The organism is Varibaculum sp. C0165D1 (assembly GCF_056590355.1).
This window is the reverse complement of record NZ_JBWPVY010000003.1, coordinates 1-115,343: the sequence shown is the minus strand read 5'-3', so window position 1 is coordinate 115,343 and position 115,343 is coordinate 1. Positions and strand designations below refer to the sequence as shown.

Here is a 115,343-nt window from a genome sequence, read left to right as displayed (position 1 = left end):
CCGGATGTGCCAGGTCAGTGCCTTGACCGGGAGGAACTATTGGCCGGAGCGCCGATGGCCGAGGACGGCCAGTTCCGGGTACCGCAAATCATTGGGGAGGAGTAACCGTGGAAGATTTTTTGAAACTTTCAGCGCTGCAGCTAGCAGAAAAGCTGCGTGGCGGGGAACTGACCTCCGAGCAGCTAACCCAGGCTTGCTTGGATCGGATTGAACAGTTAAACCCCGAGCTCAACGTATTTGTGCATCTAGATCCGGAGGGCGCCCTAGAAACTGCCCGTCGCGTGGATAAGGCTCGCCAGAAGGGAGAAGAACTCCATCCCCTGGCAGGCCTGCCGATTGCCTTGAAAGACAATATGGTTACTCGCGGCCAGGAAACTACTTGCTCCTCGAAGATTTTGGCTGGTTGGAAGCCTCCCTATGATGCCACGGTAGTTATAAAAATCAAGGATGCGGGGCTGCCGATTATCGGTAAAACCAATATGGATGAGTTCGCGATGGGCTCTTCCACCGAACATTCTGCCTTCGGCCCCACCCACAATCCTTGGGATCCATCCCGGATTCCCGGTGGCTCCGGCGGGGGCTCGGCCGCGGCAGTTGCCTCCTTCATGGTGCCTCTAGCTTTAGGTTCCGATACTGGCGGTTCAATTCGCCAGCCCGGGGCAGTCACTGGCACCGTAGGCGCCAAACCCACCTATGGTGCGGTTTCCCGTTATGGTCTGGTGGCGATGGCCTCCTCCCTAGATCAGATCGGTCCGGTGACCCGCACGGTTGCGGATGCCGCCGCGCTACAAGAACTAGTGGGAGGTCATGATCCTTTTGACTCCACCTCCCTAGATGAGCCGGTTCCGGCTTTGCTGGAGGCCGTTAAGGAATACCAAGGTAAAACTGATCTCTCCGGGCTGCGCCTCGGGGTAGTTAAACAGGCCAGCGGAGACGGATACGAAGAGGACGTGACCCGTGCCTTTAACGATACGGTGGCGGCTTTGAAAGAGCGGGGAGCAACGGTTACTGAAATCGATATGCCTTCTTTTAAAGACGCCCTCGCCGCCTACTATCTGATTATGCCGGCGGAAGTTTCTTCTAATATGGCGCGCTTTGATGGTATTCGTTTCGGAATCCGGGTGGAGCCGACCTCGGGGCCGGTAACTGCGGAAACCGTAATGGCTGCTACCCGCGAGGCCGGGTTCGGGGCGGAAGTCAAACGCCGGATTATTTTAGGTACCCACGTGTTATCTGCCGGATACTTCGACGCCTATTACGGCAGCGCCCAAAAGGTACGCACTTTGGTGCAAGAAGACTATGCTAAGGCATTTTCACAGGTAGATGCGTTAGTGCTGCCGACTTCGCCCACCGTAGCCTTCAAACTCGGGGAAAAGATTGGCGACCCATTGACTATGTATAACTGCGATATTGCCACCATCCCCGCGAACCTGGCAGGAATTCCGGCGATCAGCGTGCCCATCGGGCTGGATCATCAAGGATTGCCGATTGGGTTCCAGGTGATGGCGCCGCAGCGCGCCGATGCCCTCATGTATCAGGTGGCCCAAGCCGCAGTTGATGCCTGCGGTACCGATGTTCCGGCTGCTTGCCCGGTGAAGTAGAGGAGAAGCAATGAGCGACTTAATGAAATACGAAGATGCGGTAGCCGAGTTTGATCCGGTATTGGGGCTGGAAGTCCACGTTGAGTTAGGTACTAAAACCAAAATGTTTGATAGTGCCCCGAACTCTTCGCTGGGCGAACCTAACACCCGGGTCACCCCGGTTTCGGTGGGTCTGCCCGGATCTCTGCCGGTAGCCAATAAGCGAGCCGTAGAATACGCGATCAAGATTGGCCTGGCGCTCAACTGCGAGATTGCGCCTTTCTGCCGCTTTGCACGCAAAAACTATTTTTATCCGGACCTGGCCAAGGCCTACCAGATTTCCCAATTCGATGAACCTATCGCCCATGACGGATACCTGGATGTTGAACTCGAGGATGGAGAAATCTTCCGGGTCAATATTGAACGCGCCCATATGGAAGAAGATGCCGGCAAGAACACCCATATCGGGGGAGAAGCCGGACGTATCCAAGGCGCCGCCTATTCCCTGGTGGACTATAACCGCGCCGGGGTACCGCTGGTAGAAATCGTTTCTCGTCCGATCGAGGGTGCCGGAGCAAAAACCCCACAGGTAGCGGCGGCTTATGTACGCACTCTGCGTGATATCTTCCGGGCTTTGGAAGTTTCGGAGGCGCGGATGGAACGTGGAAACGTGCGTGCTGATGTAAACGTGTCTTTGCGTCCCAGCCCCGATGCTCCGCTAGGGACCCGGACTGAAACCAAGAATGTTAACTCTTTTAAAGCCATTGAAAAGACGGTTACCTTTGAGATTCGCCGTCAGGCAAAGATTCTTTCTGAAGGCGGCAAAGTAATCCAGGAAACTCGTCACTGGCACGAGGATAGTTCCTCTACTTCTGCCGGGCGGGAAAAATCTGATGCGGAAGATTACCGCTACTTCCCGGAACCGGATCTAGTGCCGGTCGCTCCCGCGAAAGAATGGGTGGAGGAGTTGCGCGCCAATCTGCCGGAACTGCCGGTAGCCCGGCGCCGCCGCCTGCGCGAAGAATACGGTTTTTCCGATATGGAAATGCGGGACGTCGTAAACGCGGACGCATTAGATATTATCGAGGCCACGGTAGAGGCGGGTGCCGCGCCGCAGGCTGCGCGCAAATGGTGGATGGGGGAGATCTCCCGCATCGCCAAAGAAAAGAATCTGGAGCTAGAACAAGTAGCGGCCACTCCCTCTGATGTGGCGCAGCTACAAGACCTGGTAGACCAGGGCAAACTCAACGATAAGTTAGCCCGTAAAGTGATCGCCGGGGTACTTGAAGGTGAAGGCACCCCCGCAGAAGTGATGAAAGCGCGGGGATTAGAAATCGTGCGGGATACCGCTGCCCTCCAGGCGGCAGTTGCCCAAGTGATTGCGGATAACCCGAAAGTGGTGGAGCAAATCAAAGGCGGGAAGGTCAAGGCGATTGGCGCCCTCATGGGGGGAGTTATGCGTGCCACCAAGGGGCAGGCGGACGCCGGCGAAGCTCGCGAAATGATTCTTAAGCAAATCAACGGCTAGTTCCCGTACTTTGCGCGGGTACTACTCGCGGGGTATGCGCGGGGGCGGATTTCGCCTCCCGCCCTGAAAACTGGATGTAGATACTACGTACGCGCGGGGGAGAGATTTTTCCTCCCGCCCAAGTATGCACGTGGTTAGGCGCGGGGGCGGATTTCGCCTCCTGCCCAAAAACTCCTGAAAGACCGAGGTCTTTCAGGAGTTTTACGCCCGCCTAGCCTGCTCGGCATAAATCCGCCCCCGCGCCTGGGATACGCATGTACGATTTTTAGCCAGATTTCCCTCAAGTTAGCCGGCGTGATTCTTGACGCCCGGGGGAGCTTGATTTCCACTAGATAGACTCTGCATCACTAGCTGTCATCCTCGGACACTCAATTTTCAGATTATGAAATCTGTAAGTCTGCGGACATAAGGTCTGCGGTAACCGCTTACTGGAAGCGCGCGGAGGAGAGATTTTATCCGAGTGGGCGCGGTGGGCATAAGAATTCGGAAAACGTCGCTACGTTTTCCGAATTCTTGGGCGGGAGGAAAAATCTCTCCTTCGCGCATAAATCCGCCCTCGTGCGTACGTATCTACACGGAGATTGGGCAGGAGGAAAAATCTCTCCCCCGCGCATAAATCCGCCCCCGCGCCTTCGAGAACCTCGCTGTTACTTGGCGATTGCTGTTAGGGCCTGTTGGTAGACTTCCTGGTCTTCTGGGCTGAAACAGCAGATAGTTACGGATTTTAGGGTAGCGGGGGAGGCGGAGAAGTCTTTGATTTCTCCTATAGCAATCTGGGCAGCCTGGTCGATGGGGAAGCGGTAAACCCCGGTCGAAATCGAGGGGAACGCGATGGAGTGGCAGTGATTCTCCGCGGCTAGATGCAGGCAGTTACGCCAGCAGGTGGCCAATAGGTTGACCTCCCGGCTGCCTCCTCCGTGCCAAACCGGGCCGGGAGTATGAATCACGTATTTGGCGGGCAAGTTGTAGCCCCCGGTGATTTTGGCTTCCCCGGTGCGCGCCCCACCCAGGGTGCGGCATTCTTGCAGCAGACCGGGACCGGCCGCGCGGTGAATAGCGCCGTCTACGCCTCCTCCTCCCAAGAGGGAAGTATTAGCTGCGTTTACAATCGCGTCTACTTCCAAGGTGGTGATATCGCCTAAAATTACTTCAACCTGCAGTTTTCCTAGTTGCATTTCATTAGTCCATTATCTTTGATTGAGCAGTATCCGAAGGGATTCTTTTTTAGGTAGCGTTGATGATATTCCTCGGCTGGGTAAAACACCGGAAGCTGAGTGGCAGTCGAGATTTCGGTGACGGGCTCGGCGCCGTAGAGTTTTAAGATCTGGTTTTTGAGTTCCAAAAGCACTGCCTGCGCCGTATTTTCTTGAGCCGCAGTGGTCGGGAAAATTTGGGAGCGGTATTGGGAACCCACGTCTCCGCCCTGCCGGTTACGGGTGGTGGGGTTATGGTGGGAGAAAAATATCTCGAGCAGCTGGCGGTAACTGACTTGTTCCGGGTGGAAATCCACGCGTACCGTTTCGGCATGACCGGTAGTGTCGGTACAAACCTGCTGGTAGCTGGGATTCTCGGTGCTTCCTCCCATATAGCCGACTGCGGTTTGCGTAACCCCGGGGACATGCGCAAACAGGCGCTCGGCTCCCCAAAAACATCCCATTGCGAAATAAGCAGTTTCAGTATTCCCCATGGTTTCAGTATAGAGGGAGAGAAGTCGCTACTTCCGGTAGTAAGTAGGTAATTACTCTAAGAAATCGTCGGTAACCGGGACTAACTGCGGATATTTGGGGCTGCGACCATCTCCGGAGGAGCGTCCCCGAGAATGGCGCTTTACCCACGGCCAGAGATGATCCTTTGCCCAAGCAATATTTTCCGAGGCCGCAAAACGATCTTTGCCGGCAGCAGCCGGGGTTTGGTAGTCCGGATCTGCAACCGGCTGCCCTAATGCTGCTAGGGCGGCGTTCATCAGTATCCGGTGTCCTTCCCCGGTTAAATGCAGGCGATCGGGCGCCCACAGGGCAGTATCGCGAAGCGAGCGGAGCCCCCATTGATCTATCACGTAGCAGCCGTGGCGACGCGCCAGCGACCAAAGATTGGAATTGAAGATAGCCACCGTAGGCCTAGTAAGCCCCAATATCGGGGAGTGATGCGGATCGTACTGGGCGCAAAGCATTACTTCGATCCCCTGTGAACGTACCTTGAGCACCATCTCTTCTAACAGCTCCGTCACTTTATCAGCCGAGGAACCGGGACGAATCATATCGTTACCGCCAGCGATAATCGACATTAATGCCGGTTTCATCGCGATGGCCGCATCCAATTGTTCCCGCTTTACCTGGCCGATAAGTTTTCCCCGTACGGCCAAGTTGGCGTATTTAAGCGGCGGCTGACCCGCGGAAATCCGGCGCCGGGAAAGCTCCATCGCCAAACGATCAGCCCACCCCACGTAGAGGGGGTCATTGCTGCCATCTTCCAGGGCATCAGTCATCCCCTCGGTGAAGGAATCTCCGATGGCTACAAAACTATCCCAAGGAGGAATAATCGGTGCTGTTGGTTCTTGCTCATTCATGGTCTCCACGGCTCTACCCTAAGTGCCAGGAAAAGTATCCGCAACGGTTGGGTAGAACCCAAAACCGGGCATTAGCCCGGCACTAGCCCCGAAACCGCCAGGGTTGAGAAATAAAAAATATCTCACTACCGGGGGCAGTGAGATATTTTTCAAGCAACGCACCCGCAGGTGTCGTTACCGGGAAGTTAAACCCTAGAAAAGCGGTTACTTATCCATAGAGTTAACTAGCTTCGCCAGTTTCGACTTGCGGTTAGCCGCCTGGTTACGGTGGATAATCTTCTTTTGCGCGGCGCGATCCATTTTCTGGCTGGTCACGCGCAATTCAGATTCTGCCAACTGGACATCGCCAGCTGCCACCGCTTCGCGGGTACGACGTACCAGCGTCTTGAGCTCGGATTTTACCGAGCGGTTACGCAAACGGCGCTTTTCGTTAGTACGAATACGCTTCTTCTGAGACTTAATATTTGCCAATGTTTCACTCTCTATGAGTATCCAATATGCGGTCCAGAGGGCTTAGCCGGATTCGGACTGGCGTGTGGGGCACGCTGGCAAGAAACCGGCAAGACTAAAGCCGACCGGGCTAAAGTCTGCGAATCAGTCTAACAGGCGCGAACCCGCTAACGCTAAAAAAATCGGCGGTGGTAATCAAGTTCACTTCCGAGCTTTCCTCTTTTAAGGCCAGTTTGGCCTCCCGCCGTCCGGAGAGCCCTAAACGCGCAACCTCGCTACAACCACCTCTAGCTAGGATCACGCTACAGTTAGTCCGCGCCTAATTTAGGAGATGTCTCAGATAACCGGGGCCGTAAAGCTTAGGTTTAGCGGCGCCCCTGGTTGGGACTGCGTCCTCGTAAGCGGTCTAGTTGGCGACGCTCTTTCTTTGTGGGCCGCCCAGATCCTGCCTCCCGCTGTGGCAGAGCAGGTAAAAATAGTTTTGGGAGGCGCTCGGGAGTTAAATCCTCGTAAGCTAGGCGTGCCAAGGGATAGCTGACTCGCCGCTCCAGCAATTGCTTGACCTGCAAAATATGGTCGAAGCCTCCGATCCGCACCACCACCTGGTCCCCGATACGCACCGGGGAAGAGGCCTTAGCGCTTTTTCCATTGATTTTTACGTGACCAGCTTTGCAGGCCTTAGCCGCTGCCGAGCGGGTCTTATATTTGCGTACCGCCCACACCCAAATATCGGCACGTACAGAGCCAGCGTTAGCAGTTTCGGCGACTTCGCCCTCGCCGCGTTCTTCCCTTACCATTTGGTTTCTGCTGCTCCTAAAGTAAGTAAGTCCTAAATCTCCCGGTTTTTACGGTAGTTTTCTATTTTTCATTCTAGAGGTTAGCGCTTCTACTCCCCGCCGCGGGCGCAAATGGCGTAACCTTAGAGGAGAGGAATATTGCCCCACGAGGGTGTTGAGGAAAGGAATAAATTGGTGCCTAATCCAATTCCCGCAGCCAAGTTGCCCAATGGGCGGGTTCCTTTGAATATTTTGGAGCTAGCCCCGCTGTCTACCGGCATGACCAGGAAAGAAGCGCTGGACACTTCGTTAAATCTGGCAAAGAACGCTGACCGCCTCGGCTATACCCGCTTGTGGGTGGCCGAACACCATGGTTCCCAAGTTTTCATGTGTTCGGCTTCGTCGGTTATCATCACCCGCGCCTTGGAAAACACTAAGCGTTTGCGGGTAGGAGCCGGGGGAGTAATGCTTCCTAACTGGGCTCCACTTACGGTGGCGGAAACCTATGGAACCCTGTACACCATCTATGAAGGGCGCGTTGACCTGGGACTAGGGCGAGCTCCCGGTACCGATCCAGCCACGGCGCGGGCGCTGCATCGCGGCTCCAGCGAGCCAGCTTATTTCGAGGAAGATTTAGAAGAACTCGCTTCCTATCTTTCCGACCAAAAATCAGTGGTTCACTCCGGGGTGGTTTCGGGTGCGGAAGCCTCGATTCTGGGGATTGAAGTTATTGGCGTAGATCGTCCCTTTACCCGCGTGCGCGCCATCCCCGGAGAAGGTACTGCTATTCCTATGTGGATGCTCTCCTCTTCCTCTGCGGGCGCAAAAGTAGCGGCAGATCTGGGAATGCCCTATGTATTCGCCGGTCACTTCGCCCCCTACAACATTGATGAAGCGGTAGAGATATACCGGCGGGAGTTTAACGCCAAAGCCCCGACCGCTATGGTGGATCATCCGGTAGTGATGATGGGCATGAACGTAATGTGTAACGAGGACGAAGCGGAAGCAAAGTACCAGTTCACCACGACCTACCAGGTACAGGGGAATGTGCTTTCCGGGCGGCCGGGCACGCTCACCCCGCCCACCGACGATCTGGATGCGACTTTGGGTGAAAAGCTGGCCGATCGGGTGCGGGCGCTGCCCTCTATTTCCGCGGTCGGTACCCCAGAGCAAGTAGCCGAAAAGATGGATTGGGTTTCCCGCAAATATATGGTGGATGAAATCATCACCGTTACTCACGCTTATGACCCCGAGGTGCGGATTCACTCTTTGGAACTGGTGGCTAAAGAATGGGGTCTGCCGATTCTGCCAGAAAACGAGGAAGGGGAAGAAGCGGAGGAAACACCGCTGAACCCGGGACCGGAAGTGGTGGAAATCGCCGCGGAGGTACCGGAAGAAAAGTCGGCACCGCGAACCACTACTCGGAATCGGTCTGCAGTCTATGGACCGGTACACCGCAACGAGAGAAAAAAGCCGGTATTAAAGGGCTCTGCTGCGGCTAACTCTGTAGATAATAAAGCGGGTAGCCAGGACACTTCTGAAAAGGCGAGTGCTGCGAAATCGGCGTCGGCTAAAAAGCCGGCCACTAGAAAAACTAGTGCGGCCAAGAAACCAGCTGCTAGAAAACCTGCGGCCGGTAAATCCAAACCTGCGGCAAAGTCAGCAACCGGTTCAGATGCAGCTAGCGAGAAAAAAGACTCTGCAGCAAAGCCGAGTGCCCGTACCCGTACGCGGCGCAAGCCTCGCCCTCGCAGTTAGTATTCGGTGTCCCTAGGCAATAAGATGGCGCCGATAAGGCACCCAGATTTAATAGGAAGAAAATAGGATTGGCTAACAGCGATCGGGATTTAGGAATCGCCCCCGCTAACACGGATCCCCAGCGGATTCGTAACTTTTGCATCATTGCCCATATCGATCACGGCAAATCTACGCTGGCTGACCGGATGTTGGGGGACACCGGGGTGGTCTCGGAACGAGATATGCGCGAGCAGTATCTGGATCGGATGGATATTGAACGCGAACGGGGAATCACGATTAAATCCCAGGCCGTGCGGATGCCCTGGCAGGTGGGTGATACTCACTACGTCCTCAATATGATTGACACCCCCGGACACGTGGATTTCTCCTACGAGGTTTCCCGCTCCCTAGCTGCTTGCGAGGGGGCGATTCTCCTGATTGATTCTTCCCAGGGTATTGAGGCGCAAACCCTCGCCAACCTGTATATGGCGATGGAACACGACCTGGTAATTATTCCGGTGCTTAACAAGATTGACTTGCCAGCGGCACAACCCGATCGTTGTGCCCAGGAAATCGCGGGTCTGCTCGGGGGATCGCCTGATGATTGCCTGCGAGTTTCGGCGAAGACCGGAGAGGGCGTTCCAGAGCTACTGGATCGGATTGTGGCTGAGGTTCCTGCCCCTAAATCCAGCGGCAAGGCGGCGCGCGCCCTGATTTTCGATTCCATCTATGACACCTATCGCGGGGTAGTGACCTATGTGCGGATGATGGATGGTCACCTCCAAAAGGGACAACGGATCAAAATGATGGCCACCGGCTCCGAACATGAACTCCTGGAGATCGGGGTGATTGCTCCCGAGCCTACCCCGGCGGAGGGCCTGGGACCGGGAGAAGTTGGCTACCTGATAACCGGAGCTAAAGACGTGCGGCTGTCTAAAGTCGGCGACACTGTCACCAGTGTGAAAGACCCGGCTAGCGAGATTCTGCCCGGCTATCAAGAACCAAAACCGATGGTTTACTCCGGGATCTATCCGGTAGATGGGGATGATTTCCCGGATTTGCGCGAAGCCCTCGACCGGTTGCAACTAAACGATGCCGCGATTACTTTTGAACCCGAAACCTCCGTGGCCTTGGGTTTTGGTTTCCGTTGCGGATTCTTAGGTCTGTTGCATCTAGAAATCGTGAAAGAACGCCTAGAGCGGGAAGCGGGACTATCGATTATCGCCACCGCGCCTTCGGTGATTTACCAAGTTACCCAAGAGGACGGCACGGAACTGGAAGTTACTAACCCTTCCGAATATCCGGATGGGAAAGTCCTGGACGTGCAAGAACCGATGGTAGAAGCCACCGTTTTAACCCCGAATGATTATGTCGGGCGGGTAATGGAGCTGTGCCAGGGGCGGCGGGGCACCCTGGGGAAAATGGAGTATCTCTCCTCTGATCGGGTAGAGATGCATTACCGTCTGCCGCTCGCAGAAATCGTATTTGACTTTTTTGACCAGTTGAAGTCAAAAACCCGGGGCTTTGCCTCTTTGGATTATCACGAGGCCGGTACTCAATCCGCTGACCTGGTGAAAGTAGATATTTTATTGAATGGCGAGGGGGTAGACGCCTTTAGCGCGATTGTGCATCGGGATGCGGCCTACGCCTACGGGGATAAGATGACACGGCGGCTAAAAGATTTGATTCCTCGCCAGCAGTTCGAGATTCCGGTGCAGGCAGCGGTAGGGTCGCGGATTATTGCCCGGCAAACCATTCGAGCACTGCGCAAAGACATGTTGGCGAAATGCTACGGCGGGGATATTTCCCGTAAACGCAAACTTCTAGAAAAACAGAAGGCCGGAAAGAAACGGATGAAGGCCGTGGGGGCAGTGGAAATCCCGAACTCGGCTTTCATTGAGGCCATAACCCAAGATACTCCCACCGGAAAGAGGTAAATCATGAGTGAGGAAATATCTGATCGCGAAGATGCGAGCGCAGATCTGGTTTCGACGGAGGAACTGGCAGAGCGCGATAATGGCGGCAGTGCCGCTGAGTTTGACCTGTCATCTCCGGAAGGACGTTATATGGCCAGGTCAAAGTCGTTTGTCTCGCGCGCGCGGCAGCTGAGCGATTCCCTCCAACATACTTGGGATGCCCATGCCAGTGAATATGTGGTAGAAGTACCTACCGGAGCGGGATACACGGCGGTGGCCGAGGATGCCAAGCCGCTATCGTTTAAGCGACTCTTTGACCGTAACTCGGTGGTGCGCTTAGAAATTGGGACGGGCAACGGGGATCAGATTGTATCTGCCGCAGTTTCCCATCCCGATCGCGACTATATCGGGTTTGAAGTTTACCGTCCGGGGGTTGCCCAGACGGTGTCGAAGGCGGTTAAGGCGGGGGTTGGTAACCTGCGGATTATTGAGGCAGATGCTGCCCAGGCTTTGCCGATTCTTTTCCCGGAGGGCTCTCTCGATGAGGTTTGGACTTTCTTCCCGGATCCTTGGCGCAAAACCAAGCATCATAAACGGCGCCTAGTGCAGGCTCCTTTTGCGGAAACCGTGGCGCGGGTGCTGCGTCCCGGCGGAATCTGGCGGCTGGCCACCGACTGGTCGGATTATGCGTTCCAGATGCGGGACGTGATCGAGGATTCCCCCTATTTCGAAAATCCCTATGCGGGGGTTAATCCCCATGACGAAGACCCGGATCCGGGTCGCGGCGGTTTCGCTCCGCGTTGGGAAGGACGAGTAATGACCAAGTTTGAACGCCGCGCCCTAGATGCTGGACGCGAAGTATTTGACCTGGTGGCGCAGCGGCTTTCGTGAGCGGCACTGCCAAGTTACAAGAACTTTTTTCGGCTGCTAGCGCCGGCGGGCGCTCGCAGTCTTCCCACACAGCGAGGGAGGGGGTCGCGCGCTCTGATTCGGGTGCGCAGGCAGCGGGCTTCACGGTCTATATTCACGTGCCTTTTTGCCGGGTACGCTGCGGATATTGCGACTTCAACACCTATGTGAACGGTTTTGGAGTAGGCGCAGACCGGGAAAGTTACCATGATTCGGCGCTCCGAGAACTGGCGCTAGCCGCTCGGTTTTTGCGCGAGCAAAAGCTAGTTCCACCCCCGGCATCCTCGGTTTATTTCGGAGGCGGCACTCCCACCCTGCTCAGCGTGGGAGCACTGCGGGCAATCCTGGAAGAGGTTGCGTGCACCTGGGGGATAGCTCCGGGCGCGGAGGTTTCGATTGAAGCTAATCCGGATACGATAACTGACCAGGTGGCGCAGGATTTGGCGGCGAGCGGATTTACCCGGGTGTCCCTGGGAATGCAATCGGCACTGCCCCGGGTCTTAGCAACTTTGGAACGCACCCACCACCCGGAAAATATCCCACAAGCAGTAGCGGCCCTGCGCCGCGCCGGCCTCGCGGTTTCTTTAGATCTGATTTATGGCACTCCGGGGGAGTCCTTGGCTGATTGGGAGACATCTTTGCAGGCGGCCTTGGCTTTGGAAGTTGATCATATTAGCGCCTATTCTTTGGTGATTGAGCCCGGCACCAAAATGCACGCCCTGGTGGAACACGGAAAACTGCCTCCGGTTGATCCCGACATTCAAGCGGAAAAATATGAAATGACCGACTCGCTGCTAAAAGCCGCCGGTTATGAATGGTATGAGATCTCGAACTGGGCCCGGCGGGAAGATACCGAAAAACTGCCTAGCGCGCAGATACCGGATGCTACCTATTTGGCTAATGTTTCGCGGCATAACCTGGCCTATTGGCGGGACTGGAATTGGTGGGGGATCGGGCCGGGCGCGCATTCCCATCTCGGCCAGGTGCGCTGGTGGAATCAAAAACATCCCCGCGCCTACGCGGGGCGCGTAGCCGCGGGTGACCTTCCAGTACAAGACGGGGAAGTGGTAGCAGCTGCTAGCCGAGAGCTGGAGCGGATCATGTTAGGGCTGCGCACCGCCTCCGGAGTAAAGCGTTTGACTCCTGAAGAAAAAACTCGGCTATCGCAGCTGGTGGCGGCAGGATATCTTAATGCCGAGGCAGCAAAGAACAGTCAGGCGGTACTAACTTTGCGAGGGCGCTTGATGGCTGACTATGTTACCCGCGAACTTTTAGGCTGGTAGAGCTGCCGCGGGCAGCATTATTGGGAAACAAAAAGGATGAATCGCAATATATCCCCTACTAGACTGAAGATAGCGAATCGATTTTAACTTTAAGGATCCCCCATGAATAACGGTTTTAAGCCTGAAGCTGGAAAATCTGGTGAGAATAATTATTCCCCCTCTGCGGCTCCGCTGACGCCATCTCCGGAGTGTGCCCGTAATCCCGCGACTCCCGCCGACTATTTACGCTTTCTGACCCAGTTCCCTAATCTGCATGCTGATTTGGCTTTAAATCCGTCCTTGCCACCGGATTTGGAACAGTGGATTAAGGGACATCCGGATCCGGCCGTGCAGGCAAACCTACAGGCGCGAGAACAAAAGCTAGCCGCACCTACTAGCGAGGAGAATAGCCCCTCCGATAGCGTCAGCGCCTCGCAAGAATCCGCAATTGATGCGGATAGTGACAAGAACTTTGATGCCACCACTTTGGCGGGTTCGGTCCCGCCGGTAACTAAGCCGTTGCCGGCAGTTCCCGGTATCCCACCGGAAGATAAAGCAGCACCTGCGTCGGGAATATCGCCAGCGGAGACAGCTAATCTGTCACCGCTAGCCCCTACGCAGAGTTTTCCGCAACCTGCCGGATACTCACCAGGAACGCCTCCCGCAGCACCTTACTCTTCTCCTGCGAACTTTGCTCCGGGTTTTCCGCCCCCTGCTTCACCAGGGTATCCGCCGGTTCCCGGACAACATCCAAAGCCCCGCCGCAAGCGCCGCTGGTTAATCCCACTAGTAGCGGTGCTAGCGGCGGTAGTGGTGATTCTGGGCGGAGTGGGGATCTATTTCGCCGTTGCCGGGTTCCGGCATACCGGCTATGCTTCCCCAGAAAAACTAGCAGATGCCCTTAAGGGGGCGCTTAATGATTCTGATTTGATAGGGATTGCCCAGATGAGTGCCCCCAGCGAGGACGTCTTTGTCGAGGATGCGCTGCAGCTCAATAAGGATCTCCAGAAATATATTTCTACTGCTGATTCAAAGTCGCAGGGGGGAAGTGGAAAGCTGGAGGATAAGGTTTCTGACCTTACTAGCGTCATGCAAAATCTAGATATCGATACTTCCGGATTAAGCAGCAAAGTCGATGATCTGAGTGACGATATTTCCCGCATCAATTATTCGGGAAGAATTGATGTAAAAATAAAAGATCGCGATAAGTTAAAAGCCAGCCTGGATAAACTGGTATTTAATAATCAACAGGCTTCGGAAAAAGAAAAACACTTGAATAATTTATTAGAAGCATTTGATGACTTAGAAAAAGATGGTATTGAATATAAAACTCGCTCTCCACTGCGAATAATGGCGGTTAGGGAAGATGCTAAATGGTATTACTCTATTCTTACCAGTTATGTCGATTATATAGCGCTTGGACCTGAGGCAACGCACAGTGACCGGGTAAACTACGATGCCAATTGGGTTGATCCGGGGGAGACTCCCAGTGATACTGAGCAGTTCCGGAAGGAATTGGTTGGGGCTGTTTCAAAAGTTAGTACCCTTAATGACTTTATATCTGAGGATTGTATGCGTTTCCTTGATATCCCGGTACGTCGCTTGTTAATGATTTACGCTTCTCCAGAGTCTGCAGAAGCAGGCCCGGATATAGATCTTAAATTTGATCTAACGGGGGGAGAAGGAAACTCTTACGGGACTACTTTTAACCTGGATAATTTAAGTGTCAATATTGAAAACAGCAGCTTGGAATTTAATGGAAGTCAGTTTATCTCTGAAAATGAAAATGGAAAGCAGACATCTAACGTTAAAAATTATACAAAAAATAATAAATATCAATTGGTAGCTAAATCCACGAAACAGGGACTAAAACTATCATTTTCGGGCAGTTTTGCTAATTTACTTAGCAGCCTAGATTACGACTTGGGATATGAGTATTTCCAAGAAAATCAAGATGAATTCGAAAGAGATTACGGGAAAGAAATAGATGAAATCCCCTTCTTGAAACCCTATAAAAAAGCTATTTTGGGATTCCGAGGTTTGCTTGACAAAGTAAATGCGGAGGGGGAATACGAAGACTACACCGATGATTCGGACTCGGACTACGATGATGACACCGATAGCTACGATGATGAAGGGGACACTGGCTATGAAGACACGGGAGATTACGACAGTTAGCGGGTGCCGGAGGCGGTAACGAAATCGATTAGCGACTCCACCGGCCCTAATAGACCGGGTTCCAGGTCGCGCCAGTCGCGTACTTTCCGCAAAATATGTTTCCAACCCTGAGCAATATCGGCCTGGCTTTCAGCCGGCAAGCCTAGTGCTTGCAGGCTGCCCACTTTAATATCGGTGCCTCGCGGCACCTGCGGCCAGGCAGTCAGCCCCACTCGTTGCCGTTTAACGGCCTGCCACACATCCACAAACGGATGCCCCGCAATCGCGACTGCGTCCTCCCCAAAAGTTTCGATACACCGCTGGGCGATACGGGACTCTTTAGAGCCGGGCACCAGGTGATCCACCAAGACACCGATTCTTTCCTGCGAGGTAGGACCGAACTCTGCTAGCCGCTCCTGAAGATTATCTACTCCGTCGAGGATTTCTACTACCACTCCCAGCTCGCGCAGGTCGTCCCCCCACACGTGTTCTACCAGCTCCGCGTCGTGACGCCCTTCTACCCAAATCCGAGAAGCCCGCGCCACTCGTGCCCGCCGCTTATCCTCCTGCGGCGTGCGCCGCGAACCGGAGTTAGTAGCGGCGCGACCGCTCGCCAACTTAGGAGCCTGGTCATTTTTGCTAGCAGATGGAGGAACCCGCAGCTCCACCGGTTTTCCGTCAATCCAAAAACCGGCTCCTAGGGGAAAAGCTCGCACTTTGCCGCGGCGATCCTCTAACTCCACCAGATACATCCCGCCGGCTTTATAGCAGCGCAGCACCGCCCCTACAAAACCGGTCATCACATCTTCAACTACCAGGCCGCGGGTAGCGGGAACCGGGCGGGAAGCCGGGAGCTTCCGCCAATCATCATTAGCGAGGACGTCTTTTCCGTAGCGATCAAACACGCCCTAACTATAGGGGAAAACCTTAGGCGCTACAGGCGGCCGCTCCGGCAGAGTCTTCAGATTCGCCGCTCCCGGAATAGTTGGGATCCAGGGCTGCAGCTTCTTCGGGACTAACCCAGGCAGGCAGCTGGCTCAGCCGCGAAAGATACTCGCTAATGGCCTCGAAATCACTCAAAATCTGGGGATCGGCGGAAGAGATCACCTGGAAAACCACAAAAGCGCGGATATCGCTTTCCCGGGGCTGCTCGCCAGTAAGGAACGGATTTTCCCGCAACATCTCGTCCAGGCGCTCCAAAGTCTGCGAAAAGTTCCGCTGGGTTTGGTCGTCGGCTTCACCATGAGAAACCGACCAAGAAGGAGCTACTAGTTGCTTATTAAGCCAGGTATCTAAGGCATCTAATTTCGCCCGCTCATTCTCCGGATAAAGGTCCGGGGCTTCAAAATGGCAGAAAGGTTTCCAAGCGGTGCAAAAATCTAGCAGCATATCGGCAGACTCAGTGGCCACAATCTGGTTATCCCGTTGGGAATCTAGAATAACCGGCACAGTTTGGGGATCATCGGGTTCAAAAGTGGGCTGGCGGCGATAAAGTTCGCGTGCCGAACGCACCATCAGCAGCGGGTCATAGGAATAACCATCTCGAATAAACTCGAAACCATCCGGGCCAGACCCAGTGGCGTAACGTACCCCCATTGCGGCCTCTAAACCTAAAAGTCGGCGGGCAATCGTCACCCGGCGGCAATAGGGGCAAAGAGGAGAAACTACTAGCAGGTAGCGGCCGGCTTGTACCGGTAGCTCTTCGCTACCAAAACGATAATTCGGGATCATAAAAAGCTCCTGTTCTGGGTTCAACTCTCATTATGGCAAATGAGTGCGCCCCGCGCGCGCTGGGCGCAGCACTATCCGCGCCGGCAAGCCAGCCCCCGCCACTGCCACTTCGCTGCTTAAGCGAAGCCAGAGAAAATGTGGCATAATGAACGGGTGCTCCGGGGTCGGTGAAAATCCGAACCGGCGGTAAAGTCCGCGACCCGCCCGCTGTGGGCGGCTGAACCGGTGAAATTCCGGTACCGACGGTTATAGTCCGGATGAGAGGCAGCACGGGCAGTTATGCCTGCATGGCGTCTGCGCGCGCCCAAGCCTCCTCGGATCACTTTATTGGCGAGGAGGTTTTCTTGTTGGCAGGCTCTATGCCCCCTAAATCCGCGCTCACTCATGCGCTCGCAGCCGCCAGCAAAGCCGCCTTGCAAGGCCCGCGAACCGGAGGAAACCCTCAGGTGGGCTGCGCTATTCTTTCTCCAGCCGGTCGCATATTAGCGATGGGATATCACCGGGGAGCCGGAAGCGCTCACGCCGAAGTTGATGCCCTCGCTAATTTGAAAGAGGACACCGGTTCCGCTCCGCTCACGGCAGTTATCACCTTGGAGCCGTGTAACCATACCGGTAAAACTCCGCCCTGTACCCGCGCCCTCATTGAAGCTGGGATAAAAAATGTGATTTGGGCAGCCGATGACCCTAATCCGAAAGCTGCTGGTGGCGGGGAATACTTAAAACAGCAGGGGATTAACGTCCAGCGCGCCGATGAAGTAGGGGTGGATGAAAGCGCTCTTGCCAGTGCCCGCGCGGTGAGTGCGCACTGGATTCAGGCAGTCAGGCGCGGACGGCCCTGGACGATCGCGAAAGTGGCACAAACCTTGGATGGGTATTGCGCCGCTAAGGACGGATCTAGCCAATGGATCACCAATCGACTATCGCGTGCCTATGGGCACCGGATTCGCTCCCGGGTAGACGTAATTCTTGCCGGTACTGGCACGGTGCTTGCCGATAATCCCCAGCTGACTGCCCGCCTAGCCGACGGGCGGGAATTGCCGCACCAGCCCCGCCCCCTGGTGGTGGGAAACCGCGAGATTCCCGCGGACTGTTACCTGGCGGGCGAAGCCGAACAGGCCCACACCCACGATCTGAAGGCAGTACTAGAAGGCTGCTATCAGCGCGGAGAGATTTTTGCCCTCCTAGAGGGCGGGCCGACTTTAATAACCGCCGCGCTAAAGGCAGGCTTGGTTGATGAGCTGCATATCTACCTCGCCCCGCGTCTGCTGGGAGATGGGCATAAAGGGATAGGCGACTTGGGGATTACCACCTTGACCAGCTCGCTAGATTTTAGTTTGCAACAGGTCAAAGAGTTAGGCGGAGATGTTTTCTTGGCATTAGAAAAGGAAGGGGCGTCATGTTTACCGGACTAATTGAAGAGGTAGGACGCATCAAGGTTCTCAAGATGCGGGAAAAAGATCTCGAAATCGGGGTGACGTGCAGTTTCGCCGGTGAGCTGAGCCGGGGAGAATCGGTGGCTACCTCCGGGATCTGCCTGACCGTGACCCGGGTAGAAGGCGATGCTTTTTTCGCTTACGCGATGCCGGAAACCGTAAAGCTCACCACCTTGGGGCAAAAACGCCTTGGAGACCCGCTTAACCTGGAGCGCGCCCTCCTCCCGACGGATCGCCTCGGGGGACACCTAGTCGCCGGGCATATCGACGGCACCGGCACGGTAACTTCTCTCGAAGAGGGAGAGCGCTGGTTGGAGCTGCAGATTTCGGCCCCCTCCTCGCTGCTTCCCCAGATTGCCCGCAAAGGCTCGATTGCGATTGACGGAGTGTCTTTGACCGTAACCGCGGTGGGCGCCGATTACTTCCGGGTGGCGATTATTCCCGTCACCCGTGACCAAACAACTTTAGGGACGCTGCAGGTTGGTTCCCTAGTTAACTTAGAGACTGATCAGATAGCGAAATACGTGGAACGTTTACTGGAGGATAGTAAAACCAATGAGTGACTTGGTGCAGTTATTTGAGCGGGTAAGCGCGGCGCTCAGGGCAGGAAAACCCGTTCTGGTAGCGGATTCCAAAGATCGCGAAAACGAGGTCGATGCGATTGTTAGCGCCCAAGAAGTTACCCCCGAGTGGATGGGGTGGATGGTGCGTTACACCTCTGGCTATATCTGCGCTCCTATGCCTGCCGAACGCGCGGAGCTGCTAGGACTGCCGATTCAGTGGCCCGCCAATCAAGACCAGCTACGCACTTGCTATACCGTTTCCTGTGATGCTGCCCAGGGGGTAACCACCGGAATCTCGGCTGCGGATCGCCGGACCACTTTGCGAGCTTTAGCAAATCCCCTCGCAACCAGTGAAGATTTAGTGCGTCCGGGCCATATATTGCCGCTGCGGGCGCGCAGTGGCGGGGTGTTTACTCGGGCGGGACACACCGAAGCCGCCGTAGATTTAATGAATCTAGCTGAGCTATCACCGGTGGCAGCAATTGGGGAAATGGTGCATGATGACGGGTCTATGGTTCGCTACCAAGACTGCCCGGAAATCGCCGAAAAGTTCGGCCTGGAACTAATCACAGTTACCGAGCTAAAGGAATTTTTATCCCAGATGAAACCGCAGGCAGATGCGGAAGAAAGTGCCCGGGTTAAAGAGATAGCTAGTGCCAAGTTGCCCACCAGGTTCGGGGACTTCACGGTGCGCGCCTATCGCGATGCCGAACTAGGCGCAGTTCATATTACTTTGATCTCGGAAAAGACCCCCGAATCTATCGCGCTGGTACGGATTCATTCCGAATGTCTGACCGGGGAATCTTTTGGTTCCCTGCGCTGTGACTGCGGGCCGCAGCTACAACAAGCTATGAAAGAAGTAGCGGCGGAGGGCGGCGCGATTATTTATCTGCGCGGGCAAGAAGGACGCGGGATTGGACTGAGCGAAAAAATTAAAGCCTATGCTCTGCAAGATCAAGGGCGCGATACCGCTCAGGCTAATCTGGATTTGGGGTGGCCAATTGACCTGCGGGAATATGGGGCCGCAGCCGCAATTCTACGAGACCTGGAGATGACTAATATCCGTTTGCTCACCAACAATCCGCAAAAGGCGCTGCTTAGTCAAGACGGGATTCAGGTACAGGAAACCGTGCCCCTAGAAGTGGGTATCGACCCGCACAATATCGAATATTTACGCACTAAACAGCGCCTGGGACATACCTTCCACAACCTTGAAAAATTTGTGGCTAAGAAATAGTCGCGACCTCTTATTTCAATAATCAACCCGCGTTAAGGAGAAAGAAATGGCTGGAGCCGGAGTTCCTGATCTGCATACTTCCGCTGCAGGGAAAAAGGTAGTAATCATTGCTACTCATTGGCATGAACAAGTAATGGAAGGACTGATAGCGGGGGCAAAACGCGCCTGTCAGGACGCGAAAGCCAACTTTGAAGTAGTGCGGGTACCCGGATCCTTCGAGCTTCCTCTCGCAGCTAAAGCCTACGCCGAGGCCGGTAAAGCCGACGCTCTGGTTTGTCTGGGAGTGGTGATTCGCGGCGGTACCCCCCATTTTGATTATGTTTGTGACGCTGCCACCTATGGCCTTACCAAAGTATCGGTAGAGTCCCAGATTCCCCTAGGGTTTGGACTGCTCACCTGCGATAACGTGGAGCAAGCCCTGGATCGGGCAGGCCTGGAATCTTCCCACGAAGATAAAGGTTACGAGGCGGTACAGGCAGCGCTAGCGATGGTACAAGTGCTAGCTGAGGCTCGAAACTAAGCGTAGCCGCCTTTAGCTTTGCGCGAATCACAGGTTCCGGGTTAATAACTAGCTGCCAATCAGGGTAGAGTTAGCAGTCGAGGCGGTCGAGTGCTGAAAAATTTTATACGGTGATTCGCGCGCCCCAGTCCGAGAACAGTGAGGAGATATGAGCCAGGCAAGCATCCGGCGCGACGACGTTTTGCGAGCTATCGTTACCGATTACGTGGAAACCGGTGAACCCGTAGGCTCTAAAGCGTTGGTTGATCGGCATGACCTGCGAGTCTCTCCGGCCACTGTGCGAAATGATATGTCCGTACTGGAAGAAAAAGGGTATCTCTATCAGCCGCATACTTCTGCCGGGCGGGTGCCCACCGAAAAGGGCTATCGGGCTTTCGTAGACCGGATCTCCGAGCTGAACCCGATTACTAGTGCCCAGCGCCGCGCCATTGAGACTTTCGTTTTGGGGGCCGCCGATTTTGATGAGGTAGTCGAACGTACCGTCAGGGTATTGGCCCAGTTGACGCGGCAATTAGCGGTGGTGCAGTATCCGCATTTTGAGCGCAGCGGTCTGCGCCATATCGAGCTAATTCCAGTTGCCGAGTTCAAATTATTAGTAATTGTGATTACTAACAGTGCCCGGGTGCAGCAGGCTACTATCGATACTCGTTATGAGGTAGATTCTGCCGGTGCCCACTCTCTGGCTACGCTGTTAAACTCCACTCTAGAGGGAATGGAAGAATCCCAAATATCCCAGGTGGAGCCGGTTTTAATGGCAGGAGCCCGCCCGGAACAGCTAGAAGTTATTTCCCAAGTAATGCCGATTATTCGCGAAGCCCTTACCGGAGAACGGACTGAGAGGATCGTAATGGTGGGGGCGGGAAACCTGGTACGTTCTAGCCCCGAGTTTTCCCGCTCGATCGGCTCTATTTTGGATGCCTTGGAAGAACAGGTAACTCTGCTGCGTCTGTTCTCGGAGATCGATCAACAAGATTCTCCAGTAACAGTGACTATCGGCTCTGAATCGGGGGAGCATTCCCTGTCGGAGACTTCCATCGTGGCAGGCGCTTATGGAGATAAAGAAAGCGGGGTCGCTCATGTGGGGATAGTGGGTCCGCAAAGAATGGACTATCCGCGCGCCATGAGCATAGTACGAGCAGTTTCCCGATATTTATCACGCATGATGACCAGGTAGGTAAAGGAAAGAGGAAAAAGTACCGTTGGCTGATTACTACGAGATCCTAGGGGTTTCCCGCGATGCTACCGAGGCGGAAATCCGCCGGGCATACCGCCGCAAAGCCCGCAAATTGCATCCCGACGTAGCCGGGCCGGAGTCAGAAGATGCTTTCAAAGAAGTATCTATGGCTCACGAAGTCCTCTCTGATCCTGACAAGCGTCGCCGCTACGATATGGGAGGCGAATCCGGGTTTGCCACCTCCGGTATGGGGGACTTTTCGATGTTCTCCGATATTTTCGAATCTTTCTTCGGAGGTGACGCTGGCGGCGGACCTACTCCCAGAGGGCGGCGGGGTGAAGACCTGCGCCAACGCCTAGAAATCTCTTTAGAAGAAGCCGTTTTCGGGGTAAAGAAACAGGTACAGGTGCGTACTGCCGTAGTCTGTCCTACCTGTGAGGGGAGCTGTTGCGCTCCGGGTACTTCCCCGCGAACCTGCCAGGTTTGTAACGGTCGCGGCTCAGTAACCCGCTCCACCCGCACTTTCTTAGGGCAAATGCAATCTACGGTTCCCTGCAGTGCCTGCGCCGGTCACGGTACCACCATCCCAGATCCTTGCCCCGAATGCTCTGGGGAAGGACGGGTTCGCACTACTGCCACCATGCAGGTAGAAATCCCTGCCGGGGTGCAAACCGGGCATAAAGTACAGCTGCGCGGTAAAGGGGCAGTAGGGCCCGGTGGCGGTCCCAGTGGGGATCTATATTTAGAGATTAAGGTCAGCGCGCATCGGGTATTTGCCCGCCACGGGGATAATCTAGAGACCACTTTGCGAGTCCCCATGACTGCCGCCATTTTGGGCACCCAGGTGGATTTGGAAACATTCGATGGCACTCAAGAGATAACTATTTCTGCAGGTACCCAGCCGGGGCAGCAGATTCGCTTACCAGGTTTGGGGGTAGGGCGTCTGCAGCGGGAAGGCCGCGGCGACCTGATCGTAAATATTATGGTGCAGGTGCCTACCAATCTGGATGCTGCCCAGCGGGAACTGATCGAACAGTTAGCGGATATGCGAAAAGAAGACCGAGTAGAACCCGAACCTTTAGAGGACGGCGGGGTCTTCTCTCGCCTCCGGGAACGATTTGCAGGTCACTAATGTTTCTTCCGGTTTTTTTAGGTGACGCATCCTGCCCGCCGCTCGTCTCCCTGCAAGCAGGAGGACGCGGATCCCTCAAAGGTGCAGAGGCCGCACACGCGGTCGGGTCGCTGCGACTAGGAGTAGGGGATCCCCTGGACCTGGTCGACGGTAAGGGCCTGCGCCTGCGTTGCCAGATATTGGCAACCGACAAAAACTATTTAGAGTTCGAAGTGCTTCAGGTAATGTCCCTATCATTACCGGAAACTCAGTTTGGGCTGATCCAGGCACTCTCTAAGGGAGGGCGCGATGAACAGGCGGTAGAGTCGGCAGTCGAATTGGGGGTAAGCCGGGTGCGTCCTTGGGCCGCCCAGCGATCCATCGTGCAGTGGAAGGGGCAAAAGCTGCAGCGGGGAAGCAAGAAATGGCTATCGCTGCTGCAAGCGGCGGCGAAGCAATCCCGCCGCGCCAACTGGCCATTGCTAGATCCGCTTACCGATTCTAGGCAGCTGCAGGAGGTAATTGCCGCTGCAAGCAGTGAAGAAAGGTTCATTCTGCTAGACCCGGATTCTTCGCTACCGCTAGCTAAAGCCTGGGAACAGGTAAGTCAGGCTAAAATGATACATGTGATAGTTGGCCCTGAGGGCGGGGTAAGCCCGGAGGAAACCGCAGACTTTAGCGCTGCGGGCGCGGTTACTGCGCGGCTAGGACCTACGGTTCTACGTTCCTCTAGCGCCGGGCCGGCTGCCCTGGCCGCGCTGGGGCTTTGTAGTGGCCTGTGGGGCCGGAAGGAATCTCTCTAAATGACCGATGAGCAAACCCAAGTGGTTTTGCCGGAAGACCTGGATCCAGTACTGGTTTTTGGCCCCGGTGACCAGGTATTGCGGGCAATGCAAGATAACCTGCCGGGGGTACGGATTAACTCGCGTGGCAACATCGTAACCTTCCAAGGGAACCCGGGCGAGGCCCGGATGGGGGCCGACCTACTGACTGAGTTGATCGCGGCGGCCCGTCACGGTAATCCCTTATCGGCCGCGGCAGTTCAGCAAGCTCTTACCCTGATGTCAACCCAGGAAACGGCGCCGGTACTGCGGACTAAGCGCCGGCAAATTCGGGCGAAAACTCCTGGTCAACAAAGTTATTTAGAGGCGATTACCAATAATCGCATTGTTTTCGGGGTGGGGCCGGCCGGTACTGGGAAAACCTATCTGGCGATGGCCAAAGCGGTGGAAGCTTTGGAATCTGGGGCGGTATCGCGGATAGTATTGACTCGTCCGGCAGTAGAGGCGGGCGAATCCCTCGGTTTCTTGCCCGGTACCCTCACCGAAAAAATCGATCCCTATCTGCGTCCTCTTTATGATGCCCTCCGGGAAATGTTGGAACCGGCCGAACTTGCCCAACTTTTAGAATCCGGAACTATCGAGGTGGCACCCTTGGCGTATATGCGGGGGCGCACCATTTCGCATGCGTTTATTGTGCTGGATGAAGCCCAAAACACTACCACCCAGCAGATGAAAATGTTCCTCACCCGCCTGGGGCAGGGCTCGACCATGGTAGTGACCGGTGATATCACCCAAATTGATTTACCCCGAGGAAAACTTTCGGGACTAAAAGACGCTCGCAACGTCCTCACCGGAGTTAAAGATATAGAATTTTGCTATTTGACCAGTGAGGACGTGGTGCGCGATAAACTGGTGGGACTGATTATTGACGCCTATGAGCGGTCTGCGAACGCTCAAGGCGTGGGAGAGGAATATCGATGAGCGTAGAGGTCTTGAACGAAACCGAATACCCAATAGATGGGGTGGAGTTTCAAGAGCTTGCCGCCTATGTGCTGGGGGCAATGCATGTATCTCCCGCCGCGGAAATGTCGCTGATTTTCGTGGAATCGGATGCGATAGCCGCCCTACATGAACGGTGGCTAGATCTAGAGGGCCCCACCGATGTGATGAGTTTTCCCATGGACGAGCTGCGTCCCGGCAGTGCGCAAGCTCCTACCGAGGCGGGGATACTGGGAGATATCGTGATTTGTCCCGAAGTTGCCAAGGCACAGGCAGCTAAAGCGGGACACTCTTCCACCGAAGAAATGTTACTGCTCACGGTGCATGGAATCTTGCATCTTTTAGGCTATGACCACGCCGAAAAGGATGAAGAAAAAGAAATGTTTGCCTTGCAACGCAAACTATTGCTGACTTTCTTAGCGGAGCGGAGCTAACTTTGTTCTCCCAGATACCTGCCGGAGGGCTACTTGCTTTAGCGATTATGCTCGTGGCGGTAGATACCGCCTGGGCAGCGGCATTGGGAGCGTTTCAAACTCTGTCTCATGCCCGTGCTCAAGATCTGGTGGAAGAGGGGCGCCGTCGCGCGCGGCTAGTACGATCCCTGCTAGAAGATAGACTCCATACCGTGGCTATCTGCCAGTCGTGGCGCTTATTTGCGCAGGTACTAGCCTCTGCCTGTATGACCTTGGCGATGGTGGGATTCGGGCTGACCTGGTGGGTAGCTCTTTTGGTATCGCTGCTGGTATTGGGGGCGCTATTGCTTATTTTCGCTACTTTTGCGGGCATGCGAGTGGGTATTTATCGCCCGGAGGCTACTGCCCTCTGGCTGGCAAAAATGGTTAATTTTGGTAATCGCATCTCGGTACTTTATCGCCCCGTCGAATGGGTAGTACAAAAAATAGCGCCCTTGTCCCCGGTAGATGAGGCTGCTTCCCGCGCTGAAATCGCCGAAGATTTCCGGGAAATGGTCGAGGAAATGGCGGAGGAAGAAAACCTCGCTTATGAGGACGAAGACCGCCAGATTGTGCGTTCCGCCTTGGAGCTAGGAACCACTTTGGTACGTGAAATCATCGTGCCCCGCACCGATATGGTTTCGGTCGAGACCACTACTCTCGCCCGGGAAGCCTTTGAAATATTTATCCAATCCGGGTTTTCGCGGATTCCGGTGTTAGGCGATGATGCCGATGACGTGCGCGGCATGCTTTATCTAAAAGACGTGGTTTCGCGTTGTTTTTCCCGTCCGGAGCTGACGGATCATCCGGTGCCAGAAATGATGCGCGAAGCATTTTTCGTCCCGGAAGTAATGCTCGCTGATGACCTGATGCGCCAGATGCAAGCTGACGCTCCCCATATTGCGGTAGTGGTAGATGAATGGGGAGGCACAGTCGGTCTGGTAACTATCGAAGATATTTTGGAAGAACTGGTCGGCGAGGTAACCGACGAGCACGATCGCGCTGAGGAAGAACCGGAACAACTGAGCGCAAATACCTGGTTGGTACCTGCCCGTTTAGGTTTGGATGACTTAGCTACCCTGGTAGATCTCGAAATAGATGATGACGAAGTGGATACGGTTGGAGGACTGCTGGCCAAAGCCCTGGGTAAAGTGCCGCTGCTGGGCTCTCATGCCCGGGTCAAAGGACTGGAGTTAACCGTGAAATCAGTTGCCGGTCGCCGTCGGCAAATGGATACCCTATTGGTAGAACGGGTAGAGACAGAAACGGACGAGGAATGAATGAGCAAGTAAAACCAGAATCCAGCGAGCACCGTGCGGGATTTGTTTCTATCGTGGGTCGGCCCAATGTAGGCAAATCTACGCTAACGAATGCGCTGGTCGGGCAGAAAGTAGCCATTACTTCTTCGCGTCCAGAAACTACCCGTCATAACGTGCGAGGCGTAGTCCAGGGTGAGGATTACCAGATTGTGCTGGTCGATACTCCCGGTCTGCATCGTCCCCGCACCCTGCTAGGCAAACGTCTAAACGATATGGTGCGCGAAGCCTTGGTAGATGTAGATGCGGTGGTGTTTTGTCTGCCGGCAGATCAAAAAATCGGTCCGGGAGACCGCTATATTGCCGAGGCGTTAAAAGACCTGAACATTCCGGTGATCGTGGCGATTACCAAAGCCGATCTGGTTTCTAAAGAACGAATGGTAGCGGCGCTGGTAGCAGCGGGTGAATTGGGGGATTGGCGGGAGATAGTTCCCCTTAGCGCCCTAGAGGGGGAAGTATCTGTCCTGGTCGATCAGATTGCTAAATACCTACCGCCCTCCCCGCCGCTATATCCCCGTGACCAGGTCAGTGATGAATCGGTAGAAAAAATGATTGCCGAGTTCGTGCGGGAAGCCGCCCTGGAGGGGGTGCGTGAAGAACTACCACATTCGATTGCGGTACAGGTAGAAGAGATTCTTTACCAAGGGGAAGATAGCGGCCCCCGCCTGGGATATGGAACGCACCGTACCCCGCAAAAAGACGAGGATGCTACCAAGGAATCCGAGGGCGGTGCTGAGAACGAGGATGCTACCACGCCCTCCGATGCTGCTGAGGACGGGCCCGGTGTCCCTAAAGAACAAGCCAAGCCCCTAGACGTGCACGTAAATGTGTTCGTAGAGCGCGATTCTCAAAAAGGAATTTTGATAGGAAAAGGGGGCAGCCATATTCGCCGGGTACGGATCAAATCGAAACGCCAGATTCAAAAACTACTAGGTACCCCGGTACAGCTACACCTGCATGTGCGAGTAGCCAAGAACTGGCAGTCCGACACTAAAATGCTAGGACGTCTGGGATTTTAGAGAGCAAAGACAGGTTTGGTTCCCTTAGCTTTAAGGACGGTGCTTTCCCCGGTTGCGGCACAGCGGGTCTAGCCCACCGCATTCTTGTAAACGTTTCCTGGAAGGTTAATTTTCTTGCTAGGATTTTATAAAGCACTTGCTAGGAGGCGTTTTTCGTGGCAACCATTCGTGATGTGGCTAAAGCCGCTGGAGTTTCGATTGCCACCGTTTCGCGCGCCCTGAATGGGAATACCAATTTAGCGCCTGCTACCCGGCAGAAAGTATTGGCTGCCGCCGAGGAATTGGGGTATCAAAAAGATCGCTTAGCAGCGGCGATGCGCACGGGACGCACTGGAGCTATCGGTTTGGTTCTAGGAGACGTAATGAACCCGTTTTATGCGATGCTGGCGCATTGCGTGGAACGAGCAGTTCATTCTCACCAGGTGTCTTTGGTGCTTTCTAATGCTCACGAGGATGGGAAAAGCTACGAAAGAGGAATTCGGGCGCTGGCAAAACAGGGGGTAGATGGGCTTTTAGTGGTACCTCCCTCTCGGGTAGCGCCCGGCTGGAAGCATCCGGATCCTCCGGAAGGAATCGCGATGGTGGCTTTGGACCGGCAGGCACGCGGGGGAGCTGTACCCTCGGTGGTGATTGATTCTGCCCGGGCGATGCAAGAATTGGCAGAGCATCTGCGTGCTGCCGGATATCGCCATCCCGCCTATTTGGCTGGTCCAGAGTTTTCTTTAGCGGAACGGCATCGTGCCGGAACTCTAATCGAGGCCTTAGATAGCTGCGGTTTTAGGAAAGTGGAAGTTGAGTATTGCCCCCATGAAGCAGTCCCGGCCGCCAGTGCTACCCGGGCGCTGTTGGCACTGTACCGTCCCGATATTATTATTTGTGCCTCTAACCAGATTGCCCTGGGAGTCTTAATGATTACCAAGAGCATGGGGATGCAGCTCGGGTCCGATCTGGGATTGGCGGCAGTTGATGATATTCCTTGGTTCTCGGTGATGTCGCCGGCTATTACCGTGATTGATCAACCGGTCGATAAACTTGCGAACCTAGGGGTAAACCTACTGATGAAACAGATATTTGGTGCCGCCTATATGCCGAAAGCCGGGGATATCTTGGTGGCGGGGGAAAGTGCCTTTATTCCGCGCGAGTCCACCCAGGGTCCCCGCCTGTCCGCTCAATATGCGGGACGCTGGTTACCAGAAAGTGGAAAAACTGTTTAGAGTAGGTGTATGCGCGCATTGGTTCTGCTGCTAGGCTGCCGCGACGAAGTCCAGTAAAACTGGTCGAGACTCGTCGCGGGATTCTTTGGTGTCTTCGGCCAGCCACTTAAAAAGCAGAAAGAAATCTTAGAATGCGAACTACTGGTAAAGCTCCCCGTCAACAACCCTCCGGAATGCCCTTTCAAAAGTATGCCCATTTTTGGGATACTTCCCTGAAACTGCCGGATCGTACCTGGCCAGATAGAAATGTTACCCAGGCTCCTCGCTGGCTATCTACGGATTTGCGGGACGGTAACCAGGCTTTGATTGACCCGATGGATCCGCTGCGTAAACGGAAAATGTTCGATCTGTTGGTACAGATCGGGATGAAAGAAATCGAAATCGGGTTTCCGGCGGCCTCACAGGTAGATTTTGACTTCGTGCGCTCACTGGTTGAAGATAACGCGATTCCCGAAGACGTTTGCGTTTCAGTTCTCACCCAGGCGCGCGAAGACCTAATCGGACGCACCGTGGAATCCCTAGTGGGGGTGCCGCGAGCCAATGTGCATATCTATAACGCCACCTCCCCAACATTCAGAGAGATAGTTTTCCACAACGATAAGGCGGCCACCGTAGAACTGGCGGTTAGCGGGGTACGTGAGGTAATCGCGCAGGCAGAAAAACAGCTTGATGATTCCACGGTTTTCGGGTTGCAGTATTCGCCCGAAATTTTCGTGGATACCGAAGCCGAGTTTGCCCTGGAAATCTGTGAAGCCGTCATGGATATTTGGCAGCCCGATGAAGATCGCGAAATCATTTTGAACCTGCCCGCCACCGTAGAGCGCTACACTCCGGACTCCTATGCGGATCAGATTGAATGGATGAGCCGTAACCTAAGCCGTCGCGAACATGTATGTCTGTCGGTACATAACCATAATGACCGCGGCACGGGGATTGCGGCGGCGGAACTGTCTATGAAAGCCGGTGCCGACCGGGTAGAAGGCTGCCTCCTGGGGCAGGGGGAGCGCACCGGCAACGTTGATTTGATTACCTTGGCGATGAATCTTTATTCCCAAGGAATCGACCCCATGCTGGATTTATCTGATCTGGATCAGGTGCGCGAAACTGTCGAACACTGCACCCGCATGGAAACTAATCCCCGCCAGCCCTACACTGGCGATTTGGTTTACACTTCCTTCTCCGGTTCCCACCAGGACGCCATCAAGAAGGGCTTTGATAAACGCGCCCAACAGGTTAAAGCTGCTGGTGGCGACCAAAACCAGGTTATCTGGACGGTTCCTTACCTGCCGATTGACCCCGGGGATATCGGACGCGATTACCAGGCAGTGGTGCGGGTGAACTCCCAGTCCGGTAAGGGCGGTATCGCCTTCATGATGAAACGGGATTATTCCTTGGATTTGCCGCGCCGCCTGCAGGTGGAATTCTATCGCCACGTTCAGGACTACACAGAAGAGTTCGGGGGCGAGGTCGATTCGCAGCATTTGTGGAAGATTTTTGCCGATGAATATTTGCCCGGTGAAGAACATAGCCTCACGCCCTGGGGCCGCTTTAAGCTGCGGGATTCTCGCGCCGACACCAACCATGAAACTGGGGAAGTCTCCTTGCGGGCTCAGGTTAGTGATAACGGCGCTATGCGGACTTTAGAGGCGGTGGCGCCCGGGCCTATCGAGGCCTTTATTACTGCTTTCCAAAGGCTGGGCTTGGATATCAAAGTGCTCGACTATGTCGAGCATGCGATGGAAACCGGCGAAAGTTCGCGGGCAGCGGCCTATGTCGAGGCCGAGATTGCCGGTCAGGTGCTGTGGGGAGTAGGTATCGATCCCTCGATTACCCGCGCGACCTATAAGGCAGTTATCAGCGCCCTCAACCGCGCGGAACGCTAAAAGGTCTGCAAAACCTGCGCTAGAACGTCTGCAAAAGGTGCGCTAGGATATCTGCAAAACCTGCGTTAGAATGTCTGCAAATAATGCGCTAGAGCTTTTGAACTGCTATAATAAGCATGTGGACACCGAAGCGATAGTGGGTAGACCCTATCTACCCAGAATGATTGATAGCCCCTTGCAGGAAATCCTGCACGGGGTAGGCGCCGTTATAATCGAGGGTCCTCGTGGGTGCGGCAAGACTATGAGCGCCCTAAATGCGGCTAACTCTTATATCTTTTTAGATACTCCCCACGCAAAAGAAATCTTTGATTTTCAACCTGAACTACTTCTTCGTGGTGACACCCCCAGGCTGTTAGACGAATGGCAGGTTATCCCCGAAAGCTGGAATCTAGTTCGCCGCGAGGTAGATGGCAGGGCTGAGCGCGGACGTTTCATCTTGACCGGATCCGCCCTCCCAGCTGATGACATTACCAGACATACTGGGGCGGGTCGCTTCTTGCGCCTTACCCAACAAACCATGACTACTTGTGAAAAAGACCAAGTTTTGGGCAAGGATAACTCAATGCCATCTGTATCCCTACGCAACTTATTTGCGGGGGAATTTCCCGACCTTTTCCCTGGCCAAGATGATCCCACCTCGGCAATCAATCTGCTATGCCGCCCGGGATTCCCCGATATGCTCCATGATGATTTTTCTCTTTCTTCCCGCCGTATCAGTGCATATATTGATGAGGTCACCCGCCTAGATTTATCTCGCCTAGCCGAGATCCGGCATTCTCCACAAGTAATCACGGCAATCCTGCAGTCGGTAGCGCGCAGCGTGATTAGTGAGTTAAAAATAGGCACGATTCGCAGCGACATCGAGCTACTAGCAGGAGAAATCCAAAACAGAACCATTTCTAACTATCTGGAACTACTAGGGAGGATTTTTGTAGTCCAAGAAATTCCTGCCTGGTTGCCGCAGCTACGTACGAGAGCAAGGCTGCGTACGGCGAGAAAATATCATCTAGCTGATCCAGCTATGGCGGTTAATCTTCTGGGGGCTACGCCTACTCAGCTAGCCTATGACCCGAAAACTCTAGGATTGATATTAGAAAGCGCCGTTCTCCATGACCTACATACCCTGATTAGCTTTTTAGGAGGTAAGCTCTATCACTACCGCGATAGCTCCGGCCGGGAAATCGATGGAATCGTTACTCTTCCTGATGGACGCTGGGCAGGTATCGAAGTCAAACTAGGAACCGCCAAAATCTCTCAAGCAGGGCAAAAACTGCAAGAAATCGTGAATACGCTCGATTTAGAGGTGATGAAGAAACCTTCGTTCCTGGCAGTAGTTACTCTGGCTGGACCGATAGCTAAGCTCACGAAGCTGGAAAATGACGTTCCTACCTTTACCTTTCCAATTCAAGCTTTGGGTGTCTAAAACTTATTGAAGTGTATTAATAATGCTCTAGCAATCGTTTTGCAGGAAGTCTAGCAATCGTTTTGCAGGTTTTACGTGGCTGCTGGCATTAGTATTTGCGGAGGCGGCTGCTAGCTCTCGCCCGCAAGCGTCCTTTGAGCTGTGTCAACGCTGAGCTAGCACGTAGATATGAGATAATAACCGGGTGCTGCGAACCTATACCGACCAGGCGATTGTCCTGCGAACCACCAAGCTAGGGGAAGCAGACATGATTTTGACGCTGCTGACCTTAGAACATGGCGGGGTGCGGGCGGTAGCCAAAGGACTGCGCCGCACCTCCTCGAAATTTGGGGCGCGCCTAAGCCCCTTTAATCGGGTAAAACTGCAGCTCCATGTGGGGAGAAACCTGGACACCGTCACTCAAGCCGAATCGCTTAGCCTTAACGCCCCGGCTATCTCCTCCGACTACGAACGTTACCTTTCGGGACAGGTAATGCTAGAAACCGCGGAAAAACTTTCCGAGGGCGAGGCTTCGCGCAGCCAATACCGGCTACTCGCGGGGGCAATACCGGCCTTAGCGAATCGGGCGCACCGTCCGGGCATGGTGCTATCCTCGTATCTTTTGCGCACCCTAGCGATTGCAGGATGGGCGCCGGCTTTAAATGCGTGTGCGCTGTGCGGATCTGGCGGTCCCTTCAAAGTATTCTCCGCTCCTGCCGGCGGGATGGTGTGTGAACAGTGCCAGCTCAGTGGAGGAATCCGCATCTCAGAGGCAGTAACCAAGCTACTTACTTCGCTGTTTGTGGGGCAGTGGCCGCAAGTTTATCAAGCGGACGGGCTAACCCAGGGAATAGCTGAAGAAGTGGTCACCGCCTATACCGAATGGGTATTAGAGCGAAAGCTAAAATCCCTGTCGGTAAGGGAACGCCAGGCATAATAAGAACATGAGCGATAAAGACTTTGTAGCAACTGTTCCCCCCGGGCAAGGCGCCTCCATACCTCCGTTATCGCAGGTTCCCACCCATGTGGCGTTAATCATGGATGGTAATGGACGCTGGGCTAACCAACAGGGTTTGCCGCGCACTGCCGGTCATCAAGCCGGAGAGTTATCACTGATGGATACTCTGGCAGGAGCAGTAGAAGCCGGGGTGAAGATGGTGAGCGTCTACGCTTTTTCCACCGAGAACTGGAAACGTTCCCCGGCGGAAGTGCGCTTCTTAATGGGGTATTCGCGGGATGTGATTCGCCGGCGCTCCCGAGAACTCAACGACTGGAACGTGCGCATAGTCTGGTCGGGTCGCCGCGGGCGCCTCTGGAAGTCAGTTATCAAAGAACTAGAAGCTGCTGCCGATTTGACCAGCAAAAACACCGGGATGGTGTTTAATATGTGCATCAATTATGGGGGCCGTGCGGAATTGGTTGATGCCGCTCGCGCGGTTGCGCGCCGGGTTGCGGCTGGGGAAATCAGCGAAAACCATATCCGTGAGGACACCTTGGCACGGGAAATGTATCTAGGAGGCATGCCGGATGTGGATCTACTGATTCGCACCTCTGGGGAGCAGCGCCTGTCTAATTTCTTGCTGTGGCAATGTGCCTATGCGGAACTTAGCTTTGTTCCCGAGATGTGGCCAGATTTTAAACGGGAACAACTCTGGCGCGAGCTATCAGCTTTTGGAGGGCGTAATCGGCGTTTTGGAGGAGCACAAGACCGGCCTCAAGGCTCCTAAAAATCTCGACCACAGCCCTTCAGTAGCCACCCGAAGTGCGTCCTCGGGAAAATTAAGTTATTTAACCCCGCTAATGCTAGTCCCAGAGGGGGTGGGCAAACAGGCCGCTGCCCAGTTTCGGCTCGAACCAAGTGGACTTAGGGGGCATGATTTTACCGGCGTCAGCCACTTCCATCACTTGGTCGATCTGGGTGGGATACATATAGAACGCGCAGGCCGCCCCGTTATCCACTGCGGCTTTAAGTTCACTGTCCCCGCGAATCCCGCCCACGAATTCGATGCGCTGGCTGGTGCGGGGATCTTTAATCCCCAATAGGGGAGAAAGCACTTTTTCTTGCAGCAAAGATACGTCTAGGGAATCGGGTAGCTGTTTGCCCGCGATAACGGTGGGGTGGAAGGTGCATCCATACCACTTGCCTTCCAGATACATACTGAAAGAGCCGGGAGCTTGCGGCGCAGCAAACTCACCAAGCTCGGTTATCGCCGCTACCTGAGCTAAATCGGCTAAGAACTGGGCGGGGTTGGTGTCCCCCCAATCAAGCACTAGGCGGTTATAGGGCAGGCAGCGCAAGTCGTGATCAGGAACCGCGACTGCGAGGAACTCATTCCAGGGGGCACCGGCGCGTTGCGGGCGAGAAAGCCCCACTTTTGCCGCCGATGCCGAGCGGTGATGCCCATCGGCAATATAAAAGTAGTCCAGCGCCTCTAGGGCGCGGGCAGCCAAGGAGGTATCTTCATCCGACAAGGGCCACAGCTCGTGGCAGGTGCCATCTAAAGTTTCCCCTTTAAGTAGCGGTTCTTCTTTAATTACCCGCGCGGAAAGTTCATCGATTTCTTGATTGGCACGATAAGTAAGAAAAACCGGCTCTGTGTGGGCATTTACCCGGTCGAAATGTTTAATTCGGTCGGCTTCTTTAATCGCTAAAGTTTTTTCATGCTGCTTGATAGTGCCGTCTTGATAGTCTGCCACCTGCGCGCACCCTACGATCCCTACCTGGGCGGCTCCCCGCCAAGTCTCGCGGTACAGGTAAAGACAGGGCCGGTCTTCGCGGACCAGAACTCCGCGGTTAATAAAATCGGCCAGATTGGCGGTAGCCTGCTCGTGAACCGGGTCAGCGTGTTGATCCACGCTTGAGGGTAAATCAATTTCCGCGCGGGTGATATGCAAATAGGAGTCGGGGTCTTTGCCTTGTTCGGCCGCCTCCTGTCGGTTCATAACGTCATAAGGAAGTGCTACTACCCGCGGGGCGGCCTCACTAGTGGGACGCAGCGCACGAAAAGGACGCAACTTCGGCATCAAAATCTCCTTAGGGTATTGCCTTTATCTCCAGCTTAACGGCTCCGCCTAGGTTTCATAATTTGTATACCAACTATTAGAAATAGGGCAGGAAAAGATACCGATATTATGGGGTAGCAATTTATTTTGTGGTTACACTGGAAAAATATCCGGCTTTCTCTCGGCTATTTATTGAAGTCGGCATAGACATCGGAATTAAAAATCCAGTCAAACTGCCCAATCATTTCCATCAGACCGTTTTCACCACAGAAAGTTTTTTTGAAGCGATATAGACCAGCTGCAGGGTTGAGGTCGAAGATTCCTCCCATATCATATTCGCTATATCCCTGTTCAATAGCATCTTTAATTGCCTCATTGTTCATCTGATAGTTGGGGTAAAGGTCTCGATGCTCATTAGAACTAGCGGCATAGATATAGAAAACTTTTTTGTTATAGCTGAGCATAATGGCGGAGGAAAGAACCTGATCATTTAGCTTGGTTTCATAGAGAGTTACTGCTGAGGTGGGGAAGGCGTTAAATAACCGCACGAAGTAATCTTTGGGGCGATAGGTGATTCCTTGGCGCTTAGCCATTACTTTGGTGAGGTCATAAAAAGTGTCTAGAGATTTTTCAAAACCTGCTTGGTCGCGACGCAAGCGAATGGTTTCCAATCCGTGTTTATACGGAAGTCTAATCATGGTGCGCTTTTTGCGTTTAATTGTTTGAAAATATTCCTCGTGCGACCCCATGGAAATATCTGCAATCACATGCATCCGGGGATTGGAAAAGCTGTGTTCATCAGTACCCCTAGTGGTAATCACCAGATTATCCATCCCTGCATTCCGGTAGTTTGCGAGCACTTTCTCGTCATAGGCAAACTCGGGGTCCATCCTTAAAACAAAACCGTTGCGTTTTTCAATCACTGGGGCGGCTTCTTTTACCAGCGCCTTCACCGTGTCAATATCTTTAAAATCGCAGACGGGACCGCGCGGGGCGTACATAAAAGCATGTTTGCCATCATTCTTAACAGATAGTATGGAGAGGGCAGCGATTATGTTTCCGGAATCATCTTGCAGGTAAACGTAGTCGCTATCCCAGTTATTCTTTACTTTTGCCCAGTTAACGGACTGCATAACGTGACCGTAGGGACTGGAAGCAACGAATCCCTCATAGCGAGCCACCGCTTCGTTATGCGTTAAATCTAAAATGGGCACGATTTTCTCCTCGTTATGTCCGGGAAATCAATCAAGTGATTATTGGGAGTGAAGACCTCGTTTACGTATATTCAGTCTAGCAGCGTTCTATTAAAACCAGCTATGAGGTGCCTTAAATAAACTCTATTTATAGGGATATATTTATGCTAAAAAATAATGAGTATCCAGTGGTAGTAGCGTATTTCTTGGGGAGTTCTTTGTCGGGCTTTAGAATGTCTACATGACCTCAAGTACCTTTTTACCGTTAAGGCAACGTCTGGCTGAACTTACTAGTACCCGCGCTGAAGATTGGTTCTTATTTATGCGCGCCCGCCACGGGATGGCAACCGTCTACCAAATCTTGCACCAATGCTTTGGCCAGGGAACGGTAACCACCCAGGCGTACACTTGCGTAACTGCGGTCAATCCCATTTTAGTGGCAGGGCTAAAACCCGAATACGGGGATATTGACCCCGATTCCATCGCTCTAGTCCCCGATTCTGCGCCCCTCCATTCCCAGACGCGGGCGGTGGTGTGGCAGAACACTTTCGGAATTCTCGCGGACAGCAAGGCGGCGCTGCTGCGTTCGCGGGTTCAGAGCACTCCGGCGATTTTTCTGGAAGACTCCGCTCACTGCGTCGGATCTATGGTTCGCGATAACCAGGGAGAACCGCTGGCGGATATTTCGGTGCACTCTTTCGGGGTAGAAAAATTACTACCCACCAAGTTTGGGGGTGCTATCTGGATTAATCCGCGCCTGGGGGAGCGCAGCCCGCAGCACCAACGTTTTATGGAAGAGCTTAAGACCGCTTGCGCCGGGGTGCGTGCTCCCCAGGGCCGCGAAGAAAAAGCTATGCGCCGCTACTTTAACCAAGTGCGAGTCTTAAACCATTTACCGCAGAAGCTCTCGGGTCCTCTGCGGAAAACTCTAATAAAAACCGATAGCTTTTTAGCCCCGATTATTCCCCTGGAGCAGCAGGGAAAGTTAGATCGCGTCCCCTCCTTGCCCTCAAAATGGGCGGCAGACCAGGCGTTAGCACAGCTGAAAAATATCGAGGATACTCGGCGGCGGCGCCAGCAAGTGCAACACATTTATCAAGAAAAGCTTACGCGGCAGTTGCAAATACCGGCAGCTATCAATGATTCCCAGGCTTTAGTGCGTTTTCCGATATTTGTTGAGGACGCGACCTCGGATATTAAGGCCGAAAGCCTCTTTTCTTTCTTGCGCACGCGTGGCTATTACCCGGGACGCTGGTATCGACCGGCACTATTTCCTGGGGTAAAAGAGTACGAGCTCTACAACCTAGATTCTGAGCTTTCCGACTTACCCAATACCAAGCGCCTGATTGAAAGCGCCATTAACCTTCCCACCCAGGAAAGCGTTCCGCGCGCCCAAGAAATCGCCTCTCTGGTAAATCAGTGGGTAGGCGATAACTCCTAACAGCCACTTTTCCGGGCCGGACGGGGAAGCAAATAAATGACTACGGCAGAGAGCCCTCGGTCACAGTAGTTTTCGCCCCGGGCAGCTCGCCTATTAGACTAGGCGCGATGATAAGCAACAATAAAATGCCCCGTACCTACCATGTGCGCACCCTGGGGTGCCAGATGAACGAGCATGACTCCGAACGCATGGCGGGTCTGCTAGAAGCTGACGGCCTGGTGCCGGTAGAGCTGGTGCCGGCTGCTGCTGCGCGCGCTACCAATGCCGGTGACGGGGGAGCAGATGTGGTCGTAATCAATACCTGTTCGGTGCGAGAAGCTGCCGCTAACCGCCTGTTCGGGAACCTGGGGCAACTGGCTAGTGTGAAGCGGGAGCGTCCGGGAATGCAGATTGCGGTCGGAGGGTGCTTGGCGCAACAGATGCGCGAAAAAATTATTGAAAAAGCCCCTTACGTGGACGCGGTTTTCGGCACCCATAATATTGACGTCCTCCCTGCCCTGCTGCGCAGATCTGCTCATAACCGGCAGGCAGCGGTAGAAATCGCAGAATCTCTAAAGGTATTTCCCTCGACTTTGCCTACCCGGCGTGAATCCTCCTATTCCGCCTGGGTATCCATCTCGGTGGGGTGTAATAATACTTGCACTTTCTGCATTGTCCCTTCTTTGCGAGGCCGCGAACGGGATCGGCGTCCCGGGGAGGTACTCGCGGAAGTAGAGGCCGTGGTAGCGCAGGGAGCTTTGGAAGTTACCCTGTTGGGGCAAAACGTGAACTCTTATGGTGCCGGATTTGGTGATCGGGGAGCCTTCGCCAAGCTGCTGCGGGCTTGCGGGAATATTGAGGATCTAGAGCGGGTACGCTTCACTTCCCCTCATCCGGCAGCCTTTAGCGATGATGTAATTTGGGCGATGGCAGAAACTGAAAACGTGATGCCTACCCTGCATATGCCACTGCAGTCGGGTTCGGATCAGATCTTGCGGGCGATGCGCCGCTCCTACCGGCAAAAACGCTTCCTGGGGATATTAGATAAGGTACGTCAGGCCATGCCCGAGGCGGCGATTTCTACCGACATTATTGTGGGCTTCCCGGGGGAAACCGAAGAAGACTTCCAGCAAACCCTAGAGGTAGTGGAGCAGGCCCGTTTTGCCTCTGCCTTCACCTTCCTGTATTCGCCGCGCCCCGGCACCCCGGCGGCCGACCGAGAGGATCAGATTCCTCACCAGGTCAAGCTGGAACGCTATAACCGTTTGATTGCCTTGCAAGAAAAGATTTGCTTAGCAGAAAACCAAAAGCTGGAAGGCAGCACCGTTGAAGTTCTAGTGGCCGAGGGTGAGGGGCGGAAAGATCAAGAAACTCATCGGATTTCGGGGCGGGCTCGCGACGGACGCCTAGTGCACGTGGCGCTACCTGCCGGCCAGAAAGCCCCGCGACCAGGAGATATCGTGACTGCGAAAGTTACTTACGGTGCTCCCCATAATCTGATTGCGGATTCCGCACTGAACGGGGGAATGTTCTCGGTGCGCGCTACTAGAGCCGGAGATGCATGGGAAGCGCGCCAAAGTAAAGAAGAAGAATACTCCCAGCAGGTGTCCTTAGGGATTCCCGCTATTCGTCCTCGCGGGTAGGTAGCTTTATGGATGCCTCCAAACTTCCACTAGTAGCGGTAGTAGGGCTCACTGCCAGCGGAAAGTCTGGGTTTTCCCTGCAGCTAGCTGCGGCATTAGGGGAACGCGGAGTCACCTGCGAGGTTATTTCTGCCGATGCCTTCCAGCTCTACCGGGGAATGGATATCGGAACCGCGAAAGTTCCTCTAGAGGAGCGCGGAGGGATTCCGCATCATCTGTTGGATGTTCTGGAACTAGAGGAAAAAGCCTCCGTAGCCGCCTATCAGCGCAGTTGTCGCCAGGTGATTGAGCAGATTCGCGCGCGAAGAGCCCTTCCGATGCTGGTAGGCGGGAGCGGACTCTATATCCGCGCCGCCCTCGATGAAATCGAGTTCCCTGGAACTGATAGCTCCATTAGGAAGCAGCTAGAATCCCAGGCGGCGCAGCTGGGGATAGCAAAAATGCATCAACGCCTCGCCGAAGTTGATCCGGAATCTGCCGCTCGAATCTTGCCCGCCAATGAACGCCGCGTCATCCGCGCCTTGGAAGTGTATGAGCTGACCGGCAAGAAATTTTCCGCCACTATGCCGCGGCGGGAATACTTCCAGCCCACTTTGCAGTTGGGAATCAAGTGGCCGCTAACGGTGCTCGATGAACGCATTAGCGAGCGCACCACCCAAATGCTTAGGCAAGGATTTATTCCGGAAGTCGCGGAACTGGAAAAGCAGGGACTGGCAGACACTCCTACTGCATGCCGCGCCACCGGCTACCAGGCGGTTATGGATTTGCTGGCCGGAAAGATCACCCGCGAAGAGGCCGCAGAGCAAATAGCGCTGCAAACCCGGCAGCTTGCCCGCAAACAGCGCAAATGGTTCCGCAAAGACCCGAGAATCCATTGGCTAGACGGCGAAGCCGGTGCCGCCGCCAATGTCGAACAATCTCTATCCCTACTTGGAATCCAGCAGTAGCAACGCGTTACGAGGGGGCGAGATTTTTCCTCCCGCCCAAGAATTCGGAAAACGTAGCGACGTTTCCCGAATTCTTATGCCCACCGCGCCCACTCGGATAAAACCTCGCCCCCTCGTTTAGGGTGCTTTGTCGTACCAAACCGTCTTCATGCGGGGCAAGGGTTGCGGCCGGTAAAAGATGCGAGAGGGGCTCGTTCCGCTTGCTCCAAGCGGAACGTGGGGTCCCCGGAGCGCTTTTACCGAGCCAGACCCGATTAGATGCATTGCAGTATTTACGGGAGGAAAAATCTCGCCCCCGCGTACCGAGCCAGACCCGATCAGGTATGTAGCTACTTCTTGACCTCGGTTCCTCCCCATTCGATCACTGTGAATCCCGTGCGCTTCGGGGCTTTTAGGGTTTGCGGCTTAATCTTGATCGGCTTGTCTAGCGCTTTGAAAGCCATATAAACCCGGATTGTGGTTTTCGGCTTCGGGGAAACCTGCAACTTGGCAGTGCGGGTGTAATTCTTGCCTTGGAAAGAAACCAGATTCCACTTATTAGCTTCCATCTTGGGCAGCCAGTAGACAATGAATTCATTAGCTTCGCGCCGGTTCAGCCCCAGTTTGGGGAGCGACTTTTCTAGGAACTTAGCCGAGTCGGAGCCTTTAACTACAAAACCTTTAGAGAAATCCCAGGGGAACTTATCGCACATTCCTTCCCAATACAGGTAGTTGTAGGTGGTTCCATAGCCGCTCAGTAAACCATTGGGGTTAGCCGTTACCTTCCAGCCACCTTTTGCCGGATACTTGGGGTAGGTGGTAGTGAGCTTTCCCGCATTAGGGTTAATTTTTACCTGTACATTCACCTTGGTCTTCTTAGTGGGATAAAGGTAAATGATCGGTTTTCCGCACCCCTCCGTACATTCAGGTTCCGGCTCAACTTGAGCCTGCTGGCGTTGGGCGCGGGCGGCGGCTTCTCGAGCGGCTTGCGCGGCAGCTGCCTGGCGAGCGGCTGCCTCCTGGCGGGCTTGCTCTTCCGCCTTGGCTCTCGCAATCTCGTCTTTCTTAGCTTGGCGAGCGTCAGTTACCGCCTGGACTTGCCGGGTGATTTCCTGGTCTTCCATGCCGTATTCGCGGTAAACCTTCTTGATTTGTTCAAGCTGTTCATCAGTGACATTTTCGGGAGCAATCGGTTCTAGGTCGAAACTTACCGAAGGAGCCGCGCAGGAAGTGCATTCCTCCGGGTCTCCTGGTGTATTTTCTGGTGCGCCCTCATTGCTGGTTCCGCTGTCTTGAGTATTACCGCTATCAGTTTTTTTAGGTGCCATAACCTTGATAGGAACTGCTTTTTCTGGGATTTTGTAGATACGACCATCATTTTGGATGGGGGAGGCTTCTACCTTCAGGTGGTAGCTTCCCCGCAAGAGTCTCACCTTAGTTCTAGTGGGGAAAAACTTGACCCGCTTATCTACCTTTTTCTTATCTAAATCTGTCCCCTGGATACGGATCGGTACGAAAGTAGCTTTCTCGGGGGTATAGTCCGATCCGGTCACGTCAATCTTTACCGCTTGGTACTGGTGAGCAGCTTGCCAGGCAGCATTTTCTGCCTGCTGCTTATTGAAAATCCACAGGCCACCAATACAAGATAAAATCAGCACAATACACAAGAAACAAGAAATAAAAATCAGTCTTTTTCGAGTTTTCTCACCGGGATCGTTTTGATTTGCGGAATTCGGATAGCCTCCAGGATAACCAGCATAGGGAGAGAACCCTGGAGGAATGGGCGAGGTAGGAGGCTGTTGCGGATACCCAGGGGGATTACTTGGGTAGTTGTATCCTTGGTTACCCATCGGCGGATTAGGGTAGGTACTCGGGGACATGGCAATACTCCTTGATAAGAGACAAACGGCTACTGCAATACCAATAGTCGTTTTTGCAGGGAAACTTTCACCAAAAAAGTTTAAACCCCGTAAACCCGCCGAAATTTATATTTGCCAGAATGAAAATTCAGACAAAAACCCCGCCAACCCGCAGAATGAAATAGATATATTGATTTTGTCGCAACCAACCTAGTTTTTGAGCGCGGAAAAGTTTTTTCCTCCTGCCCAAAATCCGTATTTGCCTGTGGCAAATACGGATTTGCGCCCGCCTAGCCTGCTCGGATAAAAACTTTTCCGCGCTCATTGAAACGCTTTCGCGAAGCCGCATTACATCAGTTGTATTGCTTTTCTTGTGGCGGTGGAACGGTGTGTCTCACGCGGGGGCGAGATTTTATCCGAGTGGGTGCGGTGGGCATAAGAATTCGGAAAACGTCGCCACGTTTTCCGAATTCTTGGGCGGGAGGAAAAATCTTGCCCCCGCGTGTTCAGCCAGACCCGATTAGTCTTCGATTACGATGGCGTGGGCGGTTTCGCGGTCGATCCGGCCGAAGTTATAGAAGGCGGCGCACGCGCCCTCGGGGGAAACCATACAGGTACCGATGGGTTTCTCCGGGGAACAAGCAGTGCCAAAGACTTTGCATTCCCAAGGCTTAATCCGTCCGGTGAGCACCGATCCACATTCGCAGGCCGGAGGATCGGGAACCCGCACTCCCGGCACGTTATACAGCCGCTCAGCATCCCAGGCGGCGAATTCCTCGGAAATCCCCATCCCGGAGTAGGGAATCCAGCCTAGACCGCGCCATTCGAAAGTGTCACGGGTAGAAAATACCCGATCCAGGAGCCTGAGAGCGGCGAGGTTACCTTCGTGACGTACTACCCGTGAGTATTGATTTTCTACTCGCGCTTCTCCCCGTTCTACTGCTCCCGAAAGGTACTGGTCGATTAGCATCGCTACCGACTGCAAAATATCCAGCGGCTCAAACCCGGTGACTACCACCGGTTTGTTATATTCCTTTGGCAAGAACTTGAAAGCATCCGAGCCGACTACGGTAGCCACGTGACCCGGTCCGATAAAACCATCGATCCGGGTTTCGTCTGCTCCCACGATCGCGCGCAGCGGAGGTTCAATCTTTACGTGATTGGAAAACACTGAAAAGTTTTTTACCTGCTGTTTCTTCGCAGCTACCAGGGTGACCGCGGTGGAGGGGGCGGTAGTTTCGAACCCGATCGCAAAGAAAATAACCTTCTTATCCGGATTTTCCTTCGCAATCTTTAAAGCATCTAAGGGGGAGTAAACGAAACGAACGTCGCGTCCGCGCGCCCTCGCCTGAAGCAGGGATTCTTCAGAGCCCGGTACCCGCATCATGTCCCCGAAAGTCGTCAAAATGACATCCGGTTGATTAGCTAGCCACAGCGCATCATCTACCCGTCCCATGGGGATGACGCAGACTGGACAGCCGGGGCCATGAATGAACTGCACGTTTTCTGGCAAAAGATGTTCTAGACCATGCCGGTAAATAGTGTGGGTGTGTCCTCCGCAAATCTCCATAAACGCTAGCGGGCGCTCAAAGTGTTTGGCCTCCGCATTGATGCGTTCTACCAGTTTGCGCGCAAACTCGGGGTCGCGGAATTCGTCAACGTACTTCATTTATTTGGTCTCTTTTCGCAGTTGAAAGATTTGGGTAGGGCGAGCTGGTTAAAGCGAGGTGGTCTTAAATTGCTCTAGTTCGTCTTCAAACTGTCCCAGTTTCCTGATCTGATCCAAGGTAGTGGCGGCCTCTTGAGCATCAATCTGCGACATCGCAAATCCCACATGCACCAGTACCCAATCGCCGACTTTCAAACCCTCGTCTGCCAGCAAATCCGTGGAAATCATCCGTTCGACACCGGATAGTGAAACCTTGGCGCGGCCGCTTTCATTTTCATCAAAAGCCACGATCTCGGCAGGAACTCCCAAGCACATAGAACCCTCCTTGAGCTAACTAGCTTCCAGGTTACTTGGATTTGTCAAAGCTATCAAAGATGAAAATCTGGGCCGGTTTGTGCGATTATCAAAGAGTGGATCCTAAAAACCGCCTGAATAAAGACGAACTAAAAGTAAACTCCAATATCGCCCGGGTACGCAGCCGGGGGATGAAACTCAAAGATGATTATGTGACGCTCTCGCACGGTGCAGGCGGGAAAGCCTCCGCCGCCTTGGTGGATCAGGTTTTTGTTTCCGGTTACGGCAACGAAGTCCTAGAAGAGCTCACCGATGCCGGGGTGCTACCCCTAACGGAAGTACTCGGCGAGATAGCTGGCAGCGGCGACACTGATTTCGGTGGCGGCAAATTGGCGATGTCCACTGATTCCTATGTAGTTAACCCCACGGTGTTCCCGGGGGGTTCCATTGGGGAACTGGCGGTCAATGGTACCGTCAATGACCTGGCGGTTTCGGGCGCCATCCCCAAGGTTATTAGCGCCGGTTTCATTTTGGAGGAAGGCTTGCCGATCGCGGAATTACGCCGAGAAGTACAGGCGATGCGCGAGGCCGCCGAGACCGCGGGGGTACGGATCGTTACCGGCGACACCAAAGTGGTTCCCAAAGGCAGCGGCGACAAACTATTTATTAACACCGCTGGCATCGGGATTGTGCCCGGTGAGCGCCACCTAGGTGCCAGTAAAGTGCAGCGCGGAGACCGGATTATTGTTTCGGGAGCAATCGCAGATCATGGGATGTCAGTGATGATGGCACGCGGTGATCTGGCGATTGAAGCCCCGATCAAATCTGATACTCGCGCCGTTAATCACCTGGTTGAAGCCTTAATGGCGGCGGTGCCGGAAACCCGCTGGATGCGTGATGCTACTCGCGGCGGCCTGGGAACGGTACTGAACGAACTAGCGGTGGCTACCGGATGGGGGATAGCTATCGAGGATGAATCGATTCCGGTGCACGATATGACCCGTGGTGCCTGCGATATGTTGGGCATCGACCCCATCTATGTGGCGAACGAAGGTATGTTCTGCGCGGTAGTTCCTGCCGACCAGGTTGATAGCGCCTTAGCAGCGCTGCGAGCACTGCCCGGTGGAGAAGAAGCCGCGAATATCGGACGGGTAGTTTCTAAACCGGAGTCATCGGTAGTGATGGTAACGGCTTTCGGGGGCACTCGCATGATTGACATGTTGGTGGGAGATCCGCTGCCGCGAATCTGCTAATACAACATTTCCGCTAGCAAGCTCCCAAAATTGCTGCCCAAGCCTGTCCTAGGCAGAGGCCGCCATCATTGGGAGGTACCGCGGCGTGGGTCAGGACTTCATAACCATCTTCGCGGGTAATCTGGGTAAAATGCCTGCTAAATATGCGATTTAGGGCAACTCCACCGGTCAGTCCCACGGTATTAACCCCTGCTTGGTCGGCGATTTCTCTGGCCTGGTCGCCCAGGAGCTGGGCCAATCCCAGATGAAACTGCCAGGCGCGTTCTCCTACTTCGCGATCGTCCTCACCTAGCATCTCAAAAAGTTCCCGGTAGCTATTAAAGTGCAAAGCCGATGCGCCTATATGCCTGTTTGCCCAGCTGGTGGCGGTGTATTCCAGTTCCATCGCCGCCTGGGCCTCATAGGTTACTTCACTGCAGATACCTAATATGGCGGCTGCCGCGTCGAATAATCTGCCACAACTGGTGGAAGCTACTACTCCGAAACCGCTGTTCAACTGACTTTTAACCAGTTCTAACTCGGCGTATTGTCCTTGCCGATCCCCAATTTCAGTGCCGATTTTCTGGGTAATCCAATTCAGATCCCAATCATGGGCTATCCCTAAAGCGACTCGCCAGGGGTAACGCACTGCCCGGTCGCCTCCCACCAAGCTAAACGAGGGTAGGTGAGCACGGCGATGCCAATGCGCACCTGCAATCTCTAGGATTTCTCCGCCCCAGATAGTGCCATCGGTGCCATATCCGGTGCCATCTACTGCCACTATTACTGCCGGCTCTAGGCGGGAATGTTCTGCCAATAGACTATAGGCGTGTGCCACATGGTGCTGCACCTGTAATGATTCAATGCCGCGCTGTTCAGCGAAACGCGCAGCCCATGTGCCGGTGGAATAGGACGGGTGTAGATCGCAAACCACTTTTTCTGGATGTTGGTGCTGAAAATTCAGCATCTGCTCTACCGCCCTATTCAAGGCCTCTTGACTGGCAAGGGTGCCCATATCGCCGATATGTCCCGAAATATGCGCCCAATCTCCACTTGCCAGGCAAAAAGTATTTTTTAGTTCCCCGCCTACCGCCAAAATAGGTAGCTCCGCTGCCTGAGGTAGCGCCACCGGCAGTGGTGCATACCCTCGCGAACGCCGCGAAGGGATAGTTACCTGCGAGTTTGCTAAAAAAACTGAGTCCTCCATCGGCAGATGAATATCGCGATCATGGAAAACAAAACCGTCCGCTATCCGTGATAGCCGTTCGAGTGCGTCCTCGTTAGTGAAACACAGCGGTTCTCCCGCCAGGTTCCCCGAAGTTGCTACCAACGCCATTTCGGAGCATTCGGCACTTAAAAGTTCTAGGTGCAAAGGGGCATAGGGCAGCAAAATTCCCACGTCACCCAGGCCGGGAGCAACCGCAGGCGCCAAATCATATCCCACGCCAAAGGGGGCGATCACAATGGGGCGCGCCGGCGAAGAGAGCTCCTCTAATTGAGAATCGGTAAGCCGTGCCAGGGCGCTAGCAGCCTTAACGGACGGAGCCATCACTGCAAATGGCTTATCCCCGCGTTGCTTGCGTTCACGCAGCCGAGCGACCGCCCCCTGATTGCGGGCATCACACATGAGATGAAAACCACCGATACCTTTAACCGCTAGGATTTCTCCGCGTCGTAAACGCTCCCGAGTCTCGCTAAGGGCGGAGGCGATCAGGGGACGGCGATCTCCGGTGGGAGGACGCAAATCCGGATTTTTAGCGTCGCTTACCCACAGCACCGGACCGCAATCAAAACAGCTAACCGGTTGTGCGTGGAAACGCCGATTTTCCGGATCGGTATATTCGGTTCGGCACGTCGGACACATTGGGAACTTAACCATCGTGGTGGTGTCCCGATCATAGGGTAAATCCACCATAATAGTTGCCCGGGGGCCGCAGTTAGTGCAGGTGATAAAGGGATAGTGGTAGCGCCGATTTTTCGGGTCTGCCATTTCTCGGCGACAATCAGGGCAGGTGGCGGTGTCGGGGGGAATCAAGGTACGTGCTCCGGAGCGCCGCCGTGAGGAGGCAATTCTAAAGCCGTCTTCGTGCGCCTGCTCTGGAATCTCGCGGACAACAGTGTGCAGCACCCGAGCTAGGGGAGGCAGCGTGTCGAGCATTTTTGCCATGAAACTTTCGATAGCCTTGCCGGTTCCTTGGGCTTCAATAAATACTGACTCATCGTCGTTTCCTACGAATCCCGTTAAGGGGAATTCGGCGGCTACTTTAGCTACGTGAGGGCGGAACCCCACCCCTTGTACCACGCCCCTAAGGCGATAGGCTCGCCGCATCTGTGTCCTTCCCATAGAAACTTTCAGCCCCAAGCCTAAGGTTAACCTGAAAGGGGAGAAGCGGGTAATGTTAGGAGCGTTCTCACTATGAGCGGCGAGACACTTACTCAGGGAGGATAGATGCACGAAGTTGCGCTTTCGCGTCAACTTGCTCGGATAGTGTCACGAAATGCGGCTGGACGCGAGGTTCTCGAGGTGGAGTTAGAAGTGGGACACTTGCGCCAGGTGGTTCCGGAAGCTCTCCACTTCGCATGGAGTGCAGTTCGCAAAAATACTTTGCAAGGGCCAGCCCGATTAAATATCACCGAGATACCGGCGGTGGTCCGCTGCCGAGATTGTAAAGAAACTACCGAGATGCGGGAAGTGTTGGATTTTCGCTGCGAAAAATGTTCCTCGCGGGATTTGCAGATAATCAGCGGGGAAGAGTTTAGAGTGGTGTCTATTGAGGTGACACCCCTTAGAAAGGAATAAAATGGGACGTTTTCATCGCCACGACGACGGCACAGTACATTCACACGATCATGGAGATCATGCTCACCATCACGACCATGGTGACTATGTCGCTGATCCGGAAGTAATCGGGGATCACTCGGGGTATGACACCGAGAAAGAACGCATTGAAATTCTGGAAGATATCTATGCGGAAAATGATCATTTGGCTGCCCATAACCGCCAGGCTTTCGCTGATAACAATGTGAAAGTGATTAACCTGATGAGCTCGCCGGGATCAGGGAAAACCACTCTGCTAGAACGTACCCTCTCTGAGCTACAGGGAAAGATGCGGATAGGAATTATTGAAGGCGATATCGAGACTCCTTTGGATGCCGAGCGTCTTAGCGGTTATGGTGCCCAGATATCGCTGTTGAACACCGGACAGGGCTTCGGGGGTGAATGCCACCTGGATGCCCCGATGGTGCATCACACTTTGGATGGTTTAGATTTAGGCAAGCTAGATTTGGTGATTATCGAAAATGTAGGCAACCTGGTGTGCCCGGCAGAATTTGACGTGGGTGAGAACGCCAAAGCGATGGTGTTCTCTATTACCGAGGGCGAAGATAAGCCCCTAAAGTATCCGGTAATGTTCCGCTCGGTTGAGATCGTAGTGGTTAACAAGATGGATCTGGCCCCCTATTTAGACTTCGATATGGACCGGTTCCGCGGCTACTTAGAGCAGGTCAACCCGGGGGTGAAGGTGATCGAAGTTTCCGCCCTGAAGGGTGAAGGCATTGATGCCTGGATCGAGTGGTTAAAGCAACTATAAATACGCTATTTTTTTTTGCGTAATACCTATAAACGTTTTAGCAGGTGACCAGGATGTATGAGAGGTAACTGCTTATAATGATCTCGAGAGACGTTGTGGTCTAACTTCAATATAGTGAGGAACCGGAAATGAGCTATGAGATAAAGCCGTGGCGGGAGGGGACTCTTGCCGATAACCTCGCCAGTGCCGGGGTCAGCCGACGAGATTTCGTTAAATATTGTGCTGGTTTGGCAGCTATTTTTGCCGTGGGGACTCCCGAGATGGCTCATGCCGCCCCGGCTCAGCGTGCAGCCGAGGAACTGGCTGACAAAATGGGCGCGATTACTAAACCAAATGTGGTGTGGTTGCAGCTCCAAGAATGTACCGGCTGTATGGAATCGGCTTTGCGCAGTGGGGGAACCACCGTGGAAGAAGTGGTGCTGAACCTACTTTCGGTGAACTACAACGAGTTAGTAATGGCGGCTGCAGGTGAGGCAGCTGAAAAGGCGCTGGCCGACACTAACGCCAAGGAACATATCTTGGTGGTCAATGGCTCTATTCCAGTTAAAGATGGCGGTATTTACTGCACTATCGGTGGTAAATCTGCCGAACAGGTGCTGCGGGAATCAGCGGAAAACGCCACTATGATTTTGGCAGTCGGGGCATGTGCAGTCTTTGGTTCCGTGCAAGCGGCCAAACCTAACCCCACCGGCGCCGTCGGCGTGGATGAAATCATCAAAGACAAACAGGTTATTAACGTTTCTGGTTGCCCCCCAATTGGGGAAGTAATCACCGCCTCCTTAACCTATATTTTGACTCACGGGAAAGCTCCCGAGCTTGATTCGGAAGGACGCCCCCTATTCGCCTATGGCCAGCGTATTCACGACTCCTGCCCGCGCCGGCCACACTTCGATGCCGGCCAGTACGTGCGTACCTTCGACGATGCCGGAGCTCGCGAAGGCTGGTGTCTATACGATGTGGGATGTAAGGGGCCTTCCACTTTCAGTCCTTGCCCGATAGTGCAGTGGAACCTGAAGTCTGGCTGGCCGATCGGTGCCGGTCACCCCTGTATTGGTTGTACTGAACGCGACTTTTATGATCGTTTCACCCCCTTCTATCAGAAGCTGCCCACAGTACCGGGCTTTGGGGTAGAGGCAACCGCTGAAAAGGTGGGTCTGGGGCTCACCGGGGCTGTTGCGGCCGGCGTTGCCGTGCATGCGGGGATAACCGCTGCTAGAGCCGCAGCTGACCGGAAAGCAACCAAGAATTCGCCGATGGCGGCGTTTGGTGACGCCACCGCTATCGATACTGAACCATCTCCATCCAGCGAAGAACCTATGGCGCAAACCCCCGAGGCAACCACCGAGAAGAACAGTGAGGCTAAATAATGGCTGAAAAAGTAGTTATCGACCCGTTGACTCGTATTGAGGGTCACCTGCGTATCGAGATGGAAACCGCTGGGAATCAGATTAAGAAAGCCTGGAGCGTTAGCACCCAGTTTCGGGGAATCGAAACTATTGTCCAGAATCGCGATCCCCGGGATGTGTGGGCATTTGTCCAGCGAATTTGCGGGGTATGTACCTCGGTTCATGCGATTGCTTCGATTACCGCAGTCGAGGACGCGATTGGTTCCAATCCCCCCGAAAACGCGCGTTTAATCCGCGGTTTAGTTTTGGGGTCACAAGAAATCCAAGACCACGTGATTCACTTTTATCACTTGCATGCTTTGGACTTCGTGAATGTTCCGAACGCGGCTAAGGCAGATCCTGCTAAGGCGGTGGAGTTTGCGCACTCCATCGGTTCCAAGTGGCGGGGCAATAACCTAAAGCGCTTCACCGAGGTACGCGACACCATTCAACAGGTGCTTGATTCCGGACAGCTGTCGGTGTTTACCGGCGGGTATTGGGATCATCCTGATTACCGTCTTCCTCCTGAAGCTGATTTGATGTGCGTGGCGCACTATCTGGATGCCTTGGAATTCCAGCGCTCGATGATTCGTATCAACACCGTCTTCGGGGGCAAGAACCCGCACCCGAACTTCCTGGTAGGCGGGATGGCTTGCTCGATTGACCCGAATTCTTCGGAATCCATCAACCAGGTACAGCTCGACCAGGTCAAGGCGTGGATTGACGAAATTATTGAGTTCGTCAATGACTGCTATTACCCCGATGTGATTGCGCTGGCAGGCGTCTATAAAGACTATTTCGATATTGGAGCCACTCACCCGAACTACTTGGCAGTGGGTTTGGCGGGAGCCACCTTTAGTGGCGACCCCAATGATTCCCGATTGAAGTCTCCACATATGGCTATCAAACCGGGGGTAATAATTAATGGGGATTTGACCAAGGTTCTGCCCTTCGATCCACACAAGATTGAAGAGTTCGTCACCTCCGCTTGGTATGAATACTCGGTGGGGGACAAGAAGGGGCTAACTCCTGACAAGGGCGAAACCACAGTGAAGTATACCGGTCCCCAGCCGCCTTTTGAATGGTTAGCCGATAAGGATAAATACACCTGGTCTAAGGCTCCTCGTTATGACGGTAAACCAATGCAGGTTGGTCCGGTAGCGCGGATGGTCGTGGCTTATGCCCAAGGCTACGAACCGGTTAAGAAACTGGTTGACGGGGCTATTCAAACCCTGGGAATTACCCCCGATCAAATTAACTCCACGATGGGACGCACTTTTGCGCGCGCAGCGGAAGCCGTGGTTTCAGCAGGATTGTTACGCGAAGACTACAACGCCTTAGTGAATAACATCAAGCAAGGCAATATTGATGTTTTCGATGCCAGCAAGTGGGAACCCTCCAGCTGGCCAGAAACCGGCCAAGGATACTCGTTTGTAGAGGTCGCGCGGGGTAATCTATCGCACTGGGTAACCATTAAGAACGAGAAGGTGGATCGCTATCAAGCAGTGGTACCCACCACCTGGTTGGCGGGAGGACGCGACGCTAACGGTGTTCCCGGTCCCTACGAACAGTCACTGATGGGAACGGGAACCCATCCGCTGGTCAATCCCAAGGCTCCGCTAGAGCCAATGCGTACTATCCACTCCTACGATCCCTGTATGTCCTGCGGGGTTCATATTCTAGATCCTGACGGAAATCTCCTAGGTGAGGCGGTTACATCATGAGCGATAAGACGGGGACAGAAACTGCCGAAAAATCGGTGAAAGCCGCGCAGAAGGATTTTGCGAAAGCTAATGAAGATCGCCAAATCCAGTTTTTTTCGCAGGATGCTCCCAAGACTAAAGGCATTGAGGTAGGGGGCGGTTTTAGTTGCTCCGATATCTCGATGCGACGCCTTTTACTAATGGCAGCGGTTTCCCCGGCAGGCAGCACTGATCCGGTAGATGTCGCCTTAAAAGAGTCTCTTCGCTATCGATTTAAACACGGCGCTCCCAATGCTGATATTCCGGCAGAGAACTTCGATCCCGCTAAAGAGCGGAGTTATTCTTTGGCGCGGATTAACGATATGAAGCGCACCAAGATGGGCGAGTCCAAAAACACGCTGATAGCACGGGGTGACTTGGAATCGGTCATGAACGTGGCCAAACCAGAGCGAGCGCTGCGTACCCTTCTGCGGAAGAACGCACAGATGGCAGGTTCGCGCGGTTACCGCTGCTTAGGGGTAGCTACCGCCACTGTCGATGAAAACGGCGAGGTTAGCCCCTTCCGGATGGAGGGATTCGTCAATGTACGTCCGGTGGGCACCGGTTTGCAAGGCGATGACCTCACCCCCACCACTGAAGACTGGGTTCGCCTTAGTGTTTGGTCAGGGAGTCTGCGTTTCCTACACTGGCTGAATGTATTGTTGATTGTAATCTTGTCAGTCACCGGATACTACATTATGGATCCGTTCTTCGGGGATACTTTCTTCCGCGGTATCGACATCGGCTACCTGATGGGGATAATGCGTTTTATCCACTTCACAGCCGCTTTCACCTGGATAGCTATCGGAGCCGTGCGGGTGGTGATTGCCTTTGTGTCTAAAGACCGCTACTTGCGTTGGGAAACTTTCTGGCCATTTAAGAAGAAAGAAGACTGGACTTATCTAAAGGAGACTTTGGGATTCTACCTGTTCCTAAGGAAAGAAGGCCCCCTCTATGTGGCACATAACCCCTTGCAGCAACTGACCTACACTTCGGTTTATGTGCTGGGTGCTTTCCAAATGGGGATCGGAATGGCGCTTTACGCCCTGCCCCATAAGAACACCAGCCTCTTCTGGGCGATTATGGCAGCTCCCAATGACTGGTTCGGTATCCCCTTTATGCGGCTAGTTCATGCGATGATTATGTTCCTGTTCTGGGGTTTCGTGATTGCCCACATCTATTTGGCATTCCGCGCAGATTCTCTGGAACGCCACGGAGGTATTTCGGCGATGATTTCTGGAGGCGTATGGATGCGTCGCACTTCAAAGCCGATTGATGCCCCCGAACTATAAATCGAAAGGATTCAATGACCCCAGGTGAAAGTGTGCCTGCAACCCCTGTCGCAAGCGTTGATCCTGATAACGTAGCGGGTTCTACGAAAAATATCATCGATTCGGATGGCAATAGGGCATTACCTGACCTTTCTGCCGTGGATGGCAGTGGTTGGGCAGGTAGTCGTTTTACAGTTCTGGCAGTCGGCAACCCGATTATGGGCGACGACGGTATTGGTCTAGAGATTCTGGCTAGTCTGCAGGCTCTATTGCCGCAACGCCCTGCCTGGCAAGCGGCGATAGCTAGGGGAGAGTTAGCCCTGCTGGAAGGCGGAACCAACGGTATGGAATTGGTTCCGGTAGTTCAAGAGGCCGAACGGCTTTTGATTCTGGATTCGGTAGCTCCCGGAAACGGGCGCGAACCGGGACAAGCCCTGCATATGAGTGGGGATCATGTGCCACGACTGCTTTCGATGAAGATATCGCCTCACCAAGTGGGGTTGCTGGATGTTTTAAGTTCCGCGCGTTTAACTGGGAAAGAGCCTTCCGTTTTGGAAGTTGTGGGGGTGGTTAGCGAAAAAGTAGATTTAAATTTGGGGCTGACTCCCACCGCTGCCTCGGGGATAAAACCGGCGACCGAGTTGGCAGCCGAAGTTCTAGATTCTTGGCTTAAATAGCTGCAGCGGTTTCGAAGTGCTTTGCGGTTCTAGCCAGCCGCGGTGAAGACCGCGGGCGCGCCCTAGTTAATCTTTATCCCACTCCACCCAGGAGATTTCGAACTCGCGCCCATGACTAAGGCTCCCAGTGGGCATTCCACATTTAGGGCACAGCAGTGCAAAGAACTCGTCGATTTCTACGTCCTGACCGCAACCTGGGCAATAGACGCTGGCGGTAACGGTATTGACCTCGAGTTCGGCGGAGGCACAAATGGTGCCTTCTCGGGCGATTGGCCAAGAACCGTAGAGAGCCTCCGGGATAGCCCCCGACATAGTCCCAACATTTAGCGCGACTTTTTGAACTCGGGTAACGTGATAGTCAGCGTCAGCGGCTGCTTTTTCCACGGCCGCCACTACCGAAGTCAATAGCCCAAGTTCATGCATATATTCATTTTCTCAGGAGAGCCATGAAAATCAACCTTGATGAAATTATTGATCCGATGGAAGGGCGGGTAGTAGTATCCCATGACTCGCAAGGGCACCCGCATGCCCGCTTTGATCTGCAGGGACTTCCGCGAGTTGACGGAATGTTAATAGGGAAATCCGCCCTGGAAGCCTTGAAAATGACCGAGCATTTGTGCGGGATTTGCCCGGTAGCTCACCATTTGGCGGGAAATCGGGCCCTAGATGCCCTGAGTGAGTCTGCGCCGCTAACCCCGGCGGCTGAGCTCACCCGCCGGCTTTTACATTACGGATCCGTGGTGGAAACCCATTCGCTGCGGTTCTTGCTACTAGAGCGCGATAGCGGGGTGACCTTAAAGAAAATTTCTAAAAAAATGTTGGTTGCGGCGGGATCGCCCGGGCATTTTCCGGTTACTGCGGTTCCAGGTGGGGTTAGGAACTGGCCGACCGTCGAGGATTTAAAAACTTTGCGGGAAGAGTTGCCCGCTGCGCTGCAAGTTGCCGAAAAAATTTGCGAACTAACTTTTAGGAACCATCCGAAAACTGAGCTTAGCAACCAGTTCGAAGGGGCAGATTTGGCCCTGATTGACGAGGCAGGGAATCCGGATATTTTCGCTACTCGGGTTAGGATAGCTCGCCAGGGAAGAACTGCGGCTGAGTTTGAGTTTTCACAGTGGAACGAGCGGGTTGCAGAAGAAACTCCGGGTGAGGCGGCTCCGCATCCGTACCTACGGGGGAGTGATCCTAGTGACGGTCGTTACCGGGTAGGACCGGTAGCGCAGCTTTCGGTGGGAACTTTGCCTAGCGAACTTGCAAGCGCGGCCCAAGCTCGCTGGTTAGCAGGTAGCCAGGATGCCGCGAGTGCGCGGGCGATTATCACCTTGCACGTGCTGGAGCGAACTGTTGATTTAGTTGCTGAGCTTTTACGGCTACGGGAATCAGGCGAACTGGGAGACTGTCCCCAGGCGGAGCAGGTAGATTTTCGTCCCGGAACCGCCACCGGGCTGGTAGATGGCCCGCGGGGGATTCTGGCTCACACTTACACCACCGATTCTCAGGGAGCGATTAGCGCAGCCACCATTCTTACCCCCACTGCCCAAAACGAACCCTGGCTGGCAGAACTGCTTACTAAAGCAGTCGCTCTTGAGGATGCGGCGAGGACAGATGCCTTGGAGCAATCTATTCGGGAGGCCGATCCTTGTTTGCCAATCAGTTCCGCCCCGGCGGGTCAAATGGGACTGAAAGTTGATAACCTCGAACAGTAGCGAGGGGTATCCTGAGGGATAGAAGAAGAAACTGTCCCGGCTAGAAAGGACGTAAACCATGTGCGTGGGAGTGCCCTGCAAGGTGTTATCGATTGACTCGGGCGTTATGCCGATGGGGCGCGTTGACGTGGCCGGAAAAGCCCAGGATATCTGTATGGCTTATCTACCGGAAGCTCGCGTGGGTGACTACGTCCTAATTCAAAGCGGTTTTGCGATGACTCTTTTAACCGCCGAGGAAGCCGCAGATTCATTAGATACCTGGCGGGAATTGGGAGTGACATCCTAACCGCAGTGCTGGGGTTATTGGAATGGTCTGTCATCGACCTAAAGTAATTTGCTAAACTTGAAAGCGAACTCACAGATTGTCGAAGGAGTCATTATGGCATGTTTTATTGTTCCTACCGCGGAAGCCGTGGCAGTAACGGTAGCTAAGAAACAAATTGCGAAGAAAGCTAAGAATGGTGCCTCCCCCGAGAGCACCCAGCGCTCGCTGAATCTGGTGCGCAAGCTAACTTGGCTAACCAACCTGCTATGGGGTGGAGCCTTACTGCTAGCTTTTGAACATCTTTGGCACGGCGAAGTGGTTCCTTATTTCCCGTTCCTTTCGGCGCTGACAGAGCGGTCAACCACCCAGCAAATGCTGTTTGAAATGGGAACTGTCGGTGTGGGAATGGCGTTGCTGGTCACCGTAGTATGGGGTGTCGGCCTTGCCTTGATTCGCGCCAACGAACGTCGCACCAACCCTGCTCCTGAAAAGATCGAGGCCTAAAGGACTAACCATGACCCTAGTAATCACCCTTTTTGCCGCGATTGCTTCCACCGCTTGGTGGTACTCCCATGCCCCCCAGTCAAAGATGCGGGTAGATCTCCTTTGCTGGATGTATTGGGGTGCCTCCCTAATGTGGATAGTTGATTTGGTCGCTGAATATATCGAAGAGGGCGCGGATGTTTTCGTCCCCCCAGCCAAAGATATGCTCAATGACGCCTACCTGGGTCTGTTTGTGGTGGCACTGGCCGGAATTGTCTGGATCGGATACCTAATCGTCAAAGATCCGCGCGGAGTACGCACCCAGCTACTGGCTCAGCGTGACAGTGAGGCCAGCATCGACGCTAAGGAATTAGTGGCTTCTCGCTAACCATAACTAGCTTCGCCAGCAGGGGAAACTAGCTGAGTAAATAAAACTCAATAACTGCGCGGGCAGATGCGGATGAAAGCATCTGCCCGCGCTTTGCTATAACTTCGGTTGCAGAGGAACGCGGGGATAACTTTTACCTCCCGCGACTGTTGATTCATAAAGAGCCGCCTTCGTTGGCATTTGCGTTGACCAAGTAGCGGTAGCGCGGGGGATAACTTTTATCCGAGTGGGCGCGGTGGGCATAAGAATTCGGAAAACGTCGCTACGTTTTCCGAATTCTTGGGCGGGAGGAAAAAGTTATCCCCTGCGCCCTGAACGGAGTGTTCTCATTGGCTCCGCGATCGCTTACAGTCGCCTAACTAGGCAGGGGAGACGGCTAACAGGCGAAAACCTTTCTTCGAGGCAAGGCGGCGGGTGGGGAAACCTTGCGCGCACAGCCACTTTTGCATCGAATCTGCTCCCAGGTTCTTCCCCATTACCAAAATTGCCTCTCCGCCGGATTTTAATAGAGGCAACCAGGTGAGCAGTAACTCTTGGAGCGGTTTCTTTCCGATCCTTACCGGAGGGTTAGACCAGATTAGATCGATTCCTCCGGCGGATTTTGCGGCCGCAAGCATCTCTTCTGGGGTTCCTACCTGCAAGGAAACTCCCGCGCGCTGGGCGTTAGTGCGGGTGAGATCGCGGGCACGTTCGCTTACGTCCACCGCTAATATCTGCGCAGAGGGACTCAAAAGTCCCAAACTGATTGCTAGCGGTCCCCAGCCGCACCCTAAATCCAAAAAAGTGCCCTCTGCGGGGGGAGTAGGGGCCCCTGCTAATAGCACTGCAGTTGCCTTGTCTAAGTGGCGGGAGGAAAACACTCCCTCCGCTCCCTCTAAACAAAGCTCTTTGCCCGCTAGAGAAACTTCGATCCGGGTGCGTTCCCCGGCACTAGCGGCGGGCTGATCCGTGAAATACTGTTCCATCACTTCTAGAATATTGTTTTTAGTTTCCTATTGCGCGTGAGCCATAATATAGGACGATAGAGATTAGCAAGCGAGCTAGCTGGTGCCAATAAGAACGAGGGAATATGAAAGCGGGGGTTGCGGTTGGAAAAAGATGTTAAGCAAATCGATAGCGTGCTTAACCAGTACGTTACCGCCTACGCCCGGATTGATCCTTTTAAAGCGTCCGAATGGGGAATCTCCGGGTATGATGCTTTCCTACCGGATTATTCACCGCCGGGAATCTCGGAACGCTACAACTTGCGTAAAGATGCCATAGCGCGAGTAGCGAAGACATCTAAGCCTACCCCTCGCGAAAAGCGAGAAGCCGAAGGATTCACGTTGTTGGCTCGCGCCGAACAAGAAAAGTTCGAAGCCGGGTTCTTAGCCTCCGAAATCAGCGGCACTAACTCGCCAATCCAGGTTTTTGCCGAAACTTTCAAACTCATGGACGTCAGCAACGAGGCGGGAGTGGGGAATCTTATGCGCAGATTCTTGGCACTTCCGCAGGCGTTTGCGGGACTACAAACCACGATGAAAGAATCGCGGGATCGGGGTTGGGCTTTTCCTCGGGAAGTCCTGGAAATGGTATTGGGACAGGCCTGTAAACTTTCAAATCCCGCTCATGACATCTATCAAGCTAAGCGCGCTGAAATGCTCAATACCCGGCTTTCGCAAATGAGCCAACGCGCATTCGATCGGGGGATCTCTGCCGCCCAGGGTGCTTTTTCTGAAATGGCGAGCTTTTTAAAGGAAGAAATTCTGCCTGCCTGCTCTCCCATCAGCTCGATTGATCCGCACTCTTATTTCATTTCCTTGCTGAACGTGGGCGTAAGCGAACCTAACCCCGCGGAGCTTTTTGAAGCGGCTAGTGGGGATCTGGTTCGCCTGCGAGCTCAGTGCGACCAGCTTCGTAGCGAATTGGGGGATAAACATGCATATCGGCTCTCTGATTTAGAACTTGCAGACGGGTTTAACGTGCTTACTTGGGCTATGGAGGATGCCTGGGATGAACTGCGCAGCAAGGTAGACCCAGAGTTGGCGGAGCTGGTAAATCCCGAAACCTCTCCCTTGAAATGGGAGAATGACCCCTACGGCTGCCTGGTACATCCCTACTATCCCGCTGGGATCAAACTTTCAGAAAACTCGCGAGTTTTATCGCGTAATTGCGCTGCTAGCCGCGCCCCGCATGCCTATCAAAGCGGAGAAAATCCGGCGGCTATCAGTGGCGCCGCCTTCGACTCTTTCCTAGAAATCGAAGACCGCTACTTTGCGCTGGCCGCTTTGGAAAAGGGCATCCCGGGCTCGCATCTATATTCGCGGGCGCGGCAGTCCTACGGTGCTAATCTGTTTACCCGTATTGGTGCGCGATTACCGGCCTCCAATCTGGGTTGGGATCTGTTTGCCCTGGAGATGGCGCCAGAGCTTTGGGATATTCCCGGTGAGATTAAATTGCTGATCCAGGAACGGATCATGCGCTATATAGCCTTGGCTCTAGCGGATCTGCAATTATATGGTTCGCAAGGTAAAAATACATCTGCTTGGGGTTTGCCGGAGGCTATTGCCTATTTGAACCATACGGTTTCTGGTCCTTGGAAGCAGGTGCTCTTACGCCAACGTTACCTGGGGGTTCCTGCGTTGAGTCTGGCTCCCTGGTATGGCTGGCGCCATTGGAAAGCGATCTATCAGAAATTCCGTGCGGCCGATGGCGGTGGTTTCGCTGATTTTGTGCGGAAAGTATCGCCGGCAGGAGCAGTACATTTTCAGGTTATCTCAGAAACTGTTTCTGCTTAGAACGAGATTTGTCTCCCGTTTGCTGGGAGCACAGTCGGTAGGATAGCGCCCCCCTCGTCCTCAAACCCAGTAGCTCGCGGATAAAGATGTGGCTGACAGCGAAAATAAGAATGCTAGCTGCTACAAATTTTGAAAAATCAAAAATAAAACAGGCAAAATATAAATTATTAAATAAAAAGTAATAAATCGGTATCATTATAGTTAATAATTTAGGTTTTCAGAAAGGCTAAGACTATGCGCAGTCGTTGGCTCCCCCTCGCCGTATTGGCAGCAACGGTTCTCGCTGCCGCAGGTTTGACCGCTTGCAGCGACAATTCTACGACCGATTCGGTTGACCGGATATTGATTAATGGCGAGGAACCCGCCCGAGGGTTAATCCCGGCCGCTGCCGATGATGATGCCGGAATCAAGATCATTGATCTGCTCTTTGCCGGTCTGGTCACCTACGACCCGCAAGGGAAAGTGGTTAACGACGTGGCTCGGGAAATAACCGATTCTGCTGACCATAAGACCTGGACCATCCAGATGAACACCGATCGTAAATTTTCCGACGGCACCCCGCTGCTGGCGAAGAACTTCGTGCGCGCTTGGAAGGCTTCCGCTGCGCAGAAACTCGGAGCTACCACCGCTTTTGAGGCAATCGAGGGAGCAACAGACGACGGTACCGGAGATCTTAGCGGGGTGATGGCTAATGGTGACTATACAATAACCATCAAATTGAAACGTCCGGTAGCTGACTTTTCCAATCGCCTGGGAATCAACGGCTTTTACCCGCTTCCTGACAGTGCTTTCGATGCCCAAGGGAAGATTAAAAAGGAGTTCGGACAAAAACCAGTGGGGAATGGCCCTTATACCCTGACTAGCTGGGAGCCCTCCAGTCGGATACAACTAGATAAATCCACCACCTACCGCGGGCCCCGCCAGGCGCTAAATGCGGGACTGGAAGTCAAAATATATGCGGATCTGTCGGCCGCCTACCAGGATCTACTAGCTGGAAACCTGGATGTGCTTGACCAAATTCCAGATGGGGAGCTACCCAACGCCGAGAAAGATTTGGGAAAAAATCGTGCCAGCGCAGTCCAGGCCAGTATGCAGACCTTGGATATCGATTACCAGACTAAGCACTTTTCGGGCGAAGAAGGGAAATTGCGGCGCCAAGCCATATCCCAAGCGATTAACCGAGAAAACATAATCAAAACCATCTTCTACGGCACCCGCACGGCGGCCACTGATTTCTTACCGCCGCAAATCTTGGGACATATGGATGCTGGCCCTACGAACCAGGTACTTAAATTTGATGCCGCGGCCGCCAAAGAGGCTTGGAAGGCTGCCGATAAGATTAGCCCCTGGCAGGGGGAGCTAAAAATTACCTATAACTCCAACGAATCCAATCAGCCCTGGGTAGATGCAATCTGCAATCAGCTGTCTAACACCCTGGGGGTCAAGGCGGTAGGTGACCCCCAGCCTGATTTCAAGACCCTTATGGAAATGATGGATGAACATTCTTTTACCGGACCGTTCCGGATGGGATGGTCAATGGGATATCCCTCACCAAATAATCTCCTCGCTGGTCGCTATGTAAAAGGCGGTAATGGCAACAAGATGGGTTACGACAACCCCGAATACACAGAGCTTCTATCTAGGGCGCAAGCGGCAGACACTCCTAAAGAGGCCGCAAAACTCTATGAGCAGGCACAAACTCTGCTACTGGCTGATTTACCCTCAATCCCGCTCTGGTCGCCCAGTTCTAACATCGGCTATAGCCAGCATGTGGGCAATGTGACCACAGATTGGAAAGGTGAGGTAGCTTTTCATAAAGTTACTAGAAAATAACTATCTCGGAGGATGTCGTGGCCAGTAGCGAAATTTCTGATGCTAATCCTGGTATGTCTCAGGGGGGTGACCCCCAGCTGCACCGCAAGCTAAAGGCACGCCACCTGAATATGATCGCCATTGGGGGAGCGATTGGAACCGGGCTTTTCGTAGCCTCTGGCGGTACCATTACCGGCGCCGGTCCCGGAGGTGCCCTGGTTGCTTACGGAGCCATCGGAATCATGGTATTTTTCCTGATGCAGTCGCTAGGGGAGATGGCCACCTACTGTCCCACCTCGGGTGCGTTCGAAGTTTTTGCCACCCGCTATGTCTCCAAATCTTTTGGCTTTGCACAGGGATGGAACTATTGGTACAACTGGGCAATCACGGTGGCAGCGGAGCTAGTTGCGGCCACTATCGTGATGCAATACTGGTTCCCGGAATCGGTGGTTCCCGCCTGGGTCTGGTCGCTACTTTTCCTGCTAATCCTGTTTGTACTTAATGCTTTCACCGTTCGCGGATTCGGGGAATCAGAGTTCTGGTTTGCCTCTATCAAAGTAGTAACGGTGATCGTCTTCCTAGTGCTAGGGATCCTAATGGTGCTCGGGATTATGGGGGGTAAGTCTCCGGGCTTCACCAACTTTACCCGCGGGGATGCCCCCTTCGTAAATGGTTTTTGGGGCATCATGGGAGTCTTTATGATTGCCGGTTTCTCTTTCCAAGGCACCGAGATGATCGGGATTGCCGCCGGGGAAACCCAAGATCCTGAAACTAACGTACCTCGCGCTACTCGGGCCGTTTTCATCCGTATCTTGCTGTTCTATATCGGGGCGATCGCGGTTATCTCTTTTCTGATTCCCTACACCGATCCCGCCCTCCTGCAGGGAGCAAGTGCCGACTCCGACACCGCCCAAGGCTTTACCGAGGCCGTAACCAAGTCTCCCTTTACTTTGCTTTTTGAACGAGCTGGGGTAGCAATCGCGGCGGGGGTAATGAATGCCGTCATCTTAACTTCGATTCTTTCTGCTGGTAACTCCGGCATGTATGTGGCGACTAGGATGCTCTACTCGCTAGCTAAAGAGAAAAAAGCACCTGCTATTTTTGCTCGCCTCACGGGACACGGAGTTCCCCTGGTCGCGCTGTTAGCTACCAGTATGGTGGGAGCAGTTTGCTTTGCCACCTCGCGTGTAGGTACCGGCCAGGTCTATGTATGGTTGGTGAATGCATCCGGACTTGCCGGCTTTATTACCTGGATGGGAATTGCTTGGTCTCATTACTGTTTCCGCCGCGCCTATAAAGCCCAAGGCAAATCGGTAGCTGAGCTTCCCTATAAGGCACTGTTCTATCCGGCGGGACCAATTATTGCGCTAGTAATGTGTGCCATCGTGGTAGTGGGGCAGTCCTTAGATGTGATGAGTGGGGGATTTTCTATCATCAACTTCTTAGCAATCTATATTGGATTGCTGTTCTTCTTGGCGCTGTGGATCGGGCATAAGCTGGTTACCCGCGCCCCGGCAGTTAAACCGGAAGAAGCTGATCTTTCCCGGCATGTATAGGCATTTAACCGGGAAATTTTTCTAGTTATTACCGCTGAGAATTCCCGGAAAAATAAATGCCTATATCCTGACTAATCGGTATCATATCAGTTATCGATTTCTTAAAGGTAAGTCGAGAAAATCTTGGGATTGTGTAAAAACTCCAAACCTGAAATGCTATATTTAGCTGTGATTGTGTCAACATTTTTTCTGACACATCAGCTTTAAAAATGTAAGCAACAAGCTTGGAGGCAATAGTGAAACGACGGGGTGCATTAGCCCTAGCATCTGCACTTGCTCTATCTCTCGGACTAGCCGGCTGTTCAAACGGCTCTGGCGGAGATTCAGCGGCAAATGCAGATAGTAAAGGGATTATTACTGTAAACACGGTAGAACCACAAAATCCCCTGATTCCGACTTCTACCAATGAAACCGGTGGCGGGCGCGTCCTAGACGCGCTTTTCTCTGGTCTGGTCTATTACGAACCCAAGACTGGCAAGGCCGAGAACGAACTGGCCGAGTCGATTGAGTCTAAAGATAAGGTAGTTTGGACGATTAAGCTAAGGAAGGATGCCAAGTTCTCCGATGGCTCGCCGATTAAGGCCGATAACTACATCAAGGCCTGGAACTATGGGGCAAACCCGAAGAACGCTCAAATGTCTTCCTCTTTCTTTGAGGTAATTAAAGGCTTTACTCCCGGTCCGGAAGAAGAAGGAGCCCCGGCTCCCGATGTTCCCGAACTGTCGGGGCTAAAGAAGATTGATGATTATACTTTCCAGGTAACTCTTAACCAGCCGACTTCTGACTTTGCGCTGCGCCTGGGCTACTCTGCCTATGTGCCGCTGCCGGATGTGGCTTTCAAAGATTTGAAGGCCTTCGGCCAGAACCCCACGGTTACCTCCGGTCCCTACACTCTCAAGGACAAGGGTTGGCACCACAACGAATCTATCGAACTGGTAAAGAACGATAAATATTCTGGCCCGCGCGAAGCTAAGAACGGTGGACTCACTTTCAAGATTTACACCAAGACTGACGCGGCATATGCAGACGTCCGTTCTGGTCAGCTTGACGTGTTGGACGATGTGCCAGCGTCAGCGATGACCACCTTCCAGTCCGATTTCCCGGATTCCAGCATTAATCAGCCGGTGGCTATTTTCCAGTCCTTCACTATTCCGGATCGGCTAAAGCACTTCGGGATGGATGAGGAAGGCCGTCTGCGCCGGCAAGCGCTTTCTTACGCGATTGACCGCGACAGCATCTGTAAAAAGATCTTCCAGAAGACCCGGGTACCGGCCAAAGATTTCACTTCGCCGGCCATGCCTAACTACGACAAAGTTCTAAAAGAAGTCAAAGGTACCGAGGTTTTGAAGTTCGATAAAGCCAAGGCTAAGGAACTGTGGGAGAAAGCTGATGCTATTTCCAAGTTCGATGGCAAGTTCACTATTGGCTATAACTCGGACTCCTCCCATAAAGATTGGGTAGACGCGGTTACCAACCAGCTCAAGACCAACTTGGGTATTGATGCGGTCGGCGATCCTTACCCGGACTTCAAGGGACTGCGCGATGCCATTACCCAGGAAACCATTAAGGGCGCATTCCGCTCTGGTTGGCAAGCTGACTACCCGGGGATGACGAACTTCTTGGAGCCCCTATACTCCAAGAACGGCAACTCCAATGATGGTAAATACGACAACCAACAGTTCAACCAGCTGATGCTGGAGATTGCGAAGCTGCCGGTAGGAGACGCTCAGGACCAGAAGTTTGCAGAAGCGCAATCGATTCTGTTCACTGATCTGCCTGCTATCCCGCTGTGGTACTCCAATGTTCTAGGTGTTTGGAACAAAGAAAATGTTTCCAACGTAACCTTTAACTGGAAGAGTGAACCGGTTTACTACCAGATCACTAAGAACGCAAAGTAAAGAAAAAATCGCAAATAAACTGTAGTAAACACAGTTAAGAGGCGGATCTGAAGGCAATAAAATGCCTTCAGATCCGCCTCCGGTTTTTTCCTGGAAGCGTTAACGCGATAAGGTTTAACTCAGCTTATAGTCAAGGAGAGACCTATGCTCAGATACATAGGGCATCGTCTACTACAGATGGTCCCAGTATTCTTTGGGGCAACGTTGCTGATTTTCGCGATGGTGTATGCCATGCCGGGAGATCCGGTGCAGGCACTAGGCGGAGATAAGGGACTGCCCCCCTCGGTAGCCGCGCAGATTCGCGCGGAATACAACCTCGATAAACCGCTGTGGATGCAGTACCTGCTTTATCTAAAGGGAATCGTCACCCTAGATTTCGGAAAGACCTTCTCCGGCAGAGAAGTAACCGAAGTAATGGCCAACGCCTTCCCGGTAACTATCAAGCTAGCGTTTATGGCGATTATTTTTGAGGCCGTGATCGGGATTTTCTTCGGATTTTTTGCCGGACTTAAAAAAGGTAAACTTTTTGACTCGACTGTGCTAGTGATTTCCCTGGTAGTAATCGCGGTACCGACCTTCGTAATCGGCTTCTTGCTGCAGTTCCTCTTAGGGGTGAAACTAGGGTGGCTGCCTACTACCGTAGGGGCAAACGTCAACTTCCAGTCCTTGCTGATGCCGGCGTTAGTGCTAGGAGCAGTTTCTTGTGCCTACGTTATCCGCCTTACTCGTCAAGAGGTTTCGGAAAACCTGACCGCTGATTTCGTGCGGACTGCCCGGGCAAAGGGGATTCCCGAATCCCGGGTAATGACTCACCACGTGCTGCGCAACTCCCTTATTCCAGTAGCTACCTTCCTAGGAGGAGACCTGGGGGCCTTAATGACCGGCGCGATTGTGACTGAAGGTATTTTCGCGATTAACGGTGTCGGCGGTACTCTTTACCAGGCTATTTTACGTGGTGAGGCCGCTACGGTAGTTTCTATTACTACTGTATTGGTGCTGGTCTATATCGTTGCCAACCTGCTAGTAGACCTGTTATACGCTGTACTAGACCCGAGGATTCGCTATGAGTAACCAACTACTTCCCGGACAAGAACATTTCGTTAACAAGGTCGATGAAACTGGCCTGGGTGCAGTCGATGCTGTAGCCGATGAATCGGCGCCCTCCTCGGTATGGGGGGAGGCCTGGAAACAGTTGCGCCACCGCCCCCTCTTTTGGGTGGCTCTATTCATCATTATTGTTGCGGTGTTAATGGCGGTGGTGCCGCAGCTGTTTACTTCCCAAGATCCCACTTACTGCACCTTGGAAAATTCGATCGACGGGCCTCGTAAAGGTCATATTTTTGGATTCGATATGCAGGGCTGTGACCTGTATTCCCGGATTATTTATGGGGCGCGTGCCTCGATTGCAGTAGGGATTTTCTCTACCTTAACTGCCACTATTATTGGGGTAGTATTTGGCGCCCTGGCAGGGTACTTCGGGGGAATCTTAGACGCGATTCTTTCCCGGATCGTGGATATTTTCTTTGCCATCCCCATGGTGCTGGCGGCCATCGTGATTATGCAAATGTTCAAGGAACAGCGCTCCATCTGGATGGTGGTAATCGTCTTGGGGGTCTTTGGATGGACCCAAATCGCCCGTATTACCCGGGGCGCGGTGCTTTCGATTAAGAATGAGGAATACGTAACTGCCGCGCGCACCCTAGGGGTATCTAATATCCGGATTCTGCTGCGTCATATTTTGCCGAATGCGGCCGCTCCGGTGATTGTGTACGCGACTGTGGCGCTGGGAACCTTTATCGTGGCCGAAGCCACCCTATCCTTCATGGGAATCGGGCTGCCTTCCTCCATCGTGTCTTGGGGCGGAGACATCTCTACTGCCCAGCAACAGCTGCGGACTGCGCCTATGATTTTGTTCTTGCCGTCTATCGCCTTGGCGCTTACGGTATTGAGCTTCATCATGATGGGAGACGTAATTCGTGACGCGCTCGACCCGAACCAGAGGAAACATTAATCGTGAATCAAAATAACCAAAAGGATCAGATTATGGCAGCTGACTCGGATCAGACTCTTGCCGACCGTAGCGTAGCTAACGCTGGTACCCCTCCTGCGCCTACGCCCCTGTTGGAAGTAAAAAACCTAGAGGTTAACTTCCAGTCCACTACCGGCGTGGTTCCAGCGGTGCGCAAAGCTAATCTCACTCTCTACCGGGGACAGACGGTGGCGATTGTGGGGGAGTCCGGGTCTGGTAAATCGACTTTGGCCATGGCGATCATCGGGCTGTTGCCCGGTACCGGGAAAATTGCCGGCGGATCTATTAAGTTCGATGGGCGCGAACTGACCAGCCTGACTGAAAAAGAGATGCAGCAGGTGCGGGGAGCCCAGATCGGGATGGTACCGCAAGACCCGATGTCGAACCTGAATCCGGTTTGGAAAATCGGTTCCCAGGTGGCAGAAGCTTTGAAGTTCAACGAAGCTACCAAGGGCGGTAATATTCACGAACAAGCGATGAAAGCACTGGCAGATGCAGGTTTGCCAGATGCTGAGGCACGCTCCAAGCAATATCCGCACGAATTTTCGGGGGGTATGCGCCAGCGCGCCCTAATCGCCATCGGTTTGGCGGCGGGGCCGAAACTGCTAATCGCCGATGAACCCACCAGCGCCCTAGACGTGACTGTTCAGCGGCGCATCTTGGATCACCTGGAAAAAGAAACTCAGGATCTGGGTACTTCCACCCTGTTTATTACCCATGACCTGGGACTGGCGGCCGAACGAGCCTCTCATCTGGTAGTTATGCACCGCGGACGGGTAGTAGAATCCGGACCCGCGCGGGAAATTTTGAACGATCCTCGCCATCCCTATACCAAGCGCTTGGTTAATGCGGCGCCCTCGCTAGCGTCTCGGAGGATTGAAATAAATCATTCTCCCCAAAAAGCAGCGGAAGTGCCAGGGACTATCGAATCGCATACCTCTGCAGATGTGAACCTAGCAGTGGCGGCTGCCAAAGGCTCCGGACAAAAAGTGATGGGTACCAATGTCTTGGGGCAGCCCTTAGAAAAACACCTTGGTGACGAGGTGATTCGGGTCGAGCATCTGGTGAAAGAGTTCGATATTCGCGGGCAAAAGGGTAAGAAGAAGACTTTCCGGGCAGTCGATGACGTGTCTTTTCAGGTGCGCCGGGGTTCTACTTTGGCGCTGGTAGGAGAGTCTGGCTCCGGTAAATCTACGGTTGCCAACATGATATTGAACCTCCTCAACCCCACTTCCGGGAAGGTCTATTACGAGGGAATCGACCTATCGACTTTGAAGCGCAAACAACTATTTGCGCTTTGCCGCAAGATGCAGGTGGTTTTCCAGAATCCTTACGGTTCCCTAGATCCCATGTTTTCGGTGTACCGCTGTATTGAAGAGCCACTGCGCACCCACCACATTGGGGATCGCGCGAAGCGAGAAAAACGAGTGGCGGATTTGCTGGATATGGTGGCGCTCCCGCGCAGCGCTATGCGGCGTTTTCCGAATGAACTGTCTGGCGGTCAACGGCAAAGGGTGGCGATTGCGCGCGCCCTGGCGCTGCGCCCAGAGCTCGTAGTACTGGACGAAGCAGTTTCTGCTTTGGATGTGCTGGTGCAGGATCAGATTTTGCATTTGCTTAATGAGCTACAAGGACGGCTGGGGTTGACCTATTTGTTCATTACCCACGACTTGGCGGTGGTGCGTGAAAACGCAGACGATATCGCGGTGATGGAACAGGGCAAACTGGTTGAATATGGCAAAGCTGACGATATTTTCGCCAATCCCCAAAAGGAATACACCCGCGAACTAATTGAAGCGGTTCCCGGGGGCGATTTGCTAAAAGCTCGCACCGGATACCAGGTCGGATAATTTGCTTTTTCGCGGCAGAAACCTGCCGCGAAAACCCGGCAGATTCGAAAGCTCAGGATGTTTTATACCCAAAAACTGGGAACGCAAAAAATATTTTGTACTTTGAGATGAGAACGGGCGTTTAAAAGATTCCGCTAGGTGCTCTGTTAAACTCTAGGTATCTTGCAGGTTTGACTTAGAGAAAGATTCCCAATGAAGCTGAAGAAAACGCTATTAATGCTAACCGGTCTGGTGATGGCACTGTCGCTTTCCGGATGTGCAGGAGGCTCGGGCGCCGCAGATGCTGGCAAAGCTAAGGGTGATGACTTTACGGTAGGCTTTGATGCCAACTTCCCGCCCTATGGATATAAAGATAAGAGCGGAGAATATGTAGGTTTCGACTTGGATCTTGCTGCCGAGGTAGCTAAACGTAACGGCTGGAACCTGCAAAAGCGAGCTATTGATTGGGATTCCAAAGACATGGAACTCAAGTCGGGTACTATCGATTGCATCTGGAATGGGTTCACCATGAACGGGCGCGAAAAACAATACACTTTCTCTAAACCGTACGTAGATAACTCGATTGTGTTCGTAACTAAAGCCGGATCGGGGATTAAGTCCCCGGCGGATTTGAAGGGTAAGACTGTGTTGGTGCAGGTAGATTCGTCGGGTCTGGCCGCGCTGCAAGACAAGGAAAACGCGGGTTTGGTGTCCAGCTTCAAGGAAATGACCCAGGTGCCCGATTACAATAATGCGTTTATGACCCTAGAGGCAGGCGCAGCCGACGCGGTTGCGGTTGATATTGGAGTAGCCGAATATCAGTTGGAACAGCGCGGGAAGGAAAAGTTCCAAATTATGGAGCCGCCCTTCCACACCGAGCAGTACGGCATCGGTTTTAAAAAGGGTAACCAAGCCTTGCGCGACCAGGTGCAAAAGACCTTGGACGAGATGAAGAAAGACGGCACTTTCCTCAAGATCGCTAAGAAGTACAAATTAGAAAAAGCGATTGTTACTGATTAGCTTGCTGCGTGAAAAATCAAAAGCTGGCGCAGGGAGCTATTGTTAATGGATTTATCGTTCTTGCCGGAACTGGCCGGCGGTATGCTGCAAACCTTCATTATCTTCGCCCTCACCCTGGTTTTATCGTTGCCTCTGGGACTGGTAGTTTATGGCGGGAGAGTGAGCCGTTTTAAGCCACTGGCCTGGTTTATCCAGTTCTATATCTCGGTGATGCGGGGCACCCCCTTAATGTTGCAGCTCCTGGTGGTGTATTTCGGTCCCTTCTTCCTCTTCGGGATGCAAATCGGAGCTGCCTACCGTTTCAGCGCCGTGATTATTGCTTTCGCTATTAACTACGCCGCCTATTTTGCGGAAATCTACCGCGGCGGTTTTCAGGCGCTTCCGGTGGGACAGTCAGAGGCCGCGTTTGTACTGGGTTATTCCCCGGCGCGTACTTTCCTGACCATCAAGTTGCCGCAAATGTTCCGTACGGTGTTACCGTCGATTACCAACGAGGTAATCACGCTGGTAAAAGATACTTCTCTGGCTTTTGCGATCGCCTATGCGGAGATGTTTACGATTGCGAAGCAACAGGCCGCCGCCAGCGCTTCTATGCTTCCCTTTGTAGCAGCCGGGATCTTCTACTGGGTGTTTAATCTGGTGGTAGCGGTAGTGATGGAACGGATTGAAAAACGCATGGGAAGTTACAAGATCAGGTGAGGAAGATGGAAGCGCTACGTGTTACCGGTATGGAAAAAAGTTTCGGCACCAATCAGGTGCTGAAAGGGGTGTCCCTGACTGTCAATACCGGTGAAGTGCTAGCGATTCTCGGACCTTCTGGGTCCGGCAAGTCTACGCTTTTGCGGTGCTGCACTTTCTTAGAAGAAATGGATAGCGGCGAAATCTGCTATTTCGGGAAGCAGGCGTTAAAGAAAGAGGACGGAGTTAAGGTTTCCTCCGGCGACGAGCGCGAGTTTCGGCGCGACTTTGGGTTGGTATTCCAAGACTTTAACTTGTTTCCGCACTGGACCGTGCTACGTAATCTCACTGATGCCCCGATAAAGGTGCAGGGGAGAGGACGCGAAGAAGCCCAGGAAACAGCGCTGGAATTGTTGAAAAGGATGAACCTGGCCGATAAGGGGCAGGCCTATCCCTCCGAGCTGTCAGGCGGGCAGCAACAGCGGGTAGCCATCGCCCGGGCGCTGGCACTAAAACCCAGGATGCTTTATTTTGATGAGCCCACCTCGGCCTTAGATCCGGAGCTAACCGGAGAGATCCTGCAGATTATCCGCTCGCTGGCGGCCGAGGAGATGACGATGGTAATCGTGACTCACGAAATGGAGTTTGCGGCCGAAGTAGCTGATCGTGCCCTCTTCATCGATAACGGGGTGGTACTGGAATCTGGGGATGCCAAGCAGCTGATCCGCAATCCTTCCCAGGAACGTACCCGCCAGTTCCTAACTAAGCTGCGCGGACAATCTTCTTCTGGTCTTTAGTTATCCGCGCACGCAACAGGTTTCAGAGAGGAGACAGTAAGGTGAACGACCCCCAGGATGGCAAGCAAGACAATCCCCCGGAAGACTCGGAGCTATCTTTTACCGGTGGCGGCGATTCCCCGATAGTTTATCCTCCCTATCCGCAGGCTGCGCCCTCCGTGCCAGTACCTGCTCCGGGACAAGGACAAGGCGGGGATTATCCCTATCCAGGAGGATACCCGCCCACACCTCCTACTTACCCCGGCGCCTATCCCGCTCCGGGAATAAATCAGGGAGCACCGGTTCCACCCAGCTATCCCGGCAACCCCGGATTCCCTGCGCCCTCAAATCCAGTAGCGAACCCGCCCTATCCGCCCGAACCACCCGCTCCCTATTCTGCAAACAGTCAGTTTCCGCCGGTACCACCGCAGCGAAAAAAACCGCGAAAAAACGCGGTAATAATGTTGATTGCCTTAGTTGTGGTGTTGGTAGTGGCATTGACCCTGGGCGGTATCTGGGTGTACCGACAGCACTCCACTTCTGCTTTAGAAAATGGAATTGTGCCCACCGTAACTAAAACCGTAGTGGTGATAAAAAAGGTAGAGATACCGCCAGATTTTGCCAGTGATGCCCCGGAAAATCCCTTCTGGTATCCACTTAGAATAGATGATCGCTACACACTAGTAATTTGGTATAAATTTACGAATCAGCAGCTTGCGGGGCTGAGCTATCAGGCAGTTTCCAGTGAAAATGGCAAAAAAGTTGCTATTGCCGATACCGGAATAACTTTGCCAGTGAAAGACGGGGAAAATCTGCCGAAATGCCCAGATTCCCAGCGTTACCAGATAAAAGATAAAACCCTGCAGTGCGCGGCAGTAAAGACAGTGAAGAAGGATAGTTTTTCTATTCCCTTAACCGGGAAAGAGAGCAACGGCAAAGATTCCTCTTCCACCGCTAAAGAAAGCACCTATAGCGTTAGCGGTGAAACCCTGGGAACGGTGGGCAATGTACGGGTGGTAGCTTATCCTTCGGCAATGCAGACCAATACCCTTTTCGGGTTAGATGCCGACAATAAGTTGCTGTGGACGAAAACCCTAAAGGAACCCGGGCGCAGTATTTTATCTGGTGAAACCCTCTTGATTTTTAACTGGAACGAGGACGGCAAGCTTACCAACAGTATTTACATTGGAGCTAAGAACGCTGATAAGGCAGATAGCAGCTCCGCTGGCGCCACTACCAAAAAAGATGCCATCAAGAATTTCGATTTTGCTAATACCGATTGGTTATTACCTCGCGGTTATAGCGCTCCCGAGTGCCAAGAGGATTTTCAAAATAAGCAACTGGGATGTGACAAACTAACGAACTACCGTTTAGACAAAGGCATTTATCGCTTAAACGAAAAACAGACCGAGCAGCTGCTGGCTGCTCAGGGTGGTAATGCCGCGAACTATGGAGTAGAAGATATTTTCTCGCTGCAGGCTAAAACTAGAGATAGTACCCCCGCAGATTATGCTATTGAATACGGCGATGTTAATGGAGACGGCTATTTAGACGCCGTAATTCCGGTTATTTCCATGTCTGCTTTTAACAGCGGTATGGATGTTCTTAGCACCAACTATGTCTGGTTGATGAATCCTCTTACCGGCGTCCCCGAGCAACTAGAAACTCCGGTTTATTCTGCAGGTCGTTGCGGAGAAGACTATGACCATGCAGAGTTTTCTACCGGCGGATCTAACCCGCAGCTGATTGTACACACCCTTACCTGGTCGGATTTACCTTGCTGTGGTTGTGGCCGGGACGTTCCGAAGAAACGCAGCACTTGGCATTATGATGCTAAGCGCCACGATATGGTGTGTGACCAGGATAGCGGTAGCAAAATGGGATAATAAAGCGGGGCGATGACTATTAGTCATCGCCCCGACTCGGCTCAGTAACAGCCGGGAGAATTCGAGGCTATCTGAGCTACCGGGTATTGCTACTCGGCTTGTACCCGCGCCATCCAAGCTTCTACCTCTTCGATGGTGCGGGGAATATCTTCCGACATGCGGCGTACGCTGCCGTCTGCTTCCACTAGCACATCATCCTCGATCCTAACTCCGATGCCTCGCAGTTCCTCCGGCAATAGTTGGTCATCTTTATGGAAGTAGAGGCCCGGCTCAATAGTGAAACACATACCGGGCTCTAGGGGGGCGTCCATATACATATCCCGGGCCGCTAGGGCACAGTCATGGACGTCTAGCCCCAAGTGGTGGGAGATACCATGCGGCATCCAGCGCCGGTATTCCCCACCTTCCTTTGATAGGGTCTGCTCGGCACTTACCGGCAGCAGCCCCCAGGCATCCAAGTGTTTAACCAGCGCCGCCACCGCCGCATCATGTACATCCTTGAACTTGCAGCCGGGCTTATTAGCTTGTGCTAAACCAGCTTCACAGGCGTCGAGTACCGCGTTATACACTTTGGCCTGCACCGGGTTGAACTTGCCATTTACCGGCAAGGTGCGGGTGATATCTGCGGTATAGAGAGAATCGGCTTCCACTCCGGCATCAATCAAAATCAGATCACCTTCGTGGACAGGTCCATCATTATCAATCCAATGCAAAGTATTGGCGTGATTGCCGGAGGCCGCGATGGTGTCGTACCCCAGACCGTTACCTTCTTCGCGGGCCCGAGCCTGGAAGGCACCCTCAATCACTCGTTCACCGCGGTGGTGCTGGATGGCGCGTGGCAGTGCCCGAATTATCGCTTCAAAACCCGATTTAGTAACCGCAACCGCGTGCTGAAGTTCTTTGACCTCGGCCGCATCCTTTTGCAGGCGCAGCACCGAAGCAGCCTCTTCGAGTTTTTCATCCCGGCCCCGCGCGTCCTCTCCGGTTGGCAGCCCGGCTTCCCGGCGTACTTTCTCTACCGCCGCCTGCACGGAAGTATCGACTTCGCGAATCACTCGCAGCTGCACTAGACCAGCGTCTTTAGCCAATAGGTCGGGGAGGGTATCTAGGGGGCGTGCCTCCAGGCCAGTCACCGCCTCCATCTGGGAAAGCGTCATCCGCGGTCCTACCCAAAACTCGCCATAGGTGGAGTCAGCATAAAATTCTTCGCTACTGCGCGGAGCTTGGGGACGGAAAAATACGATCCCGCGATGGGTGGCTGCGCCGGTATTCTCGGGGGCGTTTTCCAAGGGCGTGCCCTCTTTATCGGTCAGCGGTTCCAGGACTAGGGCAGCGTCGGGTTCTAGTTCCCCGCCTAGCCCGGTCAGATGAGCAAATGCCGAGTGTGCCCGGAAACGATAGTCACAGTCATTAGAACGCACCTTATAGTTCCCGGCGGGAATCACTAGGCGTTCTCCCTGGAACTGGGATCCTAGTTTTTGATAGCGCGCATCCAAAAAATCCCGCGAGGGGCTGGGAATAGGCTCGGGATCTTTGCGTTCCCCCCATCCGCTGCCTATAAATTCTCTAAACGCCGCAGAGCCAATACGGCGAGAGCGGTTATTGACCCGGTCTTTTAAGGGTTGTTCCTCTGGTGCTACTAACTTTTCTTCCATGCCTCCATCATGCCACGGTAATCTAAGATAGTCCTATGGCGGCTGCGCGGATCGATTTACACACTCATTCTTCCTGTTCAGACGGTACTGATACCCCTGAGCAGGTGATGCTCTTGGCGGCTCAGGCCGGATTGGATGCGATCGCCCTCACCGATCACGATACTTTCGCGGGAATAGCTGCCGCCGCCAAAATGGTTTCTCAGTGCGGTGTTACTTTAGTGCCCGGGGTGGAGCTTTCTACCTCCCATGAGGGAATCACTGCTCATCTGCTCGCCTATTTACCCGATCCCCAAAGCCCGGTGCTAAGGGAGCTATTCACAAAAACCGTGGAGGCACGCCAGCAACGGATGCGGCAAATGGTGGCACGCCTAGCTGTCGATTTCGATATTTCTTACGCGCAAGTTGCCGAGCAGGCTGGTTCCAGCCCGATAGGGCGTCCTCACGTTGCTGATGTGTTGGTGAAGGGCGGGTATTTTCCGAATCGCAGCGCCGCATTTGAGCAGGTGCTAGCTACTTCCAGTAAATACTATGTGCATTATCAGGCTCCCGATACTAGCTATGCGGTTCAGCAGGTAATAAAAGCCGGGGGAGTCCCGGTTCTGGCGCACCCGCGAGCCGGCCGCCGGCAGTGCCGATTCTTGTCGGCTGCTACCATCGCGGCGCTAAAAGAAGCGGGATTATTTGCTTTGGAGGCTTACCATCCGGAACAAACCTCCGCAGAACAGGCAGAAGTAAGGGAAATAGCTAAGCTGTTGGGACTGGCAATCACCGGGTCTTCGGATTATCACGGCAGCGGGAAGCCTAATCAACTCGGAGAGTGTCTCACCGCTCCCGAAGTATTCGCGGAAATCTGCGCAAAAGGGGCAGGAACACCGGTGCGTCCTTAATAAAAGGGAGGAGGGAGTGCTCACTTTCTTTATCGCCAGAGAGGGGTTGCTATTAGAGTAGAGGTCATGACAGTAACTTTTCGAGATTTCCGTCCTAAAAATATTGCTCCGGTTTCGCTGGCGCATCTAGTGGAGGACTTTGCCACCCAAATTGATCCCGCCTGGGAAAATGTTCAGGTGCGGGGAGTGTCAATGGCTTCCGATGAGATTTTGGCAGGTGAGGCCTTTATCGCCGTAGGCGGGGCGAATGTACATGCCGCCAAATTTGCAAGCGAGGTGGAATCGCTGGGGGCAGCAGCGGTCATTACTGATGCCAAGGGTGCGGAAATTGCCAGCGACCAAGGACTGAAAATACCGGTGGTAACGGTAGCGGATCCCCGCGAAGCTGCCTCGCCCCTGGCCATCAGGGCTTTCGGTAATCCGGCCGGGAAAATGAAAACCGTAGCGGTGACCGGAACTAATGGCAAGACCACCACTTGTTTTGCTGCCAAAGCCGCTTTTGAAGCTGCCGGGCTATCCACCATGATTCTTTCCACTGCGGAAACTCAGGTGGGGGATTTGCGGATTCAATCTGCGCGCACCACGTTTGAAGGCCCCATGTTGCAGCGGATTTTAGCCTACGGGGTAGAGCAGGGAATGCAAGCCGCGGTAGTGGAAGTCTCCGCTCACGCTCTGGCTTTAGGGCGGGTCGCAGGCATGAAGTTTGATGCCACCGGTTTTACGAATCTGCAGCATGACCATCTGGATTATTTTCACACCATGGAAAAGTATCTGGCAGCTAAAGCCCGGCTGTGCTCCAAAGAATTTACGGATTACTGTGTGATCTGCACCGATGATAAGTGGGGGCAGCAGCTGGCAGACAAATGCAACACCAATAAAGTGACAGTATCTGCCTACGATCCGGCTGCTAAAGCCGATTGGGTAGTAACCCGAAAAGTCAACAATGTTGCCCATGCGGCCTGTGATTTTACTTTAACTGCGAAAACGGAACCGAATAGGGGACGCGAGGAAGAAGTCACCGTGGCCCTGCCCGGGGAGGTTAATGTCCAGGACGCCGCGATTGCCTATTTAATGGTCACTGGAATTGGGATACCTGCCGAGGCCGCAAAAGCGGGCTTAGCTAGCTTGGCAGTTCCCGGACGCCTCGAAATTGTTAGTCGGCGTAATGAAGGAACTCCGTTGGTAATCAATGATTACGCCCACACCCCCGAGGCGCTGGCCTCGATTCTGCGGACTATGCAAGAGTTTACACCCGGAAAACTACACCTGGTTTTTGGCACCGATGGGGATCGCGATGCCACCAAACGAGTGCCGCTAGCAAAAGTGGCTGCTCAAGAGGCGGACCTGCTCTGGGTGACCGACGAAAATCCCCGCACTGAGAATGCGGAGAGTATTCGCGCCGAGCTGCTTGGTGGGATTAAAGAGGAACGCCCCGGGATGAAGGACGTCTGCGAGATTACTACCTGTCGGCGGGACGCAATCCGCAAAGCCATTTTGGCAGCCGACTTGGACGACACGGTAATAATTACCGGCAAAGGCGCGGAGCCCTATCAAGAAATTGAGGGAGTTTTCCACGCCTATAATGACACCCCGGTTGCCCGCGACTGCCTAGCGGCCTATAAGAATCGCGCGCATATTCAGGGGTAATTCCTTTGCTGGTTACCCCCAGCGCTTAGCTCTTTCTGAGGGCGAGGCCAGACTACTGTGCCATCGGGAGGGATAATCCCAACTGACGTCGCTATTCTGATACCAGGTCAAAGTCGTAGCTGGCACCATCATCTAGGGTATGGCCAACGGTGCAGTACTTATCGATTTCTTCCTGGGATTTTTGCCGCAGCTGTGCTACCTGTTCCTCGCTGAGACTAGACAGATCAGCCACCATTTCTACTGTCAGATGCGAATAAGAATCACGGCGCTCGTCTTTCTTGGCGCTTACTCCCACGGTCGCGTCAAAGTCCTTACCCAAAGCGGCAGCGAATACGTGATCGGCGGAAAAAGTATGACAGGTGGCCAGCGCCAGCTGCAACAGTTCCCCGGGCGTGAACTGGTTTTCACCCATTCCGATTTCTACTTTTGCGCCGCGACCGTTTTGTCCTACGTAGTGTTTCTTGCTTTTTCGCTGTGCCCACAAAATATTACTCATGCCTTTATTGTGGCAGAAAAAGGGATAAATACAGCTTAAATAAATAATCCTGCAACCTTTGGCTTAGCAGTGATAAGGAAGTAATTTAAACATGACTGTTAGCTGACGGATTCGGGTGCTAAAAAGGACACCTATTCTTTTGAATAGATGTCCTTTTTTGTTGTGCCGAAGGGCTGTTTTTGAATTGGGTCAGATGACCCAGCTCTGGCTTTCGGTCTGCAGATCCACCATGTGGGTGTACTGGCCGTTCCGGGCATAAAGTGCATCGGGTGCGCCCTGTTCGGCCACCACGCCGTCGGACAGCACCACGATTTTGTCCGCACCGGCTACGGTGCGCATCCGGTGGGCGATGATAAGAACAGTTTTGTGTTTTATGAGCCGGGAAAGAGCCTCCTGAATGGCAGTTTCGTTCTCCACATCCAAGCTGGCGGTAGCCTCGTCCAGCAGAATGATGGGCGCATCCTTCAGGAAGGCGCGGGCGATGGAAATGCGCTGACGCTCGCCGCCGGAAAGAGCGCAGCCATTCTCGCCGATGTTGGTGTTCCACTTGTCCGGCAGCTTCTCGGCAAATTCCTCGCAGTTTGCCAGCTTTGCCGCCGCAAGGACCTCCTCGTCGGTGGCCCCCTTGCGTCCCAGACGGATGTTTTCCAGAATTGTGTTGTCAAATAGTGTCACATCCTGAAAGACGATGGAATACAGGCTCATGAGCTTTTCCGGGTCGATTCGGGAAACATCCATGCCACCCACGGTGATACGACCCTTCTGGTAATCCCAGAACCGTGCTGCCAGCCGGGAAACGGTGGTCTTGCCGCCGCCGGAGGGGCCTACCAGTGCCGTGACCTCGCCCTGCTTTGCGGTAAAGGAAACATCCCGTAGCACCGTCTCGCCGGAGTTATAGGCAAAGCCCACATGGTCGAACACGATATCGCAGCCCTGATTGGTCAGTTGCTCGCTGCCGGTCTGCAGGGGAGCGTCCAGAATCTCGTTCATCCGCCCCACATTGGTGCGCATGGCAATGACCACCGCCAGATTCTGCAAGGCGCCCTGCATGGGGTCGTACATCCGGGATGCCGCCATCAGGAACAGAAACAGGGTCAGTACGTCGATGCTGCCCTGCACCAGCAGCACCGAGCCGGTGAGCGCCACCGATGCGATGCCCAGCTTGAGCACCATGCCCGCAGAGGACACAAACAGCGCTGTTTCCAACTCTGCCGTGATGGACTGCTTTTCCACTGCCCGAATTTTGTCGGAAAGGCCGGACAGATACCGTTGCTCTGCATTGCTGGCTTTCAGGTCCCGGAGGGTCTCGATGTACTCCTGAATGCCGTCCGCACAGGCCATTTTCGCCGCCATAGTCTTGGCCTGTACCCTGTCCTGCACCCGGTAGCTGCCCACCACGATGGCAGCAGATACCGGAATGACCCACAGGGCCGCCAGTGCCATCCGCCACTCAAATGCAAACAGGCTCAGGGCAATGAGCGCGGTGGAAATAAGGGAGCCGAACAGTCCGGGGATGAAGTGGGAACAGTCCTTTTCCAGCACCTCGCAGTCCGCCATGATGGTGCTTGTCAAGTCGGCAAGGTCGCGCTTGCCGAAAAAGGACAGGGGCAGCTTGCGCAGCCTCTCCGCAAGGGTCAGGCGGCGGGTGCCGCTCTCTTTATAAGTAGTAAAATAGGTGCCGTTATACTGACACCATGTGGTCAGAAAAATCAGCGCAAAGCAGCCCACGCACCCCAGCAGATAGAAGGCGGCCCTTCCGCTTGTGGAGCCTGCCAGCAGGTCTTTTACCAGAAGATACAGCAGCCCGGTGGGCAGCATGAACGCCATGTTCTGGAACGCACACGCCAAAACGCCCTTTACAAGCCCCTTTGCGCCCTCCGGGGAGCTGGCCGTGGCGTGTTGAATTTTTTCAATCATCTCTTACCCCTCCTTTGCGACCTTCCACTGCACCGATGCCTGATACTCCTGCCACATCCTGGCAAACAGTCCGTCCTGTGCACACAATTCGTCCTTTGTACCGGATTCTGCAATTTGCCCATCCTGCACCACATAAATGCAATCGGCGTTAGCTACGGTGGACAGGCGGTGTGCAATCATCAGCACGGTTTTGCCCTTGGCAAGCCGAGCAAAGGCTGCCTGCACCTTTGCTTCATTGTCCGGGTCGGCAAAGGCGGTAGCCTCGTCCAGCAGAATGATGGGCGCATTTTTCAGCATGGCGCGTGCAACGGCAATGCGCTGCTGCTCGCCGCCGGACAGATACACGCCCTTGGTGCCAATGACGGTATGGATACCCGCCGGGAACTTCTCCACAATATCCATGCACTGCGCCGCTTTCAACGCTGCCAGTACCTCAACTTCAGTGGCCTGCGGTCTGCCCAGACGGACGTTGTCCAGAATGCTGTCCTTGAGCAGGCGGCTGTTCTGGAACACAAAGGAGATGGTATCCATTAGCTCTTCCTTGGGGATTGCCCGCACATCGGCCCCGCCCACCCGGACGCTGCCGCTCTGCACATCATAGAACCGGCAGACCAAGTTTGCCAGCGTGGATTTTCCACCGCCGGAGGGGCCTACAAAAGCCACGGTCTGCCCCGGCTGAATCTCCAGCGAAACGCCCTTGATGACCTCCGTTTTGCCGTCATAGCTGAAATGCACATTCTGTAGCGTGACGGAAGCATCCTTCGGGTGCTGCGGAACAGCCTGCACCTGCATGGGCGCTGCTTCCAGCACCGAGTCGATACGTGCCAGCGCATCCGCCACCACCATCTTGCTCTCGCTCATGTACATCATGCGGGTCAAAGTCAGGGAGATCACCGGCGTGATGATGATATAGAACAGCAGGTTCAGCAGAAATTCCGGGGTCACGCCGTGTGCCGTGAACAGCAGCCCGCCCGCGATCAAAAAGGCGAACACGCCGTTGACGGCGGCGGTGTAGAACATCATGGGCAGGCGCAGGTCTTTGGTGTAGGAGATGACCCACTTCTCGTACTCATCAATGGTGGCCTTGAACTTTTTGAAGGAAAATACCGATTGCCCGAAGGTCTTGACCACCGGAATGCCACGGACATACTCCACCGCCTCGTTGGACATAGCCTCCAAGGCGTTGCCGTACTGCCGCATTTTTTCAGCCATCCGCTTGCCGGTCATGGTCGCCATGATGAGGAAAGCCAGCACCACAGGCGCAAGGCTCAGCAGCCCCAGCCGCCAGTCGAATGCCAGCAGCAAAACCAGCAGCCCCACCGGGGTGGCGATGGCGTTGTACTGGTCTGGCAGCTGGTGGGCAAGATAGGTCTCGGCGGCTCCGGTGCTTTCGTTGATGATCTTGCGCAGCTTGCCGCTGCCAAAAGTTTCGGCAAAGCCCAGCGGCAGCACCGCCAAATGCTCCGACACCGCCAGCCGCAGATTGGTCGCCACCCGGAACGCCGACAGGTGGGAGCACATCAGCGCTGCAATGTAAATAAGGTAAGACAGCACTGCAAACAACACTGCCATCCAGCCGTAATGAGGGATGTTCACCGCCTGCGCATAGTCCGGCGCGGCGTTCAGCACATCCCGCAGGATCTTCCAAATGTACACAAAGGGCACCAGCGCCACCAGCGCACTGACCGCAGACAGCACCCACGAAGCGTAGGTGAAATATCGGTAGTTCCCGGCATAACCCATCAGCCGGGAAAGATCGGACTGTTTTTCACGAAAAGACCTCCTTCAAATAATTTTTATGCAAACTGGTATGATCGCGGCTGCACGGAATGGTGCAGCTCCAGGCAAAGGAATCGTGAAGAAGCACCTTGCTTTCCGATTCAGGCATCACCGATGAAACAGAAGTAGGATTCAAGGTCGTTCTTTGTTGCCTGTAATAAAGTAGTCGCAATACTCTCCGCCATTCGCCAGCGTCTGTTTCCTGTGCAGAACGCCATGCTGAAGCGTGATCATCACTTCGTCAAGCTCGCAGAACAACGGCATAAGTTCGGAAACACCGAGATTTCGCGCATAGGAACAGATGGGGCAGCGGGTGATGCGGTAGTAGCAGGCACCCTCATACGGCTGCCCGTCAAAATCCACCTTGAAGGAGGTCGGGTATTCCGCCTCCTTTTCGGGCGTATACCACTTGGCGTATTTGACAACGCTCTTTTTGTTCTCCGCCTTACCCTTGTCGGTATTCAAGTCGGTCTTTGCAAAGTACCACTTGATATGATAGAGTGAGCGGCGCATCATTTCCTGCACGGTTTCCGGCGGGATTTTTTTCTCACTTGCCACATAGGGTGCGACAAAGGCAAGGGCAAACAGCTCGTTGTACGCCATTGGGTTATCGTCACCGATGTCGTCCGCTTTCTCGACCAGTTCACGATAGACTTTTTTGCTCTTTTTCATGATGTCAGCGGCATATTCCCTGCCGTATTTCTCTGCCAGAACCTTTTTCATCGGGCTTTTGAACATCCAGAAATAAAAACCGTTATATTTCATATCGCTTTTCCTCCCGTGATTTATTTGCAGACCCGAAAAACGCAGCCCAGCCGCCGAGGGGACAGGCCATCATTGCATCCATATACCGCTTAGCAGTCTTGCCTACATAATTTCCGCAAGGGAACGGTCAGCTTTCGCTGATGCCACACTGATTACTTCCTTCCCACCAACAGGGTCGAACCGTGCAGCATCAGCCGTTTGGCTTCCTTGGGGGTCATAAATTTGCCCGTGGTCGTATCGATCAGTTCCACACGCTCATAGCCCATCTCCCTGAGCTTTTGGACAAACGCCTGCATATCCCCGTATCGCCGCTCAGACATCAGGTCATGGATGGCAAACGTTCCACCTTTTTTCAGCACCCGCAGCGTTTCCAGCAAAAGCACCTGCTTATCCTCTCCGGTGATGTTGTGATAGACATAGTTGCTTGTCACCGCATCAAAACTCTCATCCGGAAAATCCAGCTTCACAGCGTTCCCGCGTTGGAACGAAATATTTGTCACGCCCTCTGCGGCGGCATTCTTTTCGCACAACGGCAGACTGAAGGAAGCATATTCCTTGCCCCAGCGGTCGATGCCAATCATTTTTCCCTGCGGGTTTCGTTTGGCACAGGCAATGGTCAGCGCACCGCTGCCGCAGCCCACATCCAGCCCAATGCCGCCCTCCGGCGGGGTGACATAATGCGCGGTTCCTTCGATGATCTGCTTTGAGAGCTTGCGCTCGCCGTCATAGGAAAAGCTCCGATAGGCATGCACGCACCACTCGGTGCACTTTGCACAGATGACAAAGGCGATGCCGAATGCCACCCCCAGCACAATGCGCAGTTTTCCGCTCACACCGATTCCGAATACGCCAAAGATGAGCAGCAGCGCAAGCGACAGCACTGTTCCGGCAATCAACGAATACAACATCCCTTTGGGGATCCAGTTTTTGTAATCAGGTTTCATATGCAAGACTCCTTTTTTTCATTGGGTGTGCTTTTTCACGGAAAGACTTCCTTCAAAAAATTTCCGCAAAAATGCTTCCATCAAATCAAGATACCGTTCCGACTGAACGATGAAGCCCACATGACCGCCCGGAACCGTGCGGATCTCTGCATCCAGTTTCCGGAACAGTTGTGCAAAACGGTTCTGATGCACTTCTGCAAAAAACACAGACAATTCAGCAATCGCTGTCAGCCTGCGAGATGCGCAGAGTGCTTTTTCTCATACACCGCAACCGCTATGCACCAGCGGAGGAACTTTTTCGTTTCTTCTTTTTTCATTACGCTACTGTCCTTTCCTCACACTGTCCCGTTTTCATTTGACGGCTTCGGGTACTTGATCAGGTCATACATCTTGCCATAGGCGCCAAGATCATGCGTTTCTGCAAGTTCCATACCCAGATGCACATATTTGTCGCACTTAGATTTTGCATCCGTTTCCAGAATCACCGGCACACCCAGCCGATTTCCCTCGGCAAAGGCAATGTCCAGCACCTTTGGCATATATCCCTGCCCCTGATATTTCTCCCGCACACAGACAAGTCCAACGAAAATGTAGGGTTTCTTTTCCTTGTCCATGCGGTCTTGCAGGGAAGCCCCTCCCCGCTTGATAGCGATACCAAACCGCAGAAGGCGCTTCAGGGTGGAGTTGCGCAGCATTCCGCAGGCAATGGGCCACATCGTCTTGAGTCCCATCTTCTCCTTTGGCAGCTTATAGGCGATATAGCCCTCGCCCTGCTCGCTGATAGTGTGCAGAAAGCCGCCCCGCAGCACCCCGCGCACATAAGCGCAGATATAGTTTGCAGTGGCTTCTTTCCCGGAAAAGGCAGCGGCCATTCCCGTTTCCTCTCCGTAGTCATAATAGCCGAAAGCGTGGCCGATATCATGGATGGATTTCTCGTCCAATGTTGTAACTTTCATTGTATTTCACTTTCCTGATTCTGCTGCGCATCTCCCACTGTCTCGCCGTCCGCCAGAAAGCGTTCCAGCTCCGACGCAAGCAGTGCCGGATGATTGATGATATCGCCATGGCCAAAACCCGGGAAGCAGCGGACCATCAGACCCGGATATGCCGTCCGCAGCCGCTGGATGGCCTTTTTCATGTGCCCTTCTTTTTCTCCGTACCAACAGGCGACCTTTGCATCGGGCTGTACCAAAAAGTCCGTTCGATAGAGATAAAGTCCTGCCTCCCAAGTGGCCCGGACGGATTCCAAGCTGATATGATCCGGGATGCGGCGGAGCATGGTCTGCATTCCCTGCTCCGTCTGCCCCATAAAGCGCAGTGCCCATGCAGGCATGTACTTTTCGTGTGCCGTTCGATACTGCTTTTGTGGCATAACCTTCAAGATCAGTCGATTCAGCACCCCGAAATCCAGATACTCCGGCCCGCTGAGGATCATCCGACCAATCCGAATGTTTGGAGAAGCCTTCAGAAAAACAGCCGGTCCACAGCCCAGCGACTCTGCAAAAAGCAGATCCAGCCGTCCGTCAAGCTCTTTTTCAATATAACCGGCCAACTTGTCCGCCTGATTCTGGGCGGTCGTGTAGGTTGTTTTGCCTGTTCCGTCAAAGCCATCGAAGCTGACGGCATACACGCAGAATTTCCTTTCCAGCAGCGGGATCAAATCCTAAAACTGCCGCCAGCACATAAGATTTCCGTGCAGCAGCATAATGGTCTTTCCCCGCATATCGCCGAATCGTTTGATCTCCATGCCAATATGCCTCCCCGCTATTATCGGACCTTCATGCAAAAATCACAGCGATCATTGCCGCGCCCCAGCGTTATGGTTCTCTCCCAGATCAGCTTCGGATGCAGCCCGGTATAGCTGATGTCATCACTGTCACAAAAACAGCGGCACAGCTCCGGGCAGCCGTATTCTACGCAGGTGTCGTGATAGGGACACTTCATCATATCCACACGCCAGATGTCGTTGCCGGTCTGCAGCTCTTTTGGGACAAAGCCCGCCGCCGGGCCGAAAACGCTCCGGGTGGATTTGACGAAAACGCCGGGAACAAGGCGGTAAAGCCCCGGTATGTGCAGCAGGGCGGCAAGCTGTTTGTGGCTCGTTCTCGCCAAGCGCTCCACATAGCCGTGAACGGTTTGCAGTGCCTCCTCTTTCGGCATGACCCGCTGCAAGGTCTCGTAGGCCGAAATGCCCGGTAATATCTGCCGCTTGAGGTGGTATTGCTTTTCCTTGCTTGCATCTGCATTTTCAGCCAGCAGCACATTCAACCGCGCATCAAAAAAAGCATTCAGCTCCTTGGCCTGCGAGGGAAAGCACTGTGCCGCAGTCTCCCGAAAATCACGGGAAAGATAGGTTTCCTTCATCGTCCGGCCTCCGTCTCAGACTTCACGAAGCCCTTCTTTTTATACCCGCAGTCGCAGTATGGGCCGCCGGAGGCGAGAGTGTACTGCCGCACAAAATCAGTCGCGCCGCCCGCCTCGCTCATGGTGTAGTCCAGACGGCACAGCGCGGGAGTGAGGTCATATAGCCCCAGCTTTTTCATCAGCACACAGATGCCGCATTTGGTGAAGCGTCCCTCGTAGCCGCTGCCATCCGGGTATTCGTAAAACTCCATGTTCCAGGAGTAGGGGTTGCGGTCAGCGGCTCTCAGCGCGGCGGTGGCTTTCATACCGGCAATGTCCTTTTCGGTAAATTTGCTCTTTCCGCTCTTGCGGCAGAACCACTGCATGGGCGCTGTCATCATGGATCTTGCGTAGTAATCCGTCAGCCTGTCCACCTCCGGGCGCTGCGGCATGGAGAGGATGAACGCGCCGAGCATTGCGCAGTTGACGATGTTCATCTTGAAGCGGTCCGCTTTTTCAAACTCCGGCAAACCAGCAATGATCTGCCGGTATTGTGGCTTTGCCTTTTTCGTGATGGCTTTTGCGGTAGCTGCATCATAGCCCAGCACAGCGGTCAGCTGCTTTTGAAAGGAGCCAGCAAACAGCACCCACATTCCAAAGGGCATTCCAGCGTATTTCATTGCAGATACCTCCCGGCTTCCGCTTCCAGTGCCTGCCATACCGGGTAGGCTGCGCCGTTCGCATCGAAAAATTTCTTGAGATCCCGGTTCAGCGCACTCATTTCGTCGATGGCGTTCATGGCATGGTCGGAGGCGCAGAGTTTTCCCAGCGAGGTGGTGCACATCAGCTTGAAAAAGCGCAGGCAGGTCTTGCGGTACTTTTCACTCTCAAAATCTGCGTCCGCCTTTGGCAAAATGTCGTGTCCAGCATTGCGTATGGCACGATAGCCCTCTATGTTGGCATCCAGCAAACGGTTCAGGTATGCAGTGTCGACCCTGAGCTTTTTCAGGTTGCCGTCCGTCTTATAGCAGGCGAAGGCCGCCGGCATCACGAACGCGGCATGGCAGAGCAGATAGTCCTCCATGTTCGGCTCATAAACAACCTTATATTTTGTGCCGTGGAAGATGCGCCTGATCAGCTGTTTATTGGAGGATGCACCCGACAGCTGTCCGATGGTGATCTTTTTCAGGTCGATGGAGACCACCCGGTCAACCTCCCGATGCCCCGCAGAAAGCGCAAAGGCAAACAGGACGTTCTTCCCCGGCAGCGCCGCCACCAGTGCCCTCGCCTGCACATTGTTCCCCACAAAAACGATGTTCCTTGTCCGGTTCGCCCGCAGCGTGTCCAGAACAGAATCCAGCTGCGTATAGCGCAGGACCACAAAGATTACATCGTACATTGCATCCGGTGCAAGTTCAGTCACCACCGGAATGCGGCTGATTGATACGCGGGGCGAAAACTTATCCTTGATCCGCAGTCCGTTCTGCTTGATTTCCGCTGCCCAGTTTCCCCGCGCAAGCAAGGTGACGTCCTTTCCGGCACGCAGCAGATTTCTTGCCAGATTGCACCCCAGAACGCCTGCACCGTATACCAGAATTTTCATTGATTGCCTTCAAAACCGATCTTCACAATTTGCATTTTCATCCTGTTATCCCCGACCTTTGCAAGAAAACGGAAAAAGCCGCTGACGGACGGGTCCTTCAAATCGTTGTAGCCCAGCATATAGCCGCGGCTCGTGACCTGCAAGCGGCTATCCCACGCACTGATCTCTTGGGGAGCGTCCGAAACCGCGAAATACGCGCCCACATCCTTGATTTTCGCAGTCCTGAGCCACGTTTTTGCAATCATCTTCACCGCCGTGCGGTTGGCAGCATCAAACACCAGCACACCGCCGGGGAAGGCGTCTGCCATACCCTGCACAAGAGCTTTGACCTGCTCGGTCAGGAAGTAATAGAACACGCCGGAGGCAAAGAATACCGCACCGTTTGAAGAGTCAATTTTTCTAAACCATTCGGTATTGTTCAAATCGCATGGGATATTTTCCTCACGCTCCCCGGCGGGCAAAAGCTCGTTACGCACGGCTATGACATCGGGAAAGTCCAGATTGTAAATTTTGCAGCTGCCGTTGTCGCAGGCTCTGCCGGTGTTGTCCAGCCCGCAGCCCAGATTGACCACCGCCGCGTTGGGGTGAGCCTTCAAATAGTCGCGCACCTCCCATGCCAGATCGTTCTGCCGCATGGCAACCTCCAGTGAACCGAAACGCTGCATCAGGCCGCGGGAGTTTTTCTCCGCCTCTGAAAAATCGTAGTCGATCTCGTCAATCAGGCGAACCGCTGTTTCGTCCCGGTTGAGATTCGGGTATAGTTCTGAGCAGACCTTCCGCGCATACAGCGGAATGATCAGCGTCTCCTGTACGGTGTTTTTCTCGATTTTGTATTTCATGGGTATCACTCACTTTCTGATAAATGGCAGTTCCGGCATACAGTCACGCTCGGCGATGTGTGCCAGCATTTCGGCGAACCCCTTCGGATCACGAATCTGATATTGCATGTGATCGTATCCCTCAAACACGGGATAATGGCCGCAGGGGTAGGCTTCCATCACTGCTTGACGGTATTTGAAATGCTCCTCTTTGCTGCCGAACTCGAAATAAGTATGCTCTTGCAGCTTCTCGGGAAGCGGCGGAAAGGGCTTGTCCTCCAGACTGTCCGCCATCTGGCGGCGCAAATTTGTATAGGTCAGATTTTCCCCTGCGGCTATAAAATGCGGCTTTATGGAATCGTCGTCACACCACAGAATCTTTTTCAGTGTGCCGCCCTTCGACCAGTACAGGCTCTTGATGGCAAAATACAGAAACGGCGTCATGATACGACGCATGCCCTTTCCGATTTGGGCGAACTGCCCGCCGTCAAAGAAAGCGTGCTCCACGGGCAGCTTCATCTGCGTCAGAAACGCCATGGCAAGGTCTGCACCGATGGAAGAAGCGACCACCATCGCCAGCCGCTCCACGCCCTGTCGATGCAGAAAGCCCTCCACCTGCCGTATTTCGTCCAGCTTGCTGACATATTTCTGCCCCTCACAGTAAACGGTGGAGGTGGGCAAGATACAGAAATATCGATCCTGCAAACACCTCGCAATCGGTTCGCTGCTCGATCCTGTCACACCCATTGCATGAAAGAACAGCACGGCAGGATTCCTCCTGTCGCCGTATGTTTGAAACAGCATTTCTATCGCCTCAGCTTTCCATAAAAAGCATCATGATTGCCGCCAGTGCTGCCGAAATGACCGCCATACCAACTGTGCCGAACAGCCACTTTTTCTGTTTGTCTTTTGCGGTGATGTACGGTTTCAGGTCTTCCGTTCCCGGAATTTCCCATGCGTTCGTATGTCCTACCCAATAGCCGTCAACCCAAAATCGGTCTATGAGATTCATAACGGACAGTATGACCAGCAGTTGCCAAAAGCCCGCAAGAAAACCCCGCGCACCGTTGAGTTACAGGATTTTCCTTAGTAGCGGGGGCTGGATTTGAACCAACGACCTCCGGGTTATGAGCCCGGCGAGCTACCGAACTGCTCCACCCCGCGTCGGCTTGTCTATGTTAAGCAGGTGAGGCAACTAAACGCAAAAAAATTCACTGTAGAAGAAGTCACGTTAAGGAAGTCGAAGTTAAAACGGCAGTACAAAAGCAAATGATCGGAAAAATAAACTGCTAATCAAGGGTTATTAAACTGACGGGTGAAGGCTAATAGCTGGGATGGAAATCCCTAGAAAAAAGAAGCAATTACTTTTTTATAGCGCCCGCAGAACGGTTACGACTTTTCCTAAAATCGTGGCGTTATCGCCAGGAATGGGAGTAAATGCCGGGTTGTGGGGGAGGAGCCAGATATGCCCCTCACGGCGTGCCAGAGTTTTGACGGTGGCTTCGCCGTCAATCATGGCGGCTACGATTTCGCCAAGTTCTGCCACGTTTTGGCGGCGCACCACCACCCAATCGCCATCGCAAATCGCCGCATCAATCATGGATTCGCCGTGGACTTTCAACATAAATAGCTCGCCATCCCCGGTAAGTAGGGTGGGGAGAGTAAAAACGTCCTCGATGTGTTGCTGGGCGTCGATAGGAGTACCGGCCGCAATTTGACCCACCAAGGGAATGGCGTGATGGTTTAAGGGAGCAACTTCCGCATTTGCAGAAATGTTGCTGGGGGCTGTCTCATCTGGAGTAGCATGCGGAGCGAACTGGGGATTAATTTCGAGGGCGCGACTGCGCCCGGCTGCGCGAAGTAAAAACCCTTGGCTGACCAGGTTATCTAAATGATGTTTTACGGTTGAGGAAGACGATAGCCCTACTGCAGCAGCTATTTCCCGCACCGAGGGAGGATAGCCGCGATCACGAATCCCGGCACAGACTGCTTCAAAAATACTGCGCGTACGTGGACGTAGGTCAGCAAGGTCTAGTTCGCGCTCTGGTTCTTGTCTCATGTTCCTCCCGCCTTCGTAAACCGATTCTAGGAAACTGTGACCCATTATGCAAACATTTGTTCGACAAATTTGGAATTTTCGCTTGATTTTCCTACCGGTTATCGCTAGTCTATCAAACAGATGTTCGAAGAACATTTGTTCGAGAAAGGTAAAGTCATGTCCACACAGCTTTCTTTCAATCTGGAAGAACTAGCCCAAAAACGGGTAGTGGGTTTGGGGGACTACCAGTTGGCGCAGCAGCCAACGGTAAAAAGCAAACGCCCTCACCTGCAGTTGGTCGACGCTACCTATTTAGAACGTGCGCGGGCAAAGACCCGCCATCCTGCGGGATCAAAACTCACCTGTCCACTCGCCGTCGGTAGGGAGAACCGTACGGAGGGAGCGGCAGCTGCTTTTGACTCGCTTCCACAGTGGGCGCGCCGAGCGCGGCGCTCTGTCAAGGTAGAACCTATGTTGGCAGCGGTTCCTCCCGCTGCCAACGCGGAAAACCAAGACAGTGCGCGGCGCTCGGCTCCCCAAAACAAGCTAACTCGCAACCTCTGGGTTCCCCGGATCAGCCGGAAACTATTCCGGGTTTGCCTAGGCCTACTAGCAGTAGCTGCGGCCCTGATCGCCGGTACCGGCCTGGGATGGTATTGGGATGCAGCAGGAGCTGGGGATCAAGCAGTGCCGCAAGTATCTGGGGAGCTGGTGACAGAAAATAGTCAGGCATCCTCTGCGGATCTACTTTTAGGACAGTAAATTAACTGCCGGCTCCCCGCCGCAAGTCGCTATCCCCGGGGACGCAAATGCGCATTTTGTAAGCTGATCTCTGCTTGCGGAATCGTCTCTTAGAGGGCAGTGATGCAAGAGTGTCATATGTTGCGATAAGCTAGACCTCCAGGTTGTTTATTCATGGGGGAAACCTTGCACTGTCCGTTCTGTCATAACGATGATTCTCGAGTAATTGATTCGCGAACCGCTGAAGACGGCAACGCTATTCGGCGGCGCCGGGAGTGTACCGCGTGCAATAAACGATTCACCACTATCGAGTCTGCGGCTCTTTCAGTACGCAAACGTTCGGGGATCCTGGAGCCTTTTTCCCGCGAGAAAGTAGTTAGCGGAGTAAAGAAAGCCTGCCAAGGACGTCCGGTCAGTAACGATGACCTGGCGAAACTAGCGCAGCAGGTGGAAGAAGACCTGCGTGCCACGGGGAAATCGCAAATCGATAGCCATTCGATTGGACGCGCCATTCTCAGGCCGCTTAGAGAACTAGACGTTGTCGCCTATCTCCGTTTCGCCTCGGTATATTCCTCATTCGACGATCTGGATGATTTCCAAGCCGCCATTGACGAAATCCGAGCTGAGCAGGATGAAACTAGCGCAGAGATAACACCCGCAGCCCAATAGTTTCGGGCATAGAACGAATCTCTGCCACCGCCGAGACTGGCAGCTCGGAAGCAATATCCGTAAGCGCGTATCCAACCTCACCTTCGGTGCCCAGGATCTGACCATTAATGTTCACATCCTGGTTGGCGAAAACCTGGTTGATACGACCTAGCACCCCGGGCATATTCGCGTGTAAGAATGCCAAGCGATATAAAGAATCAGGATGCGCGTTCAGGTTCAAATTGGGCATATTTACGCTCATTTCAGTGCTGCCCCGGTGCCAATATTCAGCTATTTTATGTGCTACAAACTGACCGATATCAAACTGGGCCTCCAAGGTAGAGCCCCCGATATGCGGAGTCAAAATGGTGTTAGGCAGCCCCAGCAGAGGGGAGTGGAACTCGTTTCCGTTCTTCTTAGGTTCTTCGGGATACACATCCACCGCAGCCCCCGAAACTTTTCCGGAACGAATATTCTCTGCTAAGGCCTCCACATCTACCACGGTGCCCCGCGACAAGTTTATGAAAATCACGCCGTCTTTCATCTGTTCAAACTGGCGCTTGCCGATTAAACCTTCGTTGGATTTACGTCCATCAACGTGCAGGGAAATGAAATCGGCAGTTTTTAGAACTTCATCCATAGAGGGTAAAGCGCGGGCATTACCCATAGCCAAACGCTGGGCGGAGTCATAAAAGACTACATTCATTCCCATTGCCTCGGCCAGTACCGAAAGCTGGGTTCCGATATTTCCATAACCGATGATCCCTAGGGTCTTTCCGCGTACTTCATGTGATCCGGAGGCGCTCTTATTCCAGATTCCGCGTTGTAAATCGTGGTTACGGGTCTCAATGTGGCGCGCCAGGTTGATGATGTGTCCAATAGCCAGTTCCACCACCGAGCGGGTGTTGGAATAGGGGGCGTTAAAAACCGTGACTCCGTCTTTCGTTGCAGCTGGTAAATCTACCTGATTGGTCCCGATGCAAAAGCACCCCACTACCTGCAGGCGCGGGCAGGAGGAGATTACCCGCGAGGTGATATGAGTCTTTGAGCGGATACCCACGATATCGGCATCTTGCAATCGTTCGATCAAAGCATCCTCGTCTAGAGAGCCTTTGACCCGCTCTATCTCAATGTCGTAACTGGAAAAAACCTCATCCGCTACCTGGTGCGGATCCTCAAGTAAAACTGCCTTCGTCATGTCTCTATCTTTTCAGCGCGGCCTTTGCTTGGCAAAACTGTCCGCTCTGCGGTCCCAACCTATTAGCTCCACCCTTTGGGGAGCTGGCTGGTATATAGGGTGACGAGGTGGCGGGTAGGGCGGGTCATCGCCACGAATAAATTTCCGACGCTTTCGGTAGAAATATGGGCCGGTTCCAGCAGAATTACGCTGTCGAACTCCAGTCCTTTGGAAGTAACTGCAGATAGCAAACAAACTCGATCGCTAATCGGATCGCTACCTACCTCCAGGGAAAGTTGAGAAACCAGAGGGGTAATCTCCGGGAAATCTCCGTCGCTGCAAATCAGGGCAATGCGTCCTCGCCCTTGACCTAAGGTGCGGTCTAAGTAGCTGACCTCGTCGGTAATAGCTTCGCTTAAAGCTGGGCCGTCAATTGCGGCTACCTTCCTGGTTATCAGCGAGTCGGGATCTTGTCGGACCGCCTGTACCGGATAGGGGGAGGGGCGGCCGGCAGCGGCAGTAACTGTCTCCGCTAAGTCCATAATCTCTTTGGGAGTGCGATAACACACCGTTAAATAGGCCTCTTCTTCCAGGGCGTCGCTGGCAGGTCCCAGCAGCTGGCTCCAAGAAGAACCGCCTTTAGTAATCCGCTGGGCTAGGTCTCCTACCACGGTAAATGAACGCGACGGGCAGCGCCGCAGCAGGCAACGCCAATCCATCGGGGATAGTTCTTGGGCTTCATCGACCACCACGTGTCCATAGGTCCAGGTGCGGTCGGCATAGGCTTTCTCCGCTAGAGAACACTCTTCTCGGCTGGCTTCTGCCCGGCGAGCCAGCATATTGGCGGAAACAATTCCGTCTCCCAGTCCCTGCCCCTCGATCGCAGCCTGAGCACGAGTACGCTCTCGCTCGCGGGCAGCAGATCGGGCACGCCGGGAACTGGGAGAGGTAACGTCTGGCAAATCTCCGAGAAGTTCCGCTAGCTCATCGAGTAAGGGTACGTCGGCGGGTGTAAAGGCGTCTCCTTTCGGGCGGTAAAGAATTTCTTGTTCCTCGATACTGAATTCGCTGGCAAAGCGGGCAAGGAATGCGGGATATGCATAAAGTCTTCGCAAAAGATCTTGAGCAGAGTAGGGCATCCAACAAAGATTGATTACCCGGCGGACATTGAGGTTAGAGCGCAAATCTTCACGCACCAGAGCCCGCTCAGAAAGGGCGTCGCGATTGGATTCAATCTCGCCTAAGCCGGCAGCTTGGGCGGCTATGGTTAGCTCTGCTTGTTCGCGGCGTGTTTCAGTATCTAGGTACTGGTCAGTTAAGGAATCCAACACCTGGGAAACAAAGATTTCCCGCGCCTGGTTGTGAGGCTTGCCGCTTAGACGCGCTCGGCGAATTGCCTCTTTTACTACTCGCGGATGCAACACCAGTTTAGTTGCGCCCGCCGCTAATTGTTGATCCGCTTCTGGAACCCGCTGCAAAGAGCGCACCGTATTTTTAATCAGGTTTACCCAGCGTAAATCACCTTTTAAAGCCGCGATCTTCGGGTGTTCTTTTCCCTGGGCGCCAGTGCCGGGCAATATATTTGCCATGGTGGTGGAGACCACCCCGGTTTCTCCCAGGGCAGGTAATACTTGCTCAATGTAGCGTAAAAAAGCGGGGGAAGGGCCTACTATCAACACCCCGGATTTCGCTAAGCGTTCTGCCTGTTCATAGAGCAAAAAGGCGGCGCGATGCAATGCCACTGCGGTTTTCCCGGTGCCCGGCCCGCCCTGGATTACCAGGATTTGGGAGGTGTTAGCGCGGATTATGCGATCTTGTTCCCCTTGAATAGTGGCCACAATATCTCCCATATGGCCGGAGCGTTCTGCTTGTAGCGATGCCAACAGCGCCCCTTCGCCTTGCAGCTCTACCCCTTCTTGATGTGCATGGGATAGGTCAAAGGGTTCGTCCTCTAGCGAGGTGACCTTCCGGCGGTGTAAACCGATATGGCGCCGACTAGCCATTCCCATCGGTTGGCGGGCAGTTGCCTGATAAAAGGCAGTAGCGGCGCTGGCCCGCCAATCCATTAGCACCTGCGAATGGTTGCTATCTTGCAGCCCTACCCGGCCAATATAGAATTCATTGCCCGAAAGGGGAGTCAATTTTCCAAATACGAGGCGTTCTTCCACTCGTTCTAAGCGGCTAGCTTGATCTCCTAAATGAGCTGCCATTACGTCACGTTCAGAGCGGTTTTGTGGGGAACCAGTGGCGCCTAGTGCCTGTACCTGGCGTTGACGCTTGCGATAGCCGGTGCGCGCATCATCTAACACCTGGTAGATGCGATCTACTTCCGCCTGCTCACGAGCAAGTTCTGCGGGATCAGTCAAGAAGTTCCCCTTCCCTTGAGAAAAGTAGGCGTCTATTATACCCGCTAAATCTGAAAACCGCATAGCTCGGGCGAGGGGCGGTGCGCGAGCGGCGCATGCCAGGTAGGCTGGACTAAAGAATGGAGGGTAGATGACAGATCGCAGCCGTTTTATAATCCCCGGTCCTGCCTACGAGAATACGCAGGCCGAGGTGCTGCTCTATGCCTTTTCAGGGGCGATAGATTCCGGCGATATCGGCGGAATGATTATTGAACAGCTCTTGCATGCCCTTCCTCATGAAGAAGTTGCACGTTTCGCCCTAGAGACGGTGCTGGACTATCGGGCGCGGCGCCCGCGAATAACTATTGAAAATTGGACGATGACGGATATGCGCTATCCCAGTTGCAACCTGGAGCGGATAACCGATTATTCTGGCCGTAATATTTTGCTGCTGCGCGGTCTGGAACCCGATATCAACTGGGAAGATTTTTCCCTGGCAATTTTTGAGGTTTGCCAGAAGATGGGGGTAAAACAGGCGGTTGATCTGATGGGGATCGCCGCCAACATCCCCCACACCCGGATTCCCTTCATTAACCAGACTTCTCCGAATCCGGATCTGCTACCTCCGCAAACCGAGATGCCGGGTACTTTTATCATCACCGCTTCTTTCGGGCAGTATCTGCAGATGCTGTTCAAGATGATTTCGGTGCAAGCGCGGGGAATTGTGGTGGGGGTTCCCTACTACTTGGCTGATGGGCAGTACCCGCCGGGGGCGGTTAGTGCTATTCAGTATCTTTCAGAAACCATGAATCTGGATTTGCCGATGGGGGATCTGGAAGCGGCAAGTGCTCAAATGATTAAAGAGGTCAGCGCGCAGCTGGATGAAAATCCAGAGGCCAAAGAACTGATCGAAAAAATGGAACAGCACTATGATGAGGCGCTGACCCAACCCTGGGGAGAGTTGCATCCTAAGTCTTTGGCGGAATCGGTAGATTCTCGTTCTGGGGATGCGATAGCTGAACGTATCGAGAGGTTCTTAGCGCAAGTAAATCCCCAAGACTCCTCAGAAGAAACCGCGGAGGGGCTTTTGGCGGGACGCGACGATTTGCTGGCTCATCTGGCACAAAAGGTAGCCGCGCGTCAGCGGATCGAAATTAATCCCCGCCTACCCGAGCAGGCAATTAAAGCCGCAGATAGTCAACCTGAAAAATCTTCCGCTCCGGCTAAAGAGGAAGCTGTCGGCAAGCGGCAAGCAATCGCCGACAAACAGTCGGTTTCTCGCGCAGATGCCCCGAAGGGCAGGTATTTCCCGCCGCGACGTTCCCATCTAAAGCGCCAGCGGGCGCAGGGTCACTCGGGAAATATTGGTCCCAGTACCCCCGCTCCGCCTCCTGGCAGTAATCAGGAACCCGACCCTAAAACAGCTGGGCAGAGCAAAGCAGATGAAGCCGGGGACAGTAGAGAGCACTGACCGGTGAGTAAAGCTCCTCAGTCCGCTGCCGCCAAACGTGATTGGGGCAGCGATGATAGCGGAACCCCGATTCTGCATGTCGATATGGATGCTTTTTTCGTAGAGGCGGAGATTCTGCGCAACCCGCAGTTGCGGGGCAAACCGGTAATTGTGGGGGGAAAGAGCAATCGGGGAGTGGTTTCCTCAGCCTCCTACGAGGCGAGAGCACAAGGAGTGCACGCCGCGATGCCAGTTTCTCAGGCCAAACGACTTTGCCCCCAAGCGATAGTTGTCGCCTCCGGGCATGGTTATTACTCGCAGCTGTCGAAAAAAGTGATGAAGATTCTGGGGGAAATCACCCCGGTGATGGAGCAAATCTCGATTGATGAGGCTTTCTTAGAGGTTTCCGGAGCGCGGAGGAGACTGGGGACTCCCTTAGAAATAGCCCAGCTGTTGCGCCAGCGGATTCGCGAGGAACTTTCGCTACCGGCCTCGGTAGGAATCGGGCGTAATAAGCTGGTTGCTAAAATTGCATCTGCGCACGCCAAACCGGATGGGATATTGCTGGTGCCGGCAGAAAAAACTAGGGAGTTTCTACAGATCCTACCGGTGGGCGCCATCCCGGGGATCGGGGCCGCTGCGGGGGCGAAACTGGAGCGCAAAGGAGTTCAGACGGTTGGACAACTTACCTCTCTAGATATTGCCCAGCTAAATTCGCTGTTCGGAAAGGCTCTAGGGGTGAGGCTGTACCAGCTGTGCCGGGGGCAAGATTCGCGCCGAGTTGGCGACGGTAGCAAAGAAAAATCCATCGGTACAGAAACCACTTTTCTGCGGGACGTGCATTCCCGGGAGACAATTGCGGCTACTTTATTGGACCAATCCCATCAGTGTGCGGCCCGGCTGCGAGCTAATGATCTATTAGCCGGCAACGTGACTATCAAACTGCGGGCTGCAGATTTTCGTACCTGGACACGCTCTCGCACCCTGCGCCAGCCTACCGACGTTGCCCGCGATATTGCGAGGGCCGCATTGGGATTGTTCGCGAAAGAAAATTTGCCTAAAGGAGGAATTCGTCTGGCAGGGGTAACCACTAAAGAGTTAATCTCCGCCACCTCTGGGGTTCAGATGGCGTGGGGGAGTGACACTCGCGGACGCGCCACGGAAATAGCGATGGATAAAATTCACCAAAAATTTGGCGATACTTCCCTCCGCCCGGCTACGCTAGTTACACCAGGAAAGAATGATAGCGCTCCAGGGTATGGAACTGAGTCTGACTGAGTTAGCTTTTTGTTTTATGCTGGAAGCACCGACGCGGAAAGGAGAGAACTAGCATGGGGCTATCTGAGAAAGAAAAACAGATTCTCGCAGACATGGAACGCCAATTCTCTGATGTCCGCGTGGATAAAACTCCAGATTCCACGGGTTCAGTGCCGGAAAAATCGCAAAAACTGAACTTTTCTCCTAAGCTTCTCGCTGCTATGACTTTATTAATCCTAGCGGGGATTGCGCTGCTAATTGTGGGGATTTCTGTTTGGACCATCTCCAAGCTCTTAGCAGTAGCGGTAGCGGTCGCGGGGTTTGTAGTGGTGCTGTTTGCAGTGACTTTGCCTATGAACTCTCGTTTTTCCGGCTTTGGGGTGAATCCCGGTATATCAGCTGGGAAACGCCAATCTTCCGCTAAGGGTCCTTCCGCGGCGCGCTCTTTTAAGCAACGGCAAGAGGACAAGTGGAATCATCGCCACGGCGAGCACTAGATAGTTCGTTTTTCTTTTTGTTTTCCTATCTTTTCTATAAATACCTGACCGCATCCTAAGCAATACGGTTTTGAGCCCTTGGTTGGCTGTCTTTTAACTTCTTACTGCCCCACTAGCGGCACTGCTTTCCGCAGTTGGCGGTGCCTATCTCTAATCTGCTTATTTTCCTGAAATATCAGTCAGAATCAGATTTTTGCTCCACTTTGATTCGAATGTTGTCTTCGCAGGTAAGATCGGTAATTTTTTTCGATTAATTTCCTTAAAAAGCCGTTATTATGTACCTAAGTGGAGGAAAATGGGGTAAAGTGGAGTTATCTGGTTGGAAAGGAGGAAGCGCCGATGTTTTTAGGTTCCTATGAACCCAAAATGGACGATAAAGGACGCTTGATTCTTCCAGCTAAATTCCGCGAGCAACTAGCGGGTGGTTTAGTTATCACTCGAGGTCAAGAGCGTTGCCTCTATGTTTTCCCCGCTTTAGAGTTCGAGCGGATGTACCAGGAATTGCGCCAGGCTCCACTTTCCTCCCGTCAAGGACGTGACTATGTGCGGGTAATGCTCTCCGGTGCCTCTGATGAGATTCCCGATAAACAAGGCAGGATCGTGATACCTCCCCAGCTGCGTGCCTATGCGGATCTAGGAAAGCAGCTAGCGGTTATTGGCGCCGGTTCTCGAGTTGAGATCTGGAATGCGCAGGCCTGGAAGCAGTACCTAACCGAACAAGAAGAAACCTTCGCTCAAACCGGAGAGGAAGTGATTCCCGGAATGTTTTAGCTTGGAGAACCTGGTCTCTTCCCGAATGCTCTGATGCCTCTTCCCCGGTAGCAGATCCTCGGGGAGAGCCCTGGTTTTCCAAAAACTTTTCTAACCGTCCCACCCTTCCAAAGGAAAACATGTCTCTTAGTACCAATTTTACCCACCAGCCAGTGCTGGCTGAGCGCTGCGTCGCGCTCTTGGGGAAAGGGATTAAGAAAGCGGGAAACGAAGGGAACGCCCTGATTATCGACGCCACCTTAGGGTTGGGAGGGCACAGTGAACTTATTTTACAAACCTATCCTCAGGTTCATTTGATCGGAATCGACCGGGATAAGCAGGCATTAGCAAGGGCCAGCAGGCGCCTGCGCGACTATTCTGCTCGCTTCACGGCAGTCCACGCCACCTATGATGCTATCGGACAAGTGGCGGATGCCTATTTTGATGAAAAATATCCTTTAGCTGGGATTCTGATGGATTTGGGAGTTTCTTCGCTGCAGCTCGACGATGCTGAGCGCGGTTTTAGCTATGCGCGCGAAGCCGAGTTAGATATGCGGATGGATCAAAGCCAGGGTAAAACTGCTGCTGATTTACTCTCTGAGCTTTCGGCCTCTGAACTTACTAAGATTTTGCGAGAGGCGGGAGAAGAAAAGTTTGCTTCGCGAATTGCCCGGGCTATAGTCCAGAAGCGAGAAGAAACTCCGCTCACTTCCTCCTCGCAGCTGGTAGAAATCGTACGAGCAGCTATACCCGCTCCTGCGCGCCGCACGGGGGGTAATCCAGCTAAAAGAACTTTCCAGGCCTTGCGGATAGCAGTTAATCAAGAACTGAGCATCCTAAAAGCTGCGGTGCCCCGCGCCCTCGAGAGCCTCGCTCCCGGAGGGGTGATGGTGGTGGAAGCTTACCAATCCCTCGAGGATCGGATAGTTAAACACGCATTTCAACAGGTAGCAGCGCCGGCGAGCCTGGAAGGGATTCCGGTACGCGAAACACCGCACTTCGAACTTTTGATCAACGGAGCCGAAAAAGCCGGAGAAACAGAAGTAACCAGAAATCCTCGCGCCGCATCGGTGCGGTTGCGAGCGATTGCGAAGTTAATTGAATCAGCAGAAAGGAACGGGGACTAAAATGCCTAATTCCGCCGCTCTCAGACAGAAAGCCCCATTTAAGAGGAGGCCGATTCGCGCTCAAAAGCAGAATCGCTTACGAATAGTTGGGGAAGATCCGACCCTGAAGAAACGATCGCCCCTGGTGGCAAAACTCTTTGCGGCTGCCTTAACTTTGGTGGCTCTGATTGTTTCTCCATTGCTGATCAATACGCAATTGGCGATTATCTCTTACCAGATCCATGACGACCAGGTGCAGCTCGCACAAATAAAAGAAGATAATCAGCGGGTACAATCCCAGGTAAACCTGAAGTCCAGCCCCGAGAGGGTACGGAAAGCGGCATTGGATGCCGGGTATGTCCCGGCGGGAGAGACCGGATACGTTACTCTGAAAACAAGCAAAATTGAGGGAGGTACTCCTCCGATTTCGGCAGCTAAGGAATAAAAGAGATCTATGGTAGGGAAGAAGCGAAGCTATTCGCAGGCGAAGAACGCTTCTTCGCAAAGGAAAAAAACTATTGCTGACCGGACAAAGTTGCCAGATCAAGAGGGACACGGTCGCGATGCTAAGTCCTACGTGACGGGCGGGATAGCAAGCAAAGCAGCTAGCAAACGCGGGCGACTGCTACTGGTGATTGTGTCTTTTCTCTTGGTGCTGTGTAGCGCTAGATTATTCGAATTGCAGGTAATCCAAGCGCCCGCTCTCACTGACGCGGCCAGGCAAGCACGCACTGTATCTGCTGAAATTGTCCCTAAGCGGGGAGACGTCATAGATCGGAAAGGGACGGTGCTGGCAACCTCGATTGAGGTCTATAACGTGTCCGTTAACCAGAAACTGGTGAAAGGATATGTTCATCGCGAGGTATTTGACCCGCACGGAAAAATAGTTACCGATAAAACTAAACTGCGTGACCCGCGTAATGAAAAGAAAATTGTGGGAACGGGTGCCGCCGAAGCTGCGCGGCAACTAGCGCCAATTTTAAAGATGAACCCGGCGGTGCTGGGGGGCAAAATGGTGGGCAAACGCGGTTTCGTCTACCTGGCCAAAAATGTTAGTGCCGAGAACTGGCGGAAGATCCGGAAGCTAAAAATAGAAGGTATCGATGGCGAATTACGATATCGCCGAGACTATCCCAATGGCCCCACCGCCTCCTCGATTCTAGGTTTTACCGACTTTGACCAAGTCGGCCAGGCGGGTATCGAGGCAACACAAAACAAACAACTGGCCGGAGTCCCCGGCGAGCGGGTGGCAGAGATTTCACCCTCGGGACAGGTTATTCCGGGTGGCTCTGATGTTCTGCAGCCGGCGATCCCGGGTAAAACCGTACGCTTAACTATCGATGCGGATCTACAAAATATCGCGGAAGAGGTGGTTAATAAACAGGTAGCGGATTTTGGGGCTACCTGGGGAACCGCGATCGTACAGCGGGTAGGTACGGGTCAGATTTTGGCGCTGGCAGATTCCGGAAATGAGCCTCCCGAGCTGGTCCGGAAACGGACTTCGGGAACCACCGGATCGCGAGCAGTACAGTACACATACGAGCCGGGTTCGAGCGGAAAACTGGTTACTTTCGCTACCGCCTTGGAACAAAAGAAAATCACCCCGCTTACTCCGGTAAGCTCCCCCTATCAGATAACTATCGCCGGTCAGTCCTTTAGAGATTCCCATTCCCATCCCACTATGAACTTAACTGCCTCCGGGATTTTGGCTGAGTCTTCAAATACCGGCACCGTTCAAATCGGACAAATGGTTACTGATCAGCAAAGATACCAGATGATGCAAGCTTTGGGATTGGGGCGAAAAACTGGAATCGAAATGCCCGGGGAATCTGCGGGGATAATCGGTAGTCCGAAGAGTTGGGACGGACGTCAGCGGATGACCACTATGTTTGGGCAGGGAATGGCGTGTACCCCGCTGCAAATATCTGCTCTGATCTCTACTATCGCTAACCATGGCGTGTATATAGCCCCGCGGATCGTTTCCGAATATGAAGACTCGCAGGGGATTCCTGAAAAGCCAAAAGTTCCGGTGGCCACCCAAAAGTTAGACCAAAACGTGGCCGCCACCCTGGTGCGGATGATGGAATCGGTCACCAGTGATGAAGGGACTGCTAAGAAAGCTCAAGTCCCCGGCTATCGAAGTGCCGGTAAAACCGGAACTAGTGAAATTATTTCTGCCGGAGGTGGCTCCAAAGGGGTAGTGGCCTCTTTCATCGGCCTGGCGCCTGCCGAGAATCCCGAAATTGCGGTGTCGGTGATTATTTATCAACCAAAATCAGGAATTTATGGGGGCGTAGTTGCCGGGCCGGTATTTTCACAGATAGCGGCGCAGGCATTAACTTTATTGGACGTTCCTCCCTCAACTACTAAGCCGCAGCTTTATCCAATTGATGCTCACTAGCTATCCTTAGAAGAGAACTCGGAACTAGGAGCTAACTAATGTGGACATTGGGTTGGATTGCGGAGGCCCTGAACCAGCCGTGTAAGTATGCAGATACTAAAATCGCCGGAAGGGTAGTTACCGATTCCCGTGAGGTGCAGCCGGGGGATTTATATGTAGCTCGTCGCGGAGAAAATTCCGATGGGCATGACTATCTGGAAGCGGCCTTACGAGCGGGTGCAGCTGCCGCCATCGTTGAGCGGAAAGAACCTGCTGAACAGGTCGGTATTCCCTATGTGCAGGTTGTAGAAGCGACCCGCGCCCTAGGGTGGTTAGCGCATGAACATTTAGCTTTTTTGCGGCAGAAAGGCGCCGGAGAGCGGCCAATTTGTGTGGGGATCACCGGTTCAGCGGGTAAAACCACCACTAAGGATTTACTCGCTAGCCTGCTGCAACTTAAAGGTCAGGTAGTAGCTCCGGAGAAATCCTACAATAATGAGGTAGGGGTGCCGCTGACTATTCTGCGCGCTGATGAAAATACCGATTTTCTAGTGCTCGAAATGGGAGCATCTGGACCCGGACACCTGGCGCTACTAACCGAAATTGCTCCTCTAGACCTGGCAATTGAGCTGATGGTGGGCCATGCCCATTTGGGGGGATTTGGCGATATTGAGGGGCTGGCGCAAGCCAAGGCGGAACTGCTTTGGGGGCTGCGAAACTTTCAGGGGCAGCGGTATTGGCCGCTGAGTGCGGCAGCGGAGCAGGCACGCGCAGTTTTTGGGCAAGATGGTTATCGGGAGAGCTATCCTGTCGAAAGCGGGAATCCCTCTTTAGCTATTTTGAACCGCAGTGATCGAAGAGTGTGCCAAATGGCTTTCGGGAAGCAGGTTCGCTATTTTGGAGAATTAGCCGTTGATGAGGCGGAAGCAGATACTACTAATACAACCGGAGTTTATGCCTCCCAGGTGCAGGTAGATAGCGATGGCCGGCCCTCTTTCTTAATGACCCGGGGCTCTCAAAGCATAAAAGTGAAGTTAGGGCTGGTAGGCAGGCATAACGTATCGAATGCTTTGGCGGCAGTGAGTGCTGCTACCGAGCTGGGGATTCCTCTCGCAGCCGCCGCCCGCGTACTCGAAAATGCCCGTCCCTTATCGCAGCATCGCCTGGACGTGGTGGAAATTGGATCTGATATTACCGTGATAGACGATTCCTACAACGCGAATTTGGATTCTATGCGTTCGGGAATCACCACTTTAAAGACCCTGGCACAAGCTAAGGGGCGAGGACGAGCAGTGGCAGTCTTGGGAGAAATGCTGGAGCTGGGGGCAGATTCCGAGAATCATCACCACCTGGTGGGCGAAGCTTGTTTAGAAGCAGGAATAGGAACAGTAATCACCGTGGGGAATGCTGCTAAGCCGATTTACCAGACTGTTTTAGACCACGCCGATGCCCAACACTGCGAAAATGCTCAGGAAGCACTTACAGTGGTTAAGCAGGTGCTTGCTCCCGGCGATACGGTATTGATTAAAGGATCAAATGGTTCCGGGGTCTGGAAAATTGCAGACGCTTTAACAGGAGGTAGCAACAGCTAATGGTGCCTTTAGGAATAGCGCTATTAACCTCCCTGGTTATTTCGCTGGCGGGAACTCCGGTACTTATTCGTCTTTTACGTAAGCATCAATACGGTCAGTTCATTCGCAAGGACGGTCCCACCGCTCATTACACTAAGCGCGGCACTCCCACTATGGGCGGTCTGGTCATCATTTTGGCGACCGTTTGCGGCTGGGTGGTAGCGCACATTGCTTCGTGGACATTCCCCTCGCCCTCGGGCTGGCTATTGATGCTACTGATATTGGGGCTAGGACTGATCGGGTTCCTGGATGACTACATTAAGATCTCTCGCCAACGTTCCTTGGGATTAACACCCTGGGCGAAGATTGCCGGTCAACTGGCAGTGGGAACAACTTTCGGGGTACTGGCGCTACTGTTTCCCCGCCGCGATGAATCCGGAATCGCTATTACCCCGGCGTCTACTAAGATTTCAGTGGTTCGCGATGTCAGTTGGCTGGATTTAGCGTTCGCCGGTACGGTAGTAGCGTTTATCCTGTTCGCGCTGTGGTCTAACTTTTTGATTGCGGCCTGGTCGAACGGGGTTAACCTTACCGATGGTTTAGACGGTTTAGCCTCCGGTGCCTGTCTGTTTGCTTTCGGAGCCTACACCGGGGTTGCTACCTGGCAGTACTATCAGCGCTGTCCGCTTAGCGGGGTAGTGCCTAAAGTAGCTGATGCCTGCTACGAGGTGCGAGACCCGGCAGATTTGGCGATAATCTCACTGGCGATTGTGGGCGCCTGCTTTGGTTTTCTCTGGTGGAACACTTCTCCGGCCCAGATTTTCATGGGGGATACCGGTTCTCTCGCCTTGGGCGGAGCCTTCGCGGGGCTATCGATCTTGACTCGTACCGAGTTCCTCGCCCTAATTATTGGCGGGCTGTTTGTAGTGATCGTGATGTCAGATGTGATCCAAGTGGGGGTATTTAAACTTACCCGAAAACGGGTTTTTAAAATGGCGCCCCTGCATCACCATTTCGAGCTAAAAGGATGGAAAGAAGTAACGATTGTGGTTAGGTTCTGGATTATTGCGGGACTGTTCGCGATCGTAGGTGTAGCCATGTTCTATGCAGAATGGGTGGTTGCAATCAAGTGACAAACCAAAATTGGGCAGGTCGTGATATCTGCATTATTGGTCTGGGGTCATCAGGTAAAGCCTGCTGTGAAGTGCTTTCCACCTTGGGAGCGAAGGTATTTGGGATAGACAGCCAAGAAGAAGCGGTTGCCTCCTGCTCGCAGGAGTATCGGCAGGCTCATTTTTATCAGGCCGATGCGGATAGCTGCGCTGATTTATTGGACCAGGTAGCTCCCTCCTTGCTAGTGGTCAGTCCCGGGGTACCTCCTCGTCATAGTGCTTTCGCTTGGGCACAAAAACACCAGGTGGAACTGTGGGGAGAAGTCGAACTGGCTTGGCAGATCCAAAAAACCGCTACTTCGCGCCCGGACATCCCCTGGCTAACCGTTACCGGCACTAACGGTAAAACCACTACCGTAGGGATGACCCAGTCTATCTTGCAGGCTGCGGGTTATGACGCGCTAGCAGTCGGAAATGTGGGTTCCCCGGTGGTTTTGGCGGCTGCCCAGGCTAAGGCCGAGGCCTTAGCGGTAGAACTATCCAGTTTCCAGCTTTACACCATTAGAACATTATCTCCGCTGGCTGCAGTATGTTTAAATATTGATGCTGACCATCTGGATTGGCACGGGAGCCAGGCAGCCTACGTGGCCGCCAAGGCTCGGGTCTATGAGCGTGCCCAAAAAGCCGTCCTCTATAATCAACAAGATCCCCAGACTTTGGACTTGGCGCTAGCATCCGATGTTAATGAGGGATGCCGAGCGATCGGTTTTACCAGCGGCACCCCCGATATTTACCAGTTGGGGATCGTGGAAAATATGCTGGTAGATCGGGCTTATAGCCCTAATCCTTATAAAGAGGCAGTGGCACTAGTAGGGATGGGAGATTTTCGCTATTACCAGGGAGAGCCCGGGCTAACGGTTTTGCAAGATGCCTTAGCGGCCGCTGGTCTCACCCGCGCCCTAGGGGTAGCCCCCGAGGCCGTGCGGGACGGAATACGAGGCTTCGTCCCCCAGGCACATCGGCGAGCCACCGTAGGTCAGGCGGCGCAGGTCACTTGGATAGATGATTCCAAAGCCACCAACACTCATGCCGCGGCAGCATCTTTGGCAGGAATGCCCCCTTCCTCAGTGGTGTGGATAGCTGGCGGCGATGCGAAGGGACAATCCTTTGATCAACTAATTCAAGAGGTTGCCGCCTGTTTACGAGGGGTAGTTTTGATCGGGGAAGATCGCTCGGCTTTGCGTGAGGCGCTAGCAAAATACGCGCCTAATATTCCAGTAGTTGAAGTCACCGGTCACGATGACATGATGTTCTCGGTGGCAAACGAAGCAGTAGCGCTCTCTCGCCCTGGAGATAAAGTAATTCTGGCTCCTGCTTGTGCCTCCTGGGATCAGTTTGAAAACTATTCCCAGCGAGGGGAAGCTTTTGCTAAGGCCGTGTCCCGTTTGGAGGGATAGTAATGGTGGCGCGGACAAAAGCTGGAAGTAAAAAGAATCATCGCGAGCACTCGGTAACAAAACTTAGGGGAAAAATTCCGCGGATCAAAGTTCAGCGGGCAGAGGCTTTCCGTTCAGATGACCCGGAAGGAAAACGGAAACTACTTAGCCTGTGGCGGTCGATAACGAATACCCCCTTATTTAACTATCAAACGTTGTGGTTCTTAATTATTGCGCTTTCGGTAATTGGATTAATGATGCAGTTTTCTGCCTCGGTAATCTTGGAACTGTCTGCGGGTACCAGTCCCTATTGGGGCGTGGCGCGCCCGTTGCTGATTATGGCGGTGGGTTTCTTAGCGATGATTTTCATTTCGCGTTTACCTGCCGGGTTTTTTGAAAAAGCTGCGTTAGTTCTAATATTCCCGCTGGCCGTGGCGGGGCAATTAGCGGTTTTTAGCCCCTTGGGTCGTGGCCAGGGCGGTAACCGCAACTGGGTTTATATTCCCGGCATCAACCAGGTATTACAGCCTTCAGAGTTTCTGAAAGTAGCTTTCATTTTACTTTTAATCACCGTATTTATCAGCGGAAGATGTCGGATAGACTCCCTTAGCGATCTCCTCAAATGGGTGGGTCTACCTTTCGTGATTATTGTGGCCGCGGTGATGGCCGGCCACGATATGGGAACCCTACTAATTTTCGTTTCTATCTTGCTGTGTGTATTGCTAGTTGCGGGTATTTCTCTGCGCTGGTTAGGGATGGGGATCGGCCTACTTGCGGTGGGCGCGGTGGCCGCGGTACTTAGTTCTTCTTCCCGTAGAAGCCGGGTGTTCTCCTTCTTAAACCCCTCCCAAGCGAATCCAACGGGGTCTGGTTTGCAACCATTACGCGCGAAATGGGGATTGGGCACCGGAGGACTTACCGGGGTGGGACCGGGAGCTTCTCGCCAGAAATGGAACTATCTACCGGAGGCCCATACCGACTTTATTTACGCAATTTTGGGCGAAGAATTCGGGCTATTCGGCACGCTCTTGGTACTGGTGCTTTTTGGGTTGCTCGCCTGGGTGCTTTGCCGGCTAATTATTAATTCCACGAACTTCGCTACTCGACTATGCGCGGCCGGCACCCTAGGGTGGATAGTTGCGCAAGCCCTGATAAACATCATGGTAGTGATCGGATTCTTACCGGTCGTGGGAGTTCCGTTGCCATTGGTTTCATCGGGAGGCTCTACCGCGCTAGCTACCCTGATACAAATGGGGGTGCTCTTCAGCTACCTGCGAGCAGAACCGGGACTGGCCGCGGCAGTCGCCCGTAGGCCAAAATATTTGCGTACCAGCAGAGCCGTCAGATTGGAAAAACGCGATGGAAAATAATAGATCGGTACTTTTAGCCGGAGGGGGAACCGCCGGTCATGTCAACCCGCTGCTGGCTGCTGCCCGCTGCCTGCGAGATCAAGGCTGGGACGTCACGATTATTGGTACGAGGGAAGGCAAAGAGACCGAGCTAGTACCCGCTGCCGGCTTCGATTTGCACTATATTCCCCGGATACCCTTGCCGCGCCGTCCTTCTTTGCAGTTTTTTACTATTCCTACCCGAATGCGGGCAACGGTAAGGAAAATAGAATCCCTAATCCGAGAAAAACAGGTGGGGGTAGTTCTGGGATTTGGAGGATATGTCTCTACTCCCGCCTATTTTGCGGCGCGCCGCATGCAAGTTCCGCTGGTAATTCATGAACAGAATGCCCGTCCCGGTTTGGCTAACCGTTTAGGGGCACGCTGGGCGAAAGCGGTGGCTTTAACTTTTCCCTCTACGAAACTGCAGGCCAAGAAAGGGAAAACCAGGTGTATCGGTTTGCCCTTGCGTCCAGAGATCGCAGAGCTGGCCAAGAGGCGGCAGGACCCGCAGGAAAAACAACGTCAGCGGGCGGCGGCACTGCAGTCGTTCGACCTTGATCCGCAGTTGCCAACCTTACTGGTCACCGGCGGGTCTTTGGGGGCGCTTTCGCTAAATCAAGCGCTGCAGGAGGCAGCGGCGCAACTGCCCGAGAATATTCAGGTAATTCATCTAACCGGGAAAGGAAAGGATGAGCCGGTCCGACGCGCTCTTCCCGAATCCCTAAAGTCGCGTTATCGTATCTTAGATTACCTAGTTGATATGGAGCGGGCATTAGCGGCTGCTGACCTGGTAGTTTGTCGTTCCGGGGCGGGTACCGTTGCGGAGATGACTGCTTTAGCACTACCGGCAGTTTACGTACCACTCCCGATTGGAAACGGAGAGCAGCGGCTTAACGCCGAAGATGCGGTGAAAAGTGGCGGCGCCCTGCTTGTAGATAACGCCAAGTTTGACGCCAGTTTCGTAACCGGCAAGGTAATCCCGCTGCTGTTGGCACCCGAGCGTCTAGCACAGATGGCGCGGGCACTGCCGGAAGAGGGGATTGATGCCGCGGAGAAACTGGCGCAAATCGCAGAGGAAGTAAATCGATGAGCGAGAAGAAATATCATTTCATTGGGGTCGGGGGAGCAGGAATGTCCGTAGTGGCGCAGCTTTTTGTGGCGCGCGGCTGGGAACTGACTGGCTCGGATCAAAGCGAATCCGATAACTTAAAGAAACTGCGGGAGCTGGGAGTCGAATGCTGGGTGGGCACCCGGCCACAGCTGATTACGCCGGAAATGACTATCGTCTATTCCAGTGCGATTCGCCCTAATAATCCCGAATTTGCTGCCGGTAAAGCCGCAGGTTGCGAGTTTATGCATCGTTCCCAAGCACTTGCCTTAGCCTCCGCCGACCGCAAGTTCGTAGCCGTTGCCGGCGCTCATGGAAAGACCACTACCTCGGGAATGATGGCACAAACTCTTTCTCAACTCGGGGCGGATCCTTCTTTTGCAGTCGGCGGGATAGTCCGCCACTACCAAACCGGCGCCCATCTGGGTAAAGGCGAATACTTTATTGCCGAGGCCGACGAATCCGATGGTTCTTTCCTTAACTACCGGCCCCAGGTGGCGATTATTACCAATATTGAGCCCGATCACCTCGATAATTATGGTTCTGCGGAGAAATTTGCGGAAGCATTTTTTGATTTCAGTAACTGTATTAAACCAGGTGGAACCCTAATTGTTTGTACTGACGATCCCGGTTGCGTCCAGCTGGTTCAGCGCCTGCGCTCGTTGCCTGAAGGATCTGAGGCAGCTCAAATCCAAATTTTCGGGTATGGGATAGAATCGTCCTCTCTCAAGCTAGATGAGTTTTGCCTGATTAAGCCACATGCGGAAGATCCGACCTCGGTATCTGCAGATTTCGTAGTGGCCGGGGAAACTACTTCGGTACGCCTGCCGATGCCGGGACGACACAACCTATTGAACGCGGCCGCAGTCTTCTTGGGCGCGAAAGTTGCGGGTTTTTCTGCCTCAGAAACTGCCCGGGTTTTAGGAGACTTTGAGGGAACCGCGCGCCGTTTTGAAACCAAAGGCGAAGTAGGGGGCATCCGGGTAATTGATGACTATGCCCATCACCCCACCGAGGTGGAAGCGCTGATGCACCAGGCACGCGAAGCTGCCGCCGGAGGAAGGGTTCTAGTCTTATTTCAGCCGCATTTATATTCGCGTACCCGTAATTTTGCCCCCCGTTTTGCCCGGGCTCTCGACCTGGCAGATCAGGTGATAGTTTGTGACATTTACCGGGCACGCGAGGACCCGATTGCCGGGGTAACCTCTCAGCTAATTACCGAAAAAATGCAGCGTGGCTCCTATATTGGAGAGCGCGATGAGGCGGCCCGCGCCCTCGCTAATGCGGCTAGGCCAGGAGATCTGATCCTGACTGTAGGAGCTGGAGATGTGACAGTGGCCGGCCTGCTTATTCTTAACGTTTTAGCCCAGAGGTTTGGGCAGTGACTTCTCGCAAATCTTCTTTTTCGCGGCGGTCCAAAGCCACCGAAGTATCAAAAAATACTCGGGTGCGTAGCGGTCGTCGGCAGGGAAACGGTAGCAGTGAAACAGCGGTGTCCCGGCCGCGGTCCCGGCAGGTAACTTTAGCTTCCAAAGATCGGGCAGTGGTCTCTAGCGGGCTGGCGCAGCGACGCGAAGAAGTCGCGCAGATCAATCGGCGTAAGAAACTGCGACGCGGCGGTATCGGAGCGCTAATCGTAATAGTCGTGGCGGCTTTGGGATATCTGTTTTGGTTTTCTCCAGTGTTTTCCTACGATCCGGGAAAAACGCGAGTAGTGGGTGCCAGTGCGCAAGTTCCCGCGAAGCAGATAAAAGATGAACTCTCGGCCTATGCGGGTAAACCCTTGCTGCGGGTGCCCACCAGTCGGGTTTCCTCCACGCTAAAAAAAGAAAATCCGTGGATTAAACAGATACAGGTTAAACGGGAGTTTCCCCGGGGAATCGCGGTGCATTTAACGCTGCGAAATCCGGTGGCTAAAACCGCGCAGGGAGCCCTGATCGATCTAGAGGGACAAGTATTTCCCGCCAAGGGCTTCGAAGTATCAAAATTGGTGACAGCAGCCAATTCTTGTCGGGGTAGCCAGACTCGCGACTGCTGGCAGTCAGTAGCCAGCGTGCTGGAATCCTTGCCGCCGGAGATTAAACAGAAAATAACGCAGGCTCAGGCGATGAGGATAGAAAGCGTGGAGCTGCAATTGAATTCGGGAGCCAAAGTTATCTGGGGTGCCAGTCGCGATAATCAAAAGAAAGCACAGGTATTGGCGGTGCTATTGCAACGCGAAGGCAGTGTCTATAACGTCACTGATTATGCTCATCCCACGATAATTGGGTAGGGACACAACTGCAGGGGCAGTAAATATGCTCACCAGCGGTAAATAAGTTTTTTGCCGCGGGTTTCATAGCGCCCCCACAAAAATCAGGCGGAGTCCATTATGGGGTAGGCTTTGAGGGAGTAACGAAGGGAGAAAACAGTCCATGAGCAACAGCGCCAGCGATATACCGGCATATCGATACACTGCCCAGATGGCAGGAAAAATCGAGGAAAAATGGCAAAAATACTGGTCAGATCAAGGGACCTTTAATGCTGATAACCCGGTGGGTTCCCTAGCTGGCCCCCTGGCGGAAAAAGAATCATTCTTCGTGATGGATATGTTCCCTTACCCATCCGGTAAAGGACTACACGTAGGGCACCCCCTTGGCTACATCTCCACTGATGTCACCGGGCGTTTTCAGCGGATGCAAGGCAAGAATGTTCTCTACACCATGGGATACGATGCTTTTGGTCTGCCAGCGGAGCAGTATGCGGTAACCACCGGGCAGCATCCGCGTAAGACCACCCGGGAAAATATCGCCACTATGCATCGGCAATTGGCGCGCATCGGGCTTTCTCATGATGAACGGCGTTCCTTCGCCACTATCGACCAGGATTATTACCGCTGGACACAGTGGATTTTCTTGCAGATTTTCAACTCTTGGTACGATCCGGAGGCAAAGCGCCCAGATGGAGGGCGGGGAGCGGCTCGTCCTATTAAAGAGCTAATCGAAAAGTTTGCCAGCGGGGAAAAAGCCCTTCCCGAGGGGGCGAAGTGGAGCGAGCTTAACGCTAAGCAGCGTGAGGATATCCTCGAAGATTATCGCTTAGCATATTTGTCTTATGCCCCGGTTAACTGGTGTCCGGGATTGGGGACGGTTCTAGCTGACGAGGAAGTAACCTCCGAAGGGCGTTCCGAACGCGGAAACTTCCCCGTATTCCGCTCTCACTTGCGTCAATGGATGATGCGGATTACCGCCTATGGTGACCGCCTAATCCAGGATCTAGCCACTTTGGATTGGCCGGAAAAAGTACGCACTATGCAGGAAAACTGGATTGGACGCTCCCATGGAGCCACGGTCTCTTTCCAAACCGAAGGAGACAGCCTGCGGGTTTACACTACCCGCCCCGATACTCTATTTGGCGCCACCTTTATGGTGGTGGCCCCGGAACATCCATTACTTTCCGGACTGGGGCAAAGCGAACTTCCCCAGGGAGCCGCCCAGATTCCTGCGCAGTGGCCGACCGGTACCCGGCAGGCCTGGACCGGAGGATATGAAAATCCGCAGCAGGCAGTGCGCGCTTACCAAAAGCAAGCGGCAGCGCGCAGCGAGCTTGAACGCGGGGAAGATGCCCGGGAAAAAACCGGCGTATTTACCGGCCTATTTGCTACTAACCCGGTTAATAATCGCCCGATTCCTATTTTTACCGCTGACTACGTGATGATGGGCTACGGTACCGGCGCGATTATGGCGGTTCCCGCCCATGACCAGCGTGACTGGGATTTCGCCAAGAAATTCGATCTGGACATTATCTATACGATTACTCCCGCGCCGGATGCGGATAAAGATGCCGCTTGGATTGGGGACGGGGTTATCCAGAACTCGGCTAATGACCAGATTTCGCTTAACGGTCTAGGTAAAGCCGAGGCCATTAAGAAGATAACTTCCTGGCTCGAAGCTGCGGGACTAGGGGAAGCTACCACTACTTACCGCCTGCGCGATTGGTTATTCTCCCGGCAACGCTACTGGGGGGAACCGTTCCCGGTGGTTTATGACGAGGAGGGAGTAGTGCACGCCCTCCCCGAATCGATGTTGCCTTTGGATTTACCAGAGGTAGATAACTTCTCGCCGCGCACTTTTGCCCCCGATGATGCTGACTCTTCACCCGAGGCGCCACTGGGTCGCGCCGAGGATTGGATCAAGGTAGAACTGGATCTGGGGCAGGGCAAACAAACCTATTACCGGGACACCAATGTGATGCCTAACTGGGCGGGATCTTGCTGCTATGAGCTGCGTTACCTCGACCCGCAGGAAAAGAATTTCCTAGCTAACCCAGAAAATGAACGCTACTGGATGGGGCCGCGCGAGGGCGCATCCTCGGGAGGTACCGATCTGTATGTAGGCGGGGTAGAACACGCGGTTCTGCACTTGCTCTATGCACGTTTTTGGCACAAAGTCCTTTATGACCTGGGGTATTTATCCAGTCTGGAGCCCTTCCACAAGCTGTTTAACCAAGGCTATATCCAGGCCTATGCCTATACGGATAAGCGGGGAGCCTATGTTCCTGCCTCCGAAGTAACCGGGGATGAAGCCAGCGGTTTCAGTTACGAGGGGGAGCCGGTCAAGCGGGAATACGGCAAGATGGGTAAATCTTTGAAGAATATCGTCACTCCTGACGATATTTGTGCCGAATACGGGGCAGATACTTTCCGAGTCTACGAAATGTCGATGGGGCCGCTGGATATGTCGCGTCCTTGGGAAACTCGGGCAGTGGTCGGTTCCCAGCGCTTCTTGCAGCGCCTATGGCGCAACGTGATTGATGAACACACGGGTGAAGTTATTGTTAGCGAGGACGCTCCGGATCTAGAAACCCAGCGCGCCTTAGCAAAGGCAATCGCAGCAGTGACCGAGGATTATCGGGAAATGCGCCTCAACCTGGTGATTTCGCATCTGATTGTACTCAACAACCATTTGACTTCGCTAAAAGCGGTTCCCCGCGAAGTAGCGGAGGCACTGGTGTTAATGATTTCGCCGCTGGCTCCCCATATTGCCGAGGAGCTTTGGAGCAGACTCGGACATTCGTCCTCGCTAGCTCGGGAAGCGTTCCCAGTGGTAACCGATGAATCTTTACTAGTAGAAGAGAAAATCACTGCGGTGGTGCAGATTAACGGCAAAGTTAAATATCGGTTGCAAGTCCCGCAGTCGATTTCAGCGGAGGAACTGGAAAAACAGGCATTGCAAACCGAAGTGGTGAAACGGAATTTGGAGGGCGGCGAGCCCCTGAAAGTGATCGTACGGGAACCAAAACTGGTAAATGTAGTGATAAGGAAAAAGAAATAAGTAGGTGCACTGGCTATTGCATATGAGTTTTAGACGCGGGTGCAATAGCGAGAGCACACTCCTCTTATCGACTTTTAAGGAGCAGAGTTGAGTTTTGAAACTTGGACGCTTAAAGCGGGAAATGACTCGGTAACAATTGCCAAAATCGGGGCAACTGTCCTGGATTGGCAGGTAGAGGACCAATTTCAAGGTCTTTGGGAGGGAGCGGTACCCCCCGAAGGTGCGCAAATGTTGCAACAGCGTACTATCCATGTCCTTGACGGGTACCGCGATGAGAACGAGCTGCGCAGCATAGACGGTTTTCGGAACGCAGTTATGGCCCCCTGGTCGAATCGTTTGCGGGATGGAAAATATAGTTTTGGGGGACACGAATACGATTTTGAAGGCAAGACCGTTGGGGGGCCGCTAGCCCTACATGGTTTGGTAGCAGACCAACCTTTTGAATTAGTAGAGTCGGGGGAAGACTTCCTGCGGGCGAAAGTTCAGGTACCAAAGATAGACGCTTACCCCTTTGAAGTGGAAGTGGAAGTTACCTATCGCATCTGCGCTGACCCTCATCGACTCTCGCTAGATGTAGTGGCCAAAAATAATGGGGAAGGTGACGCTCCCATTACTTTGGGGTGGCATCCCTATCTGGTGTGCCAGGGAGGAAGTACGGTCACTGCCAAGATCACGGTTCCTTCGCAAGTGCGTACCCAGACCGATAAGGATCTGATTCCCAAACCGGGAGTTCAGGGATTTTCCACCCAGGCTTACCCAGTTACTTTGGTACATCGCCGGGACATCGACTGGGGGATGACCTCCTTGGTAGAAAAAGATGGCGTGGCTACCGCGGTGGTGGATCATGCAGATGGTTCTCAGACTGCCGTAGAGTTGATTGGCGCCCGCCAGGGATTAGGTCTGGGGTCTTTCCAGATCTATACCGGTCAAGATTTGGCCTATCGCCGAGGCATAGCGGTAGCGGTAGAACCACTGCTGGCGATGACCGATGCTTTTAACCGCCCGGAATGTGAAGAACTAATTACGGTGGGACCGGGGCAAGTACAAGAACTGCACGCCGCCTTGGAGCATCGCAGTCCCTTAAAACGGCAGTAGTTTTTCTCCGGCCGCCTGATTTATTCCTTAACCGCCGCAAACACGAAATAATTTTCGTGTTTGCGGCGGTTCTTTTAGCCACCAGGAGATTATTTACGCAGGTAAATGCCCTTTTTTATTAAAATTTGTGTGGCTTCGCTTACTTTTGGGCAATTTGGTTTGACCTTGCCTGCCCGGGGCGGTAACTTTGTATTCGTTGCCGAGCGCAGAGGCCGGCGGGAGAAAAACTTTCCCGCCGCTTATTTTTTGCTCGCAACTTGCCCTAACCGGCCAGTTTGGTTGGTTTGTGGTTTGGTTGTTTGTGTTCTCGATAGTGTGTTTTTTTGTTTTGTTTGTGTGGGATTGACTGGG

Annotated in this window: 103 protein-coding genes, 1 tRNA gene and 1 riboswitch (1 of these 105 running past the window's edge); of the genes, 70 read left to right on the top strand and 34 right to left on the bottom strand. The window is 53.6% G+C overall.

What is annotated here, in order from left to right; genetic code table 11:
- The 3 genes in view from gatC to gatB are tightly spaced (at most 10 nt apart) and all read left to right on the top strand, a layout consistent with a single transcriptional unit that may run on beyond the window.
- Window positions 1–105, top strand: partial view of an Asp-tRNA(Asn)/Glu-tRNA(Gln) amidotransferase subunit GatC gene (gatC, locus tag AC1EKS_RS05425; protein ID WP_481009083.1) — the 3' portion only. It extends 192 nt beyond the left edge of the window; the window shows 105 of its 297 coding nt (coding positions 193–297); its start codon lies beyond the left edge, outside the window; the stop codon is at window positions 103–105.
- A 2-nt stretch (window positions 106–107) separates the two neighbouring features.
- A complete protein-coding gene (gene gatA, locus AC1EKS_RS05420; protein WP_481009082.1) occupies window positions 108–1,601 on the top strand; it encodes an Asp-tRNA(Asn)/Glu-tRNA(Gln) amidotransferase subunit GatA in 1,494 nt (497 codons plus the stop codon).
- Between the two features lie 10 nt (window positions 1,602–1,611).
- Window positions 1,612–3,108 (top strand): Asp-tRNA(Asn)/Glu-tRNA(Gln) amidotransferase subunit GatB, encoded by a 1,497-nt coding sequence (gene gatB, locus AC1EKS_RS05415; protein WP_481009081.1) that lies wholly within the window; start codon window positions 1,612–1,614, stop codon window positions 3,106–3,108.
- 647 nt (window positions 3,109–3,755) lie between these two features.
- Here the strand turns inward: gatB and AC1EKS_RS05410 are convergent.
- The 5 genes from AC1EKS_RS05410 to AC1EKS_RS05390 all read right to left on the bottom strand — a co-directional run bounded on the left by AC1EKS_RS05410 (window position 3,756) and on the right by AC1EKS_RS05390 (window position 6,921).
- A complete protein-coding gene (locus AC1EKS_RS05410) occupies window positions 3,756–4,283 on the bottom strand; it encodes an O-acetyl-ADP-ribose deacetylase (protein ID WP_481009080.1) in 528 nt (175 codons plus the stop codon).
- Window positions 4,274–4,795 (bottom strand): peptide-methionine (S)-S-oxide reductase MsrA, encoded by a 522-nt coding sequence (gene msrA / locus AC1EKS_RS05405; RefSeq protein WP_481009079.1) that lies wholly within the window; start codon window positions 4,793–4,795, stop codon window positions 4,274–4,276. Before msrA ends, AC1EKS_RS05410 begins: the two co-directional genes overlap by 10 nt.
- A gap of 51 nt (window positions 4,796–4,846) precedes the next feature.
- Entirely contained in the window at window positions 4,847–5,674 is an 828-nt protein-coding gene (locus tag AC1EKS_RS05400; protein WP_481009126.1) for an SGNH/GDSL hydrolase family protein, read from the bottom strand.
- Between the two features lie 204 nt (window positions 5,675–5,878).
- Entirely contained in the window at window positions 5,879–6,145 is a 267-nt protein-coding gene (gene rpsT / locus AC1EKS_RS05395) for a 30S ribosomal protein S20 (RefSeq protein WP_481009078.1), read from the bottom strand.
- A gap of 344 nt (window positions 6,146–6,489) precedes the next feature.
- The gene (locus AC1EKS_RS05390) at window positions 6,490–6,921 is read right to left on the bottom strand and encodes an RNA-binding S4 domain-containing protein (protein WP_481009077.1); all 432 of its coding nucleotides are present in this window, start codon (window positions 6,919–6,921) and stop codon (window positions 6,490–6,492) included.
- Between the two features lie 174 nt (window positions 6,922–7,095).
- On the opposite strand from AC1EKS_RS05390, the gene AC1EKS_RS05385 reads away from it, so the two are divergent.
- The 5 genes from AC1EKS_RS05385 to AC1EKS_RS05365 all read left to right on the top strand — a co-directional run bounded on the left by AC1EKS_RS05385 (window position 7,096) and on the right by AC1EKS_RS05365 (window position 14,902).
- Complete coding sequence (locus tag AC1EKS_RS05385; RefSeq protein WP_481009076.1) at window positions 7,096–8,658, top strand: MsnO8 family LLM class oxidoreductase; 1,563 nt, start codon at window positions 7,096–7,098, stop codon at window positions 8,656–8,658.
- A gap of 68 nt (window positions 8,659–8,726) precedes the next feature.
- Entirely contained in the window at window positions 8,727–10,574 is a 1,848-nt protein-coding gene (lepA, locus tag AC1EKS_RS05380; RefSeq protein WP_481009075.1) for a translation elongation factor 4, read from the top strand.
- Window positions 10,575–10,703: 129 nt separating this feature from the next.
- Window positions 10,704–11,444, top strand: a complete 741-nt coding sequence (trmB, locus tag AC1EKS_RS05375; RefSeq protein ID WP_481009125.1) for a tRNA (guanosine(46)-N7)-methyltransferase TrmB — start codon at window positions 10,704–10,706, stop codon at window positions 11,442–11,444.
- Window positions 11,441–12,745 (top strand): radical SAM family heme chaperone HemW, encoded by a 1,305-nt coding sequence (gene hemW, locus AC1EKS_RS05370; RefSeq protein WP_481009074.1) that lies wholly within the window; start codon window positions 11,441–11,443, stop codon window positions 12,743–12,745. Before trmB ends, hemW begins: the two co-directional genes overlap by 4 nt.
- Before the next feature lie 102 nt (window positions 12,746–12,847).
- Window positions 12,848–14,902 carry a variant leucine-rich repeat-containing protein gene (locus AC1EKS_RS05365; RefSeq protein WP_481009073.1) on the top strand — a complete coding sequence of 685 codons (2,055 nt, stop codon included), beginning with the start codon at window positions 12,848–12,850 and terminating at the stop codon, window positions 14,900–14,902.
- On the opposite strand, the gene AC1EKS_RS05360 is transcribed toward AC1EKS_RS05365, so the two are convergent.
- Window positions 14,899–15,786 carry a DUF3097 family protein gene (locus AC1EKS_RS05360; protein WP_481009072.1) on the bottom strand — a complete coding sequence of 296 codons (888 nt, stop codon included), beginning with the start codon at window positions 15,784–15,786 and terminating at the stop codon, window positions 14,899–14,901. The genes AC1EKS_RS05365 and AC1EKS_RS05360 overlap by 4 nt on opposite strands.
- A 22-nt stretch (window positions 15,787–15,808) precedes the next feature.
- The gene (locus AC1EKS_RS05355; RefSeq protein WP_481009071.1) at window positions 15,809–16,612 is read right to left on the bottom strand and encodes a glutathione S-transferase family protein; all 804 of its coding nucleotides are present in this window, start codon (window positions 16,610–16,612) and stop codon (window positions 15,809–15,811) included.
- A 151-nt stretch (window positions 16,613–16,763) separates the two neighbouring features.
- Window positions 16,764–16,885: riboswitch (FMN riboswitch) on the top strand.
- Here AC1EKS_RS05355 and ribD point away from each other — a divergent pair.
- The 16 genes from ribD (at window position 16,870) to uppS (ending at window position 33,444) form a co-directional block, all read left to right on the top strand.
- The gene (gene ribD, locus AC1EKS_RS05350) at window positions 16,870–18,024 is read left to right on the top strand and encodes a bifunctional diaminohydroxyphosphoribosylaminopyrimidine deaminase/5-amino-6-(5-phosphoribosylamino)uracil reductase RibD (RefSeq protein WP_481009070.1); all 1,155 of its coding nucleotides are present in this window, start codon (window positions 16,870–16,872) and stop codon (window positions 18,022–18,024) included. Its footprint overlaps the riboswitch before it by 16 nt.
- Window positions 18,009–18,608 (top strand): riboflavin synthase, encoded by a 600-nt coding sequence (locus tag AC1EKS_RS05345; RefSeq protein ID WP_481009069.1) that lies wholly within the window; start codon window positions 18,009–18,011, stop codon window positions 18,606–18,608. Before ribD ends, AC1EKS_RS05345 begins: the two co-directional genes overlap by 16 nt.
- Window positions 18,601–19,845: a 3,4-dihydroxy-2-butanone-4-phosphate synthase gene (gene ribB / locus AC1EKS_RS05340; RefSeq protein ID WP_481009068.1), complete on the top strand. Its 1,245-nt coding sequence runs from the start codon at window positions 18,601–18,603 to the stop codon at window positions 19,843–19,845. The genes AC1EKS_RS05345 and ribB overlap by 8 nt, the downstream gene beginning before the upstream one ends.
- Window positions 19,846–19,891: 46 nt before the next feature.
- A complete protein-coding gene (gene ribH, locus AC1EKS_RS05335) occupies window positions 19,892–20,365 on the top strand; it encodes a 6,7-dimethyl-8-ribityllumazine synthase (protein WP_481009067.1) in 474 nt (157 codons plus the stop codon).
- 148 nt (window positions 20,366–20,513) lie between these two features.
- Entirely contained in the window at window positions 20,514–21,539 is a 1,026-nt protein-coding gene (gene hrcA, locus AC1EKS_RS05330; RefSeq protein ID WP_481009066.1) for a heat-inducible transcriptional repressor HrcA, read from the top strand.
- A 25-nt stretch (window positions 21,540–21,564) separates the two neighbouring features.
- Window positions 21,565–22,671, top strand: coding sequence for a molecular chaperone DnaJ (gene dnaJ, locus AC1EKS_RS05325; RefSeq protein WP_481009065.1), 1,107 nt, complete (start codon window positions 21,565–21,567; stop codon window positions 22,669–22,671).
- Window positions 22,671–23,453, top strand: a complete 783-nt coding sequence (locus AC1EKS_RS05320; RefSeq protein WP_481009064.1) for a 16S rRNA (uracil(1498)-N(3))-methyltransferase — start codon at window positions 22,671–22,673, stop codon at window positions 23,451–23,453. Before dnaJ ends, AC1EKS_RS05320 begins: the two co-directional genes overlap by 1 nt.
- Window positions 23,454–24,413: a PhoH family protein gene (locus AC1EKS_RS05315; protein ID WP_481009063.1), complete on the top strand. Its 960-nt coding sequence runs from the start codon at window positions 23,454–23,456 to the stop codon at window positions 24,411–24,413.
- Complete coding sequence (gene ybeY / locus AC1EKS_RS05310) at window positions 24,410–24,865, top strand: rRNA maturation RNase YbeY (protein ID WP_481009062.1); 456 nt, start codon at window positions 24,410–24,412, stop codon at window positions 24,863–24,865. Before AC1EKS_RS05315 ends, ybeY begins: the two co-directional genes overlap by 4 nt.
- Before the next feature lie 2 nt (window positions 24,866–24,867).
- The gene (locus tag AC1EKS_RS05305) at window positions 24,868–26,163 is read left to right on the top strand and encodes a hemolysin family protein (RefSeq protein ID WP_481009060.1); all 1,296 of its coding nucleotides are present in this window, start codon (window positions 24,868–24,870) and stop codon (window positions 26,161–26,163) included.
- Window positions 26,160–27,218, top strand: a complete 1,059-nt coding sequence (gene era, locus AC1EKS_RS05300) for a GTPase Era (protein ID WP_481009059.1) — start codon at window positions 26,160–26,162, stop codon at window positions 27,216–27,218. The genes AC1EKS_RS05305 and era overlap by 4 nt, the downstream gene beginning before the upstream one ends.
- Before the next feature lie 155 nt (window positions 27,219–27,373).
- Window positions 27,374–28,432, top strand: coding sequence for a LacI family DNA-binding transcriptional regulator (locus AC1EKS_RS05295; protein ID WP_481009058.1), 1,059 nt, complete (start codon window positions 27,374–27,376; stop codon window positions 28,430–28,432).
- Between the two features lie 131 nt (window positions 28,433–28,563).
- Complete coding sequence (gene leuA, locus AC1EKS_RS05290; protein WP_481009057.1) at window positions 28,564–30,315, top strand: 2-isopropylmalate synthase; 1,752 nt, start codon at window positions 28,564–28,566, stop codon at window positions 30,313–30,315.
- Window positions 30,316–30,475: 160 nt separating this feature from the next.
- On the top strand, window positions 30,476–31,738 hold the full coding sequence (locus AC1EKS_RS05285; protein ID WP_481009056.1) for an ATP-binding protein: 1,263 nt from the start codon (window positions 30,476–30,478) through the stop codon (window positions 31,736–31,738).
- Window positions 31,739–31,922: 184 nt separating this feature from the next.
- Window positions 31,923–32,654: a DNA repair protein RecO gene (gene recO / locus AC1EKS_RS05280; protein ID WP_481009055.1), complete on the top strand. Its 732-nt coding sequence runs from the start codon at window positions 31,923–31,925 to the stop codon at window positions 32,652–32,654.
- 7 nt (window positions 32,655–32,661) lie between these two features.
- A complete protein-coding gene (uppS, locus tag AC1EKS_RS05275) occupies window positions 32,662–33,444 on the top strand; it encodes a polyprenyl diphosphate synthase (protein ID WP_481009054.1) in 783 nt (260 codons plus the stop codon).
- A gap of 76 nt (window positions 33,445–33,520) precedes the next feature.
- Here the strand turns inward: uppS and AC1EKS_RS05270 are convergent, their stop codons facing one another.
- The gene (locus AC1EKS_RS05270; protein ID WP_481009053.1) at window positions 33,521–34,741 is read right to left on the bottom strand and encodes a DUF1015 domain-containing protein; all 1,221 of its coding nucleotides are present in this window, start codon (window positions 34,739–34,741) and stop codon (window positions 33,521–33,523) included.
- A gap of 164 nt (window positions 34,742–34,905) precedes the next feature.
- Complete coding sequence (locus AC1EKS_RS05265; RefSeq protein ID WP_481009052.1) at window positions 34,906–35,934, bottom strand: lipid II:glycine glycyltransferase FemX; 1,029 nt, start codon at window positions 35,932–35,934, stop codon at window positions 34,906–34,908.
- A 220-nt stretch (window positions 35,935–36,154) separates the two neighbouring features.
- Here AC1EKS_RS05265 and AC1EKS_RS05260 point away from each other — a divergent pair, with 220 nt between their 5' ends.
- The 3 genes from AC1EKS_RS05260 (at window position 36,155) to miaA (ending at window position 39,923) form a co-directional block, all read left to right on the top strand.
- Window positions 36,155–37,354 (top strand): DegT/DnrJ/EryC1/StrS family aminotransferase, encoded by a 1,200-nt coding sequence (locus tag AC1EKS_RS05260; RefSeq protein ID WP_481009051.1) that lies wholly within the window; start codon window positions 36,155–36,157, stop codon window positions 37,352–37,354.
- A 107-nt stretch (window positions 37,355–37,461) separates the two neighbouring features.
- On the top strand, window positions 37,462–38,976 hold the full coding sequence (miaB, locus tag AC1EKS_RS05255) for a tRNA (N6-isopentenyl adenosine(37)-C2)-methylthiotransferase MiaB (RefSeq protein ID WP_481009050.1): 1,515 nt from the start codon (window positions 37,462–37,464) through the stop codon (window positions 38,974–38,976).
- 8 nt (window positions 38,977–38,984) lie between these two features.
- The gene (gene miaA / locus AC1EKS_RS05250; RefSeq protein WP_481009049.1) at window positions 38,985–39,923 is read left to right on the top strand and encodes a tRNA (adenosine(37)-N6)-dimethylallyltransferase MiaA; all 939 of its coding nucleotides are present in this window, start codon (window positions 38,985–38,987) and stop codon (window positions 39,921–39,923) included.
- Window positions 39,924–40,252: 329 nt separating this feature from the next.
- Here miaA and AC1EKS_RS05245 read toward each other — a convergent pair whose 3' ends face one another.
- From AC1EKS_RS05245 to AC1EKS_RS05235, 3 genes are all read right to left on the bottom strand, one after another.
- Window positions 40,253–41,782 carry a hypothetical protein gene (locus tag AC1EKS_RS05245; protein WP_481009048.1) on the bottom strand — a complete coding sequence of 510 codons (1,530 nt, stop codon included), beginning with the start codon at window positions 41,780–41,782 and terminating at the stop codon, window positions 40,253–40,255.
- Between the two features lie 499 nt (window positions 41,783–42,281).
- Complete coding sequence (gene hypD, locus AC1EKS_RS05240; RefSeq protein WP_481009047.1) at window positions 42,282–43,430, bottom strand: hydrogenase formation protein HypD; 1,149 nt, start codon at window positions 43,428–43,430, stop codon at window positions 42,282–42,284.
- Window positions 43,431–43,478: 48 nt separating this feature from the next.
- Window positions 43,479–43,745: a HypC/HybG/HupF family hydrogenase formation chaperone gene (locus AC1EKS_RS05235; protein ID WP_481009046.1), complete on the bottom strand. Its 267-nt coding sequence runs from the start codon at window positions 43,743–43,745 to the stop codon at window positions 43,479–43,481.
- Between the two features lie 95 nt (window positions 43,746–43,840).
- On the opposite strand from AC1EKS_RS05235, the gene hypE reads away from it, so the two are divergent.
- Window positions 43,841–44,977, top strand: a complete 1,137-nt coding sequence (gene hypE / locus AC1EKS_RS05230) for a hydrogenase expression/formation protein HypE (RefSeq protein ID WP_481009045.1) — start codon at window positions 43,841–43,843, stop codon at window positions 44,975–44,977.
- Window positions 44,978–44,990: 13 nt separating this feature from the next.
- On the opposite strand, the gene hypF is transcribed toward hypE, so the two are convergent.
- Window positions 44,991–47,300 carry a carbamoyltransferase HypF gene (gene hypF, locus AC1EKS_RS05225; RefSeq protein WP_481009044.1) on the bottom strand — a complete coding sequence of 770 codons (2,310 nt, stop codon included), beginning with the start codon at window positions 47,298–47,300 and terminating at the stop codon, window positions 44,991–44,993.
- A gap of 105 nt (window positions 47,301–47,405) precedes the next feature.
- Between hypF and AC1EKS_RS05220 the strand changes: the two genes are divergently transcribed.
- The 6 genes from AC1EKS_RS05220 (at window position 47,406) to AC1EKS_RS05195 (ending at window position 53,621) form a co-directional block, all read left to right on the top strand.
- Window positions 47,406–47,756 carry a hydrogenase maturation nickel metallochaperone HypA gene (locus AC1EKS_RS05220; RefSeq protein ID WP_481009043.1) on the top strand — a complete coding sequence of 117 codons (351 nt, stop codon included), beginning with the start codon at window positions 47,406–47,408 and terminating at the stop codon, window positions 47,754–47,756.
- 1 nt (window position 47,757) lies between these two features.
- Entirely contained in the window at window positions 47,758–48,546 is a 789-nt protein-coding gene (gene hypB, locus AC1EKS_RS05215; protein ID WP_481009042.1) for a hydrogenase nickel incorporation protein HypB, read from the top strand.
- Between the two features lie 128 nt (window positions 48,547–48,674).
- Window positions 48,675–49,913, top strand: coding sequence for a hydrogenase small subunit (locus AC1EKS_RS05210; protein WP_481009041.1), 1,239 nt, complete (start codon window positions 48,675–48,677; stop codon window positions 49,911–49,913).
- Window positions 49,913–51,655, top strand: a complete 1,743-nt coding sequence (locus tag AC1EKS_RS05205) for a nickel-dependent hydrogenase large subunit (RefSeq protein ID WP_481009040.1) — start codon at window positions 49,913–49,915, stop codon at window positions 51,653–51,655. Before AC1EKS_RS05210 ends, AC1EKS_RS05205 begins: the two co-directional genes overlap by 1 nt.
- The gene (gene cybH, locus AC1EKS_RS05200; protein ID WP_481009039.1) at window positions 51,652–52,965 is read left to right on the top strand and encodes a Ni/Fe-hydrogenase, b-type cytochrome subunit; all 1,314 of its coding nucleotides are present in this window, start codon (window positions 51,652–51,654) and stop codon (window positions 52,963–52,965) included. Before AC1EKS_RS05205 ends, cybH begins: the two co-directional genes overlap by 4 nt.
- Window positions 52,966–52,997: 32 nt before the next feature.
- The gene (locus AC1EKS_RS05195) at window positions 52,998–53,621 is read left to right on the top strand and encodes a hydrogenase maturation protease (protein ID WP_481009038.1); all 624 of its coding nucleotides are present in this window, start codon (window positions 52,998–53,000) and stop codon (window positions 53,619–53,621) included.
- A gap of 66 nt (window positions 53,622–53,687) precedes the next feature.
- On the opposite strand, the gene AC1EKS_RS05190 is transcribed toward AC1EKS_RS05195, so the two are convergent.
- Entirely contained in the window at window positions 53,688–54,044 is a 357-nt protein-coding gene (locus tag AC1EKS_RS05190) for a hydrogenase maturation nickel metallochaperone HypA/HybF (RefSeq protein ID WP_481009037.1), read from the bottom strand.
- 23 nt (window positions 54,045–54,067) lie between these two features.
- Here AC1EKS_RS05190 and AC1EKS_RS05185 point away from each other — a divergent pair, with 23 nt between their 5' ends.
- The 4 genes from AC1EKS_RS05185 to AC1EKS_RS05170 all read left to right on the top strand — a co-directional run bounded on the left by AC1EKS_RS05185 (window position 54,068) and on the right by AC1EKS_RS05170 (window position 56,463).
- Complete coding sequence (locus tag AC1EKS_RS05185; protein ID WP_481009036.1) at window positions 54,068–55,327, top strand: nickel-dependent hydrogenase large subunit; 1,260 nt, start codon at window positions 54,068–54,070, stop codon at window positions 55,325–55,327.
- A 58-nt stretch (window positions 55,328–55,385) separates the two neighbouring features.
- Complete coding sequence (locus AC1EKS_RS05180) at window positions 55,386–55,613, top strand: HypC/HybG/HupF family hydrogenase formation chaperone (protein ID WP_481009035.1); 228 nt, start codon at window positions 55,386–55,388, stop codon at window positions 55,611–55,613.
- 93 nt (window positions 55,614–55,706) lie between these two features.
- Window positions 55,707–56,096, top strand: coding sequence for a hypothetical protein (locus AC1EKS_RS05175; RefSeq protein WP_481009034.1), 390 nt, complete (start codon window positions 55,707–55,709; stop codon window positions 56,094–56,096).
- 10 nt (window positions 56,097–56,106) lie between these two features.
- Window positions 56,107–56,463: a hypothetical protein gene (locus AC1EKS_RS05170; RefSeq protein ID WP_481009033.1), complete on the top strand. Its 357-nt coding sequence runs from the start codon at window positions 56,107–56,109 to the stop codon at window positions 56,461–56,463.
- A 359-nt stretch (window positions 56,464–56,822) separates the two neighbouring features.
- Here AC1EKS_RS05170 and AC1EKS_RS05165 read toward each other — a convergent pair whose 3' ends face one another.
- The gene (locus tag AC1EKS_RS05165) at window positions 56,823–57,428 is read right to left on the bottom strand and encodes a class I SAM-dependent methyltransferase (protein ID WP_481009124.1); all 606 of its coding nucleotides are present in this window, start codon (window positions 57,426–57,428) and stop codon (window positions 56,823–56,825) included.
- Between the two features lie 123 nt (window positions 57,429–57,551).
- Here AC1EKS_RS05165 and AC1EKS_RS05160 point away from each other — a divergent pair, with 123 nt between their 5' ends.
- From AC1EKS_RS05160 to AC1EKS_RS05110, 11 genes are all read left to right on the top strand, one after another.
- Window positions 57,552–59,240, top strand: coding sequence for a DUF885 family protein (locus tag AC1EKS_RS05160; RefSeq protein ID WP_481009032.1), 1,689 nt, complete (start codon window positions 57,552–57,554; stop codon window positions 59,238–59,240).
- A gap of 234 nt (window positions 59,241–59,474) precedes the next feature.
- Complete coding sequence (locus AC1EKS_RS05155; RefSeq protein WP_481009031.1) at window positions 59,475–61,073, top strand: peptide ABC transporter substrate-binding protein; 1,599 nt, start codon at window positions 59,475–59,477, stop codon at window positions 61,071–61,073.
- Window positions 61,074–61,126: 53 nt separating this feature from the next.
- Window positions 61,127–62,608 carry an amino acid permease gene (locus AC1EKS_RS05150; protein WP_481009123.1) on the top strand — a complete coding sequence of 494 codons (1,482 nt, stop codon included), beginning with the start codon at window positions 61,127–61,129 and terminating at the stop codon, window positions 62,606–62,608.
- Window positions 62,609–62,844: 236 nt separating this feature from the next.
- Window positions 62,845–64,506 (top strand): peptide ABC transporter substrate-binding protein, encoded by a 1,662-nt coding sequence (locus AC1EKS_RS05145; RefSeq protein ID WP_481009030.1) that lies wholly within the window; start codon window positions 62,845–62,847, stop codon window positions 64,504–64,506.
- Window positions 64,507–64,650: 144 nt separating this feature from the next.
- Window positions 64,651–65,577: an ABC transporter permease gene (locus AC1EKS_RS05140; RefSeq protein ID WP_481009029.1), complete on the top strand. Its 927-nt coding sequence runs from the start codon at window positions 64,651–64,653 to the stop codon at window positions 65,575–65,577.
- Window positions 65,570–66,517 (top strand): ABC transporter permease, encoded by a 948-nt coding sequence (locus AC1EKS_RS05135; RefSeq protein ID WP_481009028.1) that lies wholly within the window; start codon window positions 65,570–65,572, stop codon window positions 66,515–66,517. Before AC1EKS_RS05140 ends, AC1EKS_RS05135 begins: the two co-directional genes overlap by 8 nt.
- Window positions 66,518–66,549: 32 nt before the next feature.
- Window positions 66,550–68,385, top strand: a complete 1,836-nt coding sequence (locus AC1EKS_RS05130) for a dipeptide ABC transporter ATP-binding protein (RefSeq protein ID WP_481009122.1) — start codon at window positions 66,550–66,552, stop codon at window positions 68,383–68,385.
- Window positions 68,386–68,577: 192 nt separating this feature from the next.
- Entirely contained in the window at window positions 68,578–69,384 is an 807-nt protein-coding gene (locus AC1EKS_RS05125; protein ID WP_481009027.1) for an amino acid ABC transporter substrate-binding protein, read from the top strand.
- Between the two features lie 45 nt (window positions 69,385–69,429).
- Window positions 69,430–70,083 carry an amino acid ABC transporter permease gene (locus AC1EKS_RS05120; protein ID WP_481009026.1) on the top strand — a complete coding sequence of 218 codons (654 nt, stop codon included), beginning with the start codon at window positions 69,430–69,432 and terminating at the stop codon, window positions 70,081–70,083.
- A gap of 5 nt (window positions 70,084–70,088) precedes the next feature.
- Window positions 70,089–70,859: an amino acid ABC transporter ATP-binding protein gene (locus AC1EKS_RS05115; protein WP_481009025.1), complete on the top strand. Its 771-nt coding sequence runs from the start codon at window positions 70,089–70,091 to the stop codon at window positions 70,857–70,859.
- Between the two features lie 41 nt (window positions 70,860–70,900).
- Window positions 70,901–72,724, top strand: coding sequence for a hypothetical protein (locus tag AC1EKS_RS05110; RefSeq protein ID WP_481009024.1), 1,824 nt, complete (start codon window positions 70,901–70,903; stop codon window positions 72,722–72,724).
- Window positions 72,725–72,813: 89 nt separating this feature from the next.
- On the opposite strand, the gene AC1EKS_RS05105 is transcribed toward AC1EKS_RS05110, so the two are convergent.
- Entirely contained in the window at window positions 72,814–74,379 is a 1,566-nt protein-coding gene (locus tag AC1EKS_RS05105) for an aminopeptidase P family protein (RefSeq protein WP_481009023.1), read from the bottom strand.
- 35 nt (window positions 74,380–74,414) lie between these two features.
- On the opposite strand from AC1EKS_RS05105, the gene AC1EKS_RS05100 reads away from it, so the two are divergent.
- Together AC1EKS_RS05100 and AC1EKS_RS05095 are read left to right on the top strand one after the other, a co-directional pair.
- The gene (locus AC1EKS_RS05100; protein ID WP_481009022.1) at window positions 74,415–75,266 is read left to right on the top strand and encodes a PHP domain-containing protein; all 852 of its coding nucleotides are present in this window, start codon (window positions 74,415–74,417) and stop codon (window positions 75,264–75,266) included.
- A 66-nt stretch (window positions 75,267–75,332) separates the two neighbouring features.
- Entirely contained in the window at window positions 75,333–76,913 is a 1,581-nt protein-coding gene (locus AC1EKS_RS05095) for a Mur ligase family protein (protein WP_481009021.1), read from the top strand.
- 91 nt (window positions 76,914–77,004) lie between these two features.
- Here the strand turns inward: AC1EKS_RS05095 and AC1EKS_RS05090 are convergent, their stop codons facing one another.
- From AC1EKS_RS05090 to lexA, 16 genes are all read right to left on the bottom strand, one after another.
- Window positions 77,005–77,409, bottom strand: coding sequence for an OsmC family protein (locus AC1EKS_RS05090; protein ID WP_481009020.1), 405 nt, complete (start codon window positions 77,407–77,409; stop codon window positions 77,005–77,007).
- A 189-nt stretch (window positions 77,410–77,598) separates the two neighbouring features.
- Complete coding sequence (locus tag AC1EKS_RS05085) at window positions 77,599–79,326, bottom strand: ABC transporter ATP-binding protein (protein ID WP_481009019.1); 1,728 nt, start codon at window positions 79,324–79,326, stop codon at window positions 77,599–77,601.
- A gap of 3 nt (window positions 79,327–79,329) precedes the next feature.
- Entirely contained in the window at window positions 79,330–81,069 is a 1,740-nt protein-coding gene (locus AC1EKS_RS05080) for an ABC transporter ATP-binding protein (RefSeq protein WP_481009018.1), read from the bottom strand.
- Between the two features lie 168 nt (window positions 81,070–81,237).
- The gene (locus AC1EKS_RS05075) at window positions 81,238–81,870 is read right to left on the bottom strand and encodes an L-2-amino-thiazoline-4-carboxylic acid hydrolase (protein ID WP_481009017.1); all 633 of its coding nucleotides are present in this window, start codon (window positions 81,868–81,870) and stop codon (window positions 81,238–81,240) included.
- A 152-nt stretch (window positions 81,871–82,022) separates the two neighbouring features.
- Window positions 82,023–82,814, bottom strand: coding sequence for a class I SAM-dependent methyltransferase (locus AC1EKS_RS05070; protein WP_481009016.1), 792 nt, complete (start codon window positions 82,812–82,814; stop codon window positions 82,023–82,025).
- 18 nt (window positions 82,815–82,832) lie between these two features.
- Complete coding sequence (locus AC1EKS_RS05065; protein WP_481009015.1) at window positions 82,833–83,021, bottom strand: hypothetical protein; 189 nt, start codon at window positions 83,019–83,021, stop codon at window positions 82,833–82,835.
- A gap of 128 nt (window positions 83,022–83,149) precedes the next feature.
- Window positions 83,150–83,770, bottom strand: a complete 621-nt coding sequence (locus AC1EKS_RS05060) for a hypothetical protein (protein ID WP_481009014.1) — start codon at window positions 83,768–83,770, stop codon at window positions 83,150–83,152.
- Window positions 83,767–84,444 (bottom strand): hypothetical protein, encoded by a 678-nt coding sequence (locus AC1EKS_RS05055; RefSeq protein WP_481010279.1) that lies wholly within the window; start codon window positions 84,442–84,444, stop codon window positions 83,767–83,769. The genes AC1EKS_RS05060 and AC1EKS_RS05055 overlap by 4 nt, the downstream gene beginning before the upstream one ends.
- A 137-nt stretch (window positions 84,445–84,581) precedes the next feature.
- Window positions 84,582–85,178, bottom strand: coding sequence for an L-2-amino-thiazoline-4-carboxylic acid hydrolase (locus AC1EKS_RS05050; protein WP_481009012.1), 597 nt, complete (start codon window positions 85,176–85,178; stop codon window positions 84,582–84,584).
- Complete coding sequence (locus tag AC1EKS_RS05045) at window positions 85,175–85,837, bottom strand: L-2-amino-thiazoline-4-carboxylic acid hydrolase (protein ID WP_481009011.1); 663 nt, start codon at window positions 85,835–85,837, stop codon at window positions 85,175–85,177. The genes AC1EKS_RS05050 and AC1EKS_RS05045 overlap by 4 nt, the downstream gene beginning before the upstream one ends.
- Window positions 85,834–86,760, bottom strand: a complete 927-nt coding sequence (locus AC1EKS_RS05040) for a ketopantoate reductase family protein (protein WP_481009010.1) — start codon at window positions 86,758–86,760, stop codon at window positions 85,834–85,836. The genes AC1EKS_RS05045 and AC1EKS_RS05040 overlap by 4 nt, the downstream gene beginning before the upstream one ends.
- Window positions 86,757–87,599 carry a class I SAM-dependent methyltransferase gene (locus AC1EKS_RS05035; protein ID WP_481009009.1) on the bottom strand — a complete coding sequence of 281 codons (843 nt, stop codon included), beginning with the start codon at window positions 87,597–87,599 and terminating at the stop codon, window positions 86,757–86,759. Before AC1EKS_RS05035 ends, AC1EKS_RS05040 begins: the two co-directional genes overlap by 4 nt.
- Window positions 87,600–87,608: 9 nt before the next feature.
- On the bottom strand, window positions 87,609–88,382 hold the full coding sequence (locus tag AC1EKS_RS05030; RefSeq protein WP_169771447.1) for an alpha/beta fold hydrolase: 774 nt from the start codon (window positions 88,380–88,382) through the stop codon (window positions 87,609–87,611).
- Window positions 88,383–88,392: 10 nt separating this feature from the next.
- Window positions 88,393–88,590, bottom strand: a complete 198-nt coding sequence (locus AC1EKS_RS05025; protein ID WP_481009008.1) for a hypothetical protein — start codon at window positions 88,588–88,590, stop codon at window positions 88,393–88,395.
- 78 nt (window positions 88,591–88,668) lie between these two features.
- A tRNA-Met gene (locus AC1EKS_RS05020) sits at window positions 88,669–88,742 on the bottom strand.
- 205 nt (window positions 88,743–88,947) lie between these two features.
- Window positions 88,948–89,637 carry a transcriptional repressor LexA gene (gene lexA, locus AC1EKS_RS05015; protein WP_481009007.1) on the bottom strand — a complete coding sequence of 230 codons (690 nt, stop codon included), beginning with the start codon at window positions 89,635–89,637 and terminating at the stop codon, window positions 88,948–88,950.
- Between the two features lie 120 nt (window positions 89,638–89,757).
- On the opposite strand from lexA, the gene AC1EKS_RS05010 reads away from it, so the two are divergent.
- Entirely contained in the window at window positions 89,758–90,378 is a 621-nt protein-coding gene (locus AC1EKS_RS05010; RefSeq protein ID WP_481009006.1) for a hypothetical protein, read from the top strand.
- Between the two features lie 153 nt (window positions 90,379–90,531).
- Complete coding sequence (gene nrdR / locus AC1EKS_RS05005) at window positions 90,532–91,026, top strand: transcriptional regulator NrdR (protein ID WP_481009005.1); 495 nt, start codon at window positions 90,532–90,534, stop codon at window positions 91,024–91,026.
- Here nrdR and serA read toward each other — a convergent pair.
- Together serA and AC1EKS_RS04995 are read right to left on the bottom strand one after the other, a co-directional pair.
- Window positions 90,995–92,203, bottom strand: a complete 1,209-nt coding sequence (gene serA / locus AC1EKS_RS05000; protein ID WP_481009004.1) for a phosphoglycerate dehydrogenase — start codon at window positions 92,201–92,203, stop codon at window positions 90,995–90,997. The genes nrdR and serA overlap by 32 nt on opposite strands.
- Before the next feature lie 62 nt (window positions 92,204–92,265).
- Window positions 92,266–94,548, bottom strand: coding sequence for a HelD family protein (locus tag AC1EKS_RS04995; RefSeq protein ID WP_481009003.1), 2,283 nt, complete (start codon window positions 94,546–94,548; stop codon window positions 92,266–92,268).
- A 130-nt stretch (window positions 94,549–94,678) separates the two neighbouring features.
- On the opposite strand from AC1EKS_RS04995, the gene AC1EKS_RS04990 reads away from it, so the two are divergent.
- The 17 genes from AC1EKS_RS04990 to AC1EKS_RS04910 form a co-directional block, all read left to right on the top strand.
- Window positions 94,679–95,998 carry a PAC2 family protein gene (locus AC1EKS_RS04990; protein WP_481009002.1) on the top strand — a complete coding sequence of 440 codons (1,320 nt, stop codon included), beginning with the start codon at window positions 94,679–94,681 and terminating at the stop codon, window positions 95,996–95,998.
- A gap of 3 nt (window positions 95,999–96,001) precedes the next feature.
- Window positions 96,002–97,255 carry a DNA polymerase IV gene (gene dinB / locus AC1EKS_RS04985; protein WP_481009001.1) on the top strand — a complete coding sequence of 418 codons (1,254 nt, stop codon included), beginning with the start codon at window positions 96,002–96,004 and terminating at the stop codon, window positions 97,253–97,255.
- A gap of 53 nt (window positions 97,256–97,308) precedes the next feature.
- Window positions 97,309–97,731 carry a DUF3040 domain-containing protein gene (locus AC1EKS_RS04980; RefSeq protein WP_481009000.1) on the top strand — a complete coding sequence of 141 codons (423 nt, stop codon included), beginning with the start codon at window positions 97,309–97,311 and terminating at the stop codon, window positions 97,729–97,731.
- A gap of 339 nt (window positions 97,732–98,070) precedes the next feature.
- Window positions 98,071–98,502, top strand: coding sequence for a division/cell wall cluster transcriptional repressor MraZ (mraZ, locus tag AC1EKS_RS04975; protein ID WP_481008999.1), 432 nt, complete (start codon window positions 98,071–98,073; stop codon window positions 98,500–98,502).
- Window positions 98,503–98,621: 119 nt separating this feature from the next.
- Window positions 98,622–99,608 carry a 16S rRNA (cytosine(1402)-N(4))-methyltransferase RsmH gene (gene rsmH, locus AC1EKS_RS04970; RefSeq protein WP_481008998.1) on the top strand — a complete coding sequence of 329 codons (987 nt, stop codon included), beginning with the start codon at window positions 98,622–98,624 and terminating at the stop codon, window positions 99,606–99,608.
- A 124-nt stretch (window positions 99,609–99,732) separates the two neighbouring features.
- Entirely contained in the window at window positions 99,733–100,032 is a 300-nt protein-coding gene (locus AC1EKS_RS04965; protein ID WP_481010277.1) for a hypothetical protein, read from the top strand.
- A gap of 9 nt (window positions 100,033–100,041) precedes the next feature.
- Complete coding sequence (locus AC1EKS_RS04960; protein WP_481008996.1) at window positions 100,042–101,988, top strand: peptidoglycan D,D-transpeptidase FtsI family protein; 1,947 nt, start codon at window positions 100,042–100,044, stop codon at window positions 101,986–101,988.
- Window positions 101,989–102,026: 38 nt separating this feature from the next.
- Window positions 102,027–103,559, top strand: coding sequence for a UDP-N-acetylmuramoyl-tripeptide--D-alanyl-D-alanine ligase (locus AC1EKS_RS04955; protein ID WP_481008995.1), 1,533 nt, complete (start codon window positions 102,027–102,029; stop codon window positions 103,557–103,559).
- Entirely contained in the window at window positions 103,559–104,671 is a 1,113-nt protein-coding gene (gene mraY, locus AC1EKS_RS04950; protein ID WP_481008994.1) for a phospho-N-acetylmuramoyl-pentapeptide-transferase, read from the top strand. The genes AC1EKS_RS04955 and mraY overlap by 1 nt, the downstream gene beginning before the upstream one ends.
- Window positions 104,668–106,107 carry a UDP-N-acetylmuramoyl-L-alanine--D-glutamate ligase gene (murD, locus tag AC1EKS_RS04945; RefSeq protein WP_481008993.1) on the top strand — a complete coding sequence of 480 codons (1,440 nt, stop codon included), beginning with the start codon at window positions 104,668–104,670 and terminating at the stop codon, window positions 106,105–106,107. Before mraY ends, murD begins: the two co-directional genes overlap by 4 nt.
- A 2-nt stretch (window positions 106,108–106,109) precedes the next feature.
- Window positions 106,110–107,456: an FtsW/RodA/SpoVE family cell cycle protein gene (locus AC1EKS_RS04940; RefSeq protein ID WP_481008992.1), complete on the top strand. Its 1,347-nt coding sequence runs from the start codon at window positions 106,110–106,112 to the stop codon at window positions 107,454–107,456.
- Window positions 107,446–108,567 carry an undecaprenyldiphospho-muramoylpentapeptide beta-N-acetylglucosaminyltransferase gene (murG, locus tag AC1EKS_RS04935; RefSeq protein WP_481008991.1) on the top strand — a complete coding sequence of 374 codons (1,122 nt, stop codon included), beginning with the start codon at window positions 107,446–107,448 and terminating at the stop codon, window positions 108,565–108,567. The genes AC1EKS_RS04940 and murG overlap by 11 nt, the downstream gene beginning before the upstream one ends.
- Window positions 108,564–109,970, top strand: coding sequence for a UDP-N-acetylmuramate--L-alanine ligase (murC, locus tag AC1EKS_RS04930; protein WP_481008990.1), 1,407 nt, complete (start codon window positions 108,564–108,566; stop codon window positions 109,968–109,970). The genes murG and murC overlap by 4 nt, the downstream gene beginning before the upstream one ends.
- Window positions 109,967–110,857: a cell division protein FtsQ/DivIB gene (locus AC1EKS_RS04925; RefSeq protein WP_481008989.1), complete on the top strand. Its 891-nt coding sequence runs from the start codon at window positions 109,967–109,969 to the stop codon at window positions 110,855–110,857. Before murC ends, AC1EKS_RS04925 begins: the two co-directional genes overlap by 4 nt.
- A gap of 142 nt (window positions 110,858–110,999) precedes the next feature.
- Window positions 111,000–113,897, top strand: coding sequence for a leucine--tRNA ligase (locus AC1EKS_RS04920; protein WP_481008988.1), 2,898 nt, complete (start codon window positions 111,000–111,002; stop codon window positions 113,895–113,897).
- 87 nt (window positions 113,898–113,984) lie between these two features.
- Window positions 113,985–114,992, top strand: coding sequence for an aldose epimerase family protein (locus tag AC1EKS_RS04915; protein ID WP_481009896.1), 1,008 nt, complete (start codon window positions 113,985–113,987; stop codon window positions 114,990–114,992).
- A gap of 129 nt (window positions 114,993–115,121) precedes the next feature.
- Window positions 115,122–115,343 (top strand): hypothetical protein (locus tag AC1EKS_RS04910; RefSeq protein ID WP_481010276.1); only part of this gene is annotated, 222 nt, incomplete at its 3' end.

What these genes read in the sequence shown, in the direction of transcription:
- gatB (WP_481009081.1), top strand. Translation starts at nt 1,612, where the DNA reads ATGAGCGACTTAATGAAATACGAAGATGCGGTAGCCGAGTTTGATCCG.
- AC1EKS_RS05410 (WP_481009080.1), bottom strand. Translation starts at nt 4,283, where the DNA reads ATGCAACTAGGAAAACTGCAGGTTGAAGTAATTTTAGGCGATATCACC.
- msrA (WP_481009079.1), bottom strand. Translation starts at nt 4,795, where the DNA reads ATGGGGAATACTGAAACTGCTTATTTCGCAATGGGATGTTTTTGGGGA.
- AC1EKS_RS05400 (WP_481009126.1), bottom strand. Translation starts at nt 5,674, where the DNA reads ATGAATGAGCAAGAACCAACAGCACCGATTATTCCTCCTTGGGATAGT.
- AC1EKS_RS05390 (WP_481009077.1), bottom strand. Translation starts at nt 6,921, where the DNA reads ATGGTAAGGGAAGAACGCGGCGAGGGCGAAGTCGCCGAAACTGCTAAC.
- trmB (WP_481009125.1), top strand. Translation starts at nt 10,704, where the DNA reads ATGGCCAGGTCAAAGTCGTTTGTCTCGCGCGCGCGGCAGCTGAGCGAT.
- AC1EKS_RS05365 (WP_481009073.1), top strand. Translation starts at nt 12,848, where the DNA reads ATGAATAACGGTTTTAAGCCTGAAGCTGGAAAATCTGGTGAGAATAAT.
- AC1EKS_RS05355 (WP_481009071.1), bottom strand. Translation starts at nt 16,612, where the DNA reads ATGATCCCGAATTATCGTTTTGGTAGCGAAGAGCTACCGGTACAAGCC.
- ribD (WP_481009070.1), top strand. Translation starts at nt 16,870, where the DNA reads ATGAGAGGCAGCACGGGCAGTTATGCCTGCATGGCGTCTGCGCGCGCC.
- AC1EKS_RS05345 (WP_481009069.1), top strand. Translation starts at nt 18,009, where the DNA reads ATGTTTACCGGACTAATTGAAGAGGTAGGACGCATCAAGGTTCTCAAG.
- ribB (WP_481009068.1), top strand. Translation starts at nt 18,601, where the DNA reads ATGAGTGACTTGGTGCAGTTATTTGAGCGGGTAAGCGCGGCGCTCAGG.
- ribH (WP_481009067.1), top strand. Translation starts at nt 19,892, where the DNA reads ATGGCTGGAGCCGGAGTTCCTGATCTGCATACTTCCGCTGCAGGGAAA.
- hrcA (WP_481009066.1), top strand. Translation starts at nt 20,514, where the DNA reads ATGAGCCAGGCAAGCATCCGGCGCGACGACGTTTTGCGAGCTATCGTT.
- AC1EKS_RS05320 (WP_481009064.1), top strand. Translation starts at nt 22,671, where the DNA reads ATGTTTCTTCCGGTTTTTTTAGGTGACGCATCCTGCCCGCCGCTCGTC.
- AC1EKS_RS05315 (WP_481009063.1), top strand. Translation starts at nt 23,454, where the DNA reads ATGACCGATGAGCAAACCCAAGTGGTTTTGCCGGAAGACCTGGATCCA.
- ybeY (WP_481009062.1), top strand. Translation starts at nt 24,410, where the DNA reads ATGAGCGTAGAGGTCTTGAACGAAACCGAATACCCAATAGATGGGGTG.
- era (WP_481009059.1), top strand. Translation starts at nt 26,160, where the DNA reads ATGAATGAGCAAGTAAAACCAGAATCCAGCGAGCACCGTGCGGGATTT.
- leuA (WP_481009057.1), top strand. Translation starts at nt 28,564, where the DNA reads ATGCGAACTACTGGTAAAGCTCCCCGTCAACAACCCTCCGGAATGCCC.
- AC1EKS_RS05285 (WP_481009056.1), top strand. Translation starts at nt 30,476, where the DNA reads ATGATTGATAGCCCCTTGCAGGAAATCCTGCACGGGGTAGGCGCCGTT.
- uppS (WP_481009054.1), top strand. Translation starts at nt 32,662, where the DNA reads ATGAGCGATAAAGACTTTGTAGCAACTGTTCCCCCCGGGCAAGGCGCC.
- AC1EKS_RS05270 (WP_481009053.1), bottom strand. Translation starts at nt 34,741, where the DNA reads ATGCCGAAGTTGCGTCCTTTTCGTGCGCTGCGTCCCACTAGTGAGGCC.
- AC1EKS_RS05260 (WP_481009051.1), top strand. Translation starts at nt 36,155, where the DNA reads ATGACCTCAAGTACCTTTTTACCGTTAAGGCAACGTCTGGCTGAACTT.
- miaB (WP_481009050.1), top strand. Translation starts at nt 37,462, where the DNA reads ATGATAAGCAACAATAAAATGCCCCGTACCTACCATGTGCGCACCCTG.
- miaA (WP_481009049.1), top strand. Translation starts at nt 38,985, where the DNA reads ATGGATGCCTCCAAACTTCCACTAGTAGCGGTAGTAGGGCTCACTGCC.
- AC1EKS_RS05245 (WP_481009048.1), bottom strand. Translation starts at nt 41,782, where the DNA reads ATGTCCCCGAGTACCTACCCTAATCCGCCGATGGGTAACCAAGGATAC.
- hypD (WP_481009047.1), bottom strand. Translation starts at nt 43,430, where the DNA reads ATGAAGTACGTTGACGAATTCCGCGACCCCGAGTTTGCGCGCAAACTG.
- AC1EKS_RS05235 (WP_481009046.1), bottom strand. Translation starts at nt 43,745, where the DNA reads ATGTGCTTGGGAGTTCCTGCCGAGATCGTGGCTTTTGATGAAAATGAA.
- hypF (WP_481009044.1), bottom strand. Translation starts at nt 47,300, where the DNA reads ATGGGAAGGACACAGATGCGGCGAGCCTATCGCCTTAGGGGCGTGGTA.
- AC1EKS_RS05220 (WP_481009043.1), top strand. Translation starts at nt 47,406, where the DNA reads ATGCACGAAGTTGCGCTTTCGCGTCAACTTGCTCGGATAGTGTCACGA.
- hypB (WP_481009042.1), top strand. Translation starts at nt 47,758, where the DNA reads ATGGGACGTTTTCATCGCCACGACGACGGCACAGTACATTCACACGAT.
- AC1EKS_RS05210 (WP_481009041.1), top strand. Translation starts at nt 48,675, where the DNA reads ATGAGCTATGAGATAAAGCCGTGGCGGGAGGGGACTCTTGCCGATAAC.
- AC1EKS_RS05205 (WP_481009040.1), top strand. Translation starts at nt 49,913, where the DNA reads ATGGCTGAAAAAGTAGTTATCGACCCGTTGACTCGTATTGAGGGTCAC.
- cybH (WP_481009039.1), top strand. Translation starts at nt 51,652, where the DNA reads ATGAGCGATAAGACGGGGACAGAAACTGCCGAAAAATCGGTGAAAGCC.
- AC1EKS_RS05190 (WP_481009037.1), bottom strand. Translation starts at nt 54,044, where the DNA reads ATGCATGAACTTGGGCTATTGACTTCGGTAGTGGCGGCCGTGGAAAAA.
- AC1EKS_RS05185 (WP_481009036.1), top strand. Translation starts at nt 54,068, where the DNA reads ATGAAAATCAACCTTGATGAAATTATTGATCCGATGGAAGGGCGGGTA.
- AC1EKS_RS05180 (WP_481009035.1), top strand. Translation starts at nt 55,386, where the DNA reads ATGTGCGTGGGAGTGCCCTGCAAGGTGTTATCGATTGACTCGGGCGTT.
- AC1EKS_RS05175 (WP_481009034.1), top strand. Translation starts at nt 55,707, where the DNA reads ATGGCATGTTTTATTGTTCCTACCGCGGAAGCCGTGGCAGTAACGGTA.
- AC1EKS_RS05170 (WP_481009033.1), top strand. Translation starts at nt 56,107, where the DNA reads ATGACCCTAGTAATCACCCTTTTTGCCGCGATTGCTTCCACCGCTTGG.
- AC1EKS_RS05165 (WP_481009124.1), bottom strand. Translation starts at nt 57,428, where the DNA reads ATGGAACAGTATTTCACGGATCAGCCCGCCGCTAGTGCCGGGGAACGC.
- AC1EKS_RS05155 (WP_481009031.1), top strand. Translation starts at nt 59,475, where the DNA reads ATGCGCAGTCGTTGGCTCCCCCTCGCCGTATTGGCAGCAACGGTTCTC.
- AC1EKS_RS05150 (WP_481009123.1), top strand. Translation starts at nt 61,127, where the DNA reads ATGTCTCAGGGGGGTGACCCCCAGCTGCACCGCAAGCTAAAGGCACGC.
- AC1EKS_RS05140 (WP_481009029.1), top strand. Translation starts at nt 64,651, where the DNA reads ATGCTCAGATACATAGGGCATCGTCTACTACAGATGGTCCCAGTATTC.
- AC1EKS_RS05135 (WP_481009028.1), top strand. Translation starts at nt 65,570, where the DNA reads ATGAGTAACCAACTACTTCCCGGACAAGAACATTTCGTTAACAAGGTC.
- AC1EKS_RS05130 (WP_481009122.1), top strand. Translation starts at nt 66,550, where the DNA reads ATGGCAGCTGACTCGGATCAGACTCTTGCCGACCGTAGCGTAGCTAAC.
- AC1EKS_RS05125 (WP_481009027.1), top strand. Translation starts at nt 68,578, where the DNA reads ATGAAGCTGAAGAAAACGCTATTAATGCTAACCGGTCTGGTGATGGCA.
- AC1EKS_RS05120 (WP_481009026.1), top strand. Translation starts at nt 69,430, where the DNA reads ATGGATTTATCGTTCTTGCCGGAACTGGCCGGCGGTATGCTGCAAACC.
- AC1EKS_RS05115 (WP_481009025.1), top strand. Translation starts at nt 70,089, where the DNA reads ATGGAAGCGCTACGTGTTACCGGTATGGAAAAAAGTTTCGGCACCAAT.
- AC1EKS_RS05105 (WP_481009023.1), bottom strand. Translation starts at nt 74,379, where the DNA reads ATGGAAGAAAAGTTAGTAGCACCAGAGGAACAACCCTTAAAAGACCGG.
- AC1EKS_RS05100 (WP_481009022.1), top strand. Translation starts at nt 74,415, where the DNA reads ATGGCGGCTGCGCGGATCGATTTACACACTCATTCTTCCTGTTCAGAC.
- AC1EKS_RS05095 (WP_481009021.1), top strand. Translation starts at nt 75,333, where the DNA reads ATGACAGTAACTTTTCGAGATTTCCGTCCTAAAAATATTGCTCCGGTT.
- AC1EKS_RS05090 (WP_481009020.1), bottom strand. Translation starts at nt 77,409, where the DNA reads ATGAGTAATATTTTGTGGGCACAGCGAAAAAGCAAGAAACACTACGTA.
- AC1EKS_RS05085 (WP_481009019.1), bottom strand. Translation starts at nt 79,326, where the DNA reads ATGATTGAAAAAATTCAACACGCCACGGCCAGCTCCCCGGAGGGCGCA.
- AC1EKS_RS05080 (WP_481009018.1), bottom strand. Translation starts at nt 81,069, where the DNA reads ATGGGTTATGCCGGGAACTACCGATATTTCACCTACGCTTCGTGGGTG.
- AC1EKS_RS05075 (WP_481009017.1), bottom strand. Translation starts at nt 81,870, where the DNA reads ATGAAATATAACGGTTTTTATTTCTGGATGTTCAAAAGCCCGATGAAA.
- AC1EKS_RS05070 (WP_481009016.1), bottom strand. Translation starts at nt 82,814, where the DNA reads ATGAAACCTGATTACAAAAACTGGATCCCCAAAGGGATGTTGTATTCG.
- AC1EKS_RS05060 (WP_481009014.1), bottom strand. Translation starts at nt 83,770, where the DNA reads ATGAAAGTTACAACATTGGACGAGAAATCCATCCATGATATCGGCCAC.
- AC1EKS_RS05050 (WP_481009012.1), bottom strand. Translation starts at nt 85,178, where the DNA reads ATGAAGGAAACCTATCTTTCCCGTGATTTTCGGGAGACTGCGGCACAG.
- AC1EKS_RS05045 (WP_481009011.1), bottom strand. Translation starts at nt 85,837, where the DNA reads ATGAAATACGCTGGAATGCCCTTTGGAATGTGGGTGCTGTTTGCTGGC.
- AC1EKS_RS05040 (WP_481009010.1), bottom strand. Translation starts at nt 86,760, where the DNA reads ATGAAAATTCTGGTATACGGTGCAGGCGTTCTGGGGTGCAATCTGGCA.
- AC1EKS_RS05035 (WP_481009009.1), bottom strand. Translation starts at nt 87,599, where the DNA reads ATGAAATACAAAATCGAGAAAAACACCGTACAGGAGACGCTGATCATT.
- AC1EKS_RS05030 (WP_169771447.1), bottom strand. Translation starts at nt 88,382, where the DNA reads ATGCTGTTTCAAACATACGGCGACAGGAGGAATCCTGCCGTGCTGTTC.
- AC1EKS_RS05025 (WP_481009008.1), bottom strand. Translation starts at nt 88,590, where the DNA reads ATGAATCTCATAGACCGATTTTGGGTTGACGGCTATTGGGTAGGACAT.
- lexA (WP_481009007.1), bottom strand. Translation starts at nt 89,637, where the DNA reads ATGAGACAAGAACCAGAGCGCGAACTAGACCTTGCTGACCTACGTCCA.
- AC1EKS_RS05010 (WP_481009006.1), top strand. Translation starts at nt 89,758, where the DNA reads ATGTTCGAAGAACATTTGTTCGAGAAAGGTAAAGTCATGTCCACACAG.
- nrdR (WP_481009005.1), top strand. Translation starts at nt 90,532, where the DNA reads ATGGGGGAAACCTTGCACTGTCCGTTCTGTCATAACGATGATTCTCGA.
- serA (WP_481009004.1), bottom strand. Translation starts at nt 92,203, where the DNA reads ATGACGAAGGCAGTTTTACTTGAGGATCCGCACCAGGTAGCGGATGAG.
- AC1EKS_RS04990 (WP_481009002.1), top strand. Translation starts at nt 94,679, where the DNA reads ATGACAGATCGCAGCCGTTTTATAATCCCCGGTCCTGCCTACGAGAAT.
- AC1EKS_RS04980 (WP_481009000.1), top strand. Translation starts at nt 97,309, where the DNA reads ATGGGGCTATCTGAGAAAGAAAAACAGATTCTCGCAGACATGGAACGC.
- mraZ (WP_481008999.1), top strand. Translation starts at nt 98,071, where the DNA reads ATGTTTTTAGGTTCCTATGAACCCAAAATGGACGATAAAGGACGCTTG.
- rsmH (WP_481008998.1), top strand. Translation starts at nt 98,622, where the DNA reads ATGTCTCTTAGTACCAATTTTACCCACCAGCCAGTGCTGGCTGAGCGC.
- AC1EKS_RS04960 (WP_481008996.1), top strand. Translation starts at nt 100,042, where the DNA reads ATGGTAGGGAAGAAGCGAAGCTATTCGCAGGCGAAGAACGCTTCTTCG.
- AC1EKS_RS04955 (WP_481008995.1), top strand. Translation starts at nt 102,027, where the DNA reads ATGTGGACATTGGGTTGGATTGCGGAGGCCCTGAACCAGCCGTGTAAG.
- mraY (WP_481008994.1), top strand. Translation starts at nt 103,559, where the DNA reads ATGGTGCCTTTAGGAATAGCGCTATTAACCTCCCTGGTTATTTCGCTG.
- AC1EKS_RS04940 (WP_481008992.1), top strand. Translation starts at nt 106,110, where the DNA reads ATGGTGGCGCGGACAAAAGCTGGAAGTAAAAAGAATCATCGCGAGCAC.
- murG (WP_481008991.1), top strand. Translation starts at nt 107,446, where the DNA reads ATGGAAAATAATAGATCGGTACTTTTAGCCGGAGGGGGAACCGCCGGT.
- murC (WP_481008990.1), top strand. Translation starts at nt 108,564, where the DNA reads ATGAGCGAGAAGAAATATCATTTCATTGGGGTCGGGGGAGCAGGAATG.
- AC1EKS_RS04920 (WP_481008988.1), top strand. Translation starts at nt 111,000, where the DNA reads ATGAGCAACAGCGCCAGCGATATACCGGCATATCGATACACTGCCCAG.